This window comes from Pseudomonas sp. A, assembly GCF_056270345.1.
Genome location: NZ_CM149873.1, coordinates 5,518,841 through 5,632,572, shown reverse-complemented (window position 1 = coordinate 5,632,572; position 113,732 = coordinate 5,518,841). Strand labels below are relative to the sequence as shown.

The window sequence follows — 113,732 nt, the reverse complement described above, 5'->3', positions numbered from 1 at the left end:
CGATGGCCAGGACGGCCAGGGGAGGAATGGTGTTGCCAACGTTGAAAAACTGCATGAAGCGCTCGGCCTTGTCGACCCGGTGCGGTCGACTCAAGGCAATGCCGGCGGGGATGCCCACGGCCAGCGCCGCCGCCATCGAAGCCAGCACCAGGACCAGGTGCGCTTGCAGGTAGAACCCAAGATCGTCGCGGTAGCGATCGATCGTGTCGATGCCGATCCAGTGGACCAGCAGGGCCAGGATGACGAGCACGGCGGCCCATCCCAACAGCCCTTTTCCGTAGCGTGCAGCCACAGGCGGACTCCTTTTTTATAGTCGGCGATCACACCCCCGTGTGGCCGGCCATTCCTGGCGGCGGGCAGCGTGGTCGCGAGCAGCAGCCCGATGCGCGGCATCAGGCCATGAGCCGAACCCCGTCGGGTTCGTGAAGCAGGTGAAACCAGCCCTGAACCGAAGCGGGTTGCAGGGGAGTGGACGTCTCCGTGGAGGGAAAGGTTCCCATCTGGGGCGGCGTTTGGCCAGTGCTAATCACTGGAAAGATGGAAACGCATCGAGAGAAAATTTCGGATTCATGCGCTCTGGGCGTTGAAAACACTGATTTGTAGCCATTTGTCGTGACCAGGCTGACGCTTGAGCGATGACTGGCCCTTTCGCGGGTAAACCCGCTCCCATAGTCTTTGAGTCTTGTGCAGCACCTGTGGGAGCGGGTTTACCCGCGAAGAGGCCGGAACAGGTGCATTGGGTTCAGCAGATTTTGGCCCATGCCCCGACTTCAGGTATGATATCGCCCCTTTTTGAATCCCCAGTCAGGCGATTTCCCATGACCAACCAGGCCGCCGAAGTCGCGAAGCGCCGCACTTTCGCAATCATTTCCCACCCCGACGCCGGTAAGACCACCATCACCGAGAAGCTCCTGCTGATGGGCAAGGCAATCGCCGTCGCGGGCACCGTGAAGTCGCGCAAGTCCGACCGCCACGCCACCTCCGACTGGATGGAAATGGAGAAGCAGCGCGGCATCTCCATCACCACCTCGGTGATGCAGTTCCCCTACCGCGAGCACATGATCAACCTGCTCGACACCCCCGGCCACGAGGACTTCTCGGAAGACACCTACCGCACCCTGACCGCGGTGGACTCGGCGCTGATGGTGCTCGACGGCGGTAAAGGTGTAGAGCCGCGTACCATTGCCCTGATGGACGTCTGCCGCCTGCGCGACACGCCGATCGTCAGCTTCATCAACAAACTCGACCGTGACATCCGCGACCCGATCGAACTGCTCGACGAGATCGAGGCGGTGCTGAAGATCAAGGCCGCGCCGATCACCTGGCCGATTGGTTGCTACCGCGACTTCAAGGGCGTGTACCACCTGGCCGGCGACTACATCATTGTCTACACCCCGGGCCACGGCCATGAGCGTACCGAGGCGAAGATCATCGAGAAGCTCGACTCCGATGAAGCCCGTGCGCACCTGGGTGACGAATATGATCGTTTCCTCGAGCAGCTGGAGCTGGTACAGGGTGCCTGCCATGAGTTCGATCAGGACGAGTTCATCAATGGCCAGCTGACGCCGGTGTTCTTTGGTACCGCACTGGGCAACTTCGGGGTCGACCATGTGCTCGACGCCGTTGTCGACTGGGCGCCGCGCCCGCTGGCCCGTGTCGCCCACGAGCGTACCGTGGAGCCGGTGGAAGAGAAGTTCTCAGGCTTCGTGTTCAAGATCCAGGCGAACATGGACCCGAAACACCGCGACCGTATCGCCTTCATGCGCATCTGCTCGGGCAAGTACGAGAAGGGCATGAAAATGCGTCACGTGCGGACCGGCAAGGACGTGCGCATCGGTGACGCGCTGACCTTCTTCTCCTCCGAGCGCGAGCAGCTGGAAGAGGCCTTCGCCGGCGATATCATCGGCCTGCACAACCACGGCACCATCCAGATTGGCGACACCTTCACCGAAGGCGAGGCGCTGGGCTTCACCGGTATCCCGCACTTCGCCCCGGAGCTGTTCCGCCGCGTGCGCCTGAAGGACCCGCTGAAATCCAAGCAACTGCGCCAGGGCCTGCAGCAGCTGGCCGAAGAGGGCGCGACCCAGGTGTTCTTCCCCGAGCGCAGCAACGACATCATCCTCGGCGCGGTCGGCGTGCTGCAGTTCGACGTGGTCGCCAGCCGCCTGAAGGAAGAATACAAGGTCGAGTGCGCCTACGAGCCGATCACCGTCTGGTCGGCGCGCTGGATCAGCTGCGACGACAAGAAGAAGCTCGAGGAATTCCAGAACAAGGCCGTGGAGAACCTGGCCATCGACGGTGGCGGTCACCTGACCTACCTGGCCCCGACCCGGGTCAACCTGGCGCTGATGGAAGAGCGCTGGCCGGACATCAAGTTCCGCGCGACTCGCGAGCATCACTGATCGTACAGGCCGTGAGCTGATTTTTCTGGCTTGCACCTAACCTGTGGGAGCGGGTTCACCCGCGAATGCGTCGGTACATTCAACATCGCATTCGCGGGTAAACCCGCTCCCACAGTGGCTGCACAGCATCCGAAATCAATTCCCGGCCTTGATGCTGGTCCAGATGCGTGTGCGAATGCGGTCGATCTTCGCCGGCATCGCCTCCAGCGCATACAGCTTGCCCATCACATCCGCGCTCGGGTAGATCATCGTGTTGCCCTTCATCGCCGGGTCCACCAGCGTGTCAGCCTGCTGGTTGCCATTGGCGTACTGTACGAAGTTGCTGATGTTCGCCATCACCTGCGGCTGCAACAGATAGTTCATGTACGCGTACCCGGCCTTCTCGTTGGGCGCATCGGCCGGCATGGCGACCATGTCGAACCACATCGGCGCGCCTTCCTTCGGGATCGAGTAGCCCACCTTCACCCCATTCTTCGCCTCCTCGGCACGGTTCTTCGCCTGCAGCACGTCGCCCGAGAAACCCACCACCAGGCACACGTCGCCATTGGCCAGGTCGCCGGTGTACTTCGAGGAGTGGAAGTAGCTGATGTACGGGCGCACTTTCATCAGCAGTGCCTTGGCCTTGTCGTAGTCCGCCGGGTTCTGGCTGTGGTGCGGCAAACCCAGGTAGTGCAGGGCGATCGGCAGCAGCTCGGGGCCATTGTCCAGCACCGCCACGCCGCAGCTCTTGAGCTTGGAAAGATATTCGGGCTTGAAGAAAAGGTCCCACGAATCGATGGGGGCACTGTCGCCGAGCACCGCCTTGACCTTGTCGATGTTGTAGCCGATCCCGGTGCTGCCCCACAGGTACGGGAAGCCGTACTGGTTGCCCGGGTCGTTCACCTCCAGGGCCTTGAGCAGCACCGGGTTGAGGTTCTTCCAGTTCGGCAGCTGCGACTTGTCCAGTTTTTTCAGGGCCTTGCCCTGGATCTGCCGGGCCATGAAGTGGTTGGAGGGGAACACCACGTCGTAGCCGGAGTTGCCGGTCATCAGTTTGCCGTCGAGGGTCTCGTTGCTGTCGAACACATCGTAGGTGGGCACGATGCCGGTGGCTTGCTGGAAGCTCTTCAGGGTGTCCGGGGCGATGTAGCTCGACCAGTTGTAGATCTTCACCGAGTCGGCGGCGCCAGCCACGCCTGCGGCCAGCATCAGGGGAGCGATAAGGAGCGTGCGCATGTCGGGGTTACCTTGCTTTGTCTGTTGTTATCGAAGGCAGGCGATCAGCGGATCAGAAAATCAGTACGTAGGTTTTGCGCACGGTCTCCTGGATATCCCAGGTGCCGAGGCTGTTGGCCGGTAGCATCAGGGCGTCTCCGGCTTCTATGAATAGTGGCTCGCCACCGTCCGGGGTGAAGGTGCAGCGGCCCTTGAGGAAGTGGCAGAACTCCTGCTGCACGATCTGCCGCCGCCAGCGCCCCGGGGTGCACTCCCAGATTCCGGTCTCGACCCCGTCACTGCGTTCGACGCAAGTGACCGAGGTGACCGCGACCGGCTCGCCGAGGGGCACGGCGACCGGGGTGGAGCTGTCCAGGATGGCGCTGTCGGTGTGCTTGAACTGGGTGATGCTCATGACCGGTGGATCCTGTGTGGTGATGAAGGGAAGTCAGTGCATGAAACCTTCCATGAAGTCGGCCAAACCGCTGGCCAGGCGCCGCCGCCAGGGGGCGCTGGCTGGGTTGGCGAGGGTCCGGTCCTCGTGGACGAAACTCTGGATGATTGCGTTGTAGCCCAGCCAGCGGCAGGGCTCCGGTGGCCAGTTGGCCAGGCTCGACAACGGGCGGTTGTCGTGCACCCAGGGCTGGGCCGTGAGTTCGTTGTGTTGGCCGAGGATCAGCGCGGCCAGGGTGCGCCCGCCCAGGTTGGTGGCGCCGACGCCTTCGCCGCCGTAGCCACCGGACAAGGCGATGCCGCGCTGGCGGTCACACAGCATGTGTGGGCGAAAGCGCCGGGCCATGCCCAGGTTGCCGCCCCAGGAGTGGGTGATGCGCACATGCTTGAGCTGCGGGAACAGTTCGCCGAACAGGTAGCGGCGCAGTTCGACCTCGTTGTCGGTGAGGGTGAAGTCTTCGCGCAGGCGACCGCCGAAGCGGTAGCCGCCGCGGGCGCCGAACACCAGGCGGTTGTCGGCGCTGCGCTGGCCGTAGGTGACCTGGCGGCTGTTTTCGCTGAAGGCCTGGCCCTGGCTCAGGCCGATCTGTTCCCAGGTCGACTCGGGCAGCGGCTCGGTGGCCACGAGCAGGCTCTGCACCGGCAACTGGTGCCGCCCGAGCGGTGGCAGACTGGCGGCGTAGCCTTCGACGGCCGGCACCACCCAGTGGCTGCGGATACGCGCCAGCGGGGTGCGCACTTCGCCGGTCTGCCAGTCGATGGCCGGGGTGTTCTCGTAGATCGGCACGCCCATGGCCTCGACCGTCCGCGCCAGGCAGCGCACCAATCTGGCCGGTTGGATCGTGGCGACATGCGGGCTGTAGAGGGCACCGTAGGGATTGCTCACCTTCAACTGGGCATCCAGCTGTTCGGGGCGCAGCCAGCGGTAGTCGTCCTCGTTCATGCCCTGGCGGTAGAGATCATCGAGCCAGGCGCGCAGGCTGCGCTCCTGTTCCGGGTAACGTGCGGCGCAGTAGAGCACGCCGCCTTTGCGGAAGTCGCAGGCGATACCTTCGCGCAGCAGCACGTCGTGGACTTCGTCGGGGATGCCGTGCAGCAGGTCGATGCTCTCACGCCGCTGTTGCGGCGAGAGCGTGGCAAGCAGGCGGTCCTCGCCCAGCAGGTTGCCCATCAGCCAGCCGCCGTTGCGCCCGGAGGCGCCGAAGCCGGCGATATTGGCTTCGATCACGGCGATGTTCAGCTGAGGTGCCTGGCGCTTGAGGTAGTAGGCGGTCCACAGGCCGGTGTAGCCGGCGCCGATGATGCACACATCGAGGTCCAGGTCCTGGTGCAGTGCGGGGCGTGCGCACAGGGGCTCGTCGAGCTGGTCCATCCACAGGCTGATCGTGCGCAGGGGTTGCATCGGGTCGGGCTCCACATCCGCTGGGGTCTGTGGGCGATCCTAGTGAAGCGCGGGCGGGGCTGTCTTACGTGCGTGCACGCAGGGAAATTTGCTTCAGATACGCCTTGGGCGACAGGCCGGTGTGTTCGCGGAAGCACTTGTAGAAGGCCGACAGCGAGTTGAAGCCGGCATTGAACGCCAGTTCGTCGATGGGCGTGCGCACACTGCCGTCGCCTAGGCTGGCCATCAGGTGTTGCAGGCGCGCCTGGTTTACGTACCGGTAGAAACTCTGGCCGAGCACCTGGTTGAGCAGGTAGGAGATCTGGTTGCGGCTGTAGCCGCTTGCGTCGGCGACATGCTGCAGGTCGAGTTCCGGGTCGAGATAGGGGCGTTGGGCCTGGAAGTAGTGCTCCAGGTCCTGGGCCATGGTCGACAGCTGGCGCGGTGACAGGCCCAGGCGGCTGGTGGCCGGACGCGGGCCGCCCGGCAGGCTGGCGTTGCCGCCCTGGCGTACCAGGGTGGCGTATTCGTTGACCCGCCAGATCAACCCGTCCCTGACCGTGATCGCCTCGCTGGACTGGAACGCCACCAATCCCTCGCCACCCTGGACCGTGACCTGGTACTGGATGAACGCGGTGCAGCCGTCGACGCGGATACGGTCGCTGTGGACGATGTCCTCGCCGGCTTCATGGGGCAGGCAGGCGCGCACGTAGTCGCGCAGCTCGTCGAAGCCGAGCACGCGGTTCTGGAAGAAGTCGTGGTACTGGATGTCCGGGTGGTAGAGGGCCATCACCCCGTCCAGGTCGCGATGCTTCCAGCACAGGTGGTAGCGCATGACGGTGTCGGCGGTGAGCGGGGTCTGCCCGGGGCCGTCGGGGAGGGGAGTGGCGGTCATGGGCTTGATAGTGCATTGCAGAAAACCCAGGCGCAAGGCCACGGATCCGGCATTTTGCACGGTTTCTGCAAGCGGTTACCGGCTAAGGCTTTGATTCATATGCGTGTAATTTTTTGATACAGCTGGCATGCAGGGTGCACCTCTTTTGTTCAACACCGAACGAGGAGAACGGCCATGCGCTCGATACTGCTGTGGATGATTGGGGTGCCGATTCCGGTGATCATCCTGATCTGGTTCTTTATGCATTGAGATCCCAGGGGCCGCCTTGCGGCCCTTTCGCGGCACAAGGCCGCTCCTACAGGGGGTTGCGTTCACCTGTAGGAGCGGCCTTGTGCCGCGAAAGGGCTGCGAAGCAGCCCCAGCTATCTACAGGAACTGCTCGGCATAGTGGCAAGCCACCTGCCGCGTACTCACCTGTCGCAACGCCGGCACTTCCTTGGCACAACGCTCGGTGGCATACGGGCAACGTTTGTGGAACGCGCAGCCATCCGGCGGATTCAACGGGTTGGGCAGTTCGCCGGCAATGCGGATCTTCGGCTTCAGAGGATCCGGATGGATCGCCGGGGTCGCCGACAACAGCGCCTGGGTGTACGGGTGCAGCGGCTTCTCGTAGATATCCTCCTTCGGCCCCATCTCCGCCGGCCGCCCGAGGTACATCACCAGCACCTGGTCCGCCACATGGCGCACCACCGCCAGGTTGTGGGAGATGAACACGTAGGCGGTGTTGAACTCCTTCTGCAGGTCCATGAACAGGTTCAGCACCTGGGCCTGGATAGACACGTCCAGCGCCGAGGTGGGTTCGTCGGCCACCAGCACCTTGGGTTGCAGCATCATCGCCCGGGCCAGGGCGATACGCTGGCGCTGGCCGCCGGAGAACATGTGCGGATAGCGCTGGTAGTGCTCGGGGCGCAGGCCCACCTGCTCCATCATCTTCTGCACTTTCTCGCGGCGCTCGGTCTTGCTCAGCGAGGTGTTGATCAGCAGCGGCTCGGCGAGCTGGTCGCCGATCTTCTGCCGTGGGTTGAGCGAGGCGTAGGGGCTCTGGAACACCATCTGCACGTCGCGGCGCAGTTGCTTGCGCTGGTCCTTGCTGGCGCCCTTGACCTCGTGGCCGGCGATCTGCAGCGAGCCGGAGGAGGGTTCCTCGATCAGGGTCAGGGCCCGGGCCAGGGTCGATTTGCCGCAGCCGGACTCGCCGACCACGGCCAGGGTCTTGCCGGCCTCCAATTCGAACGACACACCATTGAGCGCGCGGACCAGCGCATGGCCCTTGAACATGCCGCGGGAGACTTCGTAGTGGCGGGTCAGCTCACGAGCGGAAAGAACGACGGCCATCACGCCACCTCCTGGTTCAGCGGATAGAAGCAACGCACCAGGCTGTGAGCCTGGGGATCAAGGGCCGGGCGCTGCCGGCGGCAGTTTTCCTGCACATAAGGGCAGCGCGGCGACAGCAGGCAGCCCTGCGGCCGGTCATAGCGACCGGGGACGATGCCGGGCAGGGTGGCCAGGCGCTCGGCGCCGATGCTGTGCTCGGGAATGGCCGCCAGCAGCGCTTCGCTGTACGGGTGGGCGGGGATGTCGAACAGCTCCGGCACCTGGCCGACTTCGACGGCCTGGCCCGCGTACATCACGCACACGCGCTTGGCGGTCTCGGCAACCACCGCCAGGTCGTGGGTGATGAGAATGAGCGCCATGTTGCGCTCTTTTTGCAGGTTGACCAGCAGCTCCATGATCTGCGCCTGGATGGTCACGTCCAGGGCGGTGGTCGGCTCGTCGGCGATCAGCAGTTTCGGCTCGCCGGCAATGGCCATGGCGATTGCCACGCGCTGGCTCATGCCGCCGGACAGCTGGTGCGGGTAGGCGTCCAGGCGGCTTTCGGCGGCTGGGATCTCGACCTTCTTCAATAGCTCCAGGGCACGCTGGCGCGCGGCCTTGCCCTTCAGACCGAGGTGCTGGCGCAGCACTTCCTCGATCTGGTAGCCCACGGTGTAGCTGGGGTTGAGCGCGGTCATCGGGTCCTGGAAGACCATGGCGATGTCCTTGCCCACCACCTTGCGGCGCTGGCGGCCGCTGAGCTTGAGCATGTCGATGCCGTCGAAGTTGAGCACGTCGGCGGTGATGCGCCCGGGGGCGTCGATCAGGCCCATCAGGGCCATCATGGTGACGGACTTGCCGGAGCCGGACTCGCCGACGATGGCGAGGATCTCGCCGGCGTCCACGCTCAGCTCGAGGCCGTCCACCACGGGCACGGCATTGGCGTCGCCGAAGCGCACGTTCAGGTTGTTGATCTGCAACAGTGACATGGCGTTCTCCTCAGGCGGCGTTCTTGAGTTTCGGGTCCAGCGCGTCGCGCAGGCCGTCGCCCATCAGGTTGATTGCCAGCACACTGAGCAGGATGGTCAGGCCGGGCAGGCTCACCACCCACCAGGCGCGCTCGATGTAGTCGCGGGCAGAGGCCAGCATGGTGCCCCACTCTGGGGTCGGCGGCTGGACGCCAAGGCCAAGGAAGCCCAGGGCGGCGGCGTCGAGGATCGCCGAGGAGAAGCTCAGCGTTGCCTGGACGATCAGCGGCGCCATGCAGTTGGGCAGCACGGTGACGAACATCAGGCGTGGCAGGCCGGCGCCGGCCAGGCGCGCGGCGGTGACATAGTCGCGGTTCAGCTCGCCCATCACCGCGGCGCGGGTCAGGCGCACGTAGGAGGGCAGCGAGACGATGGCGATGGCGATCACCGTGTTGATCAGGCCTGGGCCGAGGATGGCGACGATGGCCACGGCCAGCAGCAGCGACGGCAGGGCCAGCATCACGTCCATCAGGCGCATGATCGAGGGGCCGAGGATCTGCGGGAAGAAGCCGGCCAGCAGGCCCAGCAGGATGCCCGGGATCAGCGACATCACCACCGACGACAGGCCGATCAGCAGCGACAGGCGGGCGCCCTGGATCAGCCGCGAGAGCAGGTCGCGGCCCAGTTCGTCGGTGCCGAGGATGAACTGCCAGGTGCCGCCTTCGAGCCACACCGGCGGGGTGAGCAGGAAGTCGCGGTACTGCTCGCTGGGGTTGTGCGGCGCGACCCAGGGGGCGAACAGGGCGCAGAACACCACCAGGGTCATGAAGGCCAGGCCGGCCACCGCGCCCTTGTTGCGCGAGAAGGCCTGCCAGAACTCTTTGTACGGCGAGGGATAGAGCAAGCTTTGGTCGACCGCGCTGGGCGGGGTGACGGATTTCGGAATCGGGCTGGTCATGGCGGAGTCCTCAGCGCTGATGACGGATGCGTGGGTTGGCCAGGCCGTAGAGGATGTCCACGACGAAGTTGACCAGGATCACCAGGCAGGCGATCAACAGGATGCCGTTCTGGACCACGGGGTAGTCACGGGCACCGATGGCCTCGATCAGCCATTTGCCGATGCCCGGCCAGGAGAAGATGGTTTCGGTGAGCACGGCGCCGGCCAGCAGCGTGCCGACCTGCAGGCCGAACACGGTCAGTACCGGGATCAGCGCGTTGCGCAGGCCGTGAATGAACACCACGCGCGACGGCGACAGGCCCTTGGCGCGGGCGGTACGGATGTAGTCCTCGCGCAGCACCTCGAGCATCGACGAACGGGTCATCCGGGCGATCACCGCCAGCGGGATGGTGCCCAGTACGATGGCCGGCAGGATCAGGTGCATCACTGCATCCTTGAACGCGCCTTCCTCGTCGCTGAGCAGGGTGTCGATGAGCATGAAGCCGGTTTTCGGCTCGATGTCGTAGAGCAGGTCGATGCGCCCGGAGACCGGTGTCCAGCCCAGGCTTACCGAGAAGAACATGATCAGGATCAGGCCCCACCAGAAGATCGGCATCGAGTAGCCGGCCAGCGAGATACCCATCACCCCGTGGTCGAACAGCGAGCCGCGCTTGAGCGCGGCGATCACCCCGGCCAGCAGGCCGATGACCCCGGCGAACAGCAGGGCGGCCATGGCCAGCTCCAGCGTTGCCGGGAACAGGGTGAGGAATTCGTTCCATACGCTTTCACGGGTGCGCAGGGATTCGCCCAGGTCGCCCTGGGCGAGCTTGCCGACATAGTCCAGGTACTGGGCCGGCAGCGGTTTGTTCAGGCCCAGGCGCTCCATGGCCTGGGCGTGCATTTCGGGGTCGACACGGCGCTCGCCCATCATCACCTCGACCGGGTCGCCGGGGATCAGGCGTATGAGCGCGAAGGTCAGCAGGGTGATACCGAAGAAGGTCGGGATCAGCAGGCCCAGGCGTCGGGCAATAAAACTCAACATTGTCAGGGGTACCTCATCAGCCGGTAACGGCGGCGCCGCCGGGGCCTCTTGCACAAGGTCCGGCGGCTGTTGTTGTTCTACTTCACCTGGGTGGTGGCGAAGTTGTTGTTGGTCAGTGGGTTGATCACATAGCCTTCGACGTTCTCGCGCATGGCGGTGAACATCTTCGGGTGGGCCATGCTGATCCACGGCTGGTCTTCATCGTACACCGCCAAAGCCTCGTTATAGAGCCTGGCGCGTTCGTCGTTGTCGATCACTTCGCGGGCACGGGTGATCAGGTCCTGGAATTTCTGGTTGCACCAACGCGCGTAGTTTTCGCCGCTCTTGACCGCATCGCAGCTGAGCATCGGCGTGAGGAAGTTGTCCGGGTCGCCGTTGTCGCCGGCCCAGCCCGCTGACACCAGGTCGGCCTCGCCCTTCTTGGCGCGACGCAGCATCTCGGCCCATTCCATCACGCGGATGTCGAGCTTGATGCCGATCTTGGCCAGGTCGGACTGGAGCATTTCGGCCGACAGGCGCGGGTTGGGGTTGGTCGGGCCGCCGCCGTTGCGGGTGAACAGGGTGATCACCGTGCCTTCCGGCACGCCGGCTTCCTTGAGCAGGGCGCGGGCCTTGTCGAGGTCGTGGGGCGGGTTCTTGTTGTCGGTGTTGTAGCCGATCATGGTCGGTGGATATGGGTTGACGCCGACCAGCGCGTTGCCCTTGCCGAACAGCTGGTCGACGTGGGTCTGGCGGTCGAAGGCCATGTCGATCGCCTTGCGCACGCGCACGTCGCTCAGGTACTTGTGCTGGGTGTTCATCGAGATATAGCCGGTGACCAGCGCCTCGATCTCGGCAACCTTGAGTTTCGGATCGGTCTTGATCCCCGGCACGTCATCAGGCTTGGGATACAGGGCGATCTGGCACTCGTTGGCGCGCAGTTTCTGCAGGCGCACGTTGCTGTCGGTGGCGATGGCGAAGATCAGCCCGTCGGCCGGCGGCTTGCCGCGGAAGTAGTCCGGGTTGGCCTTGTAGCGAACCTGGGCATCCTTGCTGTAGCGCTGGAACACGAACGGGCCGGTGCCGACCGGCTTGCTGTTGAGGTCGCCGGTCTTGCCGGCCTTGAGCAGCTGGTCGCCGTACTCGGCGGAGTAGATCGAGGTGAAGGCCATGGCCAAGTCGCGCAGGAAGGGCGCTTCCGGGCGGGTCAGGGTGATCACCACGGTGTGATCGTCGGTCTTTTCCACCGACTTGAGCAGGTCCTTGAAGGCCATGCTCTCGAAATAGGGGTAGCCGACGCTGGTCTTGTCGTGCCACGGGTGGTCTTTCTTCAACTGGCGGTTCAGGCTCCACAGCACGTCATCGGCGTTGAAGTCGCGGGTGGGCTTGAAGTAGTCGGTGGTGTGGAACTTGACGCCTTCGCGCAGGTGGAAGGTGTACACCAGCCCGTCGGGGCTGACCTCCCAGCGGGTGGCCAGGGCCGGCTGGATCTCGGTGGTGCCGGGCTTGAAGTCAACCAGGCGGTTGAAGATGGCCTCGGCCGTGGCGTCGGCGGTGACGGCGGTGGTGTACTGGACAATGTCGAAGCCTTCCGGGCTGGCTTCGGTGCACACCACCAGCGGCTTGGCCGCCAGATTCGATGCGGCGCCCAGGATGACGGCTGCCAAGGCAGCACGTAGCGGTAGCATTTTCATGGAACCTCCCTGCAGTGCTAGTTCCAGCGTAGCCGCCACGGCCCGTGGGGAGTCGGGCCGTGGCGCCAACGGTCAGAGGATGTTGAACGGAATGGTGGTCACGACGCGGAACTCGTCGAGGCTGCCGTCGCTCTGTGCCTTGCTGGCACGGTGGGCGGTATAGGTGGCGCGGATGGTGGTGTCCTTCAGCATGCCGCTCTGTACCGCGTAGCTGGTGCCGATGCCCCACTCGTAGTGGTTTTCGCCGTCCTGGCCACGGACGTCATAGGCGGTGCCCTTGTAATGGGTACCGTCGATGTCCCAGCCGCGGGCGTTGTAGACGTTGAACTTCAGGCCCGGCACGCCATACGGCGCCATGTTCAGCACATAGCTGATCTGCAGGGATTTTTCGTTCGGGCCGTTGAAGTCCGACAGCAGGGAGTTGGCCAGGTAGATGCCGTTGGTTTCGTGCAGGTAGTCGAAGTACTCGTTGCCGTTGACCTGCTGCCAGGAGGCGGTGAGGGTATGGGCCTGGTGGGTCAGGCCGAACGACAGGCTGTAGGTGTCGTTGTCGATCTCGCCCATCTTCTTGCTGCCTTCGTCCACGGTCTTGTAGTAGTTCAGACCGGTGGTCAGGCTCAGCACCGCGCTGTCGCCCAGCACGTGGTTGGCGCCGAAGTAGTACTGGTTCCAGAAATCCTCGACCTTGGTGGCGTAGAGGCTGGTGGTCAGGCTCTTGAGCGGCTGGTAGTTGATGCCGACGGTGCTGGCGCGGTCGGTTTCCACACCGTTGCCGTATTCGCTGCGGAACTTGCTCAGGCTCTGCTCGGTACGCGGCGAGACGCGGTCGAAGGTACCCACGTCGAACGACAGGTTCTCGAATTCGGCGCTGTGCAGGAACGCGCCCTGGAAGCTCGAAGGCAGCGCACGGTTGCCGATATAGGCGATCATCGGCGTGTCCACCGACTGGCGGCCCACGGTCAGCGTGGTGTTGGAGATGCGCGCCTTGACGTTGCCCAGGCCCATCTTGCTCCACTGGCCGATCGGATCACCATCGCTGTGGGTCAGCGTACGGTTGTTCGGGCCGGCCACGGCGGCGCGGCCCTGCTCGAGGGCGATGGCGTTGTAGGCCGCGGCCTCGACGGCGAAGCCCACGGTGCCTTCGGTGAAGCCCGAGCTGTAGTTGAGGATGGTGCCCTGGACCCAGTTGTCGCGGCTGTGGGTGTCGTGGCGGGTGCCGTCGCTCTTGGTGTACTTCCACAGCGGCGCGCGGGTGGCGCGTTCGCGGGCGTACCAGTTGCGGGTGCTGCCGGACAGGCTCTGGCCATCGATGAAGCCCTTGGCTTCGGCCTGCTCGCTGCTGGATTTGAGCGCGATCGGCACGAAGTCCTGGCTCATCGGTTCGGCCTGGGCGAGGGCGCAGAAGGCGCCCACGGACAAGGCCAGTGCGGTGGTGGTGGTACGAATCAACATGAAAGCTCCCTGATATTTTTTTAGTTATCACCCGACCTCGTGGGCCGGGCTTGTCACGGTGACGCGGTACTGCAGTGTCTGCCTTGGGGTTGCCAGGCAAATCCGGGCTGCACGCGGGCGCGGGAGTGGGTCGCACTCCCGGCCGGGCAATGCAGGGTCAATCGATGCTGACGCCGGAAAAAACGTTGCGTCCGAAGGGGCTGACCTTGAAGTCTTTCACGCTGATGCTCAGCGGCTGGTTGACCGTGGAGTGCGCGACCGGGGTGATCGGCACCTGTTGCTTGAGACGTTGCTGGGCTTGTTCGTAGAGGCTGGTGCGCTGGTCGCGGTCGGTGACCTGCTTGGCTTTCTTGACCAGGGCGTCGTACTGCGCGTCGCACCACAGCGAGTAGTTGTTGCTGCCGATGGCGTCGCAGCTGAACAGCGTGCCCAGCCAGTTGTCCGGGTCGCCGTTGTCGCCGGTCCAGCCGATCAGGGCGATGTCGTGCTCGCCGTTCTTCATGCGCTTGAGGTACTCGCCCCACTCGTAGCTGACAATGCGCACCTTGAAGCCGAGCTTGCTCCAGTCGGACTGGAGCATTTCGGCCATCAGCTTGGCGTTGGGGTTGTAGGGGCGCTGCACCGGCATGGCCCACAGGGTGATCTCGGTACCTTCCTTGACCCCGGCCTGCTTGAGCAGCTGCTTGGCTTTTTCCGGGTCGAAGGGCGCGTCCTTGATCGACTTGTCGTAGGACCACTGGGTCGGCGGCATGGCGTTCGATGCGGCTTGGCCGGCGCTCTGATAAACCGCGCCGATGATGGCTTCCTTGTTCACCGCCATGTCCATGGCCTGGCGCACCTCCAGCCGGTCGAATGGCGGGTGCTGGGTGTTGTAGGCGATGTAGCCGAGGTTGAAGCCGGGCTGGGTCATCACCTGCAGCTGCTTGTCGGTCGAAAGCGCTGGCAGATCGGCGGGGCGTGGGTGCAGGGTTACCTGGCATTCGTTCTTGCGCAGCTTCTGGATACGTACCGAGGGGTCGACGTTGATGGAGAAGATCAGGTTGTCGATCTTCACCCGGTCCGGCGCCCAGTAGTCCTTGTTGCCCTTGAAGCGGATCTGCGAATCCTTCTGGTAGCGCTGGAACACGAACGGGCCGGTGCCGATCGGCTTCTGGTTGATGTCGCTGGCCTTGCCGCCGGCCAGCAGATGATCGGCGTACTCGGCGGAGAGGATCGCGGCGAAGGCCATGGCGATGTTCTGCAGGAACGCGGCGTCGACCTTGTTGAGGGTGAAGACCACGGTCAGCGGGTCGGTCTTCTCGACGCTGGCGATGTTCTTGTCCAGGCCCATGCTGATGAAGTACGGGAACTCGGTGGGGTAGGCCTGGCGGAAGGGGTGGTTCTTGTCGAGCATGCGGTTGAAGGTGAACAGCACGTCGTCGGCGTTGAAGTCGCGGGTGGGCTTGAAGTCCTTGTTGGCGTGGAACTTCACCCCGGGTCGCAGGTGGAAGGTGTACTTCAGGCCGTCCTCGGACACCTGCCAGTCGGTGGCCAGGCCCGGCTGCACGGCGGTGCCGCCACGCTCGAACTCGACCAGGCGGTTGTAGATCGGCTCGGCGGCGTCGTTGTCGGTGGCCGCGGTGTACTGGGCGGTGTCGAAGCCCGCCGGGCTGCCCTCGGAGCAGAACACCAGGTTGTTGGCGAGGCTCGCCGGGGCCTGGCTCAGCAGGCCGAGGGCAAGCAGGGTTGAACACAGTGTGGTCAGGCGCATGGCAGATCCTTTGTCCGTCTTTTTCGTGCCGCGACAGGCAAAACGCGGCTGCAACATCCCGGTCCTGACGATAGGTGCGCCAGAATGTGGGAGCCAGGGTTCGCTACTGATTTGGGTGCGGGAGCGTTCCGGCGAGCGTGAGGGAATTGCCCTACGTATCGCCCGTTCGTGTCATCGTCCCGCCGGCAAGCCCGGCGGGACGATCACGGCCGTTACTTGCTCACGCTGACCCCGTAGAAGGAGTTCAGGCCGAAGGGGCTGATCTTGAAGTCCTTCACGGACGTGCTCATTGGCTGATACACGGTGGAGTGGGCGATCGGGGTGATCGGCACCTGCTCCTTGAGGATGTGTTGCGCCTGCTTGTACAGCTCGGTGCGCTTGGCCTGGTCGGGGGTGGCCTTGGCCTGCTTGATCAGGTCGTCGTAGGGCTTGAAGCACCACTTGGAGAAGTTGTTGCCGCTCATGGCGTCGCAGCTGTACAGGGTGCCGAGCCAGTTGTCCGGGTCACCGTTGTCGCCGCTCCAGCCGATCAGCATGGCGCCTTGCTCGCCGCCCTTGGAACGCTTGATGTACTCGCCCCATTCGTAGCTGACGATCTTGGCCTTGATGCCGACCTTGGCCCAGTCGGACTGGAGCATTTCGGCCATCAGCTTGGCGTTGGGGTTGTAGGGGCGCTGCACCGGCATGGCCCACAGGGTGATCTCGGTGCCCTCCTTGACGCCGGCTTCCTTGAGCAGCTGCTTGGCTTTCTCAGGATCGTACTTGGCGTCCTTGATGGTGGTGTCGTAGGACCATTGGGTCGGCGGCATGGCGTTGACCGCCAGCTGGCCGGCGCCCTGGTACACCGACTCGATGATCTGCTGCTTGTTGACGGCCATGTCCAGCGCTTCGCGCACCTTGAGTTGCGACAGCGGGTTGGCGTCGTTGCTGCCCTTGACCTTGTCCATCACGTTGTAGGCGATGTAGCCGAGGTTGAAGCCGGCCTGTTCAGGCATCTGCAGCTTCTTGTCTTCCTGCAGCGGCTTGATGTCGGCCGGGCGCGGGAACAGGGTGACCTGGCATTCGTTCTTCTTGAGCTTCTGCATGCGCACCGAGGCGTCGGTGCTGATGGCGAAGATCAGGTTGTCGATCTTGACGTCCTCGGGCTTCCAGTAGTCCTTGTTGCCCTTGTAGCGGATCTGCGCGTCCTTCTGGTACTTGCTGAACACGAACGGGCCGGTGCCGATCGGCTTCTGGTTGATATCGGCGGCCTTGCCTTGCTTGAGCAACTGGTCGGCGTACTCGGCGGACTGGATCGAGGCGAAGCTCATGGCCAGGTTCTGGATGAACGCGGCGTCGACGTCGTTGAGGGTGAACTTCACGGTGTGCTCATCGACTTTCTCGAGCTTGGCGATGTTCTTGTCCATGCCCATGTCGGTGAAGTACGGGAACTCGGTGGGGTAGGCCTTGCGGAAGGGGTGGTCCTTGTCGAGCATGCGGTTGAAGGTGAACAGCACGTCGTCGGCGTTGAACGCACGGGTCGGCTTGAAGTACTCGGTGGTATGGAACTTCACGCCTTCGCGCAGGTGGAAGGTGTAGGTCTTGCCGTCATCGGAAACCTCCCACTGGGTGGCCAGGCCCGGAATGACCTTGGTACCGCCGCGCTCGAACTGGGTCAGGCGGTTGAACATGGTTTCGGCGGAGGCGTCAAAGTCGGTCCCGGTGGTGTACTGGCCAGGGTCGAAACCGGCCGGGCTGCCTTCGGAGCAGAACACCAGGTTGGTCGCGGCGTGGGCGAACGGTGCGCCGGCTAGCAAGCCTGCACCTACCAGGAACGGAATGACTGCGTGTTTGAGCATGGTGGCCTCATTGTTGTCATTTTTCGAATTGAGGCGGCCTCGTGAGCCGACCTGCGGATACTTATGCAGGGGGTGTTCCCAATGCAACACTCAGCGGGATGGTTGGCGCCAATTTTGTGGTACGGACGTACATGGATGTCGCATCCATATAACTTTGGCGAATGTTGATCGTTTGCGCGGGAGAAAAGGGCGAAAATTTCAAGATATTTCGCACTTTATGAGGCAATCAGATGCACCCGTTTGGTGCGTAGGAAAGGTCTGAAACTGCTGTCCGAGACGCTTTACGCGACTCGGACATCCAGTTGGAGGGGTCAGGGGACCTGGACTTCGATCAGGCCATCGGCACTCATGCTGACTTCGCTGGTGCCCGCCTCGATATCCGGCGCTGGCGCGGCCTCGTCGGCGGCGCCCTTGGCCATCATCGCCATCGGTGCGCTGCGCAGGTACGGACGTGGGTAGCCGCTGCTGTTGAGGTTCAGGCTGACCACCTTGTAGCCTTTGCCGCCCAGGGCCTCGGTGGCCAGCTGGGCGCGGGCCTTGAAGGCGGCGACGGCGTCCTTGAGCAGCTCGTCCTCATTGGACTTGCGCGTGGTCGGGGCGATGGAGAAGTCCATGCCGCCCATTTTCAGGTCTTGCAGCAGCTCGCCGGTGAGCTTGGACAGGGCCGGGAAGTCGGCGCCTTCCAGGCGCAGCTCGGCGCGCTCGCGCCAGCCGGTGATCTTCTGGCCCTTGGTGTCGTAGATCGGGTAGCTGTTGCGGCTGCCCTGGCTGATCTTCACGTCCTTGACCTGACGGGCCTGCTGCACGGCCTTGTTCATGGTCTCGGTGATCTCCTTGGCGAGCTTGCCCGGGTCGCTGTTCTGGGCTTCGCTGTACAGCGTCACGACCATCAGGTCGCGCGCCACTTCCTTGCTGACTTCGGCGCGCAGCGACACCTGGTTGTAGCGAGGCTCATCGGCGGCCAGGGCCGGCAGACCGGCGAGCATGCCGCAGGACAGGGCAACGGCGGCGGCGCCGCGACGGGAAATGTGCATGTGGAGCTCCTTGGCAAGGTAAGGCGTGGATGAGGACATCCGTTCCACGCATGGCCGATCAGACCGGCAACAGTGTAGTGGGTTCAAAAATGCCATCATGAGTCTGTGACAAACTGTGGCGCTTTGCCGCATCGCTGCAGCGAGGCGCCCGGCTTCGGTATACTCCAGCCGATTTTCCTGGAGCACTCATTGGGAGAGCTCATGCTCGCCGTCGCACAACCGTTGTCCGCTACACGCCAGAACCTCTGGCGCCTGACCTTCATCCGCATTCTCGTGCTGGCGGCCCAGGCCGGCTCCGTGGGCGTTGCCTACTGGACCGAACTGCTGCCGCTGCCGTGGTTCTCGCTGGCGGTGACGCTGGCCCTGTCATCGTTGCTGTGTGCGTTCACCGCCCTGCGCCTGCGCCTGTCGCTGCCGGTCACCGAACTCGAGTACGCCCTGCAGCTGGCCTGCGACCTGTTGATCCACAGCGCCCTGCTTTATTACTCGGGTGGATCGACCAACCCCTTCGTCTCTTATTACCTGGTACCGCTGGCGATCGCCGCGGTCACGCTGCCGTGGCTCTACTCGCTGGTGCTCTCGGGCATTGCGCTGGTGGCCTACAGCCTGCTGCTGGTGCAGTACTATCCTCTGGAGACGCTGCCGCTGGCGCGTGACACCATGCAGGTCTACGGCATGTGGCTGAGTATCGCCCTGGCCGCCGGGGTGATCACCTTCTTCGCCGCGCGCATGGCCGAGGAGCTGCGTCGGCAGGAAAACCTGCGCGCCGAGCGTCGCGAAGAGAGCCTGCGCGACGAGCAGTTGCTGGCAGTGGCCACCCAGGCAGCCGGCGCTGCCCATGAACTGGGCACACCGCTGGCGACCATGAGCGTGCTGCTCAACGAGATGCGCCAGGATCACGCCGACCCCCTGTTGCAGGAGGACCTGCAGATCCTTCAGGACCAGGTCAAGCTGTGCAAGGAAACCTTGCAGCAACTGGTGCGCGCCGCCGAGGCCAACCGACGGCTGGCGATCGTCGAGCAGGACGTCACCGCCTGGCTCGACGAGGCGCTCAACCGCTGGCACCTGATGCGCCCCGAGGCCAGCTACCGCTTCCAGCGCCTGCGCGACGGCGTGGTGCCGCGGCTGACACCGCCGCCTGACCTGACCCAGGCCCTGCTGAACCTGTTGAACAATGCCGCCGATGCCTGCCCGGATGACCTGGAAGTGCGCCTGGACTGGGATGCCCACGACATCGTCATCAGCATCCGCGACCACGGCCCCGGCGTGCCGCCGGCCATCGCCGAGGCGATCGGCAAACCCTTCATTACCACCAAGGGCAAAGGCTTCGGCCTGGGCCTGTTCTTGAGCAAGGCCAGCGTGACGCGTGCGGGCGGTTCGGTGAAACTCTATAGTCATGAGCAGGGTGGCACCCTGACCGAATTGCGCCTGCCCCATGGCAAGCGAGGAGATGCAAGATGAGCGAAGAAAACCAGGTCGAAGGCGAAGAACTGCCGCACCTGCTGCTGGTGGATGACGACGCCACCTTCACCCGGGTGATGGCCCGGGCTATGTCGCGTCGTGGGTTCCGTGTGAGCACCGCGGGTTCCGCCGAGGAAGGCTTGAAACTGGCCGAGCAGGACTTGCCCGACTACGCCACGCTGGACCTGAAGATGGAAGGCGACTCGGGCCTGGTGCTGTTGCCCAAGCTGCTGGAGCTGGACCCGGAGATGCGCGTGGTGATCCTGACCGGTTACTCGAGCATCGCCACGGCGGTCGAGGCGGTCAAGCGCGGGGCTTGCAATTACCTGTGCAAGCCGGCGGACGCCGACGATGTGCTGGCGGCGCTGCTCTCGGAGCACACCGACCTGGACACCCTGGTGCCGGAAAACCCGATGTCGGTGGATCGCCTGCAGTGGGAGCACATCCAGCGGGTGCTGGGTGAGCACGAAGGCAACATCTCCGCTACGGCGCGGGCGCTGGGGATGCACCGGCGCACGCTGCAGCGCAAGTTGCAGAAGCGCCCGGTTCGGCGCTGACGCATATTCCTGTAGGAGCGGCCTTGTGCCGCGAAAGGGCTGCGCAGCAGCCCCTATCTCGGTGGAACGCTGAAACCGCCGGGGCCGCCTTGCGGCCCTTTCGCGGCACAAGGCCGCTCCTACAGGGATTGCGCATGATCTGATGAGAGGCCCGGCCTTGTATCAGGCTTTCACCCCCGAACGATCAACCCGCACCGCCAGCTGTCCTGCCCCCGATGGCGCCTCGAACGCCACCTGTCCCCCTGCCGGCACTTTCGCCCGGCCAATCACCTTGCCGGCACGCAGCAACTCCAGCGGCATGCCTTCCATCGACTGGCCCGAAGCCAGTTCCAGTTTGACCTTGATATTCATCGGTGACCTCCTTGTCACGCGTTGCGATCGATATAGAGCGTGGTCTTGCCGTCCAGGCTGGCGATCAGTTCCGGTGAACCGCCGCGGAACTGGCGGAACAGGTTGCGCCCGCGCTGCTTGCCGTCCGCCGGCACTTGCACGCTCGGGTGGAACTGGTCGGTCAACTCGACATAGGCGCTCCACGGGCCGATGTACGACTCGTTGAGCTGGTCGGTGACGCTGAAGGCGTAGCGCACCGCGTTGCCGCGCTGCCAGTTCAGGCCATCGGGCTCGCGGCGCTCCCAGCCGGTGATCGCTGGCGAGGTGGCCGGGGCATCGATGAAACCGGTGGGCTTGTTCGGCTTGTAGTCCTTGAGCAGCAGGTAGGTGCTCCAGCCCCACCAGTCGCCGATGCGGTTGCGGTCGTTGAGGTCGTTGACGTCCTTGCGTCGCAGCACGGCCTTGCCGTCCTGGACGTACAGCGGGGCGAAGTTGCCGGGTACCAGGTCCTGCTCGGCGGCCCGCAGGTCGGGCGCCAGGCGCAGCGCCGCGAAGTCCTTCGCCGCTGGCGCGCGGCCTTCGGCGAAGGTCTGGAACACCTCGTCGGCCGAACGTTGCACGGCGCGGCCCACCTGGCGACGGTTGGCCACATCGACGCTGTCGAAGTAGCGCTTGTCGCCGTAGGCGCGCCATTGCTCGCCTTCGGCATTGCGCACGGCCAGGCCGTACTTGCTGTCCTCGTCGTGCATGAAGCGCGAGATCAGCGAGCCGACGTCACTCGGCGTGACGGTATCGGCCAGGGCCTTGCGCGGCACCCGCAGGTGGCCGGCGGAGAACAGGTCGGTGAGGAAGTGGTCGGCGAAGGCGTTCATCGCATAGGCCAGTTGCAGGTCGCGCTCCTCGCCGCTGGCGCGGGCTTTCAGCGCCTGCTGCAGGGCGGCGGCGTGGCCGGCCTGGTAGGCCGCCAGCGCCCAGGGGCCGAAGTGGTCCCAGTTGCTGGCGGCCAGTTTCAGGTATCGGCCCAGGGGGAACAGGTCGGAGGCGAAGCTGCCGCCACCGGTGATGCGGTTCCAGCGTGCCGACAGGCTGTCACCCAGCGCGTCATAGGCCTCGTGGGGCTGGCGGCCTTCCTTTATGGCCTGGTTGGCGGCGCCGATTTCTTCCTGCATGACCGCGAGGATCTGTGCCGCTTCCGCCTTGGCCGCCGGCAGGCGCGCTAGGGAGTCGAAGGCTTGGGTAAAGCGTTCGATCCGCTCGGCGTCGTTGGCGCCATCGGCGATCGGGCGCTCGGGCAAACCGTAGAAATCGCCGCCCAGGGCGATCACCTGGCCATAGGTCAGGCTCAGGCCGTTGGGCAACGGCAGCGGCGACTGGTGGGCGGGGATACCCGGTTGACCCGCTTCAAAGCGCAGCAGGGTGTTGTCGCCGATGGCAGTGTGTTCGCCGCCTTCAAAGAACAGCTCCGGCCCGCGCCGTGCGGATGGGCCACGAGCCGGTGGCGGCGCAAGGCGGTGGTACTTGACGGTGTGGTGGCCATGCATGACCAGCATCAGATGGCTGTCGGTGCCGGGCAGGGCGACGCCCTGCTCCTCGAACAGTTGCTCGAGGTCGGCGACCACCAGTGTTGCCTGGGCCTTCGCGGCCGCAGGCAGAGTGTGCATTCCTGACATGATTTGCTCCTTGCAATGTCCGGATAATCCATTTTTTTACTGTACATATATACAGTAATCCTTACTATATTCAGGAAAAATCCTACGTCAAGATCTCTTTGTGCGGGTATCTGGCGGCTGTGGCGGGCGCAACTCCCCGGCACTCACGTATGATTGCGCCCTTGACGGCATTTCCCGGGAACACGTTGCATGCTTGCCCTTCTTATCCAGACACTGAACATCACGGCCCCTGTGTTTGCCATGCTGTTCATGGGCGTGCTGCTCAAGCGCATCCGCTTGATCGACGACAACTTCAACCGGGTCGCCTCGAAGCTGGTGTTCAACGTGTGCATGCCGGCGCTGCTGTTCCTCGGCATCTACCACGCCGACCTGGCGGCGGCGGTGAAGCCCGGGGTGATCCTCTACTTCGTGGTCGCGACGCTGGCGTGTTTCGGCCTGGCCTGGGGCCTGGCGATCTGGCGCTGCCCGCGGGCGGACCGGGGCGTCTACACGCAAGGCGCGTTTCGCGGCAACAACGGCGTGATCGGCCTGGCACTGGCGGCCAGCCTGTATGGCGACTACGGTATATCCCTCGGCGCGGTGCTGGCCGGGTTGGTGATCCTCATGTACAACTCGCTGTCGGCGGTGGTCCTGGCGGTGTACAGCCCGGACCTGAAGTCCGACCCGTGGAGCATCTGCAAGAGCATCCTCAGCAACCCGTTGATCATCAGCGTGCTGCTGGCCACGCCCATGGCCTATGGTCAGGTGCCGTTGCCCAACTGGCTGCTGACTTCGGGGGATTACCTGGCGCAGATGACCCTGCCGCTGGCGCTGATCTGCATCGGCGGCACCCTGTCACTGGCGGCGTTGCGCGACAGTGGCCGGCTGGCCTTCGACGTCAGCCTGGTGAAGATGGTCTGGCTGCCGGTGCTGGGAACGCTGGGCGCCTGGTTGTGCGGTTTTCGCGGTGCGGAGCTTGGCATCCTGTTCCTCTACATCGGCAGCCCCACCGCGGCGGCCAGTTATGTGATGGCGCGGGAGGCCAACGGCAACCATGAACTGGCGGCGTCGATCATCGTGATCACCACGCTGATGGCCGCCGTCACCACGAACATCGGGATTTTCTTCTTGCAATGGGGTGGATGGATCTAGTCGATTGCAAGCAAAACCAATAACACTGCCTCACCTAAAGGACACTTCATGCAAGACCAGAGCACGCCCGAGCGCTTGCAGCGCGGGCTGAAGAATCGCCATATCCAGCTGATCGCGCTGGGCGGAGCCATCGGCACCGGGCTGTTCCTGGGCATCGCCCAGACCATCCAGCTAGCCGGCCCGTCGGTGCTGCTGGGCTACGCCGTCGCTGGCCTGATGGCCTTCCTGATCATGCGCCAGCTGGGCGAGATGGTGGTCGAGGAGCCGGTCGCCGGCAGCTTCAGCCACTTCGCGCACCAGTACTGGAGCGAGTTCGCCGGTTTCGTCTCGGGCTGGAACTACTGGGTGGTGTACGTGCTGGTCGGCATGGCCGAGCTCACCGCAGTGGGCATCTACGTGCAGTACTGGTGGCCGGATTTCCCCACCTGGGCCACGGCGGCGATCTTCTTCGTGGCGATCAACGCCATCAACCTGACCCAGGTGAAGGTGTACGGCGAAATGGAGTTCTGGTTCGCCCTGGTCAAGGTGGTGGCGATCGTCAGCATGATCGGTTTCGGCGCCTGGCTGCTCACCAGTGGCCATGGCGGACCGGATGCCAGCGTCGCCAACCTGTGGCAATACGGTGGCTTCTTCCCCAATGGCGTCACCGGGCTGATCATGGCCCTGGCGGTGATCATGTTCTCGTTCGGCGGCCTGGAGCTGGTGGGCATCACCGCCGCCGAGGCGGCCAACCCGCGTGAGAGCATCCCGAAGGCCACCAACCAGGTGGTCTATCGCATCCTGATCTTCTACATCGGCGCGCTGGCCGTACTGCTGTCGCTGTATCCGTGGCAGAAGGTGGTGCAGGGCGGCAGCCCGTTCGTGATGATCTTCCACGAGCTGGACAGCGACCTGGTGGCGACGATCCTCAACATTGTGGTGCTGACCGCCGCGCTGTCGGTCTACAACAGCTGTGTATACGCCAACAGCCGCATGCTGTTCGGTCTGGCCACGCAGGGTGACGCGCCGCGCCAGCTGCTCAAGGTCAGCCGTCGTGGCGTGCCGCTCACCGCACTGGGCGTATCGGCCTTCGCTACCGGCCTGTGCGTGCTGATCAACTACCTGATGCCGGGCGAAGCCTTCGGCCTGCTCATGGCCCTGGCGGTGTCGGCGTTGGTGATCAACTGGGCGAGTATCAGTATTACCCACCTGAAGTTCCGCAAGGCCAAGCTGGCGGCCGGGATTCAGCCGTTCTACCGTAGCCTGGGGCATCCGCTGACCAACTACCTGTGCCTGGCGTTCATCGTGCTGATCCTGGTGGTGATGTACCTGACCCCGCCGATTCGCATTTCGGTGATGTTGATTCCGGCGTGGATTGCTGTGTTGTGGGTGGCGTTCCGGATCAAGAAGGCGAGGCAGGCCTGATTTGATCCAGTTCGGTTTCGGGATGTTCATGGCGTCCTGAAACCGAGCAGGCTTGGATGGCGTATTATGGTCATTCAAGTCTGTTTTCAATCTCTCGGTTGTCATCGCAGGCAGTCAATATATTGCCAGCTGTCTAATCTCCAACTTCGCATCTATTGATCTTGATCTTGCTGTTGCTTCTAAGTGCGCAATAGTTCAGGCGACGCCAATTGCGACTTCAGGAGGCCGAGCGGAGTTCTTGCGGAGGGAGGTGACGGGCATGGATGCCCGTCAAGCGCTGCGCCCCAGGATGGGGCGTTCAGCGCGGTCCTCCCGGGAGCAAGAACGGAGCGAGGGAACCCCGGAGCGAAGCGTAGGGGCCGGATGAATGGAGCGAGGATTTTTTGGTTCCTTTTTGATCCTTCAAAAAGGAACTCGCCGTAAGGGCGAAAAGGTGACTATGCGTCACCATCGCAAATGAATGCGCCTATAACTTTCAAAACAGACTATTTAAAAGTCAAAGTCAAAGTCAAATGCGATCGGCGTGGGTTTCTACAGTTGTAAGCGCATTCATTTACGATATCGACGCATAGTCACCTTTTCGCCATTACGGCGAGTCACTTTTTGTCAAACGCGACAAAAAGTAACCAAAAAACGCTGCGCTCCATTCATCCGGCCCCTACGCTTCGCTCCGGGGTCCCCTCACTCCGGCCTTGCTCCCGGGAGGGCCGCGCTGAACGCCCCATCCTGGGGCGCAGCGCTTGACGGGCATCCATGCCCGTCACCTCCCTCCGCAAGGCCTGCGTTCGGCCTCCTGAAGTCGCGAAAGTACGGGCGGCGCCTGGGCTTGCGCAGCTGTCGCTAGCAGGCTTGGGGGGTAATCTTAAGGCCTGCGTTCGGCCTCCTGAAGTCGCGAAGGTACGGGCGGCGCCTGGGCTGGCGCAGCTGTCGCTAGTTGCAACTGTGTGATCTCAAGGTCGCCTTCGCGGGCAAGCCCGCTCCCACAGGGTCATATACATCCCAGTGGGGGCGGGCTTGCCCGCGAAAAGCACAGAGCAACCAATATTTGGATCACCCACATGGGTTACACAAAAGTTCACTCACAAAGGTAACAGTCCCGAGGCCAGGGCACCCGCCCTTAATCGCTAGAACTCGCCTGATAACTATCAATGACTTCCTGCGCCGCCCGAAACGCATCGATCGCCGCCGGCACCCCGGCATACACCGCGCAATGCAGCAGCGCCTCGCGGATCTCCTCAACGCTGCAACCGTTGTTAAGCGCCCCGCGTACGTGCCCCTTGAGCTCCTGCGGGCACTTGAGCGCGGTCAGGGTGGCCAGGGTGATCAGGCTGCGGGTCTTCAGCGGCAGCCCGTCACGGGCCCAGACACTCCCCCAGGCATGTTCGTTGACGAAGTCCTGCAGCGGTTGGGTGAACGCGGTCGCGTTGCCCAGGGCGCGATCGACGAAGGCATCGCCCATCACCTGGCGACGAATGCTTTCGCCGGTCTGTTTCGTGTCAGCCATGTTGTTTTCCTTAGTGTTGGCGGCGCCAGGCGCGGGCCGTGGTGTACAGCAGCACGACCCCGAGCACGGGCATCACATAGAACAGCATCAATCGCTCAAGGCGTCCGGCCAGCGGCATCCCGGTGGTGAAGGCCACCACGTGCAGGCCGTAGGCCAGGTACAGGCACAGGAACACCAGGCCTTCGGCGCGGGTGACCCGGTAGCCGGAATAGAACACCGGCAGGCACAGGGCGGCGACGCCGAGCATCACCGGCAGGTCGAAGTCCAGGGCGTTGGGTGAGATCGACAAGGGATCGGGGGTGATCACTGCAGTGAACCCCAGCACTGCCAGCAGGTTGAACAGGTTGCTGCCGATCACCGTGCCCACGGCGATCTCCCGTTCACCACGCAGGGCCGCGATCAGTGCGGCGGCAAGCTCCGGGAGCGAGGTACACACGGCAACAACGGTCAGTCCGATGATGCGCTCGGACAGGCCCAGGTCGGTGGCCACCTCGACCACGGCCTCTAGCAGCAGGTGGCCGGCCAGGCTCAAGAGGCCCAGGCCCACGACAATCTGCAGTACTGTCCTGCTCCAGAACCGCAGTGGGCTGGTATGCGTGGTGCTCGGCGCGGGGTAGGTACGGGCGTAGTGGCGCGACTGATGCCAGAGCATGGCCAGGTAGCCCAGCAGGCCAAGCAGCAGCAGGCCGCCTTCCAGGCGCCCGAGTTGGCCGTTGAGCGCGAGCAGGTACACCAGGGCGCTGGCCAGGATCATCAGCGGGATGTCCAGGCGCACCAGCTGGCGCGACACGCGCAGCGGAATGATCAATGCCGCCAGGCCGAGGATCACCAGCACGTTGAAGATATTGCTGCCCACGACACTGCCCACCGCCACATCCGGCGCGCCCTGGTAGGCGGCCTGCAGGCTCACGGTCAGCTGTGGCGCGGTACTGCCGAAAGCCACCAGGCTCAGGCCGATGATCAGTGGGCGCACATGCAGGCGGCCGGCCAGGCGCAGGGCGGCGCGCACCAGCAGTTCGGCGCCGATGATCAGCAGCATGAGGCCCAGGCCCAGTTGCAGCAGGCTGAAGGCGGGGAGGGTGGCCAGGTCGAAAATGGCGAGGGCTCCAGTCAGGTCAATCGCTCAGACCTTGTACCCGGACTCGCGCGGTTCCGCTACGGAGCATGCCGATTTTTTCTGCGGCGGCCCGTGACAGGTCGATCAGTCGGCCACGGGTATGCGGGCCACGGTCGTTGATGCGCACCACGACGCTGCGCTGGTTGGACAGGTTGGTGACCAGTACCCGGCTGCCGAAAGGCAGGCTGCGGTGGGCGGCGGTGAGGCCGTGCTGGTTGAAGGGTTCGCCGCTGGCGGTGCGTTTGCCGTGGTGGCGGGCGCCGTAGTAGGAGGCGGTGCCGGTCTGGTCGTAGCCGCGCGGGTCGATGTCATGGCTGGCGCAGCCGGCCAGGAGGGAGAAGAGGGTCAGGGTGGTGAGGGAACGCTTGATCAAGTCGAATGCTCCGATTCAGGCACTGGGACCGCTACGCGGTCCTTTCGCGGCACAAGGCCGCTCCTACAGGTGCAGCGTGAACCTGTAGGAGCGGGCTTGCCCCGCGATCGGGATCACCCTTCGAGCTTGGCCTTGAGCAATTGGTTCACTTGCCCCGGGTTGGCCTTGCCTTTGGACGCCTTCATCGCCTGGCCGACGAAGAAGCCGAACATCTTGCCGCGCTTGGCCTCGTCGGCGGCGCGGTACTGTTCGACCTGTTCGGCGTTGGCGGCGAGCATCTCGTCGAGCATCTTGTCGATCGCGCCGGTGTCGGTGACCTGCTTGAGACCTTTGCTTTCGATGATGCCGTCGGCATCGCCTTCACCGGCGGCCATGGCCTCGAACACGGTCTTGGCGATCTTGCCGCTGATGGTGTTGTCGCGAATGCGCAGCAGCATGCCGCCGAGGTGCTCGGCGCTGACCGGCGACTGGTCGATCTCGACACCCAGCTTGTTCAGCAGGCTGCCCAGCTCGACCATGACCCAGTTGGCGGCCAGCTTGGCGTCGCCGCCGATCTTCACCACCTGCTCGAAGTAGTCGGCCTGCTCGCGGCTGGAGGCCAGCACGTTGGCGTCGTAGGCCGACAGGCCGTACTGGCTCTGGAAGCGCTCGACCTTCTGCGGCGGCAGCTCTGGCAGGGCGGCGCGCACGCTGTCGAGGAAGCTCGGTTCGATGACCACCGGCAGCAGGTCGGGGTCGGGGAAGTAACGGTAGTCGTTGGCTTCCTCCTTGCTGCGCATGGAGCGGGTCTCGTCCTTGTTCGGGTCGTACAGGCGGGTTTCCTGCACCACCTTGCCGCCGTCCTCGATCAGGTCGATCTGGCGCTGGATCTCGCTGTTGATCGCCCGCTCGATGAAGCGGAACGAGTTGACGTTCTTGATCTCGCAGCGGGTGCCGAACTCGGTCTGGCCCTTCGGCCGGATCGAGACGTTGCAGTCGCAGCGCAGCGAACCTTCGGCCATGTTGCCGTCGCAGATGCCCAGGTAGCGCACCAGGGCGTGGATGGCCTTGACGTAGGCCACCGCCTCTTTGGCGCTGCGCATGTCCGGCTCGGAGACGATCTCCAGCAGCGGCGTGCCGGCGCGGTTCAGGTCGATGCCGGTGGCGCCGTTGAAGTCTTCGTGCAGGCTCTTGCCGGCATCCTCTTCAAGGTGCGCGCGGGTCACGCCGATGCGCTTGATGGTGCCGTCTTCCAGGGCGATGTCCAGGTGGCCCTTGCCGACGATCGGCAGGTCCATCTGGCTGATCTGGTAGCCCTTGGGCAGGTCGGGGTAAAAGTAGTTCTTGCGCGCGAATACGTTGCGCGGCCCGATTTCGGCATCGATCGCCAGGCCGAACATGCACGCCATGCGCACGGCTTCCTGGTTGAGCACCGGCAGCACGCCGGGCATGCCCAGGTCGACCAGGCTGGCCTGGGTGTTCGGCTCGGAGCCGAAGGTGGTGGCGCTGCCGGAGAAGATCTTCGACTGGGTGGCGAGCTGGGTATGAATCTCCAGCCCGATCACAACTTCCCATTGCATGTGTGAACTCCTCAGAAGCCGTTGGGGGCGCGGGTGTGCCAGTCGGTGACTTGCTGGTAACGGTGCGCGATGTTGAGCAGGCGGCCTTCCTGGAAGTACGGGGCCAGCAGTTGCACGCCCACCGGCAGGCCGTCGACGAAGCCGGCCGGCATCGACAGGCCTGGCAGGCCCGCCAGGTTGGCGGTGATGGTGTACAGGTCTTCAAGGTACTCGGCGACCGGATCGCCGGCCTTGGCGCCGATCTTCCAGGCCGGGTTCGGCGTGGTCGGGCCGATGATCACGTCGACCTCTGCGAAGGCGGCCATGAAGTCGTTCTTGATCAGGCGGCGGATCTGCTGCGCCTTGACGTAGTAGGCGTCGTAGTAGCCGGCCGACAGGGCGTAGGTGCCGACCATGATGCGGCGCTGCACTTCGGCACCGAAGCCTTCGCCACGGGAACGCTTGTACAGGTCGGTGAGGTCCTTGGGATCCTCGCAACGGTAGCCGAAGCGCACGCCGTCGAAACGCGACAGGTTGGAGGAAGCCTCCGCCGGGGCGATCACGTAGTACGCCGGGATGGCGTGCTGCATGTTCGGCAGGCTGATTTCCTTGACCACCGCGCCGAGCTTTTCCAGCTCCTTGACGCTGGCCTGGACCAGGTCGGCGATGCGCGGGTCGAGGCCGGCGCCGAAGTATTCCTTCGGCAGGCCGATGCGCAGGCCTTGCAGCGAGGCGTTGAGGTTGGCGCTGAAGTCCGGCACCGGCTCGTCGACCGAGGTCGAGTCCTTGGCGTCGAAGCCGGCCATGCCTTGCAGCAGCAGGGCGCAGTCCTCGGCAGTGCGGGCCAGCGGGCCGCCCTGGTCGAGGCTCGAGGCGTAGGCGATCATGCCCCAGCGCGACACGCGGCCGTAGGTCGGCTTGAGGCCGGTGAGGTTGGTCAGCGCCGCCGGCTGGCGGATCGAGCCGCCGGTGTCGGTGCCGGTGGTGGCCGGCAGCAGGCGCGCGGCCACGGCGGCGGCCGAACCGCCGGACGAGCCGCCCGGCACGTGCTCGAGGTTCCAGGGGTTCTTCACCGCGCCGTAGTGGCTGGACTCGTTGGCCGAGCCCATGGCGAACTCGTCCATGTTGGTCTTGCCCAGGCTGACCATGCCGGCCTCGGCTAGCTTGGCGACCACGGTGGCGTCATACGGGGCGGTGAAGTTGTCGAGCATCTTCGAGCCGCAGCTGGTGCGTACGCCGTTGGTGCAGAACAGGTCCTTGTGCGCGATCGGCGCGCCCAGCAGCGCGCCGGTCTCGCCGGCGGCGCGACGGGCGTCGGCGGCGCGCGCCTGCTCCAGGGCCTGGGTTTCGGTGACGGTGATGAAGCTGTTGAGCTGCGGGTCGAGCTGCTTGATGCGCGACAGCAGGGCGCCGGTCAGTTCTTGCGAGGAGAACGACTTGTCGGCGAGGCCACGGGCGATCTCGGCCAGAGTGAGTTGATGCATGGCAGGCGCTATCCCTTAATCGATGACTTTCGGAACCAGGTACAGACCGTTCTCGGTCGACGGAGCGACGGCCTGGTAGCGGTCGCGCTGGTTGCTTTCGGTGACCTGGTCGGGACGCAGGCGCTGGGTGGTTTCCAGCGGGTGGGCGAGGGGTTCCACGCCGGTGGTGTCGACGGCTTGCATCTGGTCGACCAGCCCGAGAATACTGTTCAAGGCATCGGTGGTGCGTGGCAACTCGCCTTCATTCAGGCCCAGGCGGGCCAGATGGGCGATCTTTTCCACGTCGGAGCGTTGAAGCGCCATGGGGATCTCCAGGAAAACGACAGACGGAATGAGTCCGCAAATGAGGAACATGCTGGGATTCTGGCGGTCAAAGGGCCGCGATCATCGGCAGGCATGCTCGGAAAAACAGCCAATTTAACATATTGGCTCCTTGCCCAAAATCCCTGCCATTGTTAGAGTTTGCCGCACTTTTTTACCCACGCTTTCCCCAGGGTCACTTTCCCATGTTCAAGAAACTGCGTGGCATGTTTTCCAGCGATCTGTCCATCGACCTGGGTACTGCCAACACCCTTATTTACGTGCGTGAGCGCGGTATCGTCCTGAATGAGCCCTCGGTGGTTGCCATCCGCACCCACGGCAACCAGAAAAGCGTCGTCGCAGTCGGTACCGAAGCCAAGCGCATGCTGGGCCGTACGCCTGGCAACATCGCGGCCATTCGCCCGATGAAAGATGGCGTGATCGCCGACTTCAGCGTTTGTGAAAAAATGTTGCAGTACTTCATCAACAAGGTGCACGAAAACAGCTTCCTGCAGCCCAGCCCTCGCGTGCTGATCTGCGTGCCGTGCAAGTCGACCCAGGTCGAGCGCCGTGCCATCCGTGAGTCGGCCCTTGGTGCCGGTGCCCGCGAAGTATTTCTGATCGAAGAACCAATGGCCGCCGCCATCGGTGCCGGCCTGCCGGTTGAAGAAGCCCGCGGCTCGATGGTCGTCGACATCGGTGGCGGTACCACTGAAATCGCCCTGATCTCGCTCAACGGCGTGGTCTACGCCGAGTCCGTTCGCGTCGGCGGCGACCGCTTCGACGAAGCCATCGTCACCTACGTGCGCCGCAACTACGGCAGCCTGATCGGCGAGTCCACCGCCGAGCGCATCAAGCAGGAAATCGGTACCGCCTACCCGGGCGGCGAAGTGCGCGAAGTCGACGTCCGTGGCCGCAACCTGGCCGAAGGCGTGCCGCGTGCCTTCACCCTGAACTCCAACGAAGTGCTCGAAGCGCTGCAGGAATCCCTGGCGACCATCGTCCAGGCGGTCAAGAGCGCCCTGGAGCAGTCGCCGCCCGAGCTGGCCTCGGACATCGCCGAGCGCGGCCTGGTGCTGACCGGCGGTGGCGCGCTGCTGCGCGACCTCGACAAGCTGCTGGCCCAGGAAACCGGTCTGCCGGTGATCGTCGCCGAAGACCCGCTGACCTGTGTCGCCCGCGGCGGTGGTCGTGCGCTGGAGATGATGGACAAGCACGCCATGGACCTGCTCTCCAGCGAGTGATCGCTGTGCAGTAGCATCCTCAGGTTTACAGGTGGCACGCACAGTGCTACCTGTATGCGCTGTGCTGGCGCCCGCCCGGGCGCCGTTTCCGTCAACCCGCAGCAGGCCGGTGCATTGCCCCATGTCCCATGACCTCCTGAGTCGTCCACGAGGAACGGCCCATTAAACCGCTTTTCTCCAAGGGCCCCTCGCTGGGCGTTCGCCTGCTCGTGCTGGTAGTGATGTCGGTCGCGCTGATGGTGGTCGATTCGCGCTTCGACCTGCTCAAGCCGGTGCGCAGCCAGATGGGCCTGGTGCTGATGGAATCCTACTGGATCACCGACCTGCCGCAGCGCATGTGGCAAGGTGTGGCCGGCCAGTTCGGCAGCCGCACCGAGCTGATCGCCGAGAACGAGAAACTCAAGACCGAGGCCCTGCTGCTGCAGGGGCGCCTGCAGAAGCTGGCGGCCCTGACCGAGCAGAACGTGCGCCTGCGCGAGTTGCTCAACTCCTCGGCGCTGGTCAACGAGAAGGTCGAGGTCGCCGAGCTGATCGGTGTCGACCCCAACCCCTTCACCCACCGCATCCTGATCAACAAGGGCGAGCGCGACGGCGTGTTCCTCGGCCAGCCGGTACTCGATGCCCGTGGCCTGATGGGCCAGGTGGTCGAGCTGATGCCGTACACCTCGCGGGTGCTGCTGCTCACCGACACCACCCACAGCATTCCGGTGCAGGTCAACCGCAACGGCCTGCGCGCCATCGCCAGCGGCACCGGCAACCCGGAGCGCCTCGAACTGCGCCATGTGGCCGACACCGCCGACATCAAGGAAGGCGACCTGCTGGTCAGCTCCGGCATGGGCCAGCGTTTCCCGGCCGGTTACCCGGTAGCCACAGTCAATGAAGTGATCCATGACTCCGGCCAGCCGTTCGCCATCGTCCGTGCCATTCCGACCGCCGCGCTCAACCGCAGCCGCTACATGCTGCTGGTGTTCAGCGACCGGCGCACCCCGGAGGAGCGCGCCACCGAGGCGGCGATCGCCCAGGAAGAGGCCGACCGCCAGGGCGCCGGCCACACTCCGCCAGCGGCCACGCCCGCGCCTGCCCATGCCGCGCAGCCCGCGCCTGGCACAGCTCCCGCGGCTGCGCCAACGACGGCCAGCCCGGCGCCGGCCCAACCGGCTGCCGCGCCCGCTCAACCCCGGAGACAATAATGGCCAGTACCCGTAGCAGAAACGGCTGGGCCATCTGGCTGACCTTCGCCATCGGCCTGTTGCTCAGCGTCTCGCCCATGCCGCAGTTCATGGAAGTGTTCCGGCCCATGTGGCTGGCCCTGCTGCTGGCCTTCTGGACCCTCGCCGTGCCCGGCAAGGTCGGCATGACCACGGCATTCCTGCTCGGCCTGGCCGAGGATGTGCTGTACGGCACCTTGCTTGGCCAGAATGCCCTGATTCTCACCCTGATCACCTTCCTGGTGCTGTCGTTGCAGCAGCGCCTGCGCATGTTCCCCATGTGGCAGCAGAGCCTGGTGATCCTGGTGATCTTCGGCATCGCCCAGCTGATCCAGCTGTGGCTCAGCGCGCTCACCGGCAATCGCCTGCCGACCCTGGCCCTGGTCTGGTCGGCGGTGATCAGCGCCTTGCTCTGGCCCTGGGTCAGCTTCGCCCTGCGCGGCCTGCGCGTTCGCCTGCACATTCACTGACGACCCGCCGCCACTGACAGGGAGATGTCCACATGACTCAGCTGTACCTGGCCTCCGGCTCGCCGCGCCGGCGTGAACTGCTGACCCAGATCGGCGTGCCGTTCACCGTCGTCAGCGCGCCCATCGATGAAACCCCGCTGCCGGGCGAAGCCCCGGCGGCCTATGTCGAACGTCTGGCACAAGCCAAGGCCGTGGCGGGCTTCGCCCACACCGACGGCGCCGGAGTGGTACTGGGCGCCGACACCACCGTGGTGCTCGATGGCCAGATCCTCGGCAAACCGGAGAACCGCGAGCAGGCGCTGGCCATGCTTGGCGACCTGTCCAAGCGCGAGCACCAGGTGCTCACCGCCGTCGCGCTGACCGACGGCCAGCGCAGCATCAGCCGTTGCGTCAGCACCACCGTGCGTTTTCGCACCATCTCTTTCGAGGAAGCGCTGCGCTACTGGGACAGCGGCGAACCGGTCGACAAGGCCGGCGGCTATGCCATCCAGGGCCTGGGCGCGGTGTTCGTCAGCGCTATCGAGGGCAGCTACTCGGCCGTGGTCGGCCTGCCCCTGAGCGAGACCGCCGAGCTGCTCGAGCAGTTCGCCATCCCTTGTTGGCAGCAGCAAGAGGATACGACACCACGCTAGGGTCGTTTAGAGCCTAGCCAGCCATCCCGCAGCGATCCATCATTACCCGAGACCTTTGACGAGAGCCTGCCATGAGTGAAGAGATCCTGATCAACATCACCCCGATGGAGTCACGCGTGGCGGTGGTGGAGAACGGCGTCCTGCAGGAGGTGCACGTTGAGCGCACCCAACGCCGTGGCATCGTCGGCAATATCTACAAGGGCAAGGTGGTGCGGGTCCTGCCGGGCATGCAGGCGGCATTCGTCGACATCGGCCTGGAGCGGGCGGCGTTCATCCACGCCTCGGAGATCTCCCAGCGCGAAGGTTCGGCGGTGGAGAACATCACCGCGCTGGTGCACGAAGGCCAGGCGCTGGTGGTGCAGGTCACCAAGGACCCCATCGGCAGCAAGGGCGCGCGCCTGACCACCCAGCTGTCGATTCCGTCGCGCTACCTGGTGTACATGCCGCGCAGCAGCCATGTCGGCATTTCCCTGAAGATCGAGGAAGAAGCCGAGCGTGAGCGCCTCAAGCAGGTGGTCACCGACTGCATGGCCCAGGAAGACATGAAGGACGCCGGCGGATTCATCCTGCGCACCGCCGCCGAGGGCGCCCGTGCCGAGGACATCCTTCAGGACATTCGCTACCTGCGCCGCCTGTGGGAGCAGATCGGCTCGCAGATCAAGACCTGCGGGGCGCCGGTGGTCATCTACGAGGACCTTGGCCTGGCCCTGCGCACCTTGCGCGACCTGGTCAACCCCAAGATCGAGAAGATCCGCATCGACTCGCGGGAAACCTTCCAGAAGACCACGCAGTTCGTTGCCGAGCTGATGCCGGAGATCGCCGATCGCCTGGAGCATTACCCTGGCGAGCGGCCGATCTTCGACCTGTATGGCGTGGAAGACGAGATCCAGCGCGCCCTCGAGCGCAAGGTGCCGCTCAAGTCCGGCGGCTACCTGGTGGTCGACCCGGCCGAGGCGATGACCACCATCGATGTCAATACAGGGGCGTTCGTCGGCCATCGCAACCTCGAGGAAACCATCTTCAAGACCAATCTCGAGGCCGCCACCGCCATTGCCCGGCAACTGCGCCTGCGCAACATCGGCGGGATCATCATCATTGACTTCATCGACATGGAAGACGAGGAGCACCAGCGCCAGGTCCTGCGGACCCTGGAGAAGCAGCTCGAACGTGACCATGCCAAGACCAACATCATCGGCATCACCGAGCTGGGCCTGGTGCAGATGACCCGCAAGCGCACCCGCGAAAGCCTTGAGCAGGTACTGTGCGAACCCTGCGCGGCGTGCCAGGGGCGCGGCAAGCTGAAGACCCCCGAGACGATCTGTTACGAAATTTTCCGCGAGATCCTGCGCGAGGCCCGGGCCTACCAGGCCGAGGGCTATCGGGTGCTGGCCAACCAGAAGGTGGTTGACCGCCTGCTCGATGAAGAGTCGGGCAACGTCGCCGAACTGGAGACGTTCATCGGGCGAACTATCCGCTTCCAGGTGGAGTCCATGTACTCCCAGGAACAATACGATGTGGTGCTGCTCTGACCCGCGCTAATGGCGGTCGCCCCATGGACGGGCTGGCAAAGCGCTATTCACCGGCCATAGTTAAGGGACGACTTGGAGGGCCATGGCCATGGAACGTCTGACCCGCGTTCTGGGCGCCTTGACCCGCTGGGGGCTGGGAATCTGCGCCCTGCTGGCGGTGCTGGTGGCGCTGTATGTCAGCCTCGGTCGGCAACTGGTACCCCTGGTCGCCGAATACCGAGCCGACGCTGAACTCAAGGCCGAACAGGCCTTGGGCATGCCCGTGCACGTCGGTGCCCTGGAGGGGCGCTGGAGTGGCCTGGCGCCGGTGTTGCGCGTACGCGACTTGCAGCTGGGCGAAGGCAAGGCGGCCTTGCGCCTGGACGACGTCAAGCTGGTGCCCGACCTGTGGGCCAGCCTCAAGGCCCGCGAAGTGCGCCTGGCGCGCATCCAGCTCAGTGGTTTGCAACTGATCCTGCGCGAGAGCGAGCAGGGTGCCTGGACCCTCGAAGGCCTGCCGCAGAAGGATGATGCGCCGCTCGACCCAGCCGATGCGCTCAAGCGCCTGCGCCAACTGGGGCGGATCGATGTGTTCGACAGCCAGGTCACCCTGCATCCCTGGCAGCGTGACCCGCTGACCCTCACCTATGTCAGCCTGGGATTGCAGGCCGGCGCGTCGCGCCAGAGCGTCGACCTGCGCGCCACGCTGCCCGATGGCCAGCCCCTGGCCCTGAGCCTGAACAGCCGCGCCACCGCCAAGGCCTGGCGCGACGGTCGCGTGCAGGCCTACCTGAGCCTGCCGCAAAGCGATTGGGCGCGCTGGCTGCCGCCGCAGCTGCTGGGCCAGTGGCAGACCGCCACCCTGCGCGCCGGTGGCGAGTTCTGGATCGACTGGAACAAGGGGCAGTTGCAGCAGGCGATGGTTCGCCTCAACGCCCCGCAGCTCAAGGGCGCCTACACCGGACGCAAGGCCATCACCCTGGACAACCTGGCCCTGTCGGCCTGGTTCCAGCGCCAGGACCAAGGTTTCGACGTCGTTGTCGACTCCCTGGCCATGAGCCTTGGCAAGACCCGTTGGGAGTCCCATCTGCAACTGGCACAGCGCCCTGGTCAGAGCCCGGCCGAGGAAAGCTGGCAGGTGCAGGCCGATCGCCTCGACCTGACCCCGCTGACTCCGGTGATCGACGCCTTGGCGCCGTTGCCGGACAAGCTGATGACGGTGGTCGACGCGCTCAAGGTGACCGGCGCCCTGCGCAACGTACGCCTGGATATCCGCCCCAAGGCCGAGGGCGACCAGCGCCTGCAGTTCGCCGCCAACCTGGAGAAAGTCGGCTTCGACGCCTATCACGGGGCGCCGGCCGCCGGCAACGTCAGCGGCGCCATCAGCGGTGACCTCGGGCACGGCGAGCTGCGCCTGGATACCCAGGCCTTCATGCTGCATCTGTATCCGATCTTCGGCAAACCCTGGCATTACCCGAAAGCCAACGCACGGCTGACCTGGACCCTGGACAAGGAAGCCTTCACCCTGGTCGCCCCTTATATCAAGGTGCTGGGCGACGAGGGCAAGATCGCCGCGGACTTCCTCATCCGCATCCACCTGCAACCGGGCCACGAAGACTACATGGACCTGCGCGTCGGCCTTACCGAGGGCGACGGTCGCTACACCGCCAAATACCTGCCCGAGGTGCTCAGCCCGGCCCTGGACGAATGGCTGCGCAGTGCCATCGTCAAGGGCAATGTCGACGAGGGCTACTTCCAGTACCAGGGCTCGCTGCATCACAACGCGCCGCCCCATGCCCGCGATATCAGCCTGTTCTTCAAGGTCCACGACGCCGCGCTGGATTTCCAGCCGGGCTGGCCGCAGGTGCAGCAGGTCGACGGCAATGTCTACATCGAGGACACCGGCGTGCGCATCCAGGCCCGCAAAGGGCTGTTGCTGGATACCCAGGTCAGCGATGTCAGCGTCAACATTCCCCATGTCGAGGGCGATCAGCACAGCCACCTGTTCCTCGATGGCGACTTCGACGGCAGCCTCGGCGATGGCCTGAAGATCCTCAAGGAAGCGCCCATCGGTACGGGCGAGATCTTCGCCGGTTGGGAAGGTGAAGGCCCGCTTGAGGGCAAGGTCAAGCTCGATATACCCCTGGCCCATGGGCAGCGGCCCAAGGTGCTGGTGGACTTCGCGACCCGCGACGCGACCCTGAAAGTGGCGCCGCCCAGCCTGGAACTGACCCAGCTCAAAGGCGACTTCACCTTCGATTTCGACAAAGGGCTGAGCGGCAAGGACATCAGCCTGCACGCCTTCGGCAAGCCGGTGACCGCGCAGATCACCGCCGAAGGGCAGGGTGGGCAGATTCAGACCCGCATCAACGCCAATGGCCAGGTCGGCCTCAAGGCCCTGACCGACTGGTTGCAGTACCAGCAACCGCTGCCGGCCTCCGGTGAGCTGCCCTATCAGTTGCAGGTGACACTCGGCAGTCGCGACAACCGCTTGAGCGTCAGTTCTTCGCTCAAAGGATTGGCCATCGACTTGCCGGCGCCTTTCGGCAAGGCTGCCGGGGAAACCCGCGACAGTCGTTTCGGCCTGACCCTGCAAGGCCCCGAGCGGCGCATCGATGCCAGCTACACAGACCTTGCCCGCTTCGCCTACGCCGCGCCGGCCGACAAGCTGGCCCAGGGGCGTGGCGAGCTGCTGTTGGGCACGGGCGAAGCCAGCCTCCCAAGCGGCCAGGGCCTGCGCGTGCGTGGCCGGCTCGAGGCCTTGGACCTGGCACCCTGGCAGCAGCAGATGGAGCGCTTGGCCGGCAAGGATCCGGGTGGCAGCGCCCGGCAGAACCTGCAGAGCGTGGACCTGAGCATCGGCCAGCTCAAGGCCTTCGGCATGGACCTCAACCAGGCGGTGATCCGCCTGATGCGCGGCGGCCCGGCCTGGGACCTGCGCCTGGACAGCCAGGAAATCATCGGCAACGCCCGTATTCCCGATGCCAAGGCCACGCCCATGACCGTCCGCCTGCAGAGCCTGCGCCTGCCGCCGGCCGACCCGGATGAAGCCCAGGACGAGAACGCGCCGGACCCATTGGTCGGGGTCGACCCGCGCAAGGTGCCGCCGCTGGACCTGACCATCGACAAGCTGTACCGCGGCGACGACCTGTTCGGCAGTGTCAACCTGAAACTGCGCCAGACCGCCAAAGGCATGGCCATGAGCGATGTCGACCTGGACCTCAAGGGGCTGCACATTGATGGCAGCGGTGGCTGGGAAGGCGAGCCGGGCAGCAGTTCGAGCTGGTACAAGGGGCGGCTGGACGGCAAGAACCTGGGCGATGTGCTCAAGGCCTGGGGCTTCGCGCCCACCGTCACCAGCCGCGACTTCCGCATGGACGTGGACGGCCGCTGGCCGGGTTCGCCAGCCTGGGTCAGCCTCAACCGTTATTCCGGCAGCCTCGACGCGGCCCTGCGCAGCGGCCAGTTCGTCGAGGTCGAGGGCAGCGCCCAGGCCTTGCGGGTGTTCGGGCTGCTCAACTTCAACTCCATCGGCCGGCGCCTGCGCCTGGACTTCTCCGACCTGTTCAGCAAGGGCCTGGCCTATGACCGGGTCAAGGGCCTGCTGGTGGCCAGCGAAGGGGTCTACGTGACCCGTGAGCCGATCACCGTCACCGGGCCGTCGAGCAACTTCGAGCTCGACGGCACCATGGACTTCGTTCGTGACCGGGTCGATGCCAAGCTGCTGGTGACGCTGCCGGTGACCAACAACCTGCCGCTGGCCGCGCTGATCGTCGGCGCGCCGGCGATCGGCGGCGCGTTGTTCCTGGTCGACCGCCTGATCGGTGACCGGGTCGCGCGTTTCGCCAGTGTGCACTATCGCGTCGAAGGTCCGGTCAAAGAGCCTAAAATCACCTTTGTGAAACCTTTCGACAAATAACCCGGGGTGGTCATGACGTCAGCTGTGATCCAGATGGTCAGCCAGGACGATGTGCTGGCCAACCTGCAACGTGCCACGGCACTGCTCGAACAGGCCGCCGCCGGTGGCGCGCGCCTGGCGGTGCTGCCGGAGAACTTCGCCGCCATGGGCCGACGCGATGCCGCGGCCATCGGTCGGGCCGAGGCGCTGGGCGAGGGGCCAATCCTGCCCTGGTTGAAACGCACTGCCCGCGACCTCAGGTTATGGATAGTCGCGGGTACCTTGCCGCTGCCGCCGGTCGGCCAGCCGCATGCCAAGGCCCACGCCTGCTCGTTGCTGGTCGATGAGCACGGCGAGATCGCCGCCCGCTACGACAAGCTGCACCTGTTCGATGTGGACGTGGCCGACAACCGTGGCCGCTACCGCGAGTCGGACGACTACGCCCACGGCAGCCAGGTGGTGGTGGCTGACACACCCGTTGGCCGCCTGGGCCTGTCGGTGTGCTACGACCTGCGCTTCCCCGAGCTGTACAGCGCCTTGCGCGCCGCCGGGGCCGAGCTGATCAGCGCGCCGGCGGCGTTCACCGCGGTGACCGGAGCGGCGCATTGGGAAGTACTGATTCGCGCACGGGCCATCGAGACCCAGTGCTATGTATTGGCGGCCGCCCAGGGCGGCGTGCATCCAGGGCCGCGGGAAACCCACGGCCAGGCGGCGATCGTCGACCCCTGGGGGCGGATCGTCGCGCAACAGGCGCGGGGCGAAGCGGTATTGCTCGCCACGCGCGACAGTGAAGAACAGGCGTCCATCCGGGCGCGCATGCCGGTGGTCACGCACCGGCGCTTTTTCTCGCAGGACGCCTTGCGGCCTGCGCACACCTCGGAGTGACTATGAGCGAGATTTTATCCACCGTCAGCGAGCAGCTCCTGGCCCCGGGCGGTCTGACCCTCGACAGTCTGCAGACGGTGCTGGGCGAGCTGGCCGGCCCCGGCATCGATGCCGCCGACCTGTATTTCCAGGGTCAGATCTCGGAAACCTGGGCGCTGGAGGACGGCATCGTCAAAGAGGGCAGCTTCAACCTCGACCAGGGCGTGGGCGTGCGCGCCCAGTCCGGCGAGAAGACCGGCTTCGCCTACAGCAATGCGATCAACCTCGAAGCCCTGACCTCGGCGGCCCGCGCCGCCCGCTCGATTTCCCGCGCCGGGCAGGACGGCAAGGTGCAGGCGTTCCGCAGCCAGGATGTGACCGCCCTGTACGCGTCTGATAACCCCCTGGATGTGCTGAGCCGCGCCGAGAAGGTCGACCTGCTCAAGCGCGTCGATGCCGCCACCCGCGCCCTCGATCCGCGCATCCAGCAGGTCAGCGTAAGCATGGCCGGGGTCTGGGAGCGGATCCTGGTCGCCGCCGCCGATGGCAGCCTGGCCGCTGATGTGCGTCCGCTGGTGCGTTTCAATGTCAGCGTGATCGTCGAGCACAATGGCCGTCGCGAGCGCGGCGGGCAGGGCGGTGGCGGGCGTACCGACTACCGCTTCTTCACCGAGGAGCGGGTGATGGGCTATGCCCGCGAGGCGCTGCGCCAGGCCCTGGTCAACCTCGAGGCGATCCCGGCGCCGGCTGGCACGCTGCCGGTGGTGCTTGGCCCGGGCTGGTCCGGCGTGCTGCTGCACGAGGCAGTCGGTCACGGCCTGGAAGGCGACTTCAACCGCAAGGGCAGTTCGGCGTTCAGTGGGCGTATCGGCGAGCAAGTGGCCTCTAAACTGTGCACCATCGTCGACGACGGTACCCTGGAGGGTCGTCGCGGCTCGCTCAGCATCGACGACGAAGGCACCCCGACCGAATGCACCACGCTGATCGAAAACGGCATCCTCAAGGGCTACATGCAGGACAAGCTCAACGCCCGCCTGATGGGCATGGCGGTGACCGGCAACGGCCGGCGTGAATCCTACGCCCACCTGCCGATGCCGCGCATGACCAACACCTACATGCGCGCCGGCGACAGCGACCCCGAGGAAATCATCCGCTCGGTGAAGAAGGGCATCTACTGCGCCAACCTCGGCGGTGGCCAGGTGGACATCACTAGCGGCAAGTTCGTGTTCTCCACCAGCGAGGCCTACCTGATCGAGGACGGCAAGATCACCGCGCCGGTGAAGGGCGCGACCTTGATCGGCAATGGTCCGGAGGCGATGCGGGGTGTCTCGATGGTCGGCAACGACCTGGCGCTGGACAGCGGCGTGGGCACGTGCGGCAAGGATGGGCAGTCGGTGCCGGTAGGCGTTGGCCAGCCGACGCTGAAGCTGGATGCGATCACTGTGGGCGGTACCGGCGCTTGACGCCGAACCCTGTGGGAGCGGGTTTACCCGCGAAGAAGGCGACGCGGTGTATGGCACCGGCTGCGCCGGTGTTCGCGGGTGAACCCGCTCCCACAGGGGCATCGTTGTGCCAGCCAACCATGCTTACCTGTGAGGGCGAACCGGTTCTGGGTTTAACGCAGACCGCGCTGGACCTCGTCGAGGTCGCGGATGTACTTGAACACTTTACGCGCAGCCGCAGGCGGCTTGTTCCGCGCCTTCTCGTGCTGGGCATGACGGATCAGCGAGCGCAGGTGCTGGCGATCGGTGTCGGGAAACTCGTTGACGAAGCGTTCGAGGTCCTCGTCGTTACCGTCGATCAGGCGGTCGCGCCAGCGCTCGAGGCCGTGGAAGCGCTCGTTGTACTGGCGGCTGGAGCTGTCGATCTGATCGAGCACGGCATGAATGGCGTCCAGGTCCTGGTCGCGCATCAGCTTGCCGACGAACGACATGTGGCGTTTGCGGGCACCGTGTGCAACGTGCTTGCAGGCCTCGGCCAGCGCCTTGCGCAGCTCGTCGGTCAACGGCAGGCGGGCCAGGGTGTCGGCCTTGAGGGTGGTGAGGCGCTCACCGAGCTCGACCAGCGCATGCAGCTCGCGCTTGATCTGGGTTTTGCTTTTTTCGCCATCGAAGGCGTCGTCGTAAGAATCAACCATGGGGGCAGTCCGCAGGAAATCGCCGCCATGATAACCAGTCGGGGGCCGCTTGTCCGGCCCGGTCGTAGAATGACCCAAGCCGTACGCAGAATTTTCAGTGGAGAGAACCATGAGTGCAGTCCAGAGCGTAGGCCCCAAGGACCTGCCGGCGTTGCAGGAACAGGTCGAGGCGATCGTCGCCGAGGCGCGCCGTCAGGGCGCCAGCGCCTGCGAAGTGGCGGTGTCGCTGGAGCAGGGCCTGTCCACCACGGTGCGTCAGCGCGAAGTCGAGACGGTCGAGTTCAACCGCGACCAGGGCTTCGGCATCACCCTCTACGTTGGCCAGCGCAAGGGTTCGGCCAGCACCTCGGCCAGTGGTCCTGAGGCGATCCGCGAGACCGTCGCGGCAGCCCTGGCAATCGCCAAGCACACCTCCGAGGACGCGTGTTCGGGGCTGGCCGATGCCGCCCTGATGGCCCGCGAGATCCCTGACCTTGACCTGTACCACGACTGGGACATCGAGCCGGAGAAGGCCATCGAGATGGCGCTGGCCTGCGAGGCGGCGGCGTTCGACGCCGACAAGCGCATCCTCAACGCCGATGGCACCACCCTCAATACCCACCAGGGCGTGCGGGTCTATGGCAACAGCCACGGCTTCATCGGCGGCTACGCGTCCACCCGGCACAGCCTGAGCTGCGTGATGATCGCCGAGGCCGACGGGCAGATGCAGCGTGACTACTGGTACGACGTCAATCGCCAGGGCAACCTGCTGGCCGACCCGCGCAGCATCGGCCAGCGCGCCGCGCAACGCGCCGCCAGCCGCCTCGGCGCGCGTCCGGTGCCGACCTGCGAGGTGCCGGTACTGTTCTCGGCGGAGCTTGCCGGCGGCCTGTTCGGCAGCTTCCTGTCGGCGATTTCCGGCGGCAACCTGTACCGCAAGTCGTCGTTCCTCGAAGGCACCCTCGGCCAGCGCCTGTTCCCCACCTGGCTGACCCTCGACGAGCGGCCGCACATCCCGCGCGCGCTGGGCAGCGCGGCATTCGACGGCGACGGCCTGGCCACCTACGCCAAGCCGTTCGTCGACAAGGGCGAGCTGGTGTCCTACATCCTCGGCACCTATTCCGGGCGCAAGCTGAGCCTGCCGAGCACCGCCAACGCCGGGGGCGTGCACAACCTGTACGTCAGCCATGGCGTGGAGGACCAGGCGGCACTGATTCGCCGCATGGGCCGCGGCCTGCTGGTAACCGAGCTGATGGGGCATGGCCTGAACATGGTGACCGGTGACTATTCCCGTGGCGCTGCGGGCTTCTGGGTCGAAAACGGCGAGATCCAGTTCCCGGTCCAGGAAGTGACCATCGCCGGCAACATGAAGGACATGTTCCAGCAGATCGTGGCGATCGGCAGCGATATCGAGACCCGCAGCAATATCCACAGTGGCTCGGTGCTGATCGAGCGGATGACGCTGGCTGGCAGCTGATCGGCGCTCTGTCATCAGCAGGGGAGTAGGGGAGCGTGGGAGCGGGCTTGCCCCGCGATATTCTTACCTGCAATCGCGAGGCAAGCTCGCTCCCACGCTGCCCTGCTCATGCCTTGCAAAGGACCCGGCCATCGCGCCGGGTTTCTTTTGCCCATCGTCTAGCTTGAACTGATTCTATTTCTCACATAATAATGAATATCATTATCCAGCAACCCGGCGATGATGTTCATGAAACCCGTCCTCCACGAACTGCCCTACCTGGAAAACTGGCGCTGGCTCAGCCGGCGCATCCGCTGCGCGCTCGAACCCGACGAGCCGCGTCTGATCGAGCATTACCTGGCCGAAGGGCGCTACCTGGTGTGCTGCACCGAAACCTCGCCCTGGACCGTGGCGCTGACCGCCTTCCGCCTGCTGCTGGATACCGCCAACGATCGCATGCTGCCGTGGCATTGGCGCTGCCTGTGCCTGGACCAGGCCTGGCGGCCCTTGCTCGACCTGCGCAACCTTGATCGCCGCGAACAAAACCTGCGCTGGCAGCCCTACGCGATGCAGCTCGCCAACAGCGTGCTGCTGCCGTCGATTTCTCCCGAAGAACTGATGCAAGGACTTGAAGATGAGTGATACCCGTATCGAGCGTGACAGCATGGGCGAACTGCAGGTGCCGGCCCAGGCCCTGTACGGTGCCCAGACCCAGCGCGCGGTCGACAACTTCCCGGTCAGCGGCAAGCCGATGCCGGCCCAGTTCATCCGCGCCCTGTTGCTGGCCAAGGCGGCGGCGGCCAAGGCCAACGTCGAGCTGTCCCAGCTGAGCGCGGGGCAGGGCGAGGCCATCGTCAAGGCGGTCGAGCAACTGCTGGCCGGCGACTTTATCCAGCATTTCCCGGTGGATGTGTTCCAGACCGGTTCCGGCACCAGCTCGAACATGAACGCCAACGAGGTCATCGCCACCCTGGCCAGTCGCGTGCTGGGCGAGCCGGTCAATGCCAACGACCACGTCAACTGTGGCCAGAGCAGCAACGACATCATCCCCACCACCATCCATGTCAGCGCCGCCCTGGCCCTGCACGAGCAGCTGCTGCCGGCCCTGCGCCACCTCACCCAGGTGATCGAGGCCAAGGCGCTCGAAGTACACAAGCATGTGAAGACCGGCCGAACCCACCTGATGGACGCCATGCCGGTGCGCATGAGCCAGGTGCTCGGCGGCTGGGCCGCGCAGGTCAAGGGCGCCCAGGCGCATATCGAAGCCACGCTGCCGAGCCTGCAGGCGCTGGCCCAGGGCGGCACCGCCGTGGGCACCGGCATCAACGCCCATCCGCAGTTCGCCGCAGGCTTTGCCCGCCAGTTGAGCGGCCTGACCCAGGTCGAATTCACTCCTGGCGAGAACCTGTTCGCCCTGATCGGCTCCCAGGACACCGCCGTGGCCTTGTCCGGGCAGCTCAAGACCGCCGCCGTGGCGCTGATGAAGATCGCCAACGACCTGCGCTGGATGAACTCGGGCCCGCTCGCCGGCCTCGGTGAAATCGAGCTGCAGGGCCTGCAGCCGGGCTCATCGATCATGCCGGGCAAAGTCAATCCGGTGATCCCGGAAGCCACCGCCATGGTCGCCGCCCAGGTGATCGGCAACGATGCCACCATCGCCGTGGCCGGGCAGTCGGGCAACTTCGAGCTCAACGTGATGCTGCCGGTGATTGCCCGCAACCTGCTGGAAAGCATCGAGCTGATGGCCAACGTCAGCCGCCTGCTGGCCGACAAGGCCATCGCCAGCTTCAAGGTCAACGAAACCAAGCTCAAGGAAGCGCTGTCGCGCAACCCGATCCTGGTTACCGCGTTGAACCCGATCATCGGCTACCTCAAGGCCGCCGAGATCGCCAAGACCGCCTACAAAGAGGGCCGCCCGATCATCGACGTGGCGCTGGAGCACTCCGACCTGTCGCGTGATCAGCTCGAGGCGCTGCTGGATCCGGAAAAACTCACCGCCGGCGGCATCTGAGCCCGGGCCGCCCAGGAGACACGTCATGCAGCACTGGAAACGCACCACGCAAGACGCCAACCGCCTGTTCGAGCAGGGCGAGTTGGTCGATGCCCGGGAACACTACCTGCAAGCCCTGGCCCTGGCCCAGGTGCTGTTTGAGCGCTGGCATGACGTCGACGAGGCGGTGGCCGCACTGGTCATCGCCCATCACAACCTGGCCGATCTGCACTTGCGCCTGAACCAGCCGCACGAAAGCGCCGACTACCTGTGCGCGGCACACCAGCGGCTGCTCCAGGCCAGCCAGGATCAGCGCCTGCCCCAGGCCCTGCGCGACGCCGCGTTGCGCCACAGCGGGCGCACCTACACCGAGTTGCTGAGTTTCATCGCCGAATACGGCCAATACCCGCGTACCGAGCGCCTGCTCAGCCGACAGGCCCCGGTGGCCAGCGAGCTGGTCGCGCATACGGATATCACTGATCGCACACCTGCCTACGGAATCCACTGACATGCCGCATACCTTGCCTGCGTTGCCCTATGCCTACGATGCGCTGGAACCGCACATCGACACCCAGACCATGGAGATCCACCACAGTAAGCATCACCAGACCTACATCAACAACCTCAACGGCGCCATCGAGGGCACCGAGTGGGCCGAATGGCCGGTGGAACAACTGGTGGGCGCGGTCAAGCAACTGCCCGAGAAGCTCCAGGGCGCGGTGATCAACCAGGGCGGTGGGCATGCCAACCACACCCTGTTCTGGACCGTCATGTCGCCCAAGGGCGGCGGCCAGCCGGCAGGGCAGGTGGCCAGGGCCATCGACGCGCAGCTTGGCGGCTTCGAGGCGTTCAAGGAGGCCTTTACCAAGGCCGCGCTGACCCGCTTCGGCAGCGGCTGGGCCTGGTTGAGCGTCACCCCGCAGAACACTCTGGTAGTTGAGAGCAGCGGCAACCAGGACAGCCCGCTGATGCACGGCAACACGCCGATCCTCGGTCTGGACGTGTGGGAGCACGCCTACTACCTGAAGTACCAGAACCGTCGTCCGGAATACATTGGCGCCTTCTACAACGTGGTCGACTGGGCCGAAGTGGAACGTCGCTACCTTGAAGCCCTGAAACGAGTCTGACCGGTATGCGCTCCGAGGTGATGTCTGTCAGCAGTGTGCGCCTGTTCCGCCTGGCGCTTGGGACCTTGCTGTTGCTGGTCGGCACCGCGTTGCTGGTGGCGCGGGGCATCGCCTGGCTGGACCTGGAACCGCGCATGTTGCGTGCCCTTGAGGGCGGCGCATTGTGCGCGCTGGGGACGGCGTTGGGCGCGGTACCGGTATTGGTGATCCGCAACATGCCGGTGGCCGTGGCCGACACCTTGCTCGGCTTCGGCGCCGGGGTGATGCTGGCGGCCACCGCGTTCTCGCTGATCATTCCCGGGCTGGATGCGGCCCAATCCATCGGCTTCAGCCCATGGGGCGCCGGTGGGGTGATCAGCAGCGGCCTGCTGTTCGGCGCGTTGTGCCTGTTCCTGGTCGATCTCAAGGTCTCCGGCGCTTCGCCAGAGGCCCTGGTCGGCAGCGATCAGCAACCGGTGATCGCTGCACGGATCTGGTTGTTTGTCATCGCCATCATTGCCCACAACATTCCCGAAGGCATGGCCATCGGCGTGTCCGCCGGCGGTGGCATGCCCGATGCCGACAGTCTGGCCATGGGCATCGCGCTGCAGGATGTGCCGGAGGGCCTGGTGATCGCCCTGGTGCTGGCTGGGGCGGGCATGTCGCGGTTCAAGGCGTTCCTGATCGGCGCGGCGTCCGGGCTGGTCGAGCCACTGGCCGCGGTGATCTGCGCCTGGCTGGTGAACATCGCCGAACTGCTGCTGCCGCTGGGCCTGGCCTGCGCGGCGGGGGCAATGCTGCTGGTGGTGACCCAGGAGATCATTCCCGAATCGCGCAGCAACGGGCATCACCGCCTGGCGAGCCTGGGGCTGTGTGTCGGGTTCTGCCTGATGATGGTGATGGACACGGCGCTGTCCTGAGCCCGGCACGGTCCCTGTAGGAGCGGCCTTGTGCCGCGAAAGGGCTGCATGGCAGCCCCTGGTTTTCAGCAACATTGCTGCATTGCCGGGGCTGCTACGCAGCCCTTTCGCGGCACAAGGCCGCTCCTACACGAAGCGTGCGCAGTCGCTAGCGGCGCTTACTCGCCTTCGTCGAAGAAATTGTTGATCAACGCGACCAGTGCATCCATGGCCTCACCGTCCTGCTCGCCCTCGGTGTGCAGGTGCACCGGCGTGCCCTTGCCCGCGGCGAGCATCATCACCGCCATGATGCTCTTGCCGTCCACCAGCTTGTCCGGCGCGCGACCGACCCGTACCTGGCAAGGGAAGCGACCGGCCACGCCGACGAACTTGGCGGCCGCCCGCGCATGCAGGCCCAGCTTGTTGATGATGGTGATTTCGCGGGCGGGCATCGTGGGGCGGATCCTGTGGGCTATAGGTCGCGGTGGCGGACCTGGACGTTTTTCAGGGATTGCTGGAGCAGTTGGCCAAGCCGTTCAGTGATGTACACCGAGCGGTGGTGGCCGCCGGTACAGCCGATGGCGATGGTGACATAGGCGCGGTTGCTGGCGGCGAAGCGCGGCAGCCACTTGAGCAGGTAACCGGAGATGTCCTGGAACATTTCCTCGACGTCCGGCTGGGCGGCCAGGTAATCGATCACCGGCTGTTCGAGGCCGGAATGCTCGCGAAGTTCCGGCTTCCAGTATGGATTGGGCAGGCAGCGCACATCGAACACCACATCGGCGTCCACCGGCATGCCGCGCTTGAAGCCGAACGACTCGACCAGGAACGCGGTGCCTGGCTCGGGCTGGTTGAGCAGGCGCAGCTTGATCGAATCGCGCAGCTGGTAGAGGTTCAGATTGGTGGTGTCGATCTTCAGGTCGGCGAGGTCGGCGATCGGCCCGAGCAGCTCGCTTTCCACGCGGATCGCCTCGGCCAGCGAGCGGCTGTCGTTGGTCAGCGGATGGCGGCGGCGGGTTTCCGAGAAGCGCTTGAGCAGGGTGTCTTCGTCGGCGTCCAGGTACAGCACGTCGCACTGGATATGCCGCGAACGTGCCTCATCCAGCAGTTCGGGGAAGCGCGACAGGTGGCTGGGGAGGTTGCGCGCATCGATGGATACCGCGACCTTCGGTTGCAGCAACTCGGTGTTGATCAGCGCGTTTTCCGCCAACTGCGGCAACAACCCGGCAGGCAGGTTGTCGATGCAGTAGTAGCCGTTGTCTTCCAGCACGTCTAGGGCGGTACTCTTGCCGGAGCCGGAGCGGCCGCTGACGATGATCAGGCGCATGTTCAGTGCTCGTTCTGTACGTCCAGGACGACCTGGTAAAGGGTCTCGCTGCTGTCGGCGGCACGCAGGCGATCGCGGACCTCCTTGCGATCGAGCATGCTTGCGATCTGGCGCAGCAGTTCAAGGTGGGCATCGGTGGCGGCTTCCGGGACCAGCAGGACGAACAGCAGGTCGACCGGGGCGCCATCGATGGCATCGTAATCGATGGGGGCATCCAGGTGCAGCAGGGCGCTCACTGGCGCGGTGCAGCCCACAAGCCGGCAGTGGGGAATGGCGATGCCATTGCCAAAACCGGTGGAGCCCAGCTTTTCCCGAGCGATGAGCTTGTCGAAGACGTCTTGCATCTCCAGCTCGGGTACTTGCTCGGCGATCAGGTTGGCGACCTTTTCCAGGGCGCGCTTTTTACTGCCGCCCGGCACGTTCACGAGGGAACGGCCGGGGGTCAGGATGGTTTCAAGTCGGATCATGGATGAGGGGGATCAGCGGGCGGCTGCGCCTTGCAGCAGGCTTTGCTGTTTTTCCTTGTGTTTTTTCAGTTGGCGATCAAGTTTGTCTGCCAGGGCGTCGATCGCCGCATACATGTCTTGATGTTCGGCGTTGGCGACGACTTCGCCACCGGGAATCTGGAGTGTGGCTTCCACCTTCTGCTGCAGCTTCTCGACCTTCATGATCACCGTCGCATTGGTGATCTTGTCGAAATGACCCTCCACGCGGGCGAGCTTTTCGAGCACGTAATCGCGCAGTGGTTGGGTGACTTCTACATGCTGTCCACTGATGTTGACTTGCATACAGCTTCTCCTTTGTTGCCCGTGCATAAAGAGGCAGGTATTGCACCTGCCACTGAAACGCTGTGGCACATCCCGGGGCTACATCAGTCGCTTGCGCTCGCTCGACGGGGCGATGCCCAACGATTCGCGGTACTTGGCGACGGTGCGACGGGCTACCTGGATGCCTTGTGCCTCCAGTAAACCAGCGATCTTGCTGTCACTCAATGGCTTTTTCTGATTTTCCGCCGCCACCAGTTTCTTGATGATCGCGCGGATCGCCGTGGACGAGCATTCGCCGCCTTCGGCGGTGCTCACGTGGCTGGAGAAAAAGTATTTCAGTTCGTAGATGCCGCGCGGGGTGTGCATGTATTTTTGCGTGGTCACCCGGGAAATGGTCGACTCGTGCATGCCCACCGCCTCGGCGATATCGTGCAGCACCAGCGGCTTCATGGCCTCGTCGCCGTGGTCGAGGAAGCCGCGCTGGTGCTCGACGATCTGCGTCGCCACCTTCATCAGCGTCTCGTTGCGGCTCTGCAGGCTCTTGATGAACCAGCGCGCTTCCTGCAACTGGTTGCGCATGAAGGTGTTGTCGGCGCTGGTGTCGGCGCGGCGGACGAAGCCGGCGTACTGCGGGTTGACCCGCAGGCGCGGTACCGCTTCCTGGTTGAGCTCGACCAGCCAGCGCTCGCTGTCCTTGCGCACGATGACGTCAGGCACGACGTACTCGGGCTCGCTGGACTCGATCTGCGAGCCGGGGCGCGGGTTGAGGGTCTGCACCAGTTCGATGACCTGGCGCAGTTCGTCTTCCTTGAGCTTCATGCGGCGCATCAGCTGGCTGTAGTCGCGGCTGCCGAGCAGATCGATGAAGTCGGTGACCAAGCGCTGGGCCTCACTCATCCACGGTGTCGAGGCCGGCAGCTGGCGCAGTTGCAGCAGCAGGCATTCGCCCAGGGAACGGGCGCCAATGCCGGCAGGTTCGAACTGCTGGATGCGGTGCAGCACCGCCTCGACCTCGTCCAGCTCGATGTCGAGCTCCGGATCGAAGCCTGCGCAGATCTCCTCGAGGGTGTCTTCCAGGTAGCCCTGGCTGTTGATGCTGTCGATCAGGGTAACGGCGATCAGGCGGTCGGTGTCGGACATCGGCGCCAGGTTGAGCTGCCACAGCAGGTGGCTCTGCAGACTCTCGCCGACCGAGGTGCGGGTGGTGAAGTCCCACTCGTCGTCATCGTTGCTCGGCAGGCTGCTGGCGCTGGTCTGGTAGATGTCTTCCCAGGCGGTGTCGACCGGCAGTTCGTTGGGGATGCGCTCGGCCCATTCGCCGTCTTCGAGGTTTTCCGCGGTGCTGCTGGTACTGGTTTCCTGGAAACTGTTGTCCTGGACTTCGGCGGTCGGCTTGTTCTCGGCGTTGTCCGCCATCGGATCGCTGTTGTCGAAGTCCTCGCCGTCTTCCTGACGTTCGAGCATCGGATTGGACTCCAGCGCTTCCTGGATTTCCTGCTGGAGGTCCAGGGTGGAGAGCTGAAGCAGACGGATGGCCTGTTGCAACTGCGGGGTCATCGTCAGTTGCTGGCCCATTTTTAGGACGAGCGATGGTTTCATGGCTGGGGCTTGATACCTTGTTGCCGGCGCGCATGCGCCATCCACTACACGGAGGGCGCCTGGGCGCCGATTTTAAGCAAGTTGTATGCCTGAAATTGCAGCGTTTGCCTAGAGCACTGTAACAACTTAAGCCTCGAACAGGCGCTTGCGCCAGTGCTCCGGGCAGGCCGGGGTCAGAGTCGGAACTCGTGCCCCAGGTACACTTCCTTGACCAGCTGGTTGGCCAGGATGGTCTCGGCGTCGCCTTCGGCGATCAGCTGGCCATCGTTGACGATGTAGGCGGTCTCGCAGATGTCCAGGGTCTCGCGAACGTTGTGGTCGGTGATCAGTACGCCGATGCCCTTGTTCTTGAGGTGGTGGATGATCTGCTTGATGTCGCCCACGGAGATCGGGTCGACACCGGCAAAGGGTTCGTCCAGCAGGATGAACTTGGGCGCGGTGGCCAGGGCGCGGGCGATCTCGACGCGGCGGCGTTCACCGCCGGAGAGGCTCATGCCGAGGTTGTCGCGGATGTGGCTGATGTGGAATTCCTGCAGCAGGCTTTCCAGCTCCTTGCGCCGGCCGTCGCGGTCGAGGTCCTTGCGGGTCTCGAGGATGGCCATGATGTTGTCGGCCACCGACAGCTTGCGGAAGATCGAGGCTTCCTGCGGCAGGTAGCCGATACCGGCCTGGGCGCGGCCGTGCATGGGCTGGTGGCTGACGTCGAGGCTGTCGATCAGCACGCGACCCTGGTCGGCCTGGACCAGGCCGACGATCATGTAGAAACAGGTGGTCTTGCCGGCGCCGTTGGGGCCGAGCAGGCCGACGATCTGGCCGCTGTCGATGGACAGGCTGACGTCGCGAACGACCTGCCTGCCCTTGTAGCTCTTGGCCAGGTGCTGGGCTTTGAGGGTTGCCATTTACTCGGCCTTTTTCTTCGGTTGAATGACCATGTCGATGCGCTGACGTGGTGCAGTCACGTTGCCACCGCGACCGGCGGTAGCCACCTGGGTCTTGGTGTTGTAGACGATCTTCTCGCCTTCGGTGGTGTTGCCTTCGTTCTCGACCTTGGCGCGGTCGGTAAGGATCACCGTGTCTTTCTGCGCCTGGTATTGGATGGTCACGGCCCAGCCTTTCATCTTGTCGGGCTTGGCGGCGCTCTGCTGCTGCTCGAAGTAGGCCAGGTTGCCCACCGAGGTGACCACGTCGATGTCGCCGGAGGCGGAGCGGGTCATGGTCACGGTGTTGCCTTTGATCATCATCGAACCTTGGGTGATGATCACGTCGCCGGTGTAGGTGGCAACGCCCTGCTTGTCGTCCAGGTGGGCGTTGTCCGCCTGGATGCGGATCGGCTGGTCACGGTCGTTCGGCAGGGCGAAGGCGCTCGCGCTTCCCAGTGCTACGCCCAGGCTGAGCAGAAGGGGGATGGTTTTAACGAGCCTCATACTGTCCTCTTACGTTAGAGAGCAGGTCCATCCTGCCTTCTTTCAAATACGCTTTCATTCCTTTGCCCGTAGTCGTGCCACCGGCGCCGTCGATTCTAACGGCTTGCTCGGTCTGCGCATATTGCTTCTGCGGGAACACGGTCATGCGTGTGCTGGTGATGATGGTTTCACGTTGCTTGTCGTCGGTGCGCGCCACGCGCACATCGTCGATCAGTTCGACCTCGGTGCCGTCCGGGTTGACCTCGGCGCGCTTGCTCTGCACGTGCCAGGGGTACTCGGTGCCGCGGTACATGTGCAGGTCGGGCGTGGTTACCAGGGTGACCTCGCTGGCCTTGAGGTGCTCGACCTTGGCGGCGGTCATCTCGTACTGCAGCTTGCCGTCGGGCAAGAACTGCAGGCTGTGGGCGTTGATCGCGTAGTAGTCGATGGCACTCTGGTCGACCTGAGCCTGCGGCTGGTCGAGGAAGGTCTCCGGGCTGATGTTCCAATAGCCTACCGCAACCAGCACGGCGGCGATCCCGCCTAGCAGCGCGACATTTCTGATCTTCTTGCTGAGCATGGGCAGCCTTACAGGTAATGGGCGTTGGCAGCGTCCAGGGTGCCCTGGGCCTGCATGATCAGTTCGCAGAACTCGCGGGCGGCGCCTTCGCCGCCGCGAGCCAGGGTGACGCCGTGGGCGTGCTGGCGAACGAATGCCGCGGCGTTGTGCACCGCCATGCCCAGGCCCACGCGGCGGATCACCGGCAGGTCGGGCAGGTCGTCGCCGAGGTAGGCGACCTGTTCATAGCTTAGATTGAGTTCGGCGAGCAGGCCGTCGAGCACCACCAGTTTGTCCTCGCGGCCCTGGAACAGGTGCGGGATGCCGAGGTTCTTCGCCCGGCGCTCGACCACCGGGGTCTTGCGCCCGCTGATGATCGCGGTGGTCACGCCCGCGGCCATGAGCATCTTGATGCCGTGGCCGTCGAGGGTGTTGAAGGTCTTGAACTCGCTGCCGTCCTCGAGGAAATACAGGCGGCCGTCGGTGAGCACGCCGTCGACGTCGAACACCGCCAGCTTGATGGCCTTGGCGCGTTGCATCAGGTCCTGGTTCATTTACATCACTCCGGCGCGCAGCAGGTCGTGCATGTTCAGGGCGCCGGTCGGGCGGTCTTCCTGATCGACCACCACCAGCGCGCTGATCTTGTGGTCTTCCATGATCTTCAGTGCCTCGGCGGCGAGCATCTCGGCGCGGGCGGTCTTGCCGTGCACGGTCATGACCTCGTCGATGAGGGTCTTGTGCACGTCGATGTTGCGGTCCAGGCTGCGGCGCAGGTCGCCGTCGGTGAATACGCCGGCAAGCTTGCCGTCGTCACCCAGGACCACGGTCATGCCCAGACCTTTGCGAGACATTTCAAGCAGCGCGTCCTTGAGCAGGGTGCCGCTCTTGACCACCGGGAGTTCTTCGCCGGCATGCATGACGTTCTCGACCTTCAGCAACAGGCGGCGGCCCAGTGCGCCACCGGGGTGGGAGAAGGCGAAATCCTCGGCGGTGAAGCCGCGGGCCTCCAGCAGGGCGATGGCCAGGGCGTCGCCCAGCGCCAGCGCCGCAGTGGTGGAGGAGGTCGGCGCCAGGTTGAGCGGACAGGCTTCCTGGGCGACGCTGGCGTCGAGGTTGACCTCGGCGGCCTGGGCCAGGGGCGAGTCGGGGTTGCCGGTCAGGCTGATCAGCTGGATGCCCAGGCGCTTGATCAGTGGCAGCAGGGTGACGATCTCGGCGGTGCTGCCGGAGTTGGACAGGGCAAGAATGACATCGTCCCGGGTGATCATGCCCATGTCGCCATGGCTGGCTTCGGCCGGGTGCACGAAGAACGCCGGAGTGCCGGTGCTGGCCAGGGTGGCGGCGATCTTGTTGCCGATGTGCCCCGACTTGCCCATGCCCACCACCACGACCCGTCCCTTGCTGGCCAGGATCAGTTCGCAGGCCTTGACGAAGTCACCGTCGATGCGGGCCAGCAGGGCTTCCACGGCCTCGAGTTCGAGGCGCAGGGTGCGCTGGGCGGATTGGATCAGCTCGCTGGATTGGGTCATGTCGAAACGCAATGCCTGATGAAAAGGCGGCGATTATAGCCGCAATGTGTGAAAGGCTCATCCTTCGAATGTCATATGGATGCCGCGCCAGCCTGTCTGTGCCCTGAACGAGTGCGGGGACGCCCTTGGGGCGGGCCTATCAGCGGTGCTATAGTTCGCCGCTATTCGGCCCGCCGGGGACCTGTGTGCCTTCAAGATGAAGGCAGGCGTCCACATGACGAGGCTGCACTAGCAAGGAGTCTAGATGAGTGTGGATAGCGCCTACGCGGTCGAGTTGAAGGGCGTCACCTTCAAGCGCGGTTCGCGCAGCATTTTCAGCAACGTGGACATACGCATTCCCCGCGGCAAGGTCACCGGCATCATGGGGCCTTCGGGGTGCGGCAAGACCACCTTGCTGCGCCTGATGGGCGCGCAGTTGCGCCCGTCCGGTGGCGAGGTCTGGGTCAACGGGCAGAACCTGCCCGCGTTGTCGCGCAGCGACCTGTTCGACGCGCGCAAGCAGATGGGCGTGCTGTTCCAGAGCGGCGCGCTGTTCACCGACCTGGATGTGTTCGAGAACGTGGCCTTCCCGCTGCGGGTGCATACGCAGCTGTCGGACGAGATGATCCGTGACATCGTGCTGATGAAGCTGCAGGCCGTGGGCCTGCGCGGCGCCATCGACCTGATGCCCGACGAGCTGTCCGGCGGCATGAAGCGTCGCGTGGCGCTGGCCCGGGCGATCGCCCTCGACCCGCAGATCCTCATGTACGATGAACCGTTCGTCGGCCAGGACCCGATCGCCATGGGCGTGCTGGTGCGCCTGATCCGCCTGCTCAACGATGCCCTGGGCATCACCAGCATCGTGGTGTCCCACGATCTCGCGGAAACCGCGAGCATCGCCGACTACATCTATGTGGTCGGCGACGGCCAGGTGCTGGGGCAGGGCACGCCGGACGAACTGATGGGCTCGGACAATCCGCGCATCCGCCAGTTCATGAAAGGCGACCCGGACGGCCCGGTACCCTTCCACTTCCCTGCGCCTGACTACCGCGCCGATCTGCTGGGGACGCGTTGATGCGCAGAAAATCCTTACTCGAACGTATCCGTCTGTTCGGCCGTTCGGCCATCGATGTGCTGGCCGTGCTGGGACGCTCGTGCCTGTTCCTCGGCCATTCGCTGGGCGGGCGCAGCGGCATCGGTGGCTTCCAGCTGCTGGTCAAGCAACTGTATTCGGTGGGCGTGCTGTCGCTGGCGATCATCGTCGTGTCCGGCGTGTTCATCGGCATGGTGCTAGCCCTGCAGGGCTACAGCATCCTCGCCAGGTACGGCTCGGAGCAGGCCGTGGGGCAGATGGTCGCCCTGACCCTGCTGCGCGAGCTGGGGCCGGTGGTCACCGGTTTGCTGTTCGCCGGCCGCGCGGGCTCCGCGCTGACCGCCGAGATCGGCAACATGAAGTCCACCGAGCAACTGTCGAGCCTGGAGATGATCGGCGTCGACCCGCTCAAGTACATCGTCGCCCCGCGCCTGTGGGCCGGCTTCATCTCGCTGCCGCTACTGGCGCTGATTTTCAGCGTGGTCGGCATCTGGGGCGGCTCGTGGGTCGCCGTGGACTGGCTGGGCGTCTATGAGGGTTCGTTCTGGGCCAACATGCAGAACAGCGTTTCGTTCAGCGACGACGTGATCAACGGGCTGATCAAGAGCCTGGTGTTCGCCTTCGTCGTCACCTGGATCGCCGTATTCCAGGGGTACGACTGTGAGCCCACTTCAGAAGGGATCAGCCGTGCCACCACCAAGACCGTGGTCTATGCCTCGTTGGCAGTCCTGGGTCTGGACTTTATTCTGACCGCCTTGATGTTTGGAGATTTCTGATGCAAAACCGCACCCTGGAAATCGGTGTCGGCCTGTTCCTCCTGGCCGGGATCCTGGCGCTGCTGCTGCTGGCCCTGCGTGTCAGCGGGCTGTCGGCCAGCCCGAGCAGCGACACGTACAAAGTTTATGCGTACTTCGACAATATCGCCGGTTTGACGGTCAGAGCTAAAGTGACCATGGCCGGTGTGACCATCGGCAAGGTCACGGCCATCGATCTGGACCGCGATTCCTACACCGGTCGGGTCACGCTGCAGCTGGACAAGCATGTCGACAACCTGCCGACCGACTCCACTGCCTCGATCCTGACCGCCGGCCTCCTGGGCGAGAAGTACATCGGCATCAGCGTGGGCGGCGAGGACGCGGTACTCAAGGACGGCAGCACCATCCACGACACCCAGTCGGCGCTGGTGCTGGAAGACCTGATCGGCAAGTTCCTGCTCAACTCGGTGGGCAAGGAACCGAAAGAAGCGCAACCGGCTAATTAAGGAGTTTCCATGATTTCGATCCTGCGACGTGGCCTGCTGGTTCTGCTGGCGGCCTTCCCCCTGCTGGCCCTGGCGGCGCCGGGGCAATCCGCCCGTGATGTGATCCAGGGCACCACCACGCAGCTGCTCAGCGACCTGAAGGCCAACAAGGAGCAGTACAAGGCCAACCCCGAGGCGTTCTACAACGCGCTCAACAGCAATCTCGGCCCGGTGGTCGATGCCGACGGCATCTCCAAGAGCATCATGACCGTCAAGTACTCGCGCAAGGCGACGCCCGAGCAGATGCAGCGCTTCCAGGAGAACTTCAAGCGCAGCCTGATGCAGTTCTACGGCAACGCCCTGCTGGAGTACAACAACCAGGGCATCACCGTAGACCCGGCCAAGGCCGAGGACGGCGACCGCACCAGCGTCGGCATGAAGATCACCGGCACCAACGGCGCGGTCTATCCGGTGCAGTACACCATGCAGAAGCTCGATGGCGAGTGGAAGGTGCGTAACGTCATCGTCAATGGCATCAACATCGGCAAGCTGTTCCGCGACCAGTTCCAGGACGCCATGCAGCGCAACGGCAACAACCTGGACAAGACCATCGACGGCTGGGCTGGCGAAGTGGCCAAGGCCAAGGCGACCGCCGATACTTCGCCGGATAAGGAAGTCAAATGAGCGACGCCGCCGTGAGCATGGCCGAGCCGGGCGTCCTCGCCCTGGCCGGCGTGCTGGACTACCGCAGCGGTCCGGCCCTGCGCAAGCAGGGCAAGGCGTTGGTCGCGGCGTGCCGCGAGCAGCGCCTGGTGCTCGACTGCACCGCGGTGGTGAAGTCGAGCAGTGTCGGCCTGTCGTTGTTGCTGGGCTTCATGCGCGATGCCCAGGCGGCCGGCAAGACCTGGGAACTGCGCGGTATCCCCGAGGATATGCGGGAAATTGCCGGGGTCTATGACCTCGATGAAGTGTTGGCAGGCTGATGCCCTGCCGTTCGGGAAAGGCCCCTCGGTCAGCGCGCCTTGTCATGGGCTTCGCAGGCGAGGGGCTTTTTTGTATGATGGCCGACCCGCGCGCGTTGGGCGCCGATCGAGGTTGAGCATGCAGGCCGTAGAAGTCAAAAGCTTTCTGGAAGAGAAATTGCCGGGAACCCGGGTCGAAGTTGAAGGCGAAGGCTGCAACTTCCAGTTGAACGTGATCAGCGACGAGCTGGCCGGCCAGAGCCCGGTCAAGCGTCAGCAGGCGATCTATGCTCACCTCAATCCGTGGATCGCCAACGGCAGCATTCACGCGGTAACCATGAAATTCTTCAGCAGCGCAGCCTGGGCTGAGCGCACCTGAGCCAACTTGGCGGCGAGATACGTATGGACAAACTGATTATTACTGGCGGCGCGTGCCTCGACGGCGAGATCCGCATTTCCGGCGCGAAGAACTCGGCGCTGCCGATTCTCTCGGCCACCCTGCTGTGCGATGGTCCGGTCACGGTCGGCAACCTGCCGCACCTGCACGACATCACCACCATGATCGAGCTGTTCGGTCGCATGGGCATCGAGCCTGTGATCGACGAGAAGCTCTCGGTGGAAATCGATCCGCGCACCATCAAGACCCTGGTCGCCCCCTACGAGCTGGTCAAGACCATGCGCGCCTCGATCCTGGTGCTCGGCCCAATGGTCGCCCGTTTCGGTGAGGCCGAAGTGGCCCTGCCGGGCGGTTGTGCCATCGGTTCGCGTCCAGTCGACCTGCACATCCGCGGCCTGGAGGCCATGGGTGCAAAAATCGACGTCGAAGGCGGCTACATCAAGGCCAAGGCGCCCGAAGGCGGCCTGCGCGGCGCGCACTTCTTCTTTGATACCGTCAGCGTGACCGGTACCGAGAACATCATGATGGCCGCCGCCCTGGCCAAGGGCCGCAGCGTGCTGCAGAACGCCGCCCGCGAGCCGGAGGTGGTCGACCTGGCCAACTTCCTGATCGCCATGGGCGCGAAGATCCAGGGCGCCGGCACCGACACCATCACCATCGATGGCGTCGAGCGTCTGCAGCCGACCACCTATCGCGTCATGCCCGACCGTATCGAGACCGGCACCTACCTGGTCGCCGCTGCCGTGACCGGTGGCCGCGTCAAGGTCAAGGACACCGATCCGACCATCCTCGAAGCCGTCCTCGAGAAGCTCAAGGAAGCCGGCGCCGACATCACCACCGGTGAAGACTGGATCGAGCTGGACATGCACGGCAAGCGTCCGAAGGCCGTGAACCTGCGTACCGCCCCGTACCCGGCGTTCCCGACCGACATGCAGGCGCAGTTCATCTCGCTCAACGCCATCGCCGAAGGCACGGGCGCAGTGATCGAGACCATCTTCGAAAACCGCTTCATGCACGTCTACGAGATGCACCGCATGGGCGCACAGATCCAGGTCGAGGGCAACACCGCCATCGTCACTGGCGTCAAGGCGCTCAAAGGTGCTCCGGTAATGGCCACCGACCTGCGCGCTTCCGCCAGCCTGGTTCTGTCGGCGCTGGTCGCCGAAGGCGATACCCTGATCGATCGCATCTACCACATTGACCGTGGCTACGAGTGCATCGAGGAAAAACTGCAGATGCTGGGCGCGAAGATCCGTCGCGTACCGGGCTAGCAGTCATCACGGCGCAGGGACGCGCCAGCCGAATCGTATGCGGTCGGGCTCACGGGCCCGGCCGGCAGTAGACGCTTAAGGACCGACGTTCCAATGTTGACCATCGCGCTATCCAAAGGCCGTATTCTCGACGATACCCTGCCACTGCTGGCCGAAGCCGGCATCGTGCCGACCGAGAATCCGGACAAGAGTCGCAAGCTGATCATCCCGACCACCCAGGATGATGTCCGCCTGCTCATCGTGCGTGCCACCGACGTGCCGACCTATGTCGAGCATGGCGCCGCCGACCTCGGAGTGGCCGGCAAGGACGTGCTGATGGAATACGGCGGCCAGGGCCTGTACGAGCCCCTGGACCTGCAGATCGCCCAATGCAAGCTGATGACCGCCGGCGTAACCGGCGCGCCCGAGCCCAAGGGCCGCCTGCGCGTGGCCACCAAGTTCGTCAACGTAGCCAAGCGCTATTACGCCGAACAGGGTCGTCAGGTCGACATCATCAAGCTGTACGGTTCCATGGAGCTGGCCCCGCTGATCAACCTCGCCGACAAGATCATCGACGTGGTCGACACCGGCAACACCCTGCGCGCCAACGGCCTCGAACCCCAGGAACTGATCGCCACGATCAGCTCGCGCCTGGTGGTCAACAAGGCCTCCATGAAAATGCAGCACGCCCGTATCCAGAGCCTGATCGACACCCTGCGCAACGCCGTCGAATCGCGACACCGCGGCTGACCTCTGCGCGCGACCTCCGCTGTCGCGCCCGTCTATCCGCGTCATAGCCAATTTTCTCGGGTGCCCGCGCGGATGGAGTGGTAGCTTTAGGGCGCCTGAACATCCGCTAATAACGAGGCCCTCGCCATGACCGTGTCCACTGCAATTGCCCGTCTCAACGCCGCTGACCAGGATTTCGCCCGACATCTGGATCATCTGCTGAGCTGGGAAAGCGTGTCCGATGACGCGGTCAACCAGCGCGTGCTCGACATCATCAAGGCCGTGCGCGAGCGTGGCGATGCGGCGCTGGTGGAGTTCACCCAACGCTTCGACGGTGTCGATGCCACATCGATCCATGATCTGATCCTGGATCGCGCGCGCCTGGAACTGGCCCTGACCCGCATCACCCCTGTGCAGCGCGAGGCCCTGGAAAAAGCCGCCAACCGTGTGCGCATCTACCACGAACGGCAGAAACAGGACTCCTGGCAGTACACCGAGGCTGATGGCACCGTGCTTGGCCAGAAGGTCACCCCGCTGGACCGCGCCGGCCTGTACGTGCCGGGCGGCAAGGCATCGTACCCGTCGTCGGTGCTGATGAACGCGATTCCGGCCAAGGTGGCTGGTGTGGCCGAGGTGGTAATGGTCGTGCCGACCCCGCGTGGCGAGGTCAACGAGCTGGTGCTGGCCGCGGCCTGCATCGCCGGGGTCGACCGGGTATTCACCGTCGGTGGCGCCCAGGCAGTCGCGGCCCTGGCCTATGGCACCGAAAGCGTGCCGCAGGTGGACAAGATCGTCGGCCCGGGCAACATCTACGTGGCCACCGCCAAGCGTCATGTATTCGGCCAGGTCGGCATCGACATGATCGCCGGTCCGTCGGAGATCCTGGTGGTCTGCGACGGCCAGACCGATCCGGACTGGATCGCCATGGACCTGTTCTCCCAGGCCGAGCACGACGAGGACGCCCAGGCCATCCTGGTCAGCCCGGATGCCGAGTTCCTTGACCGTGTGGCCGCCAGCATCGACAAGCTGCTGCCGACCATGGAGCGTGCCGAGATGATCGAGAAGTCGATCAATGGCCGTGGCGCGCTGATCCAGGTGCGTGACATGCAGCAGGCCATCGAGGTGGCCAACCGTATCGCACCGGAGCACCTGGAGCTGTCGGTGGCCGACCCGCAGGCCTGGTTGCCGCAGATCCGTCACGCCGGCGCGATCTTCATGGGCCGCCACACCAGCGAGGCGCTGGGCGACTACTGCGCCGGTCCCAACCACGTGCTGCCGACTTCCGGCACCGCGCGCTTCTCTTCGCCGTTGGGCGTGTATGACTTCCAGAAGCGTTCGTCGATCATCTTCTGCTCCGAGCAGGGCGCGTCCGAGCTGGGTCACACCGCTTCCGTGCTGGCCCGGGGCGAATCGCTGACCGCTCACGCGCGCAGCGCCGAATACCGCATCCTCAACGAGAAGGGGAACTGAGCATGAGTCGATTCTGGAGTCCCTTCGTCAAGGACCTGGTGCCTTACGTGCCGGGCGAGCAGCCCAAGCTTGCGCGGCTGGTCAAGCTGAACACCAACGAGAACCCCTATGGCCCGTCGCCCAAGGCGCTGGAGGCCATGCGCGGTGAGCTCAACGATAACCTGCGCCTGTATCCGGACCCGAACGGTGACCGGCTCAAGCAGGCGGTGGCCGAGTATTACGCTGTGACGCCGGCGCAGGTGTTCGTTGGCAACGGCTCGGACGAGGTGCTGGCGCACATCTTCCACGGCCTGTTCCAGCATGACTGTGGGCCGCTGCTGTTCCCGGACGTGAGCTACAGCTTCTACCCGGTGTATTGCGGCCTGTACGGTATCGCGTTCGAGCAGGTGGCGCTGGATGAGCAGTTCCAGATCCGGGTTTCGGACTACAGCAAGCCCAATGCCGGGGTCATCTTCCCCAACCCCAATGCGCCGACCGGTTGCCTGTTGCCGCTTGAGGCGGTCGAGCAGCTGCTGCAGGCCAACCGGGATTCGGTGGTGGTGGTCGATGAGGCCTACATCGATTTCGGTGGCGAGACGGCCATCAGCCTGGTCGATCGCTATGACAACCTGCTGGTGACCCAGACCTTGTCCAAGTCGCGTTCGCTGGCGGGGCTCAGGGTTGGCCTGGCGGTGGGGCATCCTGATCTGATCGAGGCGTTGGAGCGGATCAAGAACAGTTTCAACTCCTACCCATTGGATCGCATGGCGATTGTCGGGGCGGCGGCGGCGTTTGATGACCGTGCGTATTTCGATGAGACCTGTCGCAAGGTTATCGATAGCCGAGAGGTGCTGGTTGCCGAATTGGTGGCGCGTGGGTTCGAGGTGTTGCCTTCGGCGGCGAACTTCATCTTTGCCCGGCATCCCGGGGAGGATGCTGCGGGGATCGCGGCGCGGTTGCGTGAGCAGGGGGTGATTGTTCGGCACTTCAAGCAGGAGCGGATTGCGCAGTTCCTGAGGATTACCATTGGGACGCCGGAGATGAACGAGGCTTTGCTTGATGCTTTGAATTGATTTCAGGGGTTTGGCTGGGGGCGGATTGGAAGTGGTTGTTCTGACTTCTGATTTGCCCCTTGTTGTTGTTGTTGTTGTTGTTGTTGTTGTTGTTGGGTGGTTTTGGAAGTTGTATGCGTATTCATTTGTGATGTCGACGCTTATTCACCTTTCCGCCCTTACGGCGGGTTACTTTGGTCTTAACTCGCCGTCCGCGGCCAAAGTAACCAAAGCCGCTGCGCTCCATTCATCCGGCCCTACGCTTCGCTCCGGGTTCCCTCACTCCGGCCTTGCTCCCGGGAGGACCGCGCTGCAGGGCCCATCCTGGGCCCCAGCGCTTGACGGGCATCCATGCCCGTCACCTCCCTCCGCAAGTCCTGCGTTCGGCCTCCTGAAGTCGCGCAAGTTACGGGCGGCGCCTGGGGTGGCGCAGCTGTCGCTAGTTGAAAGTTTAATTAATCTCTCGATCGCATCGCGGGGCAAGCCCGCTCCTACACGACAGTCGCCGTTATATAAATCCCTGTAGGAGCGGGCTTGCCCCGCGAATGGGCCGGAACAGCCAATACATAACTAACTGTAAAACAACTAACTTCGCATTTCTTGCTCTTGCTCTTGCTCTTGCTCTTGCTCTTGCTTCTAAGTGCGCGGTAGCTCAGGCAACACCAATTGCGACTTCAGGAGGCCGAGCGGAGTTCTTGCGGAGGGAGGTGACGGCCATGGATGGCCGTCAAGCGCTGCGCCCCAGGATGGGGCGTTCAGCGCGGTCCTCCCGGGAGCAAGAACGGAGCGAGGGAACCCCGAAGCGAAGCGTAGGGGCCGGATGAATGGAGCGAGGATTTTTTGGTTCCTTTTTGATCCTTCAAAAAGGGACCCGCCGTAAGGGCGGAAAGGTGACTATGCGTCACCATCGCCAATGAATGCGCATAAAAAAATAAAAACAATCATCCCCGAACCCGAACCCGAACCCGAACCCTTGCCCAATCCCCCACCAACCGCTATCGTCCAACCCCAAGAAAATTCATCCGATGACTGGACATACCCACCCCGTGACCCCGCTCATCAAACGCTCCCTGGTAGAACAAGCCGTAGACCAGCTCCGCGACCGCATCGCCAAGGGCACCTGGTCCATAGGCCAACGCCTGCCCACCGAACCGGAGCTGGCCAGCGACCTGGGCATCAGCCGCAACACCGTCCGCGAGGCCATGCGCGTCCTGTCCTTCAGCGGCCTGGTAGAAATCCGCCAGGGCGACGGCAGCTACCTGCGTACCGCCGTCGACCCCTTGCAGGCCGTGCAGGTCATGTCCCGCTGCGCAGTCGAACACGCCCGCGAAACCCGCCATATCCTCGAAGCAGAAGCCATTGGCCTGGCCGCCGTGCGCCGCACCGACGCCGACCTGCAGGCCCTGCGCGAGGCCCTGCAGCACAGCGCGGAGCACTTCCATGGCGACGTCGACGCCTACGTCGAATGCGACCTGGTGTTCCACCAGCGCCTGGTGGACGCCGCCCACAACCCCGCCCTGAGCGAGCTGTACCGCTACTTCTCCAGCGTGGTCCGCGCCGCCCTGCAGCACAACATGACCACCGTCCCCCGTTGCCAGGCCGTGTTCGACCTGCACGGGCAGATCCTCGACGCCCTCGAACAACGTGATCCGGAGCGGGCCAAGCACCTGAGCCGGACCCTCATCGAATCCTGATAACGAGAAGGCCATGGCCGAACAACTGACCCGCAACACCGCTCCCCGCGAGGCGGAGCTCGAAGAACTGCTGATCGATGCCGAAGCCGACGACGAGCAGGTCCAGCAACAGCCCGTGGTGCTGCGCAGGCCCTGGCTGTTGCTGCTGGGCCTGGTGCTGGTGGCGCTGAACCTGCGCCCGGCGCTGTCGAGCATGTCGCCGGTGCTCGGCCAGGTCTCTGAAGGGCTGGGGCTCAGCGCATCGCAAGCCGGCCTGCTGACCACCTTGCCGGTGCTGTGCCTTGGGCTGTTCGCGCCACTGGCGCCGATCCTGGCGCGACGCTTCGGTAGCGAGCGGGTGATCTTCGGCATTCTGCTGACCCTGGCGCTGGGCATCCTGGTGCGCAGCACACTGGGCGCCACTGGCGTGTTCCTCGGCAGCCTGATGGCGGGGGCGAGCATCGGCATCATCGGCGTGCTGCTGCCAGGTATCGTCAAGCGCGACTTCCCCCAGCACGCCGGTACCCTGACCGGCGTCTACACCATGGCGCTGTGCCTGGGCGCCGCGATGGCCGCCGGGGCCACGGTGCCCTTGACCCGGCACTTCGATGACAGCTGGGCGCTGGGGCTGGGTTTCTGGCTGCTGCCTGCCTTGCTGGCGATGCTGGTCTGGCTGCCCCAGTCCCGTCAGGGCCATGGCATGCACAAGGTGGCCTACCGGGTACGTGGCCTGTGGCGCGACCCGCTGGCCTGGCAGGTGACCCTGTACATGGGCCTGCAGTCGTCGCTGGCCTACATCGTGTTCGGCTGGTTGCCTTCGATCCTGATCGGCCGCGGGCTGAGCCCGACCGAGGCGGGGCTGGTGCTGTCCGGTTCGGTGATCGTGCAACTGATCAGTTCCCTGAGCGCGCCCTGGCTGGCCACGCGCGGCAAGGACCAGCGCCTGGCCATCGTGGTGGTGATGCTGGTGACCCTGGGCGGGTTGTTCGGTTGCCTGTATGCGCCGATCGAGGGGCTGTGGGGCTGGGCGATCCTGCTCGGCCTGGGGCAGGGCGGTACCTTCTCCCTGGCACTGACCCTGATCGTGCTGCGCTCCAAGGACGCCCATGTGGCGGCGAACCTGTCGAGCATGGCTCAGGGTGTGGGCTACACGCTGGCCTCCATGGGGCCGTTCGCGGTTGGCCTGGTGCATGATCTGACCGGAGGCTGGAGCGCGGTGGGCTGGATCTTCGCGGTGCTGGGCGTCGGGGCGATCCTGTTCGGTCTCGGCGCCGGGCGGGCGCTGCATGTGCAGGTCAGCAGCGAGCACGTTTAAGGCGCTGACTTGACCCGCGATCGTCATTCACGACGCGAATGGGCATGGTGTTGCTGGCATCCAGGCAGTATCTTGCGGGTTTCGCACCTTGCGCAGGAACAGTCCATGAGTGATGCCAACAGCGCCCTGATCACCCGTTTCTACCAGGCCTTCCAGCGTTTGGACGCCGAGGCCATGGTGGCCTGCTACAGCGAGGACATCGTCTTCAGCGACCCGGTCTTCGGCACCCTGCGCGGGCGTGACGCGGGTGACATGTGGCGGATGCTCACCGCCCGCGCCAAGGACTTCACCCTGACTTTCGACGACGTGCGCAGCGATGGCGCGCACTGGGTGGCGACCTACCTGTTCAGCCAGACCGGGCGGGTGGTGGTCAACGATATCCAGGCGTGCTTCGTGATCCGCGACGGGCTGATCTGCCAGCACGACGATACCTTCGACCTGTGGCGCTGGGCGCGTCAGGCGCTGGGCATGCCGGGCGTGCTGCTGGGCTGGACGCCGATGCTGCAGAACAAGGTGCGCCAGCAGGCGTTCAAGGGGCTTCGCGCATTCCAGCAGGCGCGCTGAGGCGTTAAGCTGGCGGCCTTCTTCCGTTGCACCGAACCGAGCCGTGAGCGAAACAGCGCCTTCCCCCGACTGCAAACCCTGGTACGTCTACCTGGTGCGTGCCGCCAATGGCTCGTTGTACTGCGGTATCAGCGACGATCCGCAGCGGCGTTTCATCAAGCACCAGAAAGGGCAGGGCGCGCGCTATTTCAAGACCAGCCCGGCGCAGGCGCTGGTGTATGTGGAGCAGTGGCCGGACAAGGGCGAGGCCTTGCGCCAGGAGCGGTTGGTGAAGAAGCTGCGCAAGGCGGCGAAGGAGGCGTTGGTGGCGTCCTATGCCGGTGTCGGGGGTAGTGGTCTAGCCGACGGTGGTGTGGGTGTCGGCTGTGGTCATGGTTGTTCGTCCTGAAATGGTCGGTTCCTGTGCGGGCCTCTTCGCGGGTAAACCCGCTCCCACAGGTACAGCGCTGGCTCCAAGGCACAGGTGAACCTGTGGGAGCGGGCTCTCCTACAAAGGGAGCGCGATTCCTGTAGGAGCGGCCTTGTGCCGCGAAAGGGGCGCAACGCGCCCCCGGCGATTTCAGTCCTTGCGTCGCTTCAACTGGTCGATCAGTTGCGTCGGCAAGCCCTTGATCACCAGCGTCCCCGCTTCTTCGTCATACTCCACCTTCGAGCCCAGCAAATGCGCCTCGAAACTGATCGACAACCCCTCGGCACGCCCGGTAAAGCGGCGGAACTGGTTGAGGGTACGTTTGTCGGCCGGGATCTCCGGCGACAGCCCGTAGTCGCTGTTGCGGATATGGTCGTAGAACGCCTCGGGCCGATCCTCGTCGATCAGGCTGGAGAGCTCTTCCAGCGTCACCGGCTCGCCCAGCTTGGTCTGGGTGGTGGCGTAGTCGACCAGGGTCTGGGTCTTCTCCCGGGCGGACTCTTCCGGCAGGTCTTCCTTCTCGACGAAATCGCTGAAGGCCTTGAGCAGGGTGCGGGTCTCGCCCGGGCCGTCGACGCCTTCCTGGCAGCCGATGAAATCACGGAAATAATCCGAAACCTTCTTGCCGTTCTTGCCCTTGATGAACGAGATGTACTGCTTGGAGTTCTGGTTGTTCTTCCACTCGGACAGGTTGACCCGCGCCGCGAGGTGCAGCTGGCCCAGGTCCAGGTGGCGCGACGGGGTGACGTCGAGTTCGGCGTTCACCGCCACGCCTTCGCTGTGGTGCAGCAGGGCGATGGCCAGGTACTCGGTCATGCCCTGCTGGTAATGGGCGAACAGCACGTGGCCGCCGGTGGACAGGTTGGACTCTTCCATCAATTCCGGATCGTCATTAACGGTTAAATAGCCAAAAGTACTTATTAATCAGAATTTTATGAGATTTAACCTTTTCCGGCTTGCGACATCGGTGCGACAGGCGGTTGTGTTAGTGACGTTTATGCCGAATGGCGACTAGTTGCGCACCTGATTGAGAGGTGTATGCGCGATGCTTGGGGAATGGAGCGTCAACTACCCCTCTCCAAGGGCGGCCCAGCGAGTGTTACACCGATAATGGGCGCTCTTGGCTCAAAAATCGGTCCTCCAAAAACCTCGTCGAAGGCGGTTTCCACGTCTTTGAGATAGTTGAGGATAACGTCTAGAAGGCCGCGAAATGTATCGCAATGCCACTCAACGTGAGGAGCAATCAGCGTCAGCACCCTGCTCTTAAAGTCGTCCAAATCTTTAGGCAAGCCGAGTAAGACGTTTGCCCCCAAAACTGGCGACATGGCTCGATGATTGAACATTGACAATGACATCACTGGGACAGCATGCAGCGCGTACAGGAAATCAAACTTTTCCTTCTGTTCCGGGCTCAAGGCATCATAAGCGCGATCTCGAACGCCATTGCACGGCTCTACATACTGTAGGGGTGTATCAGCCGTATCGCCGATGAGTGGGCAGAAATAACGGATCCACCACGCCTCAAAATAACGCTGCTGGAACTCAAGGTAAGTCAGACCGACGATATTGGTATTTTGCGTGTAGCGATGGGCGCCCTGTTGGAGACCATGCTTCGAGATGATGAAGCCGATGTTCGCCCCCGTTTCATGCATTACAGTAGTGAAGGAGTGCACCACGGCCTGGGGAATGGCGCTTCCCCAATTCTTGCATTCCACAATGTACTTGATCTTGTCGACGCTTCGAACGTCCACTGCCAGCACATCCACATTTACGGATCCCCGCGGCGTATCGAGATCCACCTCAACCTCTGCAGCTAAGCCAACATTGCGGAAAATTCGTTGCACGCCACTTTGAAGGTCCCGCCAGTCTTGTGGTAGTGGATCGTCGATCACATTTGCGTCCCCCGTTGTAGTTCGCGGTATAAGAGGCTACTTCTTCAAGAAAGCGACGTCCACCGACTACAGCTCAGACCTTAAGGGCGCAGATGGTCAGCTGACACCGGGAATTGTCCCCTGACGGTGTGCTTAGAAGCGCCCGCTGCGCTGGCTTAGTCAGGCCAATGGTGGTTTCATGGAGTACGAGGTGGAAGACGGCTCGATGTTTGAGGTTGGTTTGACTGGACTTATCCGTAGGGATCAAACCTGATATCCTCACGGGCCTATCGCAAAGGTAAGGCTGGGAATCTGTGATGAGTTTTATCCCGAGCTGTGACAACAGAGATGACGCCATTAACTCTCTTGCTGAGATCTACGCGGTGTCCACCGATGGGATCAAGCGAGTGCTTCTAGCCCCGGAAGTGCTGGAAATCGCAGAGGTGTATTCTGAAATTAAACGACCGCAGTTCCATAGGGTTGTTTGGCACCTGCTAAAAGCCTACCCGCGCGATGACATCACTCACGCGTATTACTACCACTCGACGAGTTATGCGGGATGCGATTCGTGGTTTGCCGAGGGGTTATTAGGTTCCTCCCAAGGCGTGGGGCGCTTCTTGGACAAGATCATGGAGTGGTTACCACCCGAAAAGCGATCTACTGCAAAACAGCGGGCTGAGGGTATCGTGAAGCTTCGCAGCGATTATGAAGGGTCTACAGCTGACAACACTGGTCCTTACGCGTGGAACACCTTCACTGCTGCAAGCACCAATGAAGACGGCATCCGATACCGTGTACCAGAGGCAGTACAAGATCTATGGTCTAGCAGCTTTTGCGGAAGTGGCGGATTTGTCGACCTTCGCGGTATCATCGAAGAGCGACTGAAGCCTGTCGTAGTTAAGTTCAAAGGGAAAACGACGAACATTGAGGACTATTGTGCGTCACTTTGGGCCTACCTGCTTTCGGATGACGGAGAATGTCACCTCACTCACACCTTCAAAGGCACCGGACAAACCATTCCCCGCGAGGACATCGCCGCGGTAATTGACGTGTAACGACTTGAAGACTGAGCGTATACAGAATGACCGTGACCTGTAGAGGTCAGCCAGGTCCAGACTGCCGTAGATCATCAACCTAGGCCTAGCTTAAGATGCGCCGCTCAAAGATTCAGCTTATGCACCTAACACATCGACCAACTCCCGCACGCTAGGAGGCATCTGGCGACGCTCTGGGTGACATATGTAATACATAGGCTCAGTCGGCGCACAGGTCTAGAACTCCTGTAGCCCCCCGGCGTCAGAATCTACGAATTGTATCCTTAGCCAATATGTGGTGGCTCGAATTCAGCATTACACGTTATAGGTATACTCCATACATTACGCTCTCCAAGTAAGCTTCAATAGCGATGTACCCGATAGGATTTTCTAATGCTTCAAGGGGTATTATGCCGTCCAAGTATTTACAGGGACGACCAAGCCATTGATCGGCGAGTTGCCGGTCTCCAAACACTTTAATGGCAAGCTCTAAACCCTTCGCATATTGAAATGCCACTGCGCTCTTTTGAGCACTGAGCCTTACATTTTCTTGCAGAGCCCTCTGGCATCCTTTTTTTGTCCCGCCAAATATTTTTTCTAAGATTCGGGCGGATGTATAAAGCTGGGATGTTGAAATCATGGCTTCAACATCCTTTAGCGCGAAACCCTCCACCACCGCTTTGTAAACAGACAGAGAATTATTCTGTTTTATGATATTAGGAGATAGGTAGTCAGTGGGTTTATAGCTCAGCGCTGTTTCGTTCGCTTTCATTTTTAGGTTATTAATCATATGCCCGCGCCTAGTTTAAATTCGGACAGTCACTACTTGAATAGGTTCTGATTACCGAAGATCTCGCTCTGCTGAATATAATATGGCGAATGGATTTATGCCCGCTTCATAAGTGTCTCTCAGTGAGTAGATACTGCCATTTTCCACCTGATATATAAGGAAATGCGAAAAGTCTTTAGGATCTTCTACGATACCTGCCATCGTCAAAGGCTCCATTAGCCAAGTCGATTGCCTATTTATATGAGGCGGTGTGACCATCTGCACCTGCTCTACCCGCATCCGGTTTGACTGGTTATCAATCCACTGTTTGAGCTCATGAGCGTGGTACAGCATGATCATGCTCGCGTAATCCTCTCCCCCCGACCTTCGCACCACTTGGATGTAGAACCAAGGCAACAGTAGCTCCTGCTCTACGAAGCTCCAGACTTTCTGGGTTGCTCGCGGGTCGGTCAGATCAGGCCTTTCAAAGGTGATCTCAGCGCTAGGGTAAGTCGTGAACATGACAGCCTCTCAAAAATGAACACTATAGATTGTAGCCCTATAGGGCGCGATAGCGCTTCATCGTTCCTTTTGCGGAAGCAGCAAATTGGAACTCAACATTGCGTTTGGCTTAGCGCTCAAACAGGCCCGGACCAGCAAAAATTTCACTCAAGAGGACTTCTCCGCCGTGAGTAGCCGCACCTATCTCAGCACGCTGGAGCGGGGTCTCAAGAGCCCGACGCTCGAAAAAATCGAGCAATTGGCAGGAGCCTTAGACCTGCACCCGCTCACGCTCCTCGTTGCGACCTACGCTATGAGAGAAGAACGTTCAGATGTGGATTGTCTTTTTCAGAAAATTCGGGGGGAGCTAAGCGGCGTGACTGCTGCTAGAGACTAGGCGCATCGTAGGCTTAGCACAGATGAGGAGCTACCACATTTCATGACGGCTTACAGTTGCCATCATGGTGAGAAGCGAACCTTGTGATAGGTTCGAGGGGGCATCTGGTGGCTACTGACGAGAAAGCTCGTCTGAAGATGAAGGAAAGAAACGCCCGCCTTGGAAGGCGGGCTATCAGGTGTCTCCGAGGGGAGGCAGAACGCCAACAAAATCCCAGAGCGAGCAATGGGAGAATACGTACTTCGTTAGAAATTTTCTAGTCAGCATTTTCGCGACCACGCCAAGCGCCGACGTACCCAGCTCAGCTGCCAAAACCCCGGAAGATTGAAGATGTCGGCTCGTTTGCAGATAGTAAAGTCTCATCAACCCGCTGGTATAGACTGATCGGAGCGCGGCAATCCCGGTAACTCCCTCGACACCGAATATAATTTGCAAATCTTGCGCCAAGTTCGGCCCGGTGAATGTACTTTCGCCCGGAGCCCCACCCAGAGGGTGTATTTTAAGGCCCTATAGGTAGGAGTCGAGTCATAGTGGTAAACCATCGATTTGATACAGTCATTACAAGTGACTGATGCAAACAGACCGCAGGTGGTGAGAGCCCCGTCGCCGTCTAGGAAGCGCTTGATGGCACTGTACAGAGGATAGGGTTATGGCAATATGACTCTACACATCGTGGTGAAGGCTTTCATGCAGGCCCACACAAGGGATTTGAAATGACATCGTTGGCCGCCCATCTCGCTTGGCTTGAGCCCAATGGCACGTATACCTCGTCGTGTGGGCGCTTAATTCCAGTGTATCGACTCAATCATAACGCATTTGACACTTCTATAATGTCAGATTGGGCGAGACATTTCAGAAATCACTACTGTAGCGATCAAGAACTACGCTATCTAAAGAACCCGACGAAGACGAACTCAGAATATTTGCTCACGGAAAGGTTTCCTAGCGAGTCGATTAAGCCCGGCCCGAGCATCAGGGTTGGAGATTTTGCAGAGATTTTGATTGCAGATTACTTGCAATACATCAGAAATTACGTAGTACCTCGCACGCGCTATGATCGAAAAATAATTGGTAATGAATCCAGCAAAGGGTGTGATGTAATCGCTTTCAAAAAAATGCCAAATTTGATCAGTGACAAAGATGAATTATTGATATTTGAAGTAAAAGCGAAAGCCAGCGAAAACACAAAGGTGAATGTTCTCCAAGATGCCATTGATGACTCCATCAAAGATGAAATTCGGATCGCCGAGTCATTGAATGCAATGCGCCAAAGATTGTTTGACCGAAAAGATTTCGATGGAGTCGACCTAATAGAGCGTTTCCAGCGCGAGCCGGACTACCCTTGCAAGAGAAAATATGGGGCCGCAGCAGTGTATACCTCGTCGTCACTACACGAGAGCGTAGTGACTACCTCAAACACAACTAGCCATCCAAACGCTGACAACCTTGAATTACTCATTGTAAGTGGATCCCAACTGATGACTCTGGTTCACGAGCTTTATCGGAGAGCCGCTGATGAAGCTTGAGGATAGAGGCCGTGAAATTCTAGATATCACCCGCACTAAAGCGAAACAGTATGAATTTGGAATCGAAGAAGAATATCATATTCAGTTGTCGCAAGACCCGAAGCGGTTGCTGGTGTTCACTATTGGCGTGCTCGGCGAATTGGCGGCACTTGAATCCCGACCTTCAGATGACCGCGAAGAAAAAAAGAAAGTTCTGAAACAACAATTGGTGTTGGCTGGTCAATTTTTTGAGTCTCTTAGCTTGTCTCGCTTGACATCCGAAATTGACGAATATTTGAAAATTCTAAGTTCTGCATCTTATTATCTTGCCGACATGCCGGGAAGTTCATTGGTTTTGGCGAGAGCTGTTTCAAATAATCCCGTACAGCTGACTGAAAGCAGGCTCGAAACTCTGTTGGTGTGGCTGCTAAAGTCGAAGCTAAATGAAAACTTTACTTTATCAGTGACAGGGAGTTATAACGACCAAATTCGGAAGACGGCATTGGCTTATCGTGCCTTCCTTAATATGGAAGCGGACCTGTCAGATGTAGAGGACGAGTTGCTTGAATTCCGAAATACCGTCTATGCGAGCGGATCAGACCGTGAGGTACTGCTAGCAGACACTATCAATGCGCTAATCAAGAGAAAAATCAGTAACTCCTCGCTAGTCTGCCTACCCAAATATACCGGTTTGGAGGCGCATCGTTGGCATCAGACGCTTGCAAACGATAGATTTATAAAAGAATTTTGGCCTGCCCAGCGCCTAGTGGGGAGTCTGGGTGTCCTCATGGGCAAGTCAGCAGTTATGCAAATGCCCACTAGCGCGGGTAAGACTAAGTCCACCGAGCTTATTATTAGGAGCGGATTTCTCTCAGGCCGCTCGAAACTAGCTGTGATTGTTGCCCCATTTCGTGCACTTTGCCGAGAAATAACCCAGGCCTTCACGCAATCATTCGAACATGAGTCCGTAAATATCAATGAACTGAGAGACGTTACAGACGTGGATGAAAGCGAACAAGAGTTTCTGAGATTCTTGTTAGGTGAAAGCTTTAAGGAAAGGTATAAGCATACTGTCATTATTTCAACCCCGGAGAAATTGGTTTATTTGCTTAGGCATGAACCCTCGCTGGCTAAACAAATCGACTTGTTGATATTTGACGAGGGTCACCAGTTTGATAGTGGCAAAAGAGGAGTAACGTACGAACTGTTGGTTGCATCACTGAAAAAAACAATACCTGACCAGGCACAAAAGGTATTAATTTCAGCCGTTATGTCTAACGCCGAAACGATAGGCGACTGGCTGAACGGAGAGTCCAGTCTTAGCATTCAGGGTAGTAATTGGTTGCCATCTATCAAAAGTGTAGCTTTTCTTAGCTGGTTCCACGACATGGGCCAGCTGAGCTACCTGGGGCGAGAGAATAAACACGACAGCGGTTTGTATGTCCCCAAGATCATACAGCAGTCAAGTCTTGAACTGCGTGGGAGAGAAATGAAACCTCGGGTCTTCCCGATCAAAACCGAAGTACAGTCAATTTCCTGCTACCTGGGACTTCGACTGTGCCAGCAAGGGCCAACAGCGATATTTTGTGGGGATAAGAGAACAGTTATTAGTCAGTGTGCAACCATTGTAGACGTTTACAAAAGAGGCTTATCACTTCCCCCGCCAAGCTTAGTATCTGACACCAAAGAGCTTCAGAAGATTGCTTTTTTATCAAAACTACATTTTTCCGATCAGCACATTTTTTCTGAAGCTATTCCTCTAGGGGTTCTTCCTCATAGTTCCGTCATTCCCAGCGGTCTTAGAATATCGGTCGAATGGGCTATGGACAAGGGGGCTGGGCACTTGGTGATATGTACTTCGACGCTTGCCCAGGGTGTTAACTTACCTATTAAATATTTGTTAATCTCGAACCTCATGCAGGGAGGAAAAAGAATCTCAACCAGGGAGTTTCAAAATTTAATTGGCAGAGCTGGGCGAGCTGGGTATCACACCGAAGGCGGAATCATTTTCACCGACCCGAAGATTTACGACAACCGCCATCATTGGAGAGGTCGTGAGAAATGGGCAAGGACACTAAACCTGTTAAATTTTAGCAATGCCGAGGAGTGTCTAAGCAGTTTGATGGAGATTGTTCAGCCAATCCCCCTTACAAAAAGCGAGAATGACATTCTCGATTTTATTTCGGATCCGACTAGCGAAAGGGCACTATGGCATAATTGGTGTAAAGAAAGCGAAATTCCCGAGAAAAGCATCAATGAGCTGATGCAAGATCTTGATAAAAAGGAGCAGATCCTTTACTCCATTGAAAGCTATTTCATGTCTACCCTGAAGGACGATATTTCTCTAATCTCTACAGAATATTTTTTAGACCTAGCTTACGAAACTCTTGCCTACCACCTTGCGGACGAGGAGGAAAGAGTTAAGTTGGTGACGGTGTTTACCGCCATTCACTCGAAATTAAGCTTGATACCTGTAGAAAAATTTTCCTATTACGGGAGGAGTCTGCTTGGACTTAACCAGCTTGTTTATATTGAAGGGTGGATAACGTCCCAACTGTTCGAGTTAGAGCTTTGCACCTCAACTAAAGACTTGCTTGAAGTGTGCTGGCCAATAATAACTATGTTCGCTAGCAAAAAAATCATATCCAATATGACCCCGCAAAAAGATGCGGCAGATATTGCTGAGCGATGGCGTGATGAAAAAAGTTATGCAGAAATTTTCACATATGCCAAAGCAAACAACTTTTCCGTTAAGGCGCAAAGTGTATATTATACTATCACCCAAGAGCACATCGTTGATTTTTGCTCCGCCCTCTCTTACGACGGAATGTTAATCATCGGAGCCATCGGCGACATAGTTGAAGGTAAAGCCATAAATGAATCATTGCTGATTCATATTAGAGCTCTACAAAATCAGCTAAAGCTGGGTTTGTCAGATGAATTCAATATCTGGATCTACGGTCAGGGGTTCACAGATAGAGAGGTGTGTAAGTTTATTAATTCGAATTTTGATTCAGTTAGAGTGAATAAAAGTATAGTCGATCACAAAATATTGAAAAATAATAAATCGCTTCTCAAAGATGCTATTTCTAAACTACCCACTGTTTTTTCATTACCGAAATTTGACTGAGAGCCTGTGTTTTCAGCAGGCTGATGGATTTTAGCCTGTAACTTATTCTCTGGCACGCCGGCTCCGGGGTGTGATCAATGTCACCCCGGAATTTGCCGAAGTAGGGTTTTTAAGAGCAGCGGATGCGTTTCATGGGAGTTAATCACAAATCCGCCAGAGAGTATCACAAGCTCTGCATAAGTGTTCGGTAGTCGTCGAGATCAAGCGGCTTTGCATACAAGTAACTTGACTTCACATAAACGGCTCTTCCAACCGAATGCTCTACTGTTCTGGAGTCTAATGTGGCGCGAGTAAAGGCCACTTGTCCAGGGTTGCAAAGTGCTTTGATAAAATCGGAAACCGATGGCGTATCTGTTTCCCACTGATCATACAAGATGTGTTTCTCCTCTTTAGGACGGTCGGCATATTCCACGCCAAAGAAGCGGTCAGAGAAAAATCTTGTTATGACAGATATATCCGTGAAATATACACCTGAAATCTGTTCGGAAATTGCATGTGGTAGTCCTGCTACAACGCATGGGATAATCTCGTTATATGAAATTTCTCGTCCAAAAGCTTCTCGCATCATCTCTGGATGAAGAGTTATTCCATTTACAAGTCGGGTAACCTGATCGACATCTTCTCGACACTGTTTCAGATAGTTGTAGATGGCGACAGGTCTGCCCTCGCAGAGCCATCGGTTTTTGCATTCTAGGACAAATAATTTTCCTTCCCATAGCACTAGCACATCATATTGGTATTTTCCCTCCGGTTCGGGGTACTTCCTCTCGTAGGTAGCGGCTTCAATCCCTTGAGAAATAAATATCTCTTTTACCTCGGCTTCAAGCCCATCACCTTTAGGCTTAAACTCACCTTTCCTGCCCAGAATGTTTGATGCAACGGCTCTACTTATAACACTGCCTCTAACGATGTCCGAAATCACTGCAAATCCGCCGGAGGTTCTTATCAGAGGTGCATCGAACAAGTCTCTCGCCTTGCGATGGAATGTTATGTTATTGATGAAAATCGAGGATTTTTCTTTTGAAAGCCCGCAGGATTGTACATGCGCTTCTATGTCTTCTTGGGTAAAAGTCAAAAGTTCAGAAACCATAGGCTTGCTTCTAGAATCAGCCGACATTAAAGATGCGCAGTACTCTCTCACAGCACAAAAGCCATCGATCCAGTCAGCAATGGTCAAGCCCACATAGAGAGCCTCGTCTTCTAGAACATCGTAATTAAGTAACGTCGACAGCGACGATGCAGCTTGGTAGTGATCTTTGACCCTCGTGGATCCGCTTATCGTAGATACCGCATCCAGCAATTTATTCAGTTTCAAATCTTTTTTGAAAGAGAAAAAGTTCGATGATTCTCGCGATGTGTTTCTTTGGCTAGCGATGAAATCAAAAATTTGAGCGCTGGTAGGCCCTCCGAACTCTAATCCAAATTTAAAACCTTCAGGGGGGCTTTCATACTCTTTTGGTTCTCTACGAGTGTGGGCTCTACCGAGGTAACGCACTTGTTCCTGGAGGGTGTCTACAAGTGCCCAAACATTCGCGTTGTACAGTACTGAGCCGGCTTTAAATACCTCGGTGTCGCTTACTGCTAAACGATCCGGTATGATTGCAATTCCCTTAGGGCAGAACCAGTTATTGCGATAGGCCTCCATCAGGATGGCAGAACCTAAAGCGTCTACTTGTTGTGTGTGGTAGGCCGAGGGGTCTACGGTAACCCCCGATTCTCCAGTTACCGTTAGGCTATTTATAAGAACAGGTTTGTCGGTTGTGAACTCTTCAGCAATTTTCTCGTACAGATGATTCTGATCTTCAACGAACCAGGTCATCGTAGCCCACATCCTTTTGGCTGGACTCAGGTCCTTTAACGCATCGAGTTCTCCTTCGAAACTTAGTACTTCGCTGAAGCAGGTGTCGGCTATTTCAAAGAAGCCTAACCTATGTTTGAATATCCTCAATAATGTTTTGTCGACACTCGGCGAAATATACAGAATCAGTTCGGCAATCAGATCTTGACATCTTTTTGCTCTCTCAGGGTTCGTGCGTTTATTAATCAGGCTCTCCGCACGCATTACTATTTCAAGCAGCCCAAGCGGATTTTTCTTCCACGCTAATTTATCAAGCTCTTTTTTTAGTAGTTTCCATGATAGTTTTGATAGAGCATTATTTATACCGGATTCAGGTATTTCGAACCCATCTCTATAAGCTAGCAAAGCCACTCTCCCCGTGAATGCCAATGTGATTTTCGAGATCGCACGTCTGTGTAATCAGCGTGCGCGTCCAATGCTCTGATGTCACAATAGCACTACTCGGGGGAACTTGGCCGCTTTGCGGTGTGCCTTCGGAAACTCCACACAAAATTTCAAGTATGCGAAAATCTCCTCATCACCTGAGTCGAGCCGGCCATGCCAGATGTGCGGAACAAGACATGACGGACATGCCCCGCGTCTGGTTGGTAGCCCTGTCAAGGGGGCGCCTCTGCTTGAAGTCATGGTGTATGGTGTCATGTTGCCATCAGTCATGGCCTAGATGAAGCGGTAGCCGGGCCCCTTACACAAGGATAGGTTTGGTCATTGCGTACATTAACGCCCAGTAATCAGCAAGCTGCAATCAGAGATGTCGACGAGGTGGTGCTTAGACAGCAGGGCACAAGTGTCTGGATGAAGGGCCCGCAGGGGCGATTCATGGCCTTGGGCTCAGTGACTGTGACCGGTACGGAGGCGACAAGCTTTATGCATGCCTTGCTTAGCCAATGGATACCGCGCTAAAAGCAATGCCCTCGTCGGCCTACGCCGTGCAGATTTTTTTATAAATCCCCTTAAGGAAGCGCTCTGATGTCTATCCGTCATTGCATTGTTCATCTGATCGACAAAAAGCCCGACGGCACGCCTGCAGTTCTCCACGCCCGCGATTCTGAGCTTGCCGAGTCGGCCGCCATCGAAAACCTGCTGGCTGACCTCAACGACAGCTATAACGCCAAACAAGGCAAGGCCTGGGGGTTCTTCCATGCCGAGTCCGGCGCGTATCCGTTCAGCGGCTGGTTGAAGGAGTATTTCGACGGTAACCAGGATTTCACTAGCTTTAGTCGCGTGGCCATTAAGCATTTGCAGGCGCTCATGGAGGCATCCAACCTCTCAACCGGCGGCCATGTGCTATTCGCACACTACCAGCAAGGCATGACCGAATATCTCGCCATAGCCCTGCTGCACCATAGCGAAGGCGTAGCGGTGAACGCCGAACTGGACGTGACTCCATCGCGCCATCTGGACCTCGGCCAGTTGCACCTGGCGGCGCGGATTAACCTGTCGGAGTGGAAGAACAACCAGAACTCCAAGCAGTACATCTCATTCATCAAGGGCAAGAACGGCAAGAAGGTCTCAGAGTACTTCCGCGACTTCATCGGCTGTCAGGAAGGCGTCGACGGCCCGGGCGAAACCCGCACTTTGCTCAAGGCTTTCAGCGATTACGTCGAAAAAGAGGACCTGCCGGAGGAATCCGCCCGCGAGAAAACCCAGACTCTGGTCGACTACGCCACTACGCAGACCAAGTTAGGCGAGCCGGTGACCCTGGAAGAGCTTTCCAGCCTGATCGACGAGGACCGCCCCCAGGCGTTTTACGACCACATCCGCAACAGTGACTATGGTCTGTCGCCAGAGATCCCGGCCGACAAACGCACCCTAAACCAGTTCCGGCGCTTCACCGGGCGCGCCGAAGGGATGTCGATCAGCTTCGAGGCGCATTTATTGGGCGACAAGATCGAGTACGACGAAGCCGCCGGTACCTTGATCATTAAGGGCTTACCTACTCAACTCGTCGATCAGCTAAAGCGCCGCTGAACATAGCTTTACAACTTTAGGCATCGAAGCGCATCAGATCCGTCACCTTGCGGTCGTTTACCCTAGCTTTGAGCAGACGGTTTTCCTCTAATAGCATTTCATTCAGGGATGCGAGACTGGCGATTTTGGCCCGGAATTCCTCTATTTCATGCCGGTAGGCTGCGGATTTCTCGCGCTCAGCAATCAAATCGTGATGTTTCCCATCACGCATAGTGCGACTGCTGCGCCCCTGAGCTTCGCGGATAGACTCAGCAATTTTTGGATAGTAGTTGTGGATGAGCGCTGTTGATACGCCAGCCTCGCGGGCGACGGCGGCGATGGTAATATTGGTTTCCCCGGAATGGGAGCGCCCTCTCTGGATACGATAAAGGGCGAGCCGCAGATCTTTTTCGCGATCCTCAGCCGGTTTGTAGTGGGTTGCCTTCTTCGTGGGCTTCATGCGAGCGAGGTCTCCAGAGGCATCCCTAACTGAGTTAGTACGTTGTGGCACCGAGTCAGGTCGCGTTCAACCCGTTGGCGGCCACCGTCGCCAATGTCTGGGCACTGAAGCAGACCTTTCAACTCCTCGTAGAGCCGCTGGTAGATCGCTGTGTGTCTACTCCCGATCACAGCATTATTGCAGTTGCCGCATCGAGTGCGATCAAGGGTATTGCCTATGCAACCGTCATTGTCCGCCGTGCACCAAGCATGTCCATTACTACGAATTGCAGTGCTTTCGGCAATGGACTTCAGCATTGAGGCATGATCCTTGAATATCAGTAAGTTCTGCGGCTCTCGCTTCCACTGCTTGAGGGCACTACCGTAGCCCCCGGCCAGAGGTGCCTCACCGAACCAATCACCGACGACGCCGAGCTTGATATCATCCAGCTCGGTCTGAATATCGGTATACAGCTCAAGATCCAAATGCTGCCCCCAACTGTCGTCCATGCTGTAGCCTAAGGTCATGTCCATCGTCCAATGTGCGTAATGTTCCTTGAGATAGCGCAAGTCACCGAAGCGGCTATGCGCGGCATAATTGGCGAACTTGCGGCGGAACTGGTGGCTGGTGAGGTTCCAGCTCAGCCCACGCTCCTTCGCGAATGCCTTTAGGCAAAGGTTCCAAGTAGCGTTGCAAACTGTGCGTACTTGATCGCCTCCAGGAGCTACACCGAGGAAGAGCGCATGACGGTGCTTGTTTACTTCGACAATCTGCGGATCATGCGGATTGGATCGGCGTCGCTTCAGGAGTTCGGCGGTGATCATGGCCTGATATGGCAGGGCCCATCGCTCCATCACACGCAGCGCGCGTACGGTCGCCTCAGGTATCATCCATTGATGGATGCCCGCATCGGTCTTGTCCGAACGTGAGCGCATCCAATGATAGACAGTGCCCTGATTGTCCTGGGTACGGGAGTGCGCCCCCGACTGTATGTTCGCCAGCTCGTGGTTGCGGCAACCTGAGGTGCTGGCCATGACGATATAACATGATGTACGCAGATCAATGAGTGCTTTGTTGAGTGTTTTCAGTCCACCCTTCCAGGCCAGGGCCTCCAGATGCCGGTTCTTTGCAACATTGACTGTTGTGTATGATCGCCCCTTTCGCTGCGCCGAGAGGTCATCAAGAGCATCGCGAAGGTCAAGTAATTGGTGACCTCGCTCAACCTGCTGGTAGGCCCGCTCGAATAAGATGCAGAACACATCATCGGGAATCAGGGGCGTTTTGCTTTCTTGGGCACCAAGGCCAGCGAGCCCCGCCAGCGCCTTTGCGGAAGTCTCGGGCCATGGATGCGTCGGTATTCGGTCGTCGGTGTACTGACTGAGTTCATAGAGCGCTTCGACGGCCTTGAGGCGGCTCTCTAGTCCCCTTTGCGACAGTGGCTTACCACGGTATCGGCTGATTTGCCTGTACGCCTTACAAGCATTTACATAGGCTGTGCAGATCATCGGTGTCACCGCGCCAATATGATTGACTTTAAGCGCCTCAAGATGACGTAAAAATGGCACCGTATCATGGAAAAGAGCGTTCACTGAGCTGCCTTTAGGCCGCGTACCCCCTCGTCGCCCACGTCTTAGGTAGCGATACAGCATCGCTTTCATAGCCGCTCGGAATGCCATTGGTACGAGGTCGAAATCCAATCGTTTCTGGCTGGCTGGCACGTTGCTGGTGAAACCCTCGAGCTGCCAGATATCGTCGCCATATCGGCTGAGGATAATCCACTGCTTGTCGACTTGGGTCGCGCTAATGATCAAGGTGTCGCGTTCGTGGAGTCCACGCACATCGCTAGGTTGGGCTGCAAGTGCGTCCCAAGCTATTACTCCCGGTAGATTGGCATTCATGCAAATACCTCCAGGCTTTGAATCAGATCAACCGACCAGAACGGATGTGGCTGGGTGCGGGCACGCTCACGTGCGGCCTCTATCGCTGCCGCCTTGAAAATACCGCGTCGCAGCCCTTCGTCAATTATGTAGTGATCGATTAAGCGGGGGATATGTGCGTATTCCCTTGCCCAAAACCGTTTACTCATGCGCGAGCGTTCGGCCAACACGCGAAAGTAGAAACTGAACAGTTTGTACAAATCTTCAGCGGTCACCGCGTAGTGCTTGCATCGCAGGCAATTGATGAAGTTCATACAAGTTGCACCCTCTCGCTTAGGAGCGTACTGCCCGTTCTCCGGGTCCGAACAGCGTCCCATGGGCGTGTCTCGATAGGTTGCGCCGATGGTTCGATTCAATAGCTCCTGCACCAACACCTCACCCATGAACTGCCAGTTACGACGAGCCTCTTCGCTGGGCGCTAAATAGTGTTGGTCGGTGACCTGAGGGGTGTTTCCGAGTGCTGCGGCTGTGGTTGCGATATCTCCTCCGGTCAGCTCGAAGATACCGTTGGCGAACGTCTCGCGCAGTCGTGAGATATTAATGCGTAGAGGCTGTCCATCGCTGTCGGTCAGGCTATGTTTAGCCACAAGTCGGGTTGCCGCGACTGCCACCGCTGATGAATCCAAAGCGGTGACGTTGCCGACATTTTTTGAAGCGCGAGTACGATACAGCCATACCCGGCCCTTAAGATGGTCCGGAGCTTCAGCATCTAAAGGTTCGGTCAGGACCATCACGCGACGAATAAGACGTTCCACGCTGGTTCTTACGCTCGGCGTGGATTCAAGAACGCGTTCAACGTCCGATTCCGCGCGGAGGGCAACCTTGCTGGTGTTATATCCTCGCCGCTTCCACAGGACCAGGAACACCTTGTCATCTTTCGGGTGCGGGCGTAGGCAGTCACGGCGCATTTCCAAGAGTGGTGTGTTATTACGCCCGGTGTGGAGCGCCACAACCAATAGCGCGAAGGCTAGCACCTCGCCGGTTACAGACACGCCGTCGGTCCATATCGGTTTGATGGCTTGCCGCAATGCCATAGCGAAGGCTTGGCGTTCTCTGTTGGATAATGCGGTCGCGCTCTTGTACTTGTGATTACTATTCGGGAAGGGCGTGCTCGGAAACGTGGCCATGTCACCTGAGGCGATTAGAGGAATCAGACCACGCCGCCCCAACGCAGTTAGTACCGGCTTAGTTTGGGTGTAAAGAGCCTTTTGAGACGTTGTTGCCACGCCCAGCTCTGCCAGATGGCCGAGATAACCGTCGATTAGGTCCCGGTTTATATCGGTCAAAAGTAAGTCACGGCCAAATGCGGTTGCCCGCAGCGAGCAGTAGTCGAGGAAGTTGCGAAGTCCATTTACGCAGTAGCCCGCCACGGTGGTGACTGTGATGGCACCATCTTGGCCGGCTAGGAAGCGTTCGATTTGGCGCTGACAGGCGTAGGTGATGGCATCAATGCCTACGCCGTACCAGCGAGCAAAGTTGAAGCAACGGCTCCTGGACGTATTCAGGCCGAACTCAACGATAGCGTTACTTGCAGCGGTAGCTTGGGGCAGGATGACTACATTGCCGACCGCGTCGTGGCGGTGTTCTACTTGGGGAACGCTGAGGTCGGTCCTGACAAACACCTTGCGCCTACTCATCAGGTGGCCCCTGCTAATATGTTTAACTCATCGTCATAGGCCAGTATGGCTTCGTCGGCCATTTCGTTGATCAGATGCAGATACATCATAGTCGTCTGAATCGAGCTGTGACCAAGTTGTCGCTGGAGGAATACAAGAGGATCCAGTCCGTTCGAGGGGTTGCGCTGAAGGCTGACCAGCGTATGCGTAGCGTAGGTGTGCCGGAGGATATGCGTATGGACCCTAATCCCAGCCCGCTTACCGGTTTCGCTGATTATCCGATTAAGACTCTTGCCGTACTCTGCATATGGGGCCCCGAATTGATTGAGAAATAGCGCTTTTTGCGGGGTCTTGCTCAGTGAAACGCGCTCGCCACGAACCTTCGTCGCGTAGTGATAGAGTTCGATGATGAAGGTGCGGCTAAGGTAAATATTTCGCGGCTTGCTGCCCTTCGTCACCATGCCGCTTCCGTCAAAGGGATCGAGACAAATGCGCAGGTTACGCTCGTTTCGTTGCGCTTTGTCTGGATCGAAAACATAGGCAAGTGGGAACGCTGCGATCTCTTCCCGGCGCAGGCCCGTATGCAAAGCGAGGCGCATCATCATTCGGTGATGAGGGTTTTCCGCTGCGGCCAGGAGCAACTTGATCTCTGGCATGCTCAAAAATTTGGGCAAGGCAGTCTGCCTGCGCGGCATCACGTCGTTTGCCATAGCCATGCCGCCGCTGCCGTCGACATGATGAAGGAAGGTCTTCTTGCTCCGTACGGCGCGTTCCTCGAGAGCAAAGGGGAGAGCTGTTACCCACCCCTCCTTCAGTGCATATTCGTAGAACTTGCAGATGTAAGTCAGGCGTTGGCGAGTGGTGTTCGGTGTCAGCTTACATGTCGTCAAGCAATAGTCCCGATATGCTGCCACTAGGCTTTTAGCCTCGCCACGCTCTACGTCCAGCCAGCCAAGATTATGGGCTTCAAGAAAGCTGAAGAAGTCGTACAGTGCACGTCCGGTACTGGGCCAGGAACGCCTGGAACCAATCGCCCCACGAAGTAAGTAATGACGGAAGAACTGATTAGCAGGGGCGCAGCTCTCCATTGAGTTCCAAAGCAGGATAGGAAACCCTTGATAGGGTTGTCCGGCGATCACCAACTCTTCAGTAGCCCACACAAGCTCCATCTATGGCCCCCAACATTGGCGCCTATCGTGGTCTCAGGCAGAGCTGGGGGCCTTGTGTACCCTTGAAGCGCCTGAGCTTCTAAATGTTTGTAAGGCATAGCACAAACATTTAACGTTCTCTAGGTGCCAGATCATCAGCTTCTGCAGGTGCTCGACCGCGATGCGGCTGAAGGCGGCGAAGTCCTTTTCCTCATCCAGATACTGCTTGAGCCAGCCACTGAACGGGTAGGCGCCGGACTCGCCGTGGAAAAAGCCCCAGGCTTTGCCTTGCTTGGCGTTGTAGCTGTCGTTGAGGTCGGCCAGCAGGTTCTCGATGGCGTCGGAGGCTACCAGTTCGCTGTCGCGCGCATGGAGCACGGCGGGGCTGCCATCGGGCTTCTTGTCGATCAGGTGAACGATGCAATGACGGATTGGCATGGAATTCTCGGTGGTCTGAGCGGTGAAAAGCCGCGCTGCAAAAGTCGCTCAGTTTACCTCAGGGTAGGGGTGATGCAGTGGCCAGATATTGGCACAAATGCCGGTTGTTCGTTTTTTGCTCATTTTTTTGCGATTTTTCCGAAAACCCCCGAAAAACCTGCACAAAATCAATGTCGACAGCGGATATTTCTCGATTCCTGTGGTAGCTTTGCGCGGTCTTGCGCCCCTTGGGTGGCGCATTGCTGGCAGATCGCTTGCGCGGTGTCGAACCAAACGCCGATTTGCGTATCTACATACGCGATCGACGCGGCCTCTGGATTGTCCCGGGCTGGCCCGACCACCGACCAAGCATGCTGCACAACCTCTGATTTGATAGGGAAGGAACACCACCATGGCACTGACCAAAGACCAACTGATTGCCGACATCGCTGAAGCTATCGACGCGCCGAAAACCACCGCGCGTAATGCACTGGAGCAACTGGGCCAGATCGTTGCCGACCAACTGGAAAACGGCGCCGAAATCACCCTGCCAGGCATCGGCAAGCTGAAAGTCTCCGAGCGTCCTGCCCGTACCGGCCGCAACCCTTCGACTGGCGCCGCCATCGAAATCGCTGCCAAGAAAGTCGTCAAGTTCGTTCCAGCCAAAGTGCTGACCGACTCGATCAACAAGTAATTGTTGATGCGTTGACGAAACCGCGCCCGGCTTGCCCGGGCGCGGTTTTTTCATGCCTGTGATTTGCGCGCGGCAGGCCATTGCTGGCGTGCGCTGTCGTCCTGGAAACTCCAGGCGACCATGCGGCTCTGCTTCTGTCCCTGGCCCATCTCGACGATGCGCAGGGCCTTCACCCCGGCCTTCTTCAAGGCCGCCTCGATACCCGGCAGGTTGCTGGCCTTGGACACCAGGCTGGTGAACCACAGCACCTGGGTCGCGTATTGCACGCTTTCGCCGACCAGTTGGCTGACGAAGCGGATCTCGCCGCCTTCGCACCACAGTTCGTTGTTCTGCCCGCCGAAGTTCAGTACCGGCAATTTGCGCTTGGGGTCCTGTTTGCCGAGGTTCTTCCACTTGCGCTGGCTGCCGCGGGTGGCTTCCTCGCGGGAGGCATGGAACGGCGGGTTGCACAGGGTGACGTCGAAGCGTTCGTCGGTCTGCAGCAGGCCACTGAGGATATGCCTGGGCTGAGCTTGCTGGCGCAGGCTGATGGCCTTGTCGAGCTTGTTGGCCTGGACGATGGCCTTGGCCGAGGCCAGGGCCACACCGTCGATGTCGGAGCCGGTGAAGCGCCAGCGGTAGTCGCTGTGGCCAAGCAAGGGGTAGATGCAGTTGGCGCCGACGCCGATATCCAGGGCGCGTACCTGGGCGCCGCGGGGGATCTCGCCGGCATTGTCCTCGGCCAGCAGGTCGGCCAGCACGTGGATGTAGTCGGCCCGGCCGGGGATCGGCGGGCACAGGTAGTCGGCCGGAATATCCCAGTGTTGGATGCCGTACTGGGCCTTGAGCAGGGCGCGGTTGAACACCCGCACGGCCTCGGGGTTGGCAAAGTCGATGCTGGGCTTGCCGTAGGGGTTGGTGATGGTGAAGCGGGCCAGGTCCGGGTGCGCCTTGATCAGGGCGGGGAAGTCGTAGCGGCCCTGGTGGCGGTTGCGTGGGTGCAGGGTGGGTTTTTCGGTCATTGTCGGATCCGGTGTTGCCTTGCTGGTCCAGGGGCCGCTTTGCGGCCCTTTCGCGGCACAAGGCCGCTCCTACAGGAAAGCGCAGGCCTGTGAGCCATGCAATTCCCTGTAGGAGCGGCCTTGTGCCGCGAACGAGGGCGAAGCCCTCGCCGGTCAGTCAGCGATGTAGATGATTACAGCGCAGCAATCCGCGCATGCTGCTCGGTGAAGTTGGCCAGGGCCTGCTCCGACTCGGCCAGCTTGGCGCGTTCCTTCTCGATCACCGCAGGCGGTGCCTTGTCGACGAAGGCGGCGTTGGACAGCTTGCCACCGACGCGCTGGACTTCACCCTGCAAACGCTGGATCTCTTTGCTTAGGCGCGCAAGTTCGGCGTCCTTGTCGATCAGGCCGGCCATCGGCACCAGCACCTGCAGATCACCCACCAGCGCGGTGGCCGACAGCGGCGCTTCGTCCTGCTCGCCCAGCACGGTGAACGACTCGACCTTGGCCAGTTTCTTCAGCAGGGCTTCGTTTTCCTGCAGGCGACGCTGGTCGTCGGCGTTGGCGTTCTTCAGGAACAGCGGCAGCGGCTTGCCCGGGCCGATGTTCATCTCGGCGCGGATGTTGCGCAGGCCCACCATCAGCTCCTTGAGCCACTCGATGTCGCCTTCGGCGGCGGCGTCGATGCGGCTTTCGTTCGCTTCAGGCCACGGCTGCAGCATGATGGTCTTGCCTTCGATGCCGGCCAGCGGCGCGATGCGCTGCCAGATCTCTTCGGTGATGAACGGCATGAACGGGTGCGCCAGGCGCAGGGCGACTTCCAGCACGCGCACCAGGGTGCGACGGGTGCCGCGGGCGCGCTCGACCGGGGCGTTCTCGTCCCACAGCACCGGCTTGGACAGCTCCAGGTACCAGTCGCAGTACTGGTTCCAGATGAACTCGTACAGGGCCTGGCTGGCCAAGTCGAAGCGGAACTGCTCGAGCTGACGGGTCACTTCGGCTTCAGTGCGCTGCAGCTGCGAGATGATCCAGCGGTCGGCCAGCGACAGCTCGTAGGCCTCGCCGTTCTGGCCGCAATCCTCGCCCTTGTCCAGCACGTAGCGGGCGGCGTTCCAGATCTTGTTGCAGAAGTTGCGGTAGCCTTCGACGCGGCCCATGTCGAACTTGATGTCACGACCGGTGGAGGCCAGCGAGCAGAAGGTGAAGCGCAGGGCGTCGGTGCCGTAGCTGGCGATGCCTTCGGGGAACTCGGCCTTGGTCTGCTTGGCGATCTTCTCGGCAAGCTTGGGCTGCATCATGCCGCTGGTGCGTTTTTCCAGCAGGGCGTCGAGGGTGATGCCGTCGACGATGTCCAGCGGGTCGAGGACGTTGCCCTTGGACTTGGACATCTTCTGGCCCTGGCCGTCGCGGACCAGACCGTGCACGTAGACGGTCTTGAACGGTACCTGCGGGGTGCCGTCCTCGTTCTTGATCAGGTGCATCGTCAGCATGATCATCCGGGCGACCCAGAAGAAGATGATGTCGAAGCCGGTGACCAGCACGTCGGTGGAGTGGAATTTCTTCAGGAACTCGGTCTGCTCCGGCCAGCCGAGGGTGGAGAAGGTCCACAGGCCCGAGCTGAACCAGGTGTCGAGCACGTCGTCGTCCTGGCGCAGTTTCACATCGGCGCCCAGGTTGTGCTTGGCGCGCACTTCGGCCTCGTCGCGGCCGACATAGACCTGGCCGGCCTCGTCGTACCAGGCCGGGATGCGGTGGCCCCACCACAGCTGGCGGCTGATGCACCAGTCCTGGATGTCGCGCATCCAGGAGAAGTACATGTTCTCGTACTGCTTGGGCACGAACTGGATGCGGCCGTCTTCCACGGCGGCGATGGCAGGTTCCGCCAGTGGCTTGGTAGAGACGTACCACTGGTCGGTCAGCCACGGCTCGATGACGGTGCCGGAACGGTCGCCTTTCGGGACTTTCAGGGCGTGATCGTCGATGCTGACCAGCAGGCCTTGGGCGTCGAGGTCGGCAACCATCTGCTTGCGCGCGACGAAGCGGTCGAGGCCGGCGTACTGGGTCGGCAGCGAGGTGTCGAGGCTATCGTTGACGCTGCCGTCGAGGTTGAACGCCTGCACGGCGGCCAGCACGGTGGCGTTCTTGTCGAAGATGTTCAGCAGCGGCAGGTTGTGGCGCTTGCCGACTTCGTAGTCGTTGAAGTCGTGGGCCGGGGTGATCTTCACGCAGCCGGTGCCGAACTCGGGGTCGCAGTAGTCGTCGGCGACGATCGGGATACGACGGCCGACCAGCGGCAGTTCGACGAACTTGCCGATCAGTGCCTGGTAGCGCTCGTCGGCCGGGTTGACGGCGACGGCGACGTCACCGAGCAGGGTTTCCGGACGGGTGGTGGCGACCACCAGGTGGTCCTTGCCTTCGGCGGTCTTGGCGCCGTCTGCCAGCGGATAGCGCAGGTTCCACAGGTGGCCCTTCTCGTCGTGGTTCTCCACTTCGAGGTCGGAAATCGCCGTGTGCAGCTTGGTGTCCCAGTTGACCAGGCGCTTGCCGCGGTAGATCAGGCCGTCTTCGTGCAGGCGCACGAAAGCCTCTTTGACCGCTTCCGACAGGCCGTCGTCCATGGTGAAGCGCTCGCGGCTCCAGTCCACCGACGAGCCCAGGCGGCGGATCTGGCGGCTGATGTTGCCGCCCGATTGATCCTTCCACTCCCAGACCTTCTCCAGGAACTTGTCGCGGCCCAGGTCATGGCGATTCTGGCCCTTGGCCTCGAGCTGGCGCTCCACCAGCATCTGGGTGGCGATACCGGCGTGGTCGGTGCCCGGCTGCCACAGGGTGTCGCGACCCTGCATGCGGCGGAAGCGGATCAGCGCGTCCATGATCGCGTTGTTGAAGCCGTGGCCCATGTGCAGGCTGCCGGTCACGTTCGGCGGCGGGATCATGATGGTGTAGGACTCGCCTGCACCTTGTGGAGCGAAATAGTTCTCGGACTCCCAGGTGTTGTACCAGGAAGTTTCGATGGCGTGCGGCTGGTAGGTCTTATCCATGCGCGGCGGGACCCTTAGGCATTAATTCGGGAAAGCCGGGAAGTATAACGGAGCCGCGAGTTTCAAGCGACAAGCTGCAAGATGCGATGGAGGAACGGGAGACGTGGTAGCAGGCGATGGCCCTTTCGCGGGTAAACCCGCTCCCACAGGTGGTGTGCAACCGTCGGGTTTGCACTGTACCTGTGGGAGCGGGTTTACCCGCGAAGGCCACACCGCGGGGGCGGGTCTTACTCGGAACGCTTGAGCAAGCGCTCCAGCCGCGCATCGAGGCGACGTTTGATCTCGGTCTCGATATGCGGGGTGAAGTCGTTGATCACATCCTGCATGATCAGTTGCGCGGCGGCGCGCAGTTCGGCGTCCAGGTGCAGCAGGGTGTCCTGGCGGCGGGCCTGGGCATCTTCTTCAGGTGCCGGGGCCGCTACCGGCGCTGCCTCGGCGACGGGCGGCGCGGCGGCAGGTTCGTCAAGCAACAGGGGAATCTGCTCCACCGTCTCGGTCAGCAGCGGCGGTTGCAGGTCGGCGTCGCCCAGCAGCTCGCGGATCGATTCAAGATCGTCGAGCAGGTGGGCGGAATGGGTCAGGGAGTTCAGCTGCTTGTCCATCGTCGTCAGAGTCGCTGTAAGCGGTGATCTTGCAGAGCATAGCCCTGTTCGCGGTAGAAACGGAATCGCTCGCGTGCGGCCAGGCGGATGGCCGGTTCCTCGACGACGATTTCGGCGACCCGCTCGAACTGGCCGACGAAGGCGGGAACATCGCCGCCCAGGTTGATCAGCAGGTCACGGTGTTCGCCGGCATCAGTGCCGACACCCAGCGCGACAATGGCGTCCGGGTGCTGTTCGGCGTGGTCGTGGGGCACGAAGGCCTCGCCCTTGAACTGCCACAGGCGCAGGTCGAGCTCGTTGCGTTGCGCCTCGTCCTGGCAATGCAGGTAGACCCGGTGGCCGAGGCGCCAGGCCTTTTCACACAGCTTGCAGGCGAAATCCAGCCGCACCGACAGTGAGTCGCTGGGCAGGATGTAGAAATCGACTTTGCTCATGATCGTTCAGTGCCGGCCGGTGGCGCGTGAGCGCCACCGGCCATGCGCCATCAGGCGCCGGCGCGGTCCAGCAGGTACTGGGTGAGCAGCGGTACCGGGCGGCCCGAGGCGCCCTTGTCCTTGCCGCCGCTGATCCAGGCGGTGCCGGCGATGTCCAGGTGCGCCCAGTGGTAGGCCTTGGCGAAACGCGACAGGAAGCAGCCGGCGGTGATGGTGCCGGCCTTCGGGCCACCGATGTTGGCGATGTCGGCGAACGGGCTGTCCAGTTGCTCCTGGTACTCGTCGAACAGCGGCAGCTGCCAGGCGCGGTCGTCGGCGCGCTTGCCGGCGTCCAGCAGTTGGCCGACCAGCGCGTCGTCGTTGCCCATCAGGCCCGAGGTATGGCTGCCCAGGGCGACGATGCAGGCGCCGGTCAGGGTGGCGATGTCGATCACCGCCTGCGGCTTGAAACGCTCGGCGTAGGTGAGGGTGTCGCACAGCACCAGGCGGCCTTCGGCGTCGGTGTTGAGGATCTCGACGGTCTGCCCGCTCATGGTGGTGACGATGTCGCCCGGACGGGTGGCGCCGCCGCTCGGCATGTTCTCGGCGCAGGCCAGCAGGCACACCAGGTTGATCGGCAGCTGCAGCTCGAGCACGGCGCGCAGGGTGCCGAACACGCTGGCGGCGCCGCACATATCGTACTTCATCTCGTCCATGCCGGCGCCGGGCTTGAGGCTGATGCCGCCGGTGTCGAAGGTGATGCCCTTGCCGACCAGCACGAACGGTTTTTCGCTCTTCTTGCCGCCCTGGTAGTTGAGCACGATCAGCCGCGGCGGCTGGTCGCTGCCCTGGCCCACGGCATAGAACGCGCCCATGCCCAGGTCCTTGATCTTCTTCTCGTCCAGCACCTCGACCTTGAGGCCTTTGTGCGCCTTGCCCAGGTCCTTGGCCTGCTCGGCGAGGAAGCTTGGGTGGCAGACGTTCGGTGGCAGGTTGCCCAGGTCGCGGGTGAAGGCCATGCCGGTGGCGATGGCGCTGGCGTGTTTCACGGCGCGCTCGGCCTCGGCCTGGCCGGCCTTGGCGGTGAGCAGGGTGACTTTCTTCAGGGCGCGGGGTTCGGCCTTCTGGCTCTTGTAGCGATCGAACACGTAGTTGCCGTCCAGCAGGGGCTCGGCCAGCAGGCGGTACTTGCCGTAGTGGCCGTCGCGGCCGGTGACGGCGATGTCGTCCAGGGCCAGCACGGCGTCGCTGCCGCCCAGGCCCTTGAGCACGCCGGCGACGCTGGCGACCAGCTTGCGCCAGGCGCGATCGCCGAGGGCTTCGTCCTTGCCGCTGCCGACCAGCAGCACGCGCTCGGCCTTCAGGCCCGGCAGGCTTTGCAGCAGCAGGGTCTGGCCTGGCTTGCCGGCCAGGTCGCCACGCTTGAGCAGCGCGCTGATTGCGCCTTCGCTGGCCTGGTCGACGGCCTTGGCCGTGGCGCCAAGCTTGCGCCCTTCACCCACGGGTACGACCAAGGTCGCGGTCTTGACGGATACAGCGGCTACGCTCTTTACAACCAATTCCATGTCTGGGGTCCCCGAATGATCTGTCTGTCAGTGGGCGCTGTCTTTCGCAAGCGCTCGGAACACGCGGCTGGCGGGCGATGCCTGCCAGCGGAAAAGCTGCCAGTTTGAGCCTGCCGCGACCACGATGACAACCCCGATATGCGCCATGCTGCGCGGCCAAGTGACAGGCGCCGTCAATCACAGGATAATGCGCGCACTTTTACATGGAGGTTCGCCTTGGCGAACCGGCATTGGTCTTGGCTGTCCGAATCGTTCGTTTGGCTGTCCGCCCCTGACAACCCAGGAGTGTCTGGTTTGATCGTCTTTCGTTATCTGTCCCGCGAGGTCCTGGTGACCTTGAGCGCCGTCAGCGCCGTGCTGCTGGTGATCATCATGAGCGGGCGCTTCATCAAATACCTGGCCCAGGCGGCCCAGGGCGCGCTCGATCCAAGCGTGCTGTTCATGATCATGGGGTTCCGCCTGCCGGGCTTCCTGCAACTGATCCTGCCGCTGGGGCTGTTCCTCGGCATCCTGCTCGCCTATGGCCGGTTGTATCTCGAAAGCGAGATGACCGTGCTGTCGGCCACCGGCATGAGCCAGCAGCGCCTGCTGACCGTGACCATGGTGCCGGCGGCGCTGGTCGCCCTGCTGGTCGCCTGGCTGAGCCTGAGCCTGGCGCCTCTGGGCGTTGCCCAGGTGCAGAAGATCATCGCCCAGCAGGATGCCCTGACCGAGTTCGACACCCTGGTGCCGGGCCGTTTCCAGACCCTGCGCGACGGCTCCCGGGTGACCTACACCGAACAGCTGTCCGATGACCGCATCAAGCTCGGCGGGGTGTTCATCTCCGAGAAGCGCTTCAACCAGGACAAGACCAAGGACCGCGCGCCTTCGGTGCTGGTCGCCGAGAAGGGCCACCAGGAAGTGCAGGCCGACGGCAACCGCTACCTGGTGCTGGAGAACGGCTACCGCTACGACGGCAATCCGGGCCAGGCCGACTACCGGGCGATCAAGTACGACACCTATGGCGTGCTGCTGCCCAAGCCGGAAGTCGCCGAGGAAGTCACCGACCGCGAAGCGATCCCGACGTCCGAACTGTTCGGGCATGAAGGCATTCGCGAGCGAGCCGAGCTGCAATGGCGCCTGTCGCTGCCACTGCTGGTGTTCGTCGTGACGCTGCTGGCGGTGCCGCTGTCGCGCGTCAACCCACGCCAGGGCCGCTTCCTCAAGCTGCTGCCGGCGATCCTTTTGTACATGGCCTATCTGACGATGCTGATTTCCGTGCGTAGCGCCCTGGAGAAGGGCAAGCTGCCCATCTCGCTGGGTATGTGGTGGGTCCATGGCCTGTTCCTGCTGATCGGCCTGGCGCTGATGTATTGGGAGCCGTTGCGCCTCAAACGCGCCGCCCGTCGTGCGGAGGTGGCCCGTGGTTAAACTGGACCGCTACATCGGCAAGAGCGTGCTGCTGGCGATCGCCGCCGTGCTGGGCATCATCCTTGGCCTGGCCTCGCTGTTCGCCCTGATCGACGAACTGAACGACCTGAGTGCCACCTATACCTTCATGGATGCTGGCAGCTTCGTCCTGCTGACCGCGCCGCGCCGTCTCTACGACATGCTGCCGATGGCGGCCCTGATCGGCTGCCTGATCGGCCTGGGCAGCCTGGCCAGCAGCAGCGAACTGACCATCATGCGCGCCGCCGGCGTGTCCATCGGGCGCATCGTCTGGGCGGTGATGAAGCCGATGCTGGTGCTGATGCTGGTCGGCCTGCTGATCGGCGAGTACGTGGCCCCGGTGACCGAGAACAAGGCCCAGGCCGACCGATCGCTCGCCCAGGGTGGCGGCGAGGCGCAAAGCTCCAAGCGCGGCATGTGGCACCGCCAGGGCGAGGAGTTCGTGCATATCAACTCGGTGCAGCCCAATGGCCTGCTGCTGGGCGTGACCCGCTACCGCTTCGACGCCGAGCGCAAGATCCAGACCTCCAGCTTTGCCCGCCGGGCGCAGTATGTGGAAGGCAAGTGGATGCTCAACGATGTCTCCACGACCTACTTCCGCGGCGACCACACCGAAGTGGTCAAGAGCCCTGAAGAGGTGTGGGACGTCTCGGTGACGCCGGAGCTGCTCAACACCGTGGTGCTGGCGCCGGAGTCGCTGTCGATCACCGGGCTGTGGGACTACATCCACTACCTGGCCGACCAGGGACTGAACAACTCGCGCTACTGGCTGGCGTTCTGGACCAAGGTCCTGCAACCGCTGGTCACCGCGGCGCTGGTATTGATGGCGATTTCGTTCATCTTCGGCCCGCTGCGTTCCGTGACCCTGGGGCAGCGCGTGTTCACCGGCGTGCTGGTGGGCTTCGTGTTCCGCATCGCCGGGGACCTGCTGGGGCCATCGAGCCAGGTGTTCGGCTTCCCGCCGTTGCTGGCGGTGGTGATCCCAGCGGGGATCTGTGCGCTGGCGGGCTTGTGGTTGATGCGCCGGGCGGGTTGATGGCCTGAGCTGCACAAAGAAGCCGACCCTGGGGTCGGCTTTTTTGTGCGTAACGGGATGATCAGGATTAACTCATCCTATTGTAGGAGCGGCCTTGTGCCGCGAAAGGGGCGCAAAGCGGCCCCAGGGTCTGCGCCACAAGTCAGATTGCCGGGGCCGCTTCGCAGCCCTTTCGCGGCACAAGGCCGCTCCTACAGGGTGGTCGTCGCTCGGGCTATTTCTTGCGTTTGGGCACGCGCACCAGCTGCGTCTCGGAATAGATGTCGTGCCAGCTGCGCTGGCGCTTGTCGATCAACGACCAGAAGAACCCCAGCCCCAGGCACAGCCATGAGGCGATCGACACCACGAAACGCAGCAGCGCCTGCCACAGGCTGATGGCGCTGCCGTCGGCGTTCTGCACGCGCATGCCCCACACTTGCATGCCCAGGGTCTGGCCGCCATGGGTCCAGAATTTGGCGAAGAAGCCGAACAGGGCGAACAGCAGGATCGTCGACAGCAACGGGTCGCCATCCAGCGCGCCGGCCTCGGTCAGCTCACGCATGCGCGCCTCGCCGATGATCGCCATCTGGATCATCTTGTAGGCGCCGGCGGTGACGATCAGCAGGGCGGTGCACAGCAGGAAGTCATAGAACATCGCGGCCAGCCGGCGGCCCAGGCCGACGGGGGGGAAGTCACCCTGGGGTGAGAGCAGGGGCTTGGACATGCAGGACGGCTCCGAATGGCGAAGCCGCTATTCTACGGGTAAAAAAAAGCCCCTGCACTTGGCAGGGGCTTTTTGAATTCGGGTAATCGCTTAGGCGACAACCTGAACTTTGTCAGCCTGCAGGCCTTTCTGGCCTTGCACGGCTTCGAAGGTGACTTTCTGGCCTTCTTTCAGGCTCTTGAAGCCGTTGCCTTCGATGGCACGGAAGTGAACAAACAGATCAGCACCGCTCTCAGGGGTGATGAAGCCGTAACCTTTCTCGTCATTGAACCACTTGACGGTACCGTTCTGACGCTCAGCCATTGTCTTATTTCCTATGAAACTTGAATTTTGATGACAGTTTCTTTCACGTTCTTGTAAGTGAAAGACTACTGGGCTGGGTTGCAGGAAAGTAAGAGACGTCGAACGGGTTGTAGCAGATTGCAGCTACTGGCCCAGGTCACGAACTGTTGCGACCCATGCAAACACAGTGCGATGACTCTACGCCAACTGCCGAGCGAAAAACAAGCCCTTGCAGTGGGTGAAAATCAGGCTTTTCCCGTTAACCGAACGATTTGTCGGAAACGGCGTGGCGCCTGGGCTGGCGCTATGTTCAGAAGTTATTGGACAGGTTCGAAAACGAATATGTCGAACCCGTCCAAACCACTCATTCAGCCACGGTAGTAACGTTGTGCCACGAAAGGCATTTTGCTGACCTTAAGGGCAACTTGCTTGCCGCGGACCACAGCAAACAGAGCGGTATCCAGTGCGGCATGTTCGCTATCGACATACCCCATTGCCACCGGGGCGCCGAGCGTCGGACCAAATCCACCGCTGCACACCTGGCCGACAATTTTGCCGGTGCCGTCGACAATCTCGGCACCCTCGCGCACCGGGGTGCGTTCCTGCGGCAGCAGGCCTACGCGCTTGCGTGCAACTCCTTGTTGCTGCTGGGCGAATACGGCTGCGGCGCCGGGGAAACCACCGGCACGTGCGCCGTCGGCACGGCGCACCTTGGAGATCGCCCACAGCAGGCTGGCCGCGATCGGCGTGGTGGCCGTATTCATGTCGTGGCCATACAGGCACAGGCCGGCTTCCAGGCGCAGCGAGTCGCGTGCCCCCAGGCCGATTGGCTGTACCTCCGGCTCGGCCAGCAGGCGGCGGGCCAGGGCTTCGGTCTTGTCGGCCGGCACGGAAATCTCGAAACCGTCCTCACCGGTGTAGCCCGAGCGGCTGACATAGCAGTCGGCGCCGAGCAGTTGAACGGGCTGGAACTGCATGAACGTCATCTTCGCCACTTCCGGGGCCAGGCGCTCCAGCACCTTGACCGCCGCCGGGCCTTGCAGGGCGAGCAGGGCGCGTTCCTCGAACAGCGGCTGGATCTCGCAGCGATTGCCGATATGCTTGCGCAGGTGCGCCAGGTCCTGGTCCTTGCAGGCGGCGTTGACCACCAGGAACAGGGTGTCGTCACCGAGGTTGGCGACCATCAGGTCGTCGAGGATGCCGCCCTCGGCGTTGGTGAACATGGCGTAGCGCTGCATGCCCACCGGCAGGTCGATGATGTCCACCGGTACCAGGCTTTCCAGGGCCTGGGCGGCGTCGCTGCCGCGCAGGATGATCTGGCCCATGTGCGAGACGTCGAACAGGCCGGCCTGCTCGCGGGTGTGCAGGTGCTCCTTGAGCACGCCCAGCGGGTACTGCACCGGCATGTCGTAGCCGGCGAAGGGCACCATGCGCGCGCCCAGTTCCAGGTGCAGGGCGTGCAGCGGGGTCTTGTGCAGTGTTTCGGACATCGGTGACTCCTCGTTTTTTGTTCGGGTCAACATTCAATGATGTTGACGGCCAGACCGCCGCGGGCGGTCTCCTTGTATTTGCTTTTCATGTCGGCGCCGGTCTGACGCATGGTGCGGATGACCTTGTCGAGGGAGACGTAATGCTGCCCGTCGCCGCGCAGGGCCATGCGCACCGCGTTGATCGCCTTCACCGAGCCCATGGCGTTGCGCTCGATGCAAGGCACCTGGACCAGCCCGCCGATGGGGTCGCAGGTCAGGCCCAGGTTGTGTTCCATGCCGATCTCGGCGGCGTTTTCCACCTGCTGCGGGCTGCCGCCCATCACTTCGCACAGGGCGCCGGCGGCCATCGAGCAGGCCACGCCGACCTCGCCCTGGCAGCCGACCTCGGCACCGGAGATCGAAGCGTTTTCCTTGTAGAGGATGCCGATTGCCGCTGCAGTGAGCAGGAAGCGCACCACGCCGTCTTCATTGGCACCGGGGACGAAGCGCATGTAGTAGTGCAACACCGCCGGGACGATGCCGGCGGCGCCGTTGGTCGGCGCGGTGACCACGCGCCCGCCGTAGGCGTTTTCCTCGTTCACCGCCAGGGCATAGAGGTTGACCCAGTCGAGTACCGACAGCGCATCGCGCAGGCTGGCCTCTGGATGACGGCTGAGCTGGCGGTACAGCGCTGGTGCGCGGCGCTTGACCTTCAGGCCACCCGGCAGGATGCCCTCATGCCTGCAACCCGCCTCGACGCAGTCCTGCATCACCTGCCAGATGCGCAGCAGGCCGGCGCGGGTTTCGGCCTCCGGGCGCCAGGCGGCTTCGTTGGCCAGCATCACCTGGCTGAACGACAGCTGCTCGGTGGTGCAATGGGCCAGCAATTGCTTGCCGGTCTTGAACGGATAGGCCAGCACGGTGCTGTCCTCGACGATGCGGTCGTGGCCCGCGGCTTCTTCGTCGACCACGAAGCCGCCACCCACCGAGTAGTACTCGCGACTACGGATCTGCAGGCCGGCGGCGTCGAAGGCGCGAAAGATCATGCCGTTGGGGTGGTATTCCAGCGGCTTGCGGATCATCGCCAGGTGCTGCTTCTCGACGAAGGCGATTTCGTGCTCGCCGAGCAGGCGCAGGCGGCCGCTGTCGCGGATCGCCTGCAGGCGGGCGGGGATGGTTTCGGTGTCGACGGTGTCCGGGTGCTCGCCCTCCAGGCCCAGCAACACGGCCTTGTCGCTGCCGTGGCCCTTGCCGGTGGCGCCGAGCGAGCCGTACAGCTCGGCCTTGATGCTGACCGTGCCGGCCAGCAGGCCGTCACGGCGCAGGCCTTCGGCGAAGCGCGCGGCGGCGCGCATCGGGCCGACCGTGTGCGAGCTGGAGGGGCCGATGCCGATCTTGAACAGGTCGAAGACGCTCAGGGACATGGTGATCTCCTAACCGGCTCTTGGGGTTGATGGTGACCTTGTGGGAGCGGGTTTACCCGCGAATGCGTCGGTGAACTCACTATCGCATTCGCGGGTAAACCCGCTCCCACAGGGGCCGAGGCCCGCCTCACAGGTGTGGGCAGGCCTGGAGCTATCAAACGTCCTGATAGCTCTCGATCGACGGGCAGGCGCAGACCAGGTTGCGGTCGCCGAACACGTTGTCGACCCGGCCCACCGGCGGCCAGTACTTGCCTTCCACCAGGCTCGGCAGCGGGTACACCGCCTGCTCGCGGCTGTAGCCGTGGGTCCATTCGCCGGCCAGCTCCGCCGCGGTGTGCGGGGCGTTCTTCAGCGGGTTGTCGTCCTTGTCCAGGCTACCGTTCTCGACGGCGCGAATTTCCTCGCGGATCTGGATCATCGCGTTGCAGAAGCGGTCCAGTTCCTCTTTGGACTCGCTTTCGGTCGGTTCGATCATCAGCGTGCCGGCCACCGGGAAGGACATGGTCGGGGCGTGGAAGCCGAAGTCGATCAGGCGCTTGGCCACGTCGTCGACGCTGATGCCGCTGGTGTCCTTGAGCGGACGCAGGTCGAGGATGCATTCATGCGCCACCAGACCGTTGCTGCCGGTGTACAGCACAGGATAGTGCTCTTCCAGGCGACGGGCGATGTAGTTGGCGTTGAGGATCGCCATCTGCGAGGCGCGCTTGAGGCCGGCGCCACCCATCATTCGAATGTACATCCAGGTGATCGGCAGGATGCTGGCGCTGCCGAACGGCGCGGCGCACACGGCGCCCGTGGTGTTCTCCAGCGTCGCGTGGCCGGGCAGGAACGGCGCCAGGTGCGACTTGACGCCGATCGGGCCGACGCCCGGGCCGCCACCGCCGTGGGGGATGCAGAAGGTCTTGTGCAGGTTCAGGTGCGAGACGTCGCCGCCGAACTTGCCCGGTGCGCACAGGCCGACCATGGCGTTCATGTTGGCGCCATCGATGTACACCTGGCCGCCATTGTCGTGGATGATCGCGCAGATCTCGCCGATGGCTTCCTCGAACACGCCGTGGGTCGACGGGTAGGTGATCATGATCGCCGCCAGGCGCTCGCGGTGCTCGATGGCCTTGGCGCGCAGGTCGTCGATGTCGACGTTGCCGCGGGCGTCGCAGGCGGTGACCACCACGCGCATGCCGGCCATGTGCGCGGTGGCGGGGTTGGTGCCGTGGGCCGAGGACGGGATCAGGCAGATGTCGCGGTGGCCGTCGCCACGGCTGCGGTGGTAGGCACGGATCGCCAGGAGGCCTGCGTACTCGCCCTGGGAACCGGCGTTGGGCTGCAGCGATACGGCGTCATAGCCGGTGGCGGCGCAGAGCATGGCCTCCAGCTCGGTGGTCATCTGCAGGTAGCCCTGGCTCTGCTCGGCCGGGGCGAACGGGTGCAGGTTGCCGAACTCGGCCCAGGTCACCGGGATCATCTCGCTGGCGGCGTTGAGCTTCATGGTGCACGAGCCCAGCGGGATCATGCTGCGGTCCAGCGCCAGGTCCTTGTCGGCCAGGCGGCGCAGGTAGCGCATCAGCTCGGTTTCGCTGTGATAGCGGTTGAACACCGGGTGCTCGAGAATGGCCGACTGGCGCAGCAGGCCAGCCGGCAGGCGCACGGCGACAGTGTTGGCCAGGGCGGCGAGGTCCGGGGTGGCCTGGCCGTCGGCGAACAGCTGCCACAAGGCCTCGACATCGGCCTGGCTGCTGGTTTCGTCCAGCGACAGACCCAGATGGGCGGCGTCGACCTGGCGCAGGTTGATGCCCTGGGCGCGGGCCTTGTCGTGCAAGGCGCTGGTAGCGCTGCCGGTGGCCAGGGTCAGGGTATCGAAGAAGTCGCCGGTGACCACTTTCACGCCCAGTTTGGTCAGGCCGGTGGCCAGGATCGCGGTCAGTGCGTGGGTACGCTCGGCGATGCGCTTGAGGCCGGCCGGGCCGTGGTACACGGCGTACATGCTGGCGATGTTGGCCAGCAGCACCTGGGCGGTGCAGATGTTGCTGGTGGCCTTCTCGCGGCGGATGTGCTGTTCGCGGGTCTGCATGGCCAGGCGCAGGGCGCTCTTGCCGAAGCGGTCGATCGATACGCCGACCAGGCGCCCCGGCATGTCACGCTTGAACGCGTCGCGGGTGGCGAAGTAGGCCGCGTGCGGGCCACCGAAGCCCAGCGGCACACCGAAGCGCTGGGCGCTGCCGATGGCCACGTCGGCGTCGAATTCGCCCGGCGGGGTGAGCAGGGTCAGGGCCAGCAGGTCGGCGGCCACGGCCACCAGGGCGCCTGCGGCGTGGAAGCGCTGCACCACTTCGCGGTAGTCGAACACGTCACCGTTGCTGGCCGGGTACTGCAGCAGAGCGCCGAAGAAGGCGCTGACATCGCCCAGTTCACGCTCGTCGCCCACCACCACCTCGATGCCCAGCGGCTCGGCACGGGTGCGCAGCACGTCGAGGGTCTGCGGGTGGCAGTGCGCGGAGGCGAAGAAGGCATGGCTGGCCTTGTTCTTCGACAGGCGCTTGCAGAAGGTCATGGCTTCGGCGGCGGCGGTGGCCTCGTCGAGCAGGGAGGCGTTGGCGATCGGCAGGCCGGTGAGGTCGCTGATCAGGGTCTGGAAGTTCAGCAGCGCTTCCAGGCGGCCTTGGGAGATCTCTGGCTGGTACGGGGTGTAGGCGGTGTACCAGGCCGGGTTTTCCAGCAGGTTGCGCAGGATCGGCGCCGGGGTGTGGGTGTTGTAGTAGCCCTGGCCGATGTAGCTCTTGAACAGCTGGTTCTTGCCGGCGATGGCTTTCAGCGCGGCGAGGGCGTCGGCCTCGCTCTGGCCGTCTTCGCTGCCGAGCACGCTGGTGCCCTTGATGCTGTCGGGAATGACCGCGGCGGTCATCGCTTCCAGCGAGTCGAAGCCCAGGGTGGTGAGCATGGCCTGCTCGTCAGCGGCGCGCGGGCCGATGTGACGGGCGACGAATTCGTTGGCGGTGCCGAGGTTGATGGTCATGGTGGATACCTCAGGCGTCGTCGTTGGCTTTGATCAGGCGGTCGTAGGCGTCCTGGTCGAGCAGGGCGTTCACTTCGTTCATGTCGGCGGGGATGAAGCGGAAGAACCAGCCTTCGCCCAAAGGGTCTTCGTTGACCAGCTCGGGGCTGTCGTTCAGGCCTTCGTTGACCGCGACCACTTCGCCGGTCAGCGGCATGTACACGCCACTGGCGGCCTTTACCGATTCCACGGTGGAGGCTTCGGCGCCCTTGTCGTACTGCTGCAGTTCCGGCAGTTGCACATAGACCACGTCGCCGAGGGCGTTCTGGGCGTAGGCGGTGATGCCTACGGTGACGCTGCCGTCGGCTTCGACGCGCAGCCATTCGTGATCTTCGGTGAAACGCAACTCGCTCATGGGAATTCCTCGGGAAGCAGGGGGCGTTGGGCGCGGTAGGCTCCGCGCTCTTAAGGTTGGAATTCCCTTAGCAATAATGTGGCCAGTTATTAAAAGTCCTTATAAATCAATAATTTAAAATTAATCTGTAGGCGCTCTGTCATTCTTGTGGAATGAAAACGATACAGATGGGCTGGGAATCAAAAGCGTTGTGGGATCAAACCCTTGCAAAGGCGCATGCAAATGGGTGTGTATCGATATCGATACATAGGAATGAATTCGTTACATGACGACGTCGCGCGATTCAGCCTCGGGTTGGAATTCCATATTTTCGCAAGCGCTGGGCAATGGCCGTGTGCGAAGTCTGCAAGCGTCCGGCCAACTGCCGGGTCGAGGGGTAGCTGGCGTACAGCCGCTGCAACAGTTCGCGCTCGAAATCCCCCACCGCCTGTTCCAGGCTGGCCACCTCGCCATCCTGCCCGCGTGCCACCGAGGTGCCAGCGATGTCCAGGTCATCGATATCCACCACGTTGCTTTCACAGATGGCCGCGGCGCGGAAGATCACGTTCTGTAGCTGGCGCACGTTGCCCGGCCAGGGATTGGCCAGCAGTGCCGGATGCGTGGCAGGCGCCAGCCGGCAGGCTGGGCGCTGGATCTGGGTGCAGGCCTGCTGCATGAAGAACTGCGCCAGCGACAGGATGTCCTGGCCGCGATCGCGCAGCGGCGGGACCTGCAGGTTGAGCACATTGAGGCGGTAGAACAGGTCTTCGCGGAAGGTGCCTTCGCCGACCATGCGCTCCAGGTCGCGGTGGGTGGCGCTGATGATGCGCACGTCCACCTTCACCTCGCGGTCGCCGCCCACGCGGCGGAAGCTGCCATCGCTGAGAAACCGCAGCAGCTTGGCTTGCAGGTAGGGCGACATCTCGCCGATCTCGTCGAGGAACACCGTGCCCTGGTTGGCCAGCTCCATCAGCCCGGGCTTGCCACCACGTTGCGCGCCGGTGAAAGCGCCGGGGGCGTAGCCGAACAGTTCGCTCTCGGCCAGGCTCTCGGGCAGCGCGGCGCAGTTGAGCGCCAGGAACGGCGAGGCATGGCGGCTGCTGATGGCATGGCAGGCTCGGGCCACCAGCTCCTTGCCGGTACCGGTCTCGCCGTGCACCAGCAGTGGTGCGTCGAGGGTGGCCACGCGCAGGGCGCGGGCCTTGAGGGTGCGGATGGCCGGGGAGTCGCCGAGCATGGCGTCGAAACCTTCGGCATGGTCGTGGTGCAGGGCCGACAGGCGCTCACCCATGCGGTTGGGCGGGTACAGGGTCAGCAGGCCGCCGGCGTGGGTGATCGGCGTGGCGTCGAGCAGCAGGCTCTGGCCGTTGAGCTGCATCTCGCGCATGGGCAGGTGGAAGTTGTTGTCCAGCAGGGCCTGGAGCAGGTCGGGATCGCCGAACAGCTCGCCCACCGAGCGCCCGGCTGACTCGCGCCCGCACAGGGCGATCAGCGCCGGGTTGGCCAGCAGCACCTTGCCTGCGCTGTCCACCGCCAGCACCGGGTCGCTCATGGCGGCGAGCAGGGCGTCGAGTTGCAGGTGGCGGCGCTGGCCGGGGAGGATGTCGACCACTTGCACCGACTGTACGCCGCGCACCTCGAACAGGGCGTCGTGTAGCTCTTCGAGCACGGCGGGGCTCAGGGTCGGGGCATCGATGTAGACGTTCGGCGGGACCATCTCCACGGCATCGAGGTTGAGGTTGCGGGCACCGAGCAGGGCCAGGACTTCCTGGGTGATGCCGACGCGGTCGATGAAGCTGACGTGGATGCGCATGATGAGCGAGGCTTTGGCCGGGATGGGCGTCAGTATGCCTTGCGATGTCGTTCTAGCCCACTATTGCCGGGGCTGCTGCGCAGCCCTTTCGCGGCACAAGGCCGCTCCTACAGGTGCGTTCGATCCCTGTAGGAGCGGCCTTGTGCCGCGAAAGGGCCGCGCAGCGGCCCCGAGGATCACTCCAGATGCTCTGGCTTGATCGGGTCACCCGATTTCACATCCAGCTTGGTGCGAATGTCTTCGAACATGTAGTCATACAGCTTGTGCGGCGAACCGAGGTTCTCGAACTTCTTCGGTGGCGGCAGGAACGACTGGGCCTTGCGGCTCAACTGCATCAGAAAGCTCGGCAGCACCTGGTCCTTGGCCAGGAAGAACTGTTCGTCCACCGCCTTGCCTTCGATCTTGCCATGCATGCGGAACTGGATGCCGCGGCCTTCACTCGGGTCCGACACGGCCTCGTAGTCGATGCACAGGTCGTAGCTGTGGTCGTTGGTGTTCAGCGCGGTGCGCTCGATATGCACGTGACCAGGTTGATACTGGGCCATGGCGAGTCCTCCGGAAGGTTGAAAACGGCGGGTGCCAGGCACCCGCCAACTGCATTCAACGGTAGCTGATACCGGGCTTGGCGGTGGAAACCCGCGTGCCGGCGGTGCCCTTGACGATGTCCTCGATGTTCTCCAGCGAGCTGATCACCGCCACCTTGCCGGTGTTGCGCGCAAAGTCGCAGGCGGCCTGGACCTTCGGCCCCATGGAGCCGGCGGCAAAGCCCAGTTTTTCGAGCTCGTCCGGATGAGCCTGGGCGATGGCTTTTTTCGTCGGTTTACCGAAATCAATGTACGCCGCGTCGACGTCGGTGGCGATGATCAGCAGGTCGGCTTCCAGTTGTTCGGCGAGCAGCGCCGAGCACAGGTCCTTGTCGATCACCGCCTCGATGCCCTTGAGCTTGCGGTTCTCGTCATACATGGTGGGGATGCCGCCGCCGCCGGCGCAGATCACGATGCTGCTCTTCTCCAGCAGCCACTTGATCGGGCGGATCTCGAAGATGCGCTTGGGTTTCGGGCTGGCCACCACGCGGCGGTACTTGTCGCCGTCGGGCTTGACCACCCAGCCTTTTTCCTTGGCCAGGCGTTCGGCCTCGTCCTTGGCGTAGACCGGGCCGATGAACTTGGTCGGGTCCTTGAACGCCGGGTCGTTGGCGTCCACTTCCACCTGGGTGAGCAGGGTGGCGAACGGCACCTCGAAGGCCAGCAGGTTGCCCAGCTCCTGTTCGATCATGTAGCCGATCATGCCTTCGGTCTCGGCGCCGAGCACGTCCAGCGGATAGGCTTCATCCGGCTTGTACGACAGCCCCTGCAGCGACAGCAGGCCGACCTGCGGGCCGTTGCCGTGGGCGATGACCAGTTCGTTGCCGGGGTGGATCTTGGCGATCTGCTCGGTGGCGGTGCGGATATTGGCGCGCTGGTTGTCGGCGGTCATCGGTTCGCCGCGGCGCAGCAGGGCGTTGCCGCCCAATGCAACAACGATACGCATGGGGAATGTCCTTTAAACGGGGAGTGACGATCCTGTGGGAGCGGGTTTACCCGCGAATGCGTCAGCAGGGCCAGCGATGTCGTCTGGGCTGGCCCTTTCGCGGGTGAACCCGCTCCCACAGGGATCGAGGATGGCCTTAGAGGTCAGCCAGGGTCGACACCAGGATCGCCTTGATCGTATGCATGCGATTCTCCGCCTGCTCGAAGGCGATGCACGCCGGCGACTCGAACACGTCATCGGTCACTTCGATGCCGTTGGCCAGGTCCGGGTACTGCTCGGCGATCTGCTTGCCGACCTTGGTCTCGGAGTTGTGGAACGCCGGCAGGCAGTGCATGAACTTGGTCCGTGGGTTGCCGGTGGCCTTCATCAGTTCCTTGTTCACCTGATAGGGCTTGAGCTGTTTGATGCGCTCGCCCCAGGCTTCGATCGGCTCGCCCATCGATACCCAGACGTCGGTGTGGACGAAGTCCACGCCCTTGACCGCGGCTTTCGGGTCTTCGGTCAGGGTGATGCGCGCGCCGCTTTCCTCGGCGTACTTGTGGCAGCGCTCGACCAGGTCGTCATGGGGCCACAGGGCCTTGGGCGCGGCGATGCGCACGTCCATGCCGAGCTTGGCGCCGATTAGCAGCAGCGAGTTGCCCATGTTGTTGCGGGCGTCGCCCAGGTAGGCGTAGCTGATGTCGTGCAGCGGCTTGTCGCTGTTCTCGCGCATGGTCAGCACGTCGGCGATCATCTGGGTCGGGTGGTATTCGTCGGTCAGGCCGTTGAACACCGGCACGCCGGCGAACTTGGCCAGTTCCTCGACGATCTCCTGCTTGAAGCCCCGGTACTCGATGGCGTCGTACATGCGCCCGAGCACGCGGGCGGTGTCCTTCATGCTCTCCTTGTGGCCGATCTGCGAGGAGTTGGGGTCGATGTAGGTGACGTTGGCGCCCTGGTCGTAGGCGGCGACTTCGAAGGCGCAGCGGGTGCGGGTCGAGGTCTTCTCGAAGATCAGGGCGATGTTGTTGCCCTTCAGGTGCTGCTGCTCGGTGCCGGTGTACTTGGCGCGCTTGAGGTCGCGGGACAGGTCCAGCAGGTAGCGCAGCTCGCGGGTGCTGTGGTGTTCGAGGCTGAGCAGGTTGCGGTTGTGGATATTGAACGCCATGACGGTTCTCCTTGGATTCGGTGAGGTGCCCGGCCGCTGCCTCGTGGGCGCGGCCGGTTTCGATGGGCGTTAGTAGTCGATAGGGTCGCGCACGATCGGGCAGGTCATGCAGTGGCCGCCGCCGCGGCCCCGGCCCAGCTCGCCGGCGCTGATGGTGATGACCTCGATCCCGGCCTTGCGCAGCAGGGTGTTGGTGTAGGTGTTGCGGTCGTAGCCAATGACCACGCCGGGTTCCACGGCCACCACGTTGTTGCCGTCATCCCATTGTTCGCGTTCGGCGGCGAAGCTGTTGCCGCCGGTCTCGACCACGCGCAATTTCTTGAGGTTGAGCGATTCGGCGACCACCTCGATGAATGATTTGTTCTCGCGGCGCACATCCATGCCATAAGGCTTGCTGCTATCAGGACGGATCACGAACGGCACGATTTCCTTGACCACTTCGGGGAAGACGGTGACCAGATCGCGGTCGCAGAAGCTGAACACGGTGTCCAGGTGCATCGCTGCGCGGGACTTCGGCAGCCCGGCGACCACCACCTTCTCTACCGCACCCTTGGCGAACAGCGATTGCGCCAGTTGGCCGATGGCCTGGCGCGAGCTGCGCTCTCCCATGCCGATCAGCACGACACCATTGCCGATCGGCATCACATCGCCGCCTTCAAGGGTAGCTTTGCCGTGGTCCTTGTCCGGGTCGCCGTACCAGACTTCAAAGTCGGCATTGGTAAATTCGGGGTGGAACTTGTAGATGGCGCTGGTCAACAGAGTCTCTTGGCGTCGCGCCGGCCAGTACATCGGGTTGAGGGTAACGCCACCGTAAATCCAGCAAGTGGTGTCACGGGTGAACTGGGTATTGGGCAGCGGGTCGAGCAGGAAACTGGAGTGGCCGAGGTAATCGCGATACATCTTGATCACGCTCGCGCCTTCGCTGTCGGGCAGGTCTTCACCTGCCACGCCGCCGATCAGGAACTCGGCCAACTTGCGCGGCTCGAGGCCTTCGAGCCAGCTGCGCACTTCGTTTTTCAGGCCGATGCCGACAGTGTCGTCGGTGATCTTGCGATCGAGAATCCACTTCAGTGCTTCGGGATTCTGGATGGTCTCGGTCAACAGATTGTGCATTTCCAGCACTTCGATGCCGCGCTCGCGCATCTTGGTGACGAAATCGAAGTGGTCGCGCTTGGCCTGGTTGACCCAGATGACGTCATCGAACAGCAACTCGTCGCAGTTGCTCGGGGTCAGGCGCTGGTGCGCAAGGCCTGGGCTGCAGACCATCACTTTGCGCAGTTTGCCGGCTTCGGAGTGAACGCCGTATTTCTGTTTCTCAGTGGACATGGTGAATCCTCCTGTAAAGCGAAGACGTGGGGTTCAGAGAGTCAGGAAGCCGTCGTACAGGCCGTAGGCCGCCACCAGGGCGCCCGCGACCACGGCGGCGAAGATCAGTTTTTCCACGCTGGTGAAGATCGGTTGGCCGACCTCGCGCTTGGCCTTGGCGAACAGGATCGCGCCAGGGGCGTAGAGCAGGGCCGAGAGCAGCAGGTATTTCACGCCGCCGGCGTACAGCAGCCAGATTGCGTAGAGCAGGGCGATGCCGCCGATGATCAGGTCTTTCTTGCGTTCGGCCAGGGCCTGTTCGTAGGTCTCGTTGCGCCAGGCCAGCAGGAAGGCGTAGGCCGCCGACCACAGGTAAGGCACCAGGATCATCGAGGTGGCGAGGTAGATCAGCGACAGGTAGGTGCTGTTGGAGAACAGGGTGATGACCAGGAAGATCTGCACCATGGCGTTGGTCAGCCACAGGGCGTTGGCCGGCACATGGTTGGCGTTCTCGCGGCGCAGGAACTCCGGCATGGTGTGGTCCTTGGCGGCGGCGAACATGATCTCGGCGCACAGCAGCACCCACGACAGCAGGGCGCCCAGCAGCGAGATGATCAGGCCGACGCTGATCAGCACCGCGCCCCAGTGGCCGACCACGTGTTCAAGCACCGCGGCCATCGATGGGTTCTGCAGCTTGGCCAGCTCCGGTTGGGTCATCACGCCGAGCGACAGCACGTTGACCAGCACCAGGAACAGCAGCACGGTGACGAAGCCGATGACCGTGGCCTTGCCGACGTCGGAGCGTTTTTCCGCACGGGAAGAGAAGATGCTCGCGCCTTCGATGCCGATGAACACCCACACGGTGACCAGCATCATGTTGCGCACCTGGTTCATCACGCTGCCCAGGTCCGGCGTGCCGACGGCCCAGATGTCCGCGGTAAACACATCAAGCTTGAAGGCGAACAGGCAGATCAGCGCGAACAGCGCCAGCGGCACGACCTTGGCCACGGTGGTGACCAGGTTGATGAAGGCGGCTTCCTTGATGCCGCGCAGCACCAGGAAGTGCACCGCCCACAGCAGAACGGAAGCACCGATCACCGCCGCGGGAGTGTTGCCTTCACCGAATACCGGGAAGAAATACCCCAAGGTGCTGAACAGCAGCACGAAGTAGCCGACGTTGCCCAGCCAGGCACTGATCCAGTAGCCCCAGGCCGAGGAGAAACCCATGTAGTCGCCGAAGCCGGCCTTGGCGTAGGCGTATACCCCGCCGTCAAGGTTTGGCTTGCGGTTGGCCAGGGTCTGGAAGACGAAGGCGAGGGTGAGCATGCCCACCGCGGTGATGGCCCAGCCGATCAGCACGGCGCCGACGCCGGCGCTGGCGGCCATGTTCTGCGGCAACGAGAAGATCCCGCCACCGATCATCGAGCCGACGACAAGTGCAACAAGTGCACCTAGTTTTAGTTTTCCGGGAGAATCAGACATTTAACGACTCCGTACCAGGAGAAAGTTGACCTCAGAATAAATCTGACGCCTGGATCATTCGCTGACTTAGATCAGTTCATGCCCGCATGAAGATCAGAAAAATCCTTCACGCGCCTCCTGGAGGATGCCGACAGCTCTGACGCAGGCCTTGTGCGCTGGCACCTCCATGTCCTTCTAGAGCAAACGCTCCGTTTCGCCTGCGAACTGAGAAGTTAGTCCGTTTTGCGGTTTTCGCAAATTTTTCACAGCAAATAGCGACGGGTTTAGACGATCCGCAAAGTAGTCGACTAATGTGATTTTTATTAAGGTGTCGCTATAGACAACATGGTTATGAGTGCTATAGGTTTAATGGCTTTATTTGATAAAAAACTTGTAACAATAATGTCGGCCAATACGTTCACGCGCGCCCGCGCACGAGGAGCCCCATGAGCGAACCGGGACAGAAACTGCGTCTAGGGGCGCTGATCGCGCTGGTGGTCGGCTCGATGATCGGTGGCGGGATCTTCTCGTTGCCGCAGAACATGGCCGCCCGTGCCGATGTCGGGGCGGTGCTGATCGGCTGGGGCATCACCGCGGTGGGGATGCTGGCGCTGGCCTTCGTGTTCCAGACCCTGGCTAACCGCAAGCCGGAGCTGGACTCCGGGGTGTATGCCTACGCCAAGGCCGGCTTTGGTGATTACATGGGTTTCTCCTCGGCTTGGGGCTACTGGATCAGCGCCTGGCTGGGCAACGTCGGCTACTTCGTGCTGCTGTTCAGCACCCTCGGCTTTTACTTTCCAGTGTTCGGCGAAGGCAACACGCCGGTGGCCATCGGCTGCGCCTCGCTGCTGCTGTGGGCGGTGCATTTCCTGGTGCTGCGCGGCATCAAGGAAGCCGCCTTCATCAACCAGGTGACCACCGTGGCCAAGGTCGTGCCGCTGCTGATGTTCATCGTCATCGCCGCCTTCGCCTTTCGCGCCGACATCTTCACCCGCGACATCTGGGGGCTGAGCAATCCGCAGTTCGGCAGCGTGCTGGAGCAGGTGCGCAACATGATGCTGGTGACAGTGTTCGTGTTTATCGGTATCGAGGGCGCGAGTGTCTATTCGGGGCGGGCGCTGCACCGCTCGGACGTGGGCAAGGCCACCGTGGTCGGTTTTCTCGGCGTGCTGGCGCTGCTGGTGTTGGTCAACGTGCTGTCGCTGGGGGTGATGACCCAGCCGGAGCTGGCTGGCTTGCAGAACCCCTCGCTGGCCTCGGTGCTGGAGCATATCGTCGGGCCCTGGGGGGCGCTGTTGATCAGCATCGGCCTGGCGGTGTCGCTGCTTGGGGCATTGCTGTCGTGGGCGCTGCTGTGCGCCGAGATCCTCTATGCCACCGCCCGGGACAAGACCATGCCGCGCTTCCTGGCGCGGGAGAACGCCAACCAGGTACCGGCCAACGCGCTATGGCTGACCAATGTGATGATCCAGGGCTTCCTGCTGATCACGCTGTTCTCGGCGGGGACCTACACCAGCCTGATCTACCTGGCGTCGTCGATGATCCTGGTGCCGTATTTCTGGTCGGCGGCCTACGCCGTGCTGCTGGCCTGGCGTGGCGAAGGCTACCAGGGACAGGCGGGGCTGCGGCGCAAGGACCTGCTGGTGGCGGCGGTCGCGCTGCTGTACGCGGTCTGGCTGCTGTATGCCGGTGGGCTCAAGTACGTGTTGCTGTCGGCGCTGCTGTATGCGCCCGGGGTGATCCTGTTCGCCCGGGCCAAGCGCGAGCAGGGGCAGGTGCTGTTCAGCGCGTGGGAGAAACTGATCTTCGCGGCGGTGCTGGCGGGGGCGGGGCTGGCGGCGTATGCCCTGTACTCGGGGTTGTTGAGCCTTTGACCTTGCAGGTGCCGACTCAACGGCGGTGTCCTTTGGCGCTGTGGCGCAAATGAATCAACCTTGCAGTTCGACGGCGCCTGGTGGCGTCGGACGTTCCGGGCGCGACCAGATCCACAGGTTGCCCAGGGTCATGCCGGCGATGGCGAGGAACACCGGCCAGTGGTGTTCGAGCACGGTCAGCATCAGGCCGGCGCACAGCAGCATGCTGATGGTCGCGCTGACCTTGGCGCGGCGCTGGATCACCTTGCCGTTGCGCCAATTGTAGAGGATCGGGCCGAACAGCCGGTGGTTCTCCAGCCAGGCGGACAGGCGCGGCGAGCTGCGGGTCGCGGCCCAGGCGGCGAGGAGGATGAACTCGGTGGTGGGCAGTCCGGGAATGACGATGGCCACGAGGCCGATGCCCAGGCTGACATAGGCCAGGATCGCGTAGAGCAGGCGGGACAGTTTCGAGCGGGCGATTCGGGTCATGGTCTCACTGCAACGGTGTGGCCGCCCGTGGGCGGCCGGGTAAAGCGTGTCAGGCCAGCGCGGCGTCGGCGGCGTAGGCATGCTTGAGCAGCTCGGTGAAGCGCTCGAAGGCGGCAACCGCGCCACGCTCGGCGGCGGCGTCTTCCTCGGGCGACAGGTCCAGGCTGTCGAGGATGCGGGTGAACTGCTTCCAGCCTTCGGCACGGCCGCCGGCCGGCTCGCCCAGGTGACGGGCACCGAAGGTCTCGGACAGCTCCAGGGCCACGGCACGCTTGATCAGGAACGCGGCGCCCAGTTTGGAGCCTTCGGAGACGAAGATCCAGCCCAGTGCCTCGCCCAGGCTCGGCTTGCCCAGGGCGCCGGCGAAGGGCGCGGGCACTTCGGTGTCGAGGTCGGCCAGGTCCAGGCGGGCCTGCTCGGCGCGGCAGCGCGCGGCGAGGTCGGGCACGATGGCGATCAGTTGCGGGTCGGTGTACAGCGCCTGCAGCTCGGACTGGAACAGGTACTGGGCAACCACGAAGCGGGCGAAGCTTTCACGGCTGTCGAACGGCTTGTGCGACTTGACCAGGGCGTCCAGCTCGGTGTGCGGGGCGTGGGTGACCTGGTTCAGGCGCTGGGAGCGCAGGGCGGCGCGTTCGGTGGAAGGGGCGGTCATG

102 protein-coding genes and 2 pseudogenes (1 of these 104 cut by a window edge) are annotated in these 113,732 nt (G+C 62.3%); 42 read left to right on the top strand and 62 right to left on the bottom strand.

What is annotated here, in order from left to right; translation table 11 throughout:
• Positions 1-292: the 5' portion of an ABC transporter permease gene (locus AC0MAZ_RS25110; RefSeq protein WP_475859577.1), read on the bottom strand. The gene continues 422 nt to the left of window position 1, outside the view; the window shows 292 of its 714 coding nt (coding positions 1-292); the start codon lies at positions 290-292; the stop codon falls past the left edge of the window.
• A gap of 526 nt (positions 293-818) precedes the next feature.
• On the opposite strand from AC0MAZ_RS25110, the gene AC0MAZ_RS25105 reads away from it, so the two are divergent.
• Entirely contained in the window at positions 819-2,402 is a 1,584-nt protein-coding gene (locus AC0MAZ_RS25105; protein ID WP_475859575.1) for a peptide chain release factor 3, read from the top strand.
• 135 nt (positions 2,403-2,537) lie between these two features.
• On the opposite strand, the gene AC0MAZ_RS25100 is transcribed toward AC0MAZ_RS25105, so the two are convergent.
• The 13 genes from AC0MAZ_RS25100 to AC0MAZ_RS25040 form a co-directional block, all read right to left on the bottom strand.
• The gene (locus tag AC0MAZ_RS25100) at positions 2,538-3,617 is read right to left on the bottom strand and encodes a polyamine ABC transporter substrate-binding protein (protein WP_475859573.1); all 1,080 of its coding nucleotides are present in this window, start codon (positions 3,615-3,617) and stop codon (positions 2,538-2,540) included.
• Positions 3,618-3,669: 52 nt separating this feature from the next.
• Entirely contained in the window at positions 3,670-4,011 is a 342-nt protein-coding gene (locus tag AC0MAZ_RS25095; protein ID WP_203650757.1) for a cupin domain-containing protein, read from the bottom strand.
• Between the two features lie 33 nt (positions 4,012-4,044).
• Positions 4,045-5,451, bottom strand: a complete 1,407-nt coding sequence (locus tag AC0MAZ_RS25090; protein WP_475859571.1) for an NAD(P)/FAD-dependent oxidoreductase — start codon at positions 5,449-5,451, stop codon at positions 4,045-4,047.
• A 64-nt stretch (positions 5,452-5,515) separates the two neighbouring features.
• Positions 5,516-6,325, bottom strand: coding sequence for an AraC family transcriptional regulator (locus AC0MAZ_RS25085; protein WP_475859570.1), 810 nt, complete (start codon positions 6,323-6,325; stop codon positions 5,516-5,518).
• 366 nt (positions 6,326-6,691) lie between these two features.
• The gene (locus AC0MAZ_RS25080; protein WP_110735730.1) at positions 6,692-7,660 is read right to left on the bottom strand and encodes a peptide ABC transporter ATP-binding protein; all 969 of its coding nucleotides are present in this window, start codon (positions 7,658-7,660) and stop codon (positions 6,692-6,694) included.
• Positions 7,660-8,628 carry an ABC transporter ATP-binding protein gene (locus AC0MAZ_RS25075; RefSeq protein ID WP_028689621.1) on the bottom strand — a complete coding sequence of 323 codons (969 nt, stop codon included), beginning with the start codon at positions 8,626-8,628 and terminating at the stop codon, positions 7,660-7,662. Before AC0MAZ_RS25075 ends, AC0MAZ_RS25080 begins: the two co-directional genes overlap by 1 nt.
• Before the next feature lie 10 nt (positions 8,629-8,638).
• A complete protein-coding gene (locus tag AC0MAZ_RS25070) occupies positions 8,639-9,565 on the bottom strand; it encodes an ABC transporter permease subunit (protein WP_096048649.1) in 927 nt (308 codons plus the stop codon).
• Positions 9,566-9,575: 10 nt separating this feature from the next.
• Complete coding sequence (locus AC0MAZ_RS25065; RefSeq protein ID WP_028689623.1) at positions 9,576-10,586, bottom strand: ABC transporter permease subunit; 1,011 nt, start codon at positions 10,584-10,586, stop codon at positions 9,576-9,578.
• A 77-nt stretch (positions 10,587-10,663) separates the two neighbouring features.
• On the bottom strand, positions 10,664-12,259 hold the full coding sequence (locus AC0MAZ_RS25060) for an ABC transporter substrate-binding protein (protein WP_475859568.1): 1,596 nt from the start codon (positions 12,257-12,259) through the stop codon (positions 10,664-10,666).
• A gap of 72 nt (positions 12,260-12,331) precedes the next feature.
• Positions 12,332-13,711 carry an OprD family porin gene (locus tag AC0MAZ_RS25055; RefSeq protein WP_203650760.1) on the bottom strand — a complete coding sequence of 460 codons (1,380 nt, stop codon included), beginning with the start codon at positions 13,709-13,711 and terminating at the stop codon, positions 12,332-12,334.
• A 157-nt stretch (positions 13,712-13,868) separates the two neighbouring features.
• On the bottom strand, positions 13,869-15,461 hold the full coding sequence (locus AC0MAZ_RS25050; RefSeq protein ID WP_203650762.1) for an ABC transporter substrate-binding protein: 1,593 nt from the start codon (positions 15,459-15,461) through the stop codon (positions 13,869-13,871).
• 212 nt (positions 15,462-15,673) lie between these two features.
• Positions 15,674-17,299: an ABC transporter substrate-binding protein gene (locus AC0MAZ_RS25045; RefSeq protein WP_050704070.1), complete on the bottom strand. Its 1,626-nt coding sequence runs from the start codon at positions 17,297-17,299 to the stop codon at positions 15,674-15,676.
• Between the two features lie 311 nt (positions 17,300-17,610).
• Positions 17,611-18,333 carry an SIMPL domain-containing protein gene (locus tag AC0MAZ_RS25040; RefSeq protein ID WP_475859565.1) on the bottom strand — a complete coding sequence of 241 codons (723 nt, stop codon included), beginning with the start codon at positions 18,331-18,333 and terminating at the stop codon, positions 17,611-17,613.
• Positions 18,334-18,534: 201 nt separating this feature from the next.
• Between AC0MAZ_RS25040 and AC0MAZ_RS25035 the strand changes: the two genes are divergently transcribed.
• Both AC0MAZ_RS25035 and AC0MAZ_RS25030 read left to right on the top strand, forming a co-directional pair.
• Positions 18,535-19,794: an ATP-binding protein gene (locus AC0MAZ_RS25035; RefSeq protein WP_203650772.1), complete on the top strand. Its 1,260-nt coding sequence runs from the start codon at positions 18,535-18,537 to the stop codon at positions 19,792-19,794.
• A complete protein-coding gene (locus tag AC0MAZ_RS25030) occupies positions 19,791-20,351 on the top strand; it encodes a response regulator transcription factor (RefSeq protein WP_023632665.1) in 561 nt (186 codons plus the stop codon). The genes AC0MAZ_RS25035 and AC0MAZ_RS25030 overlap by 4 nt, the downstream gene beginning before the upstream one ends.
• A 162-nt stretch (positions 20,352-20,513) precedes the next feature.
• On the opposite strand, the gene AC0MAZ_RS25025 is transcribed toward AC0MAZ_RS25030, so the two are convergent.
• Both AC0MAZ_RS25025 and AC0MAZ_RS25020 read right to left on the bottom strand, forming a co-directional pair.
• The gene (locus AC0MAZ_RS25025) at positions 20,514-20,702 is read right to left on the bottom strand and encodes a hypothetical protein (protein WP_232857791.1); all 189 of its coding nucleotides are present in this window, start codon (positions 20,700-20,702) and stop codon (positions 20,514-20,516) included.
• A gap of 14 nt (positions 20,703-20,716) precedes the next feature.
• Positions 20,717-22,351, bottom strand: a complete 1,635-nt coding sequence (locus AC0MAZ_RS25020; protein WP_203650774.1) for a phospholipase — start codon at positions 22,349-22,351, stop codon at positions 20,717-20,719.
• 189 nt (positions 22,352-22,540) lie between these two features.
• Here AC0MAZ_RS25020 and AC0MAZ_RS25015 point away from each other — a divergent pair, with 189 nt between their 5' ends.
• Both AC0MAZ_RS25015 and AC0MAZ_RS25010 read left to right on the top strand, forming a co-directional pair.
• Positions 22,541-23,482: an AEC family transporter gene (locus tag AC0MAZ_RS25015; protein WP_203650776.1), complete on the top strand. Its 942-nt coding sequence runs from the start codon at positions 22,541-22,543 to the stop codon at positions 23,480-23,482.
• A 48-nt stretch (positions 23,483-23,530) separates the two neighbouring features.
• Positions 23,531-24,886: an amino acid permease gene (locus AC0MAZ_RS25010; RefSeq protein ID WP_203650778.1), complete on the top strand. Its 1,356-nt coding sequence runs from the start codon at positions 23,531-23,533 to the stop codon at positions 24,884-24,886.
• A gap of 1,117 nt (positions 24,887-26,003) precedes the next feature.
• Here AC0MAZ_RS25010 and AC0MAZ_RS25005 read toward each other — a convergent pair.
• The 6 genes from AC0MAZ_RS25005 to gatC all read right to left on the bottom strand — a co-directional run bounded on the left by AC0MAZ_RS25005 (position 26,004) and on the right by gatC (position 31,205).
• The gene (locus tag AC0MAZ_RS25005; protein WP_203650788.1) at positions 26,004-26,390 is read right to left on the bottom strand and encodes a carboxymuconolactone decarboxylase family protein; all 387 of its coding nucleotides are present in this window, start codon (positions 26,388-26,390) and stop codon (positions 26,004-26,006) included.
• A 10-nt stretch (positions 26,391-26,400) separates the two neighbouring features.
• On the bottom strand, positions 26,401-27,444 hold the full coding sequence (locus tag AC0MAZ_RS25000; protein WP_475861497.1) for a calcium/sodium antiporter: 1,044 nt from the start codon (positions 27,442-27,444) through the stop codon (positions 26,401-26,403).
• A gap of 61 nt (positions 27,445-27,505) precedes the next feature.
• Positions 27,506-27,880, bottom strand: a complete 375-nt coding sequence (locus AC0MAZ_RS24995; protein WP_052896239.1) for a septal ring lytic transglycosylase RlpA family protein — start codon at positions 27,878-27,880, stop codon at positions 27,506-27,508.
• 113 nt (positions 27,881-27,993) lie between these two features.
• Positions 27,994-29,439, bottom strand: coding sequence for an Asp-tRNA(Asn)/Glu-tRNA(Gln) amidotransferase subunit GatB (gene gatB / locus AC0MAZ_RS24990; protein WP_050704079.1), 1,446 nt, complete (start codon positions 29,437-29,439; stop codon positions 27,994-27,996).
• A gap of 11 nt (positions 29,440-29,450) precedes the next feature.
• A complete protein-coding gene (gatA, locus tag AC0MAZ_RS24985) occupies positions 29,451-30,902 on the bottom strand; it encodes an Asp-tRNA(Asn)/Glu-tRNA(Gln) amidotransferase subunit GatA (protein ID WP_475859561.1) in 1,452 nt (483 codons plus the stop codon).
• A 15-nt stretch (positions 30,903-30,917) separates the two neighbouring features.
• Positions 30,918-31,205 (bottom strand): Asp-tRNA(Asn)/Glu-tRNA(Gln) amidotransferase subunit GatC, encoded by a 288-nt coding sequence (gatC, locus tag AC0MAZ_RS24980; RefSeq protein WP_028689639.1) that lies wholly within the window; start codon positions 31,203-31,205, stop codon positions 30,918-30,920.
• 203 nt (positions 31,206-31,408) lie between these two features.
• Here gatC and mreB point away from each other — a divergent pair, with 203 nt between their 5' ends.
• From mreB to tldD, 8 genes are all read left to right on the top strand, one after another.
• On the top strand, positions 31,409-32,446 hold the full coding sequence (gene mreB / locus AC0MAZ_RS24975) for a rod shape-determining protein MreB (RefSeq protein WP_003255163.1): 1,038 nt from the start codon (positions 31,409-31,411) through the stop codon (positions 32,444-32,446).
• A gap of 221 nt (positions 32,447-32,667) precedes the next feature.
• Complete coding sequence (mreC, locus tag AC0MAZ_RS24970; RefSeq protein WP_475859559.1) at positions 32,668-33,636, top strand: rod shape-determining protein MreC; 969 nt, start codon at positions 32,668-32,670, stop codon at positions 33,634-33,636.
• Positions 33,636-34,124, top strand: a complete 489-nt coding sequence (gene mreD, locus AC0MAZ_RS24965; protein WP_028689641.1) for a rod shape-determining protein MreD — start codon at positions 33,636-33,638, stop codon at positions 34,122-34,124. Before mreC ends, mreD begins: the two co-directional genes overlap by 1 nt.
• A 32-nt stretch (positions 34,125-34,156) precedes the next feature.
• The gene (locus tag AC0MAZ_RS24960) at positions 34,157-34,756 is read left to right on the top strand and encodes a Maf family protein (RefSeq protein WP_028689642.1); all 600 of its coding nucleotides are present in this window, start codon (positions 34,157-34,159) and stop codon (positions 34,754-34,756) included.
• 71 nt (positions 34,757-34,827) lie between these two features.
• Entirely contained in the window at positions 34,828-36,285 is a 1,458-nt protein-coding gene (gene rng, locus AC0MAZ_RS24955) for a ribonuclease G (RefSeq protein WP_050704083.1), read from the top strand.
• An 82-nt stretch (positions 36,286-36,367) separates the two neighbouring features.
• Positions 36,368-40,183, top strand: a complete 3,816-nt coding sequence (locus AC0MAZ_RS24950) for a YhdP family protein (RefSeq protein ID WP_475859556.1) — start codon at positions 36,368-36,370, stop codon at positions 40,181-40,183.
• Between the two features lie 12 nt (positions 40,184-40,195).
• A complete protein-coding gene (locus AC0MAZ_RS24945; protein ID WP_203650800.1) occupies positions 40,196-41,047 on the top strand; it encodes a carbon-nitrogen hydrolase family protein in 852 nt (283 codons plus the stop codon).
• A gap of 2 nt (positions 41,048-41,049) precedes the next feature.
• On the top strand, positions 41,050-42,489 hold the full coding sequence (gene tldD / locus AC0MAZ_RS24940) for a metalloprotease TldD (protein ID WP_475859553.1): 1,440 nt from the start codon (positions 41,050-41,052) through the stop codon (positions 42,487-42,489).
• A 152-nt stretch (positions 42,490-42,641) separates the two neighbouring features.
• On the opposite strand, the gene yjgA is transcribed toward tldD, so the two are convergent.
• The gene (gene yjgA / locus AC0MAZ_RS24935) at positions 42,642-43,163 is read right to left on the bottom strand and encodes a ribosome biogenesis factor YjgA (protein WP_110735683.1); all 522 of its coding nucleotides are present in this window, start codon (positions 43,161-43,163) and stop codon (positions 42,642-42,644) included.
• Between the two features lie 109 nt (positions 43,164-43,272).
• On the opposite strand from yjgA, the gene pmbA reads away from it, so the two are divergent.
• From pmbA to AC0MAZ_RS24905, 6 genes are all read left to right on the top strand, one after another.
• Positions 43,273-44,619 carry a metalloprotease PmbA gene (gene pmbA / locus AC0MAZ_RS24930; RefSeq protein ID WP_203650813.1) on the top strand — a complete coding sequence of 449 codons (1,347 nt, stop codon included), beginning with the start codon at positions 43,273-43,275 and terminating at the stop codon, positions 44,617-44,619.
• Positions 44,620-44,838: 219 nt separating this feature from the next.
• The gene (locus AC0MAZ_RS24925; protein ID WP_062572905.1) at positions 44,839-45,240 is read left to right on the top strand and encodes a hypothetical protein; all 402 of its coding nucleotides are present in this window, start codon (positions 44,839-44,841) and stop codon (positions 45,238-45,240) included.
• Entirely contained in the window at positions 45,233-46,609 is a 1,377-nt protein-coding gene (locus AC0MAZ_RS24920; RefSeq protein WP_475859551.1) for a class II fumarate hydratase, read from the top strand. The genes AC0MAZ_RS24925 and AC0MAZ_RS24920 overlap by 8 nt, the downstream gene beginning before the upstream one ends.
• Positions 46,610-46,634: 25 nt before the next feature.
• Positions 46,635-47,096, top strand: a complete 462-nt coding sequence (locus tag AC0MAZ_RS24915) for a hypothetical protein (protein WP_203650815.1) — start codon at positions 46,635-46,637, stop codon at positions 47,094-47,096.
• Between the two features lies 1 nt (position 47,097).
• Positions 47,098-47,715, top strand: a complete 618-nt coding sequence (locus tag AC0MAZ_RS24910) for a superoxide dismutase (RefSeq protein WP_475859549.1) — start codon at positions 47,098-47,100, stop codon at positions 47,713-47,715.
• A gap of 5 nt (positions 47,716-47,720) precedes the next feature.
• A complete protein-coding gene (locus AC0MAZ_RS24905) occupies positions 47,721-48,614 on the top strand; it encodes a ZIP family metal transporter (RefSeq protein ID WP_232855987.1) in 894 nt (297 codons plus the stop codon).
• A 158-nt stretch (positions 48,615-48,772) separates the two neighbouring features.
• Here AC0MAZ_RS24905 and AC0MAZ_RS24900 read toward each other — a convergent pair whose 3' ends face one another.
• The 10 genes from AC0MAZ_RS24900 to AC0MAZ_RS24855 form a co-directional block, all read right to left on the bottom strand.
• Positions 48,773-49,045, bottom strand: coding sequence for an HPr family phosphocarrier protein (locus AC0MAZ_RS24900; RefSeq protein ID WP_203650821.1), 273 nt, complete (start codon positions 49,043-49,045; stop codon positions 48,773-48,775).
• Positions 49,046-49,065: 20 nt separating this feature from the next.
• Positions 49,066-49,920, bottom strand: coding sequence for an RNase adapter RapZ (gene rapZ / locus AC0MAZ_RS24895; protein ID WP_203650823.1), 855 nt, complete (start codon positions 49,918-49,920; stop codon positions 49,066-49,068).
• A 2-nt stretch (positions 49,921-49,922) separates the two neighbouring features.
• Positions 49,923-50,387 carry a PTS IIA-like nitrogen regulatory protein PtsN gene (ptsN, locus tag AC0MAZ_RS24890; RefSeq protein WP_330105485.1) on the bottom strand — a complete coding sequence of 155 codons (465 nt, stop codon included), beginning with the start codon at positions 50,385-50,387 and terminating at the stop codon, positions 49,923-49,925.
• Between the two features lie 12 nt (positions 50,388-50,399).
• A complete protein-coding gene (gene hpf, locus AC0MAZ_RS24885; RefSeq protein WP_011532415.1) occupies positions 50,400-50,708 on the bottom strand; it encodes a ribosome hibernation-promoting factor, HPF/YfiA family in 309 nt (102 codons plus the stop codon).
• A gap of 78 nt (positions 50,709-50,786) precedes the next feature.
• Entirely contained in the window at positions 50,787-52,286 is a 1,500-nt protein-coding gene (locus AC0MAZ_RS24880; RefSeq protein ID WP_203650827.1) for an RNA polymerase factor sigma-54, read from the bottom strand.
• 173 nt (positions 52,287-52,459) lie between these two features.
• Positions 52,460-53,185, bottom strand: a complete 726-nt coding sequence (gene lptB, locus AC0MAZ_RS24875; RefSeq protein WP_011532417.1) for an LPS export ABC transporter ATP-binding protein — start codon at positions 53,183-53,185, stop codon at positions 52,460-52,462.
• Positions 53,186-53,710 (bottom strand): lipopolysaccharide transport periplasmic protein LptA, encoded by a 525-nt coding sequence (lptA, locus tag AC0MAZ_RS24870; protein ID WP_203650835.1) that lies wholly within the window; start codon positions 53,708-53,710, stop codon positions 53,186-53,188.
• Positions 53,697-54,269, bottom strand: coding sequence for an LPS export ABC transporter periplasmic protein LptC (gene lptC, locus AC0MAZ_RS24865; protein WP_203650837.1), 573 nt, complete (start codon positions 54,267-54,269; stop codon positions 53,697-53,699). The genes lptA and lptC overlap by 14 nt, the downstream gene beginning before the upstream one ends.
• Positions 54,270-54,277: 8 nt before the next feature.
• Positions 54,278-54,802 (bottom strand): KdsC family phosphatase, encoded by a 525-nt coding sequence (locus AC0MAZ_RS24860; RefSeq protein WP_203650839.1) that lies wholly within the window; start codon positions 54,800-54,802, stop codon positions 54,278-54,280.
• Entirely contained in the window at positions 54,803-55,777 is a 975-nt protein-coding gene (locus tag AC0MAZ_RS24855; RefSeq protein ID WP_203650841.1) for a KpsF/GutQ family sugar-phosphate isomerase, read from the bottom strand.
• Between the two features lie 244 nt (positions 55,778-56,021).
• On the opposite strand from AC0MAZ_RS24855, the gene AC0MAZ_RS24850 reads away from it, so the two are divergent.
• From AC0MAZ_RS24850 to AC0MAZ_RS24785, 14 genes are all read left to right on the top strand, one after another.
• Complete coding sequence (locus AC0MAZ_RS24850; protein ID WP_028689661.1) at positions 56,022-56,831, top strand: ATP-binding cassette domain-containing protein; 810 nt, start codon at positions 56,022-56,024, stop codon at positions 56,829-56,831.
• Positions 56,831-57,625, top strand: coding sequence for a lipid asymmetry maintenance ABC transporter permease subunit MlaE (mlaE, locus tag AC0MAZ_RS24845; RefSeq protein ID WP_110735650.1), 795 nt, complete (start codon positions 56,831-56,833; stop codon positions 57,623-57,625). Before AC0MAZ_RS24850 ends, mlaE begins: the two co-directional genes overlap by 1 nt.
• Positions 57,625-58,110: an outer membrane lipid asymmetry maintenance protein MlaD gene (mlaD, locus tag AC0MAZ_RS24840; protein WP_028689663.1), complete on the top strand. Its 486-nt coding sequence runs from the start codon at positions 57,625-57,627 to the stop codon at positions 58,108-58,110. Before mlaE ends, mlaD begins: the two co-directional genes overlap by 1 nt.
• 9 nt (positions 58,111-58,119) lie before the next feature.
• Positions 58,120-58,773: an MlaC/ttg2D family ABC transporter substrate-binding protein gene (locus tag AC0MAZ_RS24835; RefSeq protein WP_234560381.1), complete on the top strand. Its 654-nt coding sequence runs from the start codon at positions 58,120-58,122 to the stop codon at positions 58,771-58,773.
• Positions 58,770-59,072, top strand: a complete 303-nt coding sequence (locus AC0MAZ_RS24830; RefSeq protein WP_203650845.1) for an STAS domain-containing protein — start codon at positions 58,770-58,772, stop codon at positions 59,070-59,072. Before AC0MAZ_RS24835 ends, AC0MAZ_RS24830 begins: the two co-directional genes overlap by 4 nt.
• Positions 59,073-59,190: 118 nt before the next feature.
• Positions 59,191-59,430: a BolA family protein gene (locus tag AC0MAZ_RS24825; RefSeq protein WP_028689666.1), complete on the top strand. Its 240-nt coding sequence runs from the start codon at positions 59,191-59,193 to the stop codon at positions 59,428-59,430.
• A 23-nt stretch (positions 59,431-59,453) separates the two neighbouring features.
• Entirely contained in the window at positions 59,454-60,719 is a 1,266-nt protein-coding gene (gene murA / locus AC0MAZ_RS24820; protein WP_475859544.1) for a UDP-N-acetylglucosamine 1-carboxyvinyltransferase, read from the top strand.
• Positions 60,720-60,812: 93 nt separating this feature from the next.
• A complete protein-coding gene (gene hisG / locus AC0MAZ_RS24815) occupies positions 60,813-61,448 on the top strand; it encodes an ATP phosphoribosyltransferase (RefSeq protein WP_011532429.1) in 636 nt (211 codons plus the stop codon).
• Between the two features lie 126 nt (positions 61,449-61,574).
• Positions 61,575-62,897 carry a histidinol dehydrogenase gene (gene hisD / locus AC0MAZ_RS24810; RefSeq protein WP_475859543.1) on the top strand — a complete coding sequence of 441 codons (1,323 nt, stop codon included), beginning with the start codon at positions 61,575-61,577 and terminating at the stop codon, positions 62,895-62,897.
• 2 nt (positions 62,898-62,899) lie between these two features.
• Positions 62,900-63,949 (top strand): histidinol-phosphate transaminase, encoded by a 1,050-nt coding sequence (gene hisC, locus AC0MAZ_RS24805; protein ID WP_475859541.1) that lies wholly within the window; start codon positions 62,900-62,902, stop codon positions 63,947-63,949.
• Between the two features lie 1,004 nt (positions 63,950-64,953).
• A complete protein-coding gene (locus tag AC0MAZ_RS24800) occupies positions 64,954-65,622 on the top strand; it encodes a FadR/GntR family transcriptional regulator (protein WP_475859539.1) in 669 nt (222 codons plus the stop codon).
• 13 nt (positions 65,623-65,635) lie between these two features.
• A complete protein-coding gene (locus AC0MAZ_RS24795) occupies positions 65,636-66,916 on the top strand; it encodes a CynX/NimT family MFS transporter (protein WP_267813139.1) in 1,281 nt (426 codons plus the stop codon).
• Positions 66,917-67,021: 105 nt separating this feature from the next.
• A complete protein-coding gene (locus tag AC0MAZ_RS24790) occupies positions 67,022-67,480 on the top strand; it encodes a nuclear transport factor 2 family protein (RefSeq protein ID WP_475859537.1) in 459 nt (152 codons plus the stop codon).
• 43 nt (positions 67,481-67,523) lie between these two features.
• Positions 67,524-67,868 carry a GIY-YIG nuclease family protein gene (locus AC0MAZ_RS24785; protein WP_475859535.1) on the top strand — a complete coding sequence of 115 codons (345 nt, stop codon included), beginning with the start codon at positions 67,524-67,526 and terminating at the stop codon, positions 67,866-67,868.
• Between the two features lie 171 nt (positions 67,869-68,039).
• Here the strand turns inward: AC0MAZ_RS24785 and yejK (AC0MAZ_RS24780) are convergent.
• Positions 68,040-68,771 (bottom strand): annotated as a pseudogene (yejK, locus tag AC0MAZ_RS24780) (nucleoid-associated protein YejK); the annotation flags it as partial.
• A 182-nt stretch (positions 68,772-68,953) separates the two neighbouring features.
• On the bottom strand, positions 68,954-69,781 hold the full coding sequence (locus tag AC0MAZ_RS24775) for a restriction endonuclease (protein WP_023629126.1): 828 nt from the start codon (positions 69,779-69,781) through the stop codon (positions 68,954-68,956).
• Positions 69,782-70,077: 296 nt separating this feature from the next.
• Here AC0MAZ_RS24775 and AC0MAZ_RS24770 point away from each other — a divergent pair, with 296 nt between their 5' ends.
• Positions 70,078-70,815, top strand: coding sequence for a hypothetical protein (locus tag AC0MAZ_RS24770; RefSeq protein WP_475859534.1), 738 nt, complete (start codon positions 70,078-70,080; stop codon positions 70,813-70,815).
• 301 nt (positions 70,816-71,116) lie between these two features.
• On the opposite strand, the gene AC0MAZ_RS24765 is transcribed toward AC0MAZ_RS24770, so the two are convergent.
• On the bottom strand, positions 71,117-71,584 hold the full coding sequence (locus tag AC0MAZ_RS24765; protein ID WP_475859532.1) for an antitoxin Xre/MbcA/ParS toxin-binding domain-containing protein: 468 nt from the start codon (positions 71,582-71,584) through the stop codon (positions 71,117-71,119).
• 51 nt (positions 71,585-71,635) lie between these two features.
• Positions 71,636-71,923 carry a polysaccharide deacetylase family protein gene (locus tag AC0MAZ_RS24760; protein WP_193385807.1) on the bottom strand — a complete coding sequence of 96 codons (288 nt, stop codon included), beginning with the start codon at positions 71,921-71,923 and terminating at the stop codon, positions 71,636-71,638.
• A gap of 247 nt (positions 71,924-72,170) precedes the next feature.
• On the opposite strand from AC0MAZ_RS24760, the gene AC0MAZ_RS24755 reads away from it, so the two are divergent.
• From AC0MAZ_RS24755 to AC0MAZ_RS24745, 3 genes are all read left to right on the top strand, one after another.
• Positions 72,171-72,461 (top strand): helix-turn-helix domain-containing protein, encoded by a 291-nt coding sequence (locus AC0MAZ_RS24755; protein ID WP_023629123.1) that lies wholly within the window; start codon positions 72,171-72,173, stop codon positions 72,459-72,461.
• A gap of 713 nt (positions 72,462-73,174) precedes the next feature.
• Positions 73,175-73,987: a Hachiman antiphage defense system protein HamA gene (locus AC0MAZ_RS24750; RefSeq protein ID WP_081941288.1), complete on the top strand. Its 813-nt coding sequence runs from the start codon at positions 73,175-73,177 to the stop codon at positions 73,985-73,987.
• Positions 73,977-77,096 carry a DEAD/DEAH box helicase gene (locus AC0MAZ_RS24745; protein ID WP_023629122.1) on the top strand — a complete coding sequence of 1,040 codons (3,120 nt, stop codon included), beginning with the start codon at positions 73,977-73,979 and terminating at the stop codon, positions 77,094-77,096. Before AC0MAZ_RS24750 ends, AC0MAZ_RS24745 begins: the two co-directional genes overlap by 11 nt.
• Positions 77,097-77,259: 163 nt before the next feature.
• Here AC0MAZ_RS24745 and AC0MAZ_RS24740 read toward each other — a convergent pair whose 3' ends face one another.
• Positions 77,260-79,299, bottom strand: a complete 2,040-nt coding sequence (locus AC0MAZ_RS24740; RefSeq protein ID WP_475859530.1) for a hypothetical protein — start codon at positions 79,297-79,299, stop codon at positions 77,260-77,262.
• A 621-nt stretch (positions 79,300-79,920) separates the two neighbouring features.
• Here AC0MAZ_RS24740 and yejK (AC0MAZ_RS24735) point away from each other — a divergent pair.
• A complete protein-coding gene (yejK, locus tag AC0MAZ_RS24735; RefSeq protein WP_023629121.1) occupies positions 79,921-80,922 on the top strand; it encodes a nucleoid-associated protein YejK in 1,002 nt (333 codons plus the stop codon).
• A 16-nt stretch (positions 80,923-80,938) separates the two neighbouring features.
• Here yejK (AC0MAZ_RS24735) and AC0MAZ_RS24730 read toward each other — a convergent pair whose 3' ends face one another.
• The 5 genes and pseudogenes from AC0MAZ_RS24730 to AC0MAZ_RS24710 all read right to left on the bottom strand — a co-directional run.
• Positions 80,939-81,361 (bottom strand): hypothetical protein, encoded by a 423-nt coding sequence (locus tag AC0MAZ_RS24730; protein WP_023629120.1) that lies wholly within the window; start codon positions 81,359-81,361, stop codon positions 80,939-80,941.
• Complete coding sequence (locus AC0MAZ_RS24725; RefSeq protein WP_023629119.1) at positions 81,358-83,238, bottom strand: site-specific integrase; 1,881 nt, start codon at positions 83,236-83,238, stop codon at positions 81,358-81,360. The genes AC0MAZ_RS24730 and AC0MAZ_RS24725 overlap by 4 nt, the downstream gene beginning before the upstream one ends.
• Positions 83,235-84,914 carry a hypothetical protein gene (locus tag AC0MAZ_RS24720; protein WP_475859528.1) on the bottom strand — a complete coding sequence of 560 codons (1,680 nt, stop codon included), beginning with the start codon at positions 84,912-84,914 and terminating at the stop codon, positions 83,235-83,237. Before AC0MAZ_RS24720 ends, AC0MAZ_RS24725 begins: the two co-directional genes overlap by 4 nt.
• Positions 84,914-86,062 carry a tyrosine-type recombinase/integrase gene (locus AC0MAZ_RS24715; protein ID WP_023629117.1) on the bottom strand — a complete coding sequence of 383 codons (1,149 nt, stop codon included), beginning with the start codon at positions 86,060-86,062 and terminating at the stop codon, positions 84,914-84,916. Before AC0MAZ_RS24715 ends, AC0MAZ_RS24720 begins: the two co-directional genes overlap by 1 nt.
• Positions 86,063-86,194: 132 nt before the next feature.
• Positions 86,195-86,479, bottom strand: a pseudogene (locus AC0MAZ_RS24710) (nucleoid-associated protein); the annotation flags it as partial.
• Between the two features lie 391 nt (positions 86,480-86,870).
• On the opposite strand from AC0MAZ_RS24710, the gene AC0MAZ_RS24705 reads away from it, so the two are divergent.
• Positions 86,871-87,152 carry an HU family DNA-binding protein gene (locus AC0MAZ_RS24705; RefSeq protein WP_110738284.1) on the top strand — a complete coding sequence of 94 codons (282 nt, stop codon included), beginning with the start codon at positions 86,871-86,873 and terminating at the stop codon, positions 87,150-87,152.
• Positions 87,153-87,202: 50 nt separating this feature from the next.
• On the opposite strand, the gene rlmF is transcribed toward AC0MAZ_RS24705, so the two are convergent.
• From rlmF to AC0MAZ_RS24680, 5 genes are all read right to left on the bottom strand, one after another.
• Positions 87,203-88,153, bottom strand: a complete 951-nt coding sequence (rlmF, locus tag AC0MAZ_RS24700) for a 23S rRNA (adenine(1618)-N(6))-methyltransferase RlmF (protein WP_475859526.1) — start codon at positions 88,151-88,153, stop codon at positions 87,203-87,205.
• Between the two features lie 173 nt (positions 88,154-88,326).
• Positions 88,327-91,173, bottom strand: coding sequence for a valine--tRNA ligase (locus tag AC0MAZ_RS24695; protein WP_203650865.1), 2,847 nt, complete (start codon positions 91,171-91,173; stop codon positions 88,327-88,329).
• A gap of 227 nt (positions 91,174-91,400) precedes the next feature.
• Entirely contained in the window at positions 91,401-91,775 is a 375-nt protein-coding gene (locus tag AC0MAZ_RS24690) for a DNA polymerase III subunit chi (RefSeq protein ID WP_110738287.1), read from the bottom strand.
• A gap of 5 nt (positions 91,776-91,780) precedes the next feature.
• Positions 91,781-92,209, bottom strand: a complete 429-nt coding sequence (locus AC0MAZ_RS24685; RefSeq protein WP_203650868.1) for a DNA polymerase III subunit chi — start codon at positions 92,207-92,209, stop codon at positions 91,781-91,783.
• A 50-nt stretch (positions 92,210-92,259) separates the two neighbouring features.
• Positions 92,260-93,753, bottom strand: coding sequence for a leucyl aminopeptidase (locus AC0MAZ_RS24680; protein WP_475859525.1), 1,494 nt, complete (start codon positions 93,751-93,753; stop codon positions 92,260-92,262).
• A gap of 294 nt (positions 93,754-94,047) precedes the next feature.
• On the opposite strand from AC0MAZ_RS24680, the gene lptF reads away from it, so the two are divergent.
• Positions 94,048-95,163 (top strand): LPS export ABC transporter permease LptF, encoded by a 1,116-nt coding sequence (gene lptF, locus AC0MAZ_RS24675; RefSeq protein ID WP_232855973.1) that lies wholly within the window; start codon positions 94,048-94,050, stop codon positions 95,161-95,163.
• Positions 95,156-96,217, top strand: coding sequence for an LPS export ABC transporter permease LptG (lptG, locus tag AC0MAZ_RS24670; RefSeq protein WP_050704120.1), 1,062 nt, complete (start codon positions 95,156-95,158; stop codon positions 96,215-96,217). Before lptF ends, lptG begins: the two co-directional genes overlap by 8 nt.
• A 214-nt stretch (positions 96,218-96,431) precedes the next feature.
• Here the strand turns inward: lptG and AC0MAZ_RS24665 are convergent, their stop codons facing one another.
• The 12 genes from AC0MAZ_RS24665 to arcD (AC0MAZ_RS24610) form a co-directional block, all read right to left on the bottom strand.
• Positions 96,432-96,920: an RDD family protein gene (locus AC0MAZ_RS24665; RefSeq protein ID WP_203650875.1), complete on the bottom strand. Its 489-nt coding sequence runs from the start codon at positions 96,918-96,920 to the stop codon at positions 96,432-96,434.
• A gap of 90 nt (positions 96,921-97,010) precedes the next feature.
• Positions 97,011-97,223 carry a cold-shock protein gene (locus tag AC0MAZ_RS24660; protein ID WP_050704121.1) on the bottom strand — a complete coding sequence of 71 codons (213 nt, stop codon included), beginning with the start codon at positions 97,221-97,223 and terminating at the stop codon, positions 97,011-97,013.
• A gap of 347 nt (positions 97,224-97,570) precedes the next feature.
• Positions 97,571-98,692 (bottom strand): glycine cleavage system aminomethyltransferase GcvT, encoded by a 1,122-nt coding sequence (gene gcvT / locus AC0MAZ_RS24655; RefSeq protein ID WP_475859523.1) that lies wholly within the window; start codon positions 98,690-98,692, stop codon positions 97,571-97,573.
• Between the two features lie 26 nt (positions 98,693-98,718).
• Positions 98,719-100,095, bottom strand: coding sequence for an L-serine ammonia-lyase (locus AC0MAZ_RS24650; protein WP_254464739.1), 1,377 nt, complete (start codon positions 100,093-100,095; stop codon positions 98,719-98,721).
• 154 nt (positions 100,096-100,249) lie between these two features.
• Positions 100,250-103,105, bottom strand: coding sequence for an aminomethyl-transferring glycine dehydrogenase (gcvP, locus tag AC0MAZ_RS24645; protein ID WP_475859521.1), 2,856 nt, complete (start codon positions 103,103-103,105; stop codon positions 100,250-100,252).
• Positions 103,106-103,115: 10 nt separating this feature from the next.
• On the bottom strand, positions 103,116-103,499 hold the full coding sequence (gene gcvH, locus AC0MAZ_RS24640) for a glycine cleavage system protein GcvH (RefSeq protein ID WP_232855969.1): 384 nt from the start codon (positions 103,497-103,499) through the stop codon (positions 103,116-103,118).
• 283 nt (positions 103,500-103,782) lie between these two features.
• Positions 103,783-105,291 carry a sigma-54-dependent transcriptional regulator gene (locus AC0MAZ_RS24635; RefSeq protein WP_254464737.1) on the bottom strand — a complete coding sequence of 503 codons (1,509 nt, stop codon included), beginning with the start codon at positions 105,289-105,291 and terminating at the stop codon, positions 103,783-103,785.
• A gap of 176 nt (positions 105,292-105,467) precedes the next feature.
• Entirely contained in the window at positions 105,468-105,836 is a 369-nt protein-coding gene (locus AC0MAZ_RS24630) for a DUF5064 family protein (protein ID WP_475859519.1), read from the bottom strand.
• 55 nt (positions 105,837-105,891) lie between these two features.
• Positions 105,892-106,821 (bottom strand): carbamate kinase, encoded by a 930-nt coding sequence (gene arcC, locus AC0MAZ_RS24625; RefSeq protein ID WP_203650896.1) that lies wholly within the window; start codon positions 106,819-106,821, stop codon positions 105,892-105,894.
• A gap of 136 nt (positions 106,822-106,957) precedes the next feature.
• Positions 106,958-107,968, bottom strand: a complete 1,011-nt coding sequence (locus AC0MAZ_RS24620) for an ornithine carbamoyltransferase (protein ID WP_475859517.1) — start codon at positions 107,966-107,968, stop codon at positions 106,958-106,960.
• Between the two features lie 69 nt (positions 107,969-108,037).
• Complete coding sequence (gene arcA / locus AC0MAZ_RS24615) at positions 108,038-109,294, bottom strand: arginine deiminase (protein ID WP_234561712.1); 1,257 nt, start codon at positions 109,292-109,294, stop codon at positions 108,038-108,040.
• A gap of 33 nt (positions 109,295-109,327) precedes the next feature.
• A complete protein-coding gene (gene arcD, locus AC0MAZ_RS24610) occupies positions 109,328-110,755 on the bottom strand; it encodes an arginine-ornithine antiporter (RefSeq protein WP_203650898.1) in 1,428 nt (475 codons plus the stop codon).
• A gap of 425 nt (positions 110,756-111,180) precedes the next feature.
• Between arcD (AC0MAZ_RS24610) and arcD (AC0MAZ_RS24605) the strand changes: the two genes are divergently transcribed.
• On the top strand, positions 111,181-112,608 hold the full coding sequence (gene arcD / locus AC0MAZ_RS24605) for an arginine-ornithine antiporter (protein ID WP_254464736.1): 1,428 nt from the start codon (positions 111,181-111,183) through the stop codon (positions 112,606-112,608).
• 54 nt (positions 112,609-112,662) lie between these two features.
• On the opposite strand, the gene AC0MAZ_RS24600 is transcribed toward arcD (AC0MAZ_RS24605), so the two are convergent.
• Complete coding sequence (locus AC0MAZ_RS24600; RefSeq protein WP_028691980.1) at positions 112,663-113,076, bottom strand: YbaN family protein; 414 nt, start codon at positions 113,074-113,076, stop codon at positions 112,663-112,665.
• 49 nt (positions 113,077-113,125) lie between these two features.
• Positions 113,126-113,731: a biliverdin-producing heme oxygenase gene (locus tag AC0MAZ_RS24595; protein ID WP_062360424.1), complete on the bottom strand. Its 606-nt coding sequence runs from the start codon at positions 113,729-113,731 to the stop codon at positions 113,126-113,128.
• Between the last annotated feature and the right edge of the window lies 1 nt (position 113,732).

Bases quoted from the DNA above. Each gene is read 5' to 3' on its own strand.
- ptsN (WP_330105485.1), bottom strand. From the start codon at position 50,387: ATGATCCGACTTGAAACCATCCTGACCCCCGGCCGTTCCCTCGTGAAC.
- mreB (WP_003255163.1), top strand. From the start codon at position 31,409: ATGTTCAAGAAACTGCGTGGCATGTTTTCCAGCGATCTGTCCATCGAC.
- arcC (WP_203650896.1), bottom strand. From the start codon at position 106,821: ATGCGTATCGTTGTTGCATTGGGCGGCAACGCCCTGCTGCGCCGCGGC.
- rapZ (WP_203650823.1), bottom strand. From the start codon at position 49,920: ATGCGCCTGATCATCGTCAGCGGCCGCTCCGGCTCCGGCAAGAGTACC.
- AC0MAZ_RS25010 (WP_203650778.1), top strand. From the start codon at position 23,531: ATGCAAGACCAGAGCACGCCCGAGCGCTTGCAGCGCGGGCTGAAGAAT.
- hisD (WP_475859543.1), top strand. From the start codon at position 61,575: ATGACCGTGTCCACTGCAATTGCCCGTCTCAACGCCGCTGACCAGGAT.
- AC0MAZ_RS24725 (WP_023629119.1), bottom strand. From the start codon at position 83,238: ATGAATGCCAATCTACCGGGAGTAATAGCTTGGGACGCACTTGCAGCC.
- AC0MAZ_RS25005 (WP_203650788.1), bottom strand. From the start codon at position 26,390: ATGGCTGACACGAAACAGACCGGCGAAAGCATTCGTCGCCAGGTGATG.
- hisG (WP_011532429.1), top strand. From the start codon at position 60,813: ATGTTGACCATCGCGCTATCCAAAGGCCGTATTCTCGACGATACCCTG.
- AC0MAZ_RS24685 (WP_203650868.1), bottom strand. From the start codon at position 92,209: ATGAGCAAAGTCGATTTCTACATCCTGCCCAGCGACTCACTGTCGGTG.
- mreC (WP_475859559.1), top strand. From the start codon at position 32,668: ATGTCGGTCGCGCTGATGGTGGTCGATTCGCGCTTCGACCTGCTCAAG.
- tldD (WP_475859553.1), top strand. From the start codon at position 41,050: ATGAGCGAGATTTTATCCACCGTCAGCGAGCAGCTCCTGGCCCCGGGC.
- rng (WP_050704083.1), top strand. From the start codon at position 34,828: ATGAGTGAAGAGATCCTGATCAACATCACCCCGATGGAGTCACGCGTG.
- AC0MAZ_RS24800 (WP_475859539.1), top strand. From the start codon at position 64,954: ATGACTGGACATACCCACCCCGTGACCCCGCTCATCAAACGCTCCCTG.
- lptB (WP_011532417.1), bottom strand. From the start codon at position 53,185: ATGGCAACCCTCAAAGCCCAGCACCTGGCCAAGAGCTACAAGGGCAGG.
- AC0MAZ_RS24765 (WP_475859532.1), bottom strand. From the start codon at position 71,584: ATGATTAATAACCTAAAAATGAAAGCGAACGAAACAGCGCTGAGCTAT.
- AC0MAZ_RS25090 (WP_475859571.1), bottom strand. From the start codon at position 5,451: ATGCAACCCCTGCGCACGATCAGCCTGTGGATGGACCAGCTCGACGAG.
- gcvH (WP_232855969.1), bottom strand. From the start codon at position 103,499: ATGAGCGAGTTGCGTTTCACCGAAGATCACGAATGGCTGCGCGTCGAA.
- AC0MAZ_RS25045 (WP_050704070.1), bottom strand. From the start codon at position 17,299: ATGCTCAAACACGCAGTCATTCCGTTCCTGGTAGGTGCAGGCTTGCTA.
- AC0MAZ_RS25055 (WP_203650760.1), bottom strand. From the start codon at position 13,711: ATGTTGATTCGTACCACCACCACCGCACTGGCCTTGTCCGTGGGCGCC.
- AC0MAZ_RS24920 (WP_475859551.1), top strand. From the start codon at position 45,233: ATGAGTGATACCCGTATCGAGCGTGACAGCATGGGCGAACTGCAGGTG.
- AC0MAZ_RS24660 (WP_050704121.1), bottom strand. From the start codon at position 97,223: ATGGCTGAGCGTCAGAACGGTACCGTCAAGTGGTTCAATGACGAGAAA.
- AC0MAZ_RS24745 (WP_023629122.1), top strand. From the start codon at position 73,977: ATGAAGCTTGAGGATAGAGGCCGTGAAATTCTAGATATCACCCGCACT.
- gcvP (WP_475859521.1), bottom strand. From the start codon at position 103,105: ATGACCATCAACCTCGGCACCGCCAACGAATTCGTCGCCCGTCACATC.
- AC0MAZ_RS24910 (WP_475859549.1), top strand. From the start codon at position 47,098: ATGCCGCATACCTTGCCTGCGTTGCCCTATGCCTACGATGCGCTGGAA.
- AC0MAZ_RS24960 (WP_028689642.1), top strand. From the start codon at position 34,157: ATGACTCAGCTGTACCTGGCCTCCGGCTCGCCGCGCCGGCGTGAACTG.
- AC0MAZ_RS25080 (WP_110735730.1), bottom strand. From the start codon at position 7,660: ATGGCCGTCGTTCTTTCCGCTCGTGAGCTGACCCGCCACTACGAAGTC.
- lptA (WP_203650835.1), bottom strand. From the start codon at position 53,710: ATGAGGCTCGTTAAAACCATCCCCCTTCTGCTCAGCCTGGGCGTAGCA.
- mreD (WP_028689641.1), top strand. From the start codon at position 33,636: ATGGCCAGTACCCGTAGCAGAAACGGCTGGGCCATCTGGCTGACCTTC.
- AC0MAZ_RS24790 (WP_475859537.1), top strand. From the start codon at position 67,022: ATGAGTGATGCCAACAGCGCCCTGATCACCCGTTTCTACCAGGCCTTC.
- AC0MAZ_RS25065 (WP_028689623.1), bottom strand. From the start codon at position 10,586: ATGTTGAGTTTTATTGCCCGACGCCTGGGCCTGCTGATCCCGACCTTC.
- pmbA (WP_203650813.1), top strand. From the start codon at position 43,273: ATGAGTGCAGTCCAGAGCGTAGGCCCCAAGGACCTGCCGGCGTTGCAG.
- AC0MAZ_RS25040 (WP_475859565.1), bottom strand. From the start codon at position 18,333: ATGCACATTTCCCGTCGCGGCGCCGCCGCCGTTGCCCTGTCCTGCGGC.
- AC0MAZ_RS24850 (WP_028689661.1), top strand. From the start codon at position 56,022: ATGAGTGTGGATAGCGCCTACGCGGTCGAGTTGAAGGGCGTCACCTTC.
- AC0MAZ_RS25095 (WP_203650757.1), bottom strand. From the start codon at position 4,011: ATGAGCATCACCCAGTTCAAGCACACCGACAGCGCCATCCTGGACAGC.
- gatB (WP_050704079.1), bottom strand. From the start codon at position 29,439: ATGCAATGGGAAGTTGTGATCGGGCTGGAGATTCATACCCAGCTCGCC.
- murA (WP_475859544.1), top strand. From the start codon at position 59,454: ATGGACAAACTGATTATTACTGGCGGCGCGTGCCTCGACGGCGAGATC.
- AC0MAZ_RS24825 (WP_028689666.1), top strand. From the start codon at position 59,191: ATGCAGGCCGTAGAAGTCAAAAGCTTTCTGGAAGAGAAATTGCCGGGA.
- mlaE (WP_110735650.1), top strand. From the start codon at position 56,831: ATGCGCAGAAAATCCTTACTCGAACGTATCCGTCTGTTCGGCCGTTCG.
- AC0MAZ_RS24730 (WP_023629120.1), bottom strand. From the start codon at position 81,361: ATGAAGCCCACGAAGAAGGCAACCCACTACAAACCGGCTGAGGATCGC.
- arcD (WP_203650898.1), bottom strand. From the start codon at position 110,755: ATGTCTGATTCTCCCGGAAAACTAAAACTAGGTGCACTTGTTGCACTT.
- AC0MAZ_RS25085 (WP_475859570.1), bottom strand. From the start codon at position 6,325: ATGACCGCCACTCCCCTCCCCGACGGCCCCGGGCAGACCCCGCTCACC.
- AC0MAZ_RS24900 (WP_203650821.1), bottom strand. From the start codon at position 49,045: ATGCCCGCCCGCGAAATCACCATCATCAACAAGCTGGGCCTGCATGCG.
- AC0MAZ_RS24950 (WP_475859556.1), top strand. From the start codon at position 36,368: ATGGCCATGGAACGTCTGACCCGCGTTCTGGGCGCCTTGACCCGCTGG.
- AC0MAZ_RS24695 (WP_203650865.1), bottom strand. From the start codon at position 91,173: ATGGATAAGACCTACCAGCCGCACGCCATCGAAACTTCCTGGTACAAC.
- AC0MAZ_RS24855 (WP_203650841.1), bottom strand. From the start codon at position 55,777: ATGACCCAATCCAGCGAGCTGATCCAATCCGCCCAGCGCACCCTGCGC.
- AC0MAZ_RS24595 (WP_062360424.1), bottom strand. From the start codon at position 113,731: ATGACCGCCCCTTCCACCGAACGCGCCGCCCTGCGCTCCCAGCGCCTG.
- arcA (WP_234561712.1), bottom strand. From the start codon at position 109,294: ATGTCCACTGAGAAACAGAAATACGGCGTTCACTCCGAAGCCGGCAAA.
- AC0MAZ_RS24750 (WP_081941288.1), top strand. From the start codon at position 73,175: ATGACATCGTTGGCCGCCCATCTCGCTTGGCTTGAGCCCAATGGCACG.
- arcD (WP_254464736.1), top strand. From the start codon at position 111,181: ATGAGCGAACCGGGACAGAAACTGCGTCTAGGGGCGCTGATCGCGCTG.
- gatA (WP_475859561.1), bottom strand. From the start codon at position 30,902: ATGCATCAACTCACTCTGGCCGAGATCGCCCGTGGCCTCGCCGACAAG.
- hisC (WP_475859541.1), top strand. From the start codon at position 62,900: ATGAGTCGATTCTGGAGTCCCTTCGTCAAGGACCTGGTGCCTTACGTG.
- AC0MAZ_RS24665 (WP_203650875.1), bottom strand. From the start codon at position 96,920: ATGTCCAAGCCCCTGCTCTCACCCCAGGGTGACTTCCCCCCCGTCGGC.
- AC0MAZ_RS25060 (WP_475859568.1), bottom strand. From the start codon at position 12,259: ATGAAAATGCTACCGCTACGTGCTGCCTTGGCAGCCGTCATCCTGGGC.
- AC0MAZ_RS24835 (WP_234560381.1), top strand. From the start codon at position 58,120: ATGATTTCGATCCTGCGACGTGGCCTGCTGGTTCTGCTGGCGGCCTTC.
- AC0MAZ_RS24795 (WP_267813139.1), top strand. From the start codon at position 65,636: ATGGCCGAACAACTGACCCGCAACACCGCTCCCCGCGAGGCGGAGCTC.
- AC0MAZ_RS24635 (WP_254464737.1), bottom strand. From the start codon at position 105,291: ATGCGCATCCACGTCAGCTTCATCGACCGCGTCGGCATCACCCAGGAA.
- AC0MAZ_RS25020 (WP_203650774.1), bottom strand. From the start codon at position 22,351: ATGTCAGGAATGCACACTCTGCCTGCGGCCGCGAAGGCCCAGGCAACA.
- AC0MAZ_RS24760 (WP_193385807.1), bottom strand. From the start codon at position 71,923: ATGATCATGCTGTACCACGCTCATGAGCTCAAACAGTGGATTGATAAC.
- AC0MAZ_RS24600 (WP_028691980.1), bottom strand. From the start codon at position 113,076: ATGACCCGAATCGCCCGCTCGAAACTGTCCCGCCTGCTCTACGCGATC.
- AC0MAZ_RS25105 (WP_475859575.1), top strand. From the start codon at position 819: ATGACCAACCAGGCCGCCGAAGTCGCGAAGCGCCGCACTTTCGCAATC.
- mlaD (WP_028689663.1), top strand. From the start codon at position 57,625: ATGCAAAACCGCACCCTGGAAATCGGTGTCGGCCTGTTCCTCCTGGCC.
- AC0MAZ_RS24720 (WP_475859528.1), bottom strand. From the start codon at position 84,914: ATGAGTAGGCGCAAGGTGTTTGTCAGGACCGACCTCAGCGTTCCCCAA.
- AC0MAZ_RS25035 (WP_203650772.1), top strand. From the start codon at position 18,535: ATGCTCGCCGTCGCACAACCGTTGTCCGCTACACGCCAGAACCTCTGG.
- hpf (WP_011532415.1), bottom strand. From the start codon at position 50,708: ATGCAAGTCAACATCAGTGGACAGCATGTAGAAGTCACCCAACCACTG.
- AC0MAZ_RS24620 (WP_475859517.1), bottom strand. From the start codon at position 107,968: ATGGCGTTCAATATCCACAACCGCAACCTGCTCAGCCTCGAACACCAC.
- AC0MAZ_RS24690 (WP_110738287.1), bottom strand. From the start codon at position 91,775: ATGGACAAGCAGCTGAACTCCCTGACCCATTCCGCCCACCTGCTCGAC.
- AC0MAZ_RS25100 (WP_475859573.1), bottom strand. From the start codon at position 3,617: ATGCGCACGCTCCTTATCGCTCCCCTGATGCTGGCCGCAGGCGTGGCT.
- AC0MAZ_RS25070 (WP_096048649.1), bottom strand. From the start codon at position 9,565: ATGACCAGCCCGATTCCGAAATCCGTCACCCCGCCCAGCGCGGTCGAC.
- AC0MAZ_RS24945 (WP_203650800.1), top strand. From the start codon at position 40,196: ATGACGTCAGCTGTGATCCAGATGGTCAGCCAGGACGATGTGCTGGCC.
- AC0MAZ_RS25015 (WP_203650776.1), top strand. From the start codon at position 22,541: ATGCTTGCCCTTCTTATCCAGACACTGAACATCACGGCCCCTGTGTTT.
- AC0MAZ_RS24705 (WP_110738284.1), top strand. From the start codon at position 86,871: ATGGCACTGACCAAAGACCAACTGATTGCCGACATCGCTGAAGCTATC.
- AC0MAZ_RS24905 (WP_232855987.1), top strand. From the start codon at position 47,721: ATGCGCTCCGAGGTGATGTCTGTCAGCAGTGTGCGCCTGTTCCGCCTG.
- AC0MAZ_RS24715 (WP_023629117.1), bottom strand. From the start codon at position 86,062: ATGGAGCTTGTGTGGGCTACTGAAGAGTTGGTGATCGCCGGACAACCC.
- AC0MAZ_RS25025 (WP_232857791.1), bottom strand. From the start codon at position 20,702: ATGAATATCAAGGTCAAACTGGAACTGGCTTCGGGCCAGTCGATGGAA.
- gatC (WP_028689639.1), bottom strand. From the start codon at position 31,205: ATGGCGCTTCAACGCTCCGACGTGGAAAAGATCGCCCATCTGGCCCGC.
- AC0MAZ_RS24770 (WP_475859534.1), top strand. From the start codon at position 70,078: ATGAGTTTTATCCCGAGCTGTGACAACAGAGATGACGCCATTAACTCT.
- AC0MAZ_RS24830 (WP_203650845.1), top strand. From the start codon at position 58,770: ATGAGCGACGCCGCCGTGAGCATGGCCGAGCCGGGCGTCCTCGCCCTG.
- AC0MAZ_RS24880 (WP_203650827.1), bottom strand. From the start codon at position 52,286: ATGAAACCATCGCTCGTCCTAAAAATGGGCCAGCAACTGACGATGACC.
- AC0MAZ_RS24915 (WP_203650815.1), top strand. From the start codon at position 46,635: ATGCAGCACTGGAAACGCACCACGCAAGACGCCAACCGCCTGTTCGAG.
- rlmF (WP_475859526.1), bottom strand. From the start codon at position 88,153: ATGACCGAAAAACCCACCCTGCACCCACGCAACCGCCACCAGGGCCGC.
- gcvT (WP_475859523.1), bottom strand. From the start codon at position 98,692: ATGTCCGAAACACTGCACAAGACCCCGCTGCACGCCCTGCACCTGGAA.
- AC0MAZ_RS25030 (WP_023632665.1), top strand. From the start codon at position 19,791: ATGAGCGAAGAAAACCAGGTCGAAGGCGAAGAACTGCCGCACCTGCTG.
- AC0MAZ_RS24680 (WP_475859525.1), bottom strand. From the start codon at position 93,753: ATGGAATTGGTTGTAAAGAGCGTAGCCGCTGTATCCGTCAAGACCGCG.
- yejK (WP_023629121.1), top strand. From the start codon at position 79,921: ATGTCTATCCGTCATTGCATTGTTCATCTGATCGACAAAAAGCCCGAC.
- AC0MAZ_RS24650 (WP_254464739.1), bottom strand. From the start codon at position 100,095: ATGTCCCTGAGCGTCTTCGACCTGTTCAAGATCGGCATCGGCCCCTCC.
- AC0MAZ_RS24630 (WP_475859519.1), bottom strand. From the start codon at position 105,836: ATGGCCCAGTATCAACCTGGTCACGTGCATATCGAGCGCACCGCGCTG.
- AC0MAZ_RS25075 (WP_028689621.1), bottom strand. From the start codon at position 8,628: ATGTCACTGTTGCAGATCAACAACCTGAACGTGCGCTTCGGCGACGCC.
- AC0MAZ_RS25050 (WP_203650762.1), bottom strand. From the start codon at position 15,461: ATGCGCCTGACCACACTGTGTTCAACCCTGCTTGCCCTCGGCCTGCTG.
- lptC (WP_203650837.1), bottom strand. From the start codon at position 54,269: ATGCTCAGCAAGAAGATCAGAAATGTCGCGCTGCTAGGCGGGATCGCC.
- yjgA (WP_110735683.1), bottom strand. From the start codon at position 43,163: ATGGTTGATTCTTACGACGACGCCTTCGATGGCGAAAAAAGCAAAACC.
- AC0MAZ_RS24925 (WP_062572905.1), top strand. From the start codon at position 44,839: ATGATGTTCATGAAACCCGTCCTCCACGAACTGCCCTACCTGGAAAAC.
- AC0MAZ_RS24860 (WP_203650839.1), bottom strand. From the start codon at position 54,802: ATGAACCAGGACCTGATGCAACGCGCCAAGGCCATCAAGCTGGCGGTG.